General features: G+C 45.4%; 84 protein-coding genes, 4 pseudogenes and 1 riboswitch (2 of these 89 cut by a window edge). Of the genes and pseudogenes, 26 read left to right on the forward strand and 62 right to left on the reverse strand.

The window, feature by feature from the left end; all coding sequences use genetic code 11:
- Window positions 1–31 carry the 5' portion of an SDR family NAD(P)-dependent oxidoreductase gene (locus EIM92_RS21235; RefSeq protein ID WP_125085307.1) on the reverse strand. It extends 746 nt beyond the left edge of the window, so only the first 31 of its 777 coding nucleotides appear in the window; the start codon lies at window positions 29–31; its stop codon lies off the left edge, out of view.
- A gap of 106 nt (window positions 32–137) precedes the next feature.
- Entirely contained in the window at window positions 138–599 is a 462-nt protein-coding gene (locus EIM92_RS21245; protein WP_125084543.1) for a chemotaxis protein CheX, read from the reverse strand.
- 286 nt (window positions 600–885) lie between these two features.
- On the opposite strand from EIM92_RS21245, the gene EIM92_RS21250 reads away from it, so the two are divergent.
- The gene (locus EIM92_RS21250) at window positions 886–1,788 is read left to right on the forward strand and encodes a LysR family transcriptional regulator (protein WP_125084544.1); all 903 of its coding nucleotides are present in this window, start codon (window positions 886–888) and stop codon (window positions 1,786–1,788) included.
- 28 nt (window positions 1,789–1,816) lie between these two features.
- Entirely contained in the window at window positions 1,817–2,626 is an 810-nt protein-coding gene (locus tag EIM92_RS21255; protein WP_125084545.1) for a histidinol-phosphatase, read from the forward strand.
- A gap of 151 nt (window positions 2,627–2,777) precedes the next feature.
- Here EIM92_RS21255 and EIM92_RS21260 read toward each other — a convergent pair whose 3' ends face one another.
- The 4 genes from EIM92_RS21260 to EIM92_RS21275 form a co-directional block, all read right to left on the reverse strand.
- Complete coding sequence (locus tag EIM92_RS21260; RefSeq protein WP_125084546.1) at window positions 2,778–3,350, reverse strand: GNAT family N-acetyltransferase; 573 nt, start codon at window positions 3,348–3,350, stop codon at window positions 2,778–2,780.
- Between the two features lie 17 nt (window positions 3,351–3,367).
- Window positions 3,368–4,102, reverse strand: coding sequence for a DUF1361 domain-containing protein (locus tag EIM92_RS21265; RefSeq protein ID WP_125084547.1), 735 nt, complete (start codon window positions 4,100–4,102; stop codon window positions 3,368–3,370).
- A 148-nt stretch (window positions 4,103–4,250) separates the two neighbouring features.
- A complete protein-coding gene (gene nagZ, locus EIM92_RS21270; RefSeq protein WP_125084548.1) occupies window positions 4,251–5,549 on the reverse strand; it encodes a beta-N-acetylhexosaminidase in 1,299 nt (432 codons plus the stop codon).
- A gap of 354 nt (window positions 5,550–5,903) precedes the next feature.
- Window positions 5,904–6,407 carry a DUF2569 domain-containing protein gene (locus EIM92_RS21275; RefSeq protein WP_164515169.1) on the reverse strand — a complete coding sequence of 168 codons (504 nt, stop codon included), beginning with the start codon at window positions 6,405–6,407 and terminating at the stop codon, window positions 5,904–5,906.
- A 360-nt stretch (window positions 6,408–6,767) separates the two neighbouring features.
- Between EIM92_RS21275 and EIM92_RS21280 the strand changes: the two genes are divergently transcribed.
- Both EIM92_RS21280 and EIM92_RS21285 read left to right on the forward strand, forming a co-directional pair.
- Entirely contained in the window at window positions 6,768–10,997 is a 4,230-nt protein-coding gene (locus tag EIM92_RS21280; protein ID WP_125084550.1) for a S8 family serine peptidase, read from the forward strand.
- Between the two features lie 189 nt (window positions 10,998–11,186).
- A complete protein-coding gene (locus EIM92_RS21285) occupies window positions 11,187–11,834 on the forward strand; it encodes a L,D-transpeptidase family protein (RefSeq protein WP_211344482.1) in 648 nt (215 codons plus the stop codon).
- Window positions 11,835–11,985: 151 nt separating this feature from the next.
- On the opposite strand, the gene EIM92_RS21290 is transcribed toward EIM92_RS21285, so the two are convergent.
- Window positions 11,986–14,529 (reverse strand): beta-mannosidase, encoded by a 2,544-nt coding sequence (locus EIM92_RS21290; RefSeq protein ID WP_125084552.1) that lies wholly within the window; start codon window positions 14,527–14,529, stop codon window positions 11,986–11,988.
- Between the two features lie 305 nt (window positions 14,530–14,834).
- Between EIM92_RS21290 and EIM92_RS24545 the strand changes: the two genes are divergently transcribed.
- The 6 genes from EIM92_RS24545 to EIM92_RS21315 all read left to right on the forward strand — a co-directional run bounded on the left by EIM92_RS24545 (window position 14,835) and on the right by EIM92_RS21315 (window position 21,375).
- Complete coding sequence (locus EIM92_RS24545) at window positions 14,835–15,689, forward strand: ABC transporter substrate-binding protein (RefSeq protein WP_281279641.1); 855 nt, start codon at window positions 14,835–14,837, stop codon at window positions 15,687–15,689.
- Window positions 15,613–16,161, forward strand: a complete 549-nt coding sequence (locus tag EIM92_RS24550; RefSeq protein WP_281279642.1) for an extracellular solute-binding protein — start codon at window positions 15,613–15,615, stop codon at window positions 16,159–16,161. The genes EIM92_RS24545 and EIM92_RS24550 overlap by 77 nt, the downstream gene beginning before the upstream one ends.
- A gap of 107 nt (window positions 16,162–16,268) precedes the next feature.
- The gene (locus EIM92_RS21300; protein WP_125084553.1) at window positions 16,269–17,165 is read left to right on the forward strand and encodes a carbohydrate ABC transporter permease; all 897 of its coding nucleotides are present in this window, start codon (window positions 16,269–16,271) and stop codon (window positions 17,163–17,165) included.
- On the forward strand, window positions 17,162–17,995 hold the full coding sequence (locus EIM92_RS21305) for a carbohydrate ABC transporter permease (RefSeq protein ID WP_125084554.1): 834 nt from the start codon (window positions 17,162–17,164) through the stop codon (window positions 17,993–17,995). The genes EIM92_RS21300 and EIM92_RS21305 overlap by 4 nt, the downstream gene beginning before the upstream one ends.
- A gap of 29 nt (window positions 17,996–18,024) precedes the next feature.
- A complete protein-coding gene (locus EIM92_RS21310) occupies window positions 18,025–19,821 on the forward strand; it encodes a cache domain-containing sensor histidine kinase (protein WP_125084555.1) in 1,797 nt (598 codons plus the stop codon).
- 27 nt (window positions 19,822–19,848) lie between these two features.
- Complete coding sequence (locus EIM92_RS21315; RefSeq protein ID WP_125084556.1) at window positions 19,849–21,375, forward strand: response regulator; 1,527 nt, start codon at window positions 19,849–19,851, stop codon at window positions 21,373–21,375.
- A 97-nt stretch (window positions 21,376–21,472) separates the two neighbouring features.
- Here EIM92_RS21315 and melA read toward each other — a convergent pair whose 3' ends face one another.
- The 3 genes from melA to EIM92_RS21330 form a co-directional block, all read right to left on the reverse strand.
- Window positions 21,473–22,981, reverse strand: coding sequence for an alpha-glucosidase/alpha-galactosidase (gene melA / locus EIM92_RS21320; protein ID WP_125084557.1), 1,509 nt, complete (start codon window positions 22,979–22,981; stop codon window positions 21,473–21,475).
- 166 nt (window positions 22,982–23,147) lie between these two features.
- On the reverse strand, window positions 23,148–24,185 hold the full coding sequence (locus EIM92_RS21325; protein ID WP_125084558.1) for an AraC family transcriptional regulator: 1,038 nt from the start codon (window positions 24,183–24,185) through the stop codon (window positions 23,148–23,150).
- A 258-nt stretch (window positions 24,186–24,443) separates the two neighbouring features.
- Window positions 24,444–25,259: an AraC family transcriptional regulator gene (locus EIM92_RS21330; RefSeq protein WP_125084559.1), complete on the reverse strand. Its 816-nt coding sequence runs from the start codon at window positions 25,257–25,259 to the stop codon at window positions 24,444–24,446.
- Window positions 25,260–25,378: 119 nt separating this feature from the next.
- On the opposite strand from EIM92_RS21330, the gene lacZ (EIM92_RS21335) reads away from it, so the two are divergent.
- Window positions 25,379–28,492, forward strand: a complete 3,114-nt coding sequence (lacZ, locus tag EIM92_RS21335; RefSeq protein WP_125084560.1) for a beta-galactosidase, LacZ type — start codon at window positions 25,379–25,381, stop codon at window positions 28,490–28,492.
- 99 nt (window positions 28,493–28,591) lie between these two features.
- Here the strand turns inward: lacZ (EIM92_RS21335) and EIM92_RS21340 are convergent, their stop codons facing one another.
- The 11 genes from EIM92_RS21340 to EIM92_RS21390 form a co-directional block, all read right to left on the reverse strand.
- Entirely contained in the window at window positions 28,592–29,215 is a 624-nt protein-coding gene (locus EIM92_RS21340) for an SGNH/GDSL hydrolase family protein (protein WP_125084561.1), read from the reverse strand.
- Window positions 29,216–29,302: 87 nt separating this feature from the next.
- The gene (locus EIM92_RS21345; protein ID WP_164515170.1) at window positions 29,303–29,662 is read right to left on the reverse strand and encodes a family 43 glycosylhydrolase; all 360 of its coding nucleotides are present in this window, start codon (window positions 29,660–29,662) and stop codon (window positions 29,303–29,305) included.
- A complete protein-coding gene (locus EIM92_RS21350) occupies window positions 29,659–30,633 on the reverse strand; it encodes a pectinesterase family protein (RefSeq protein WP_125085308.1) in 975 nt (324 codons plus the stop codon). The genes EIM92_RS21345 and EIM92_RS21350 overlap by 4 nt, the downstream gene beginning before the upstream one ends.
- A gap of 46 nt (window positions 30,634–30,679) precedes the next feature.
- Window positions 30,680–31,570, reverse strand: a complete 891-nt coding sequence (locus tag EIM92_RS21355; protein WP_125084563.1) for a dienelactone hydrolase family protein — start codon at window positions 31,568–31,570, stop codon at window positions 30,680–30,682.
- 11 nt (window positions 31,571–31,581) lie between these two features.
- Window positions 31,582–32,943, reverse strand: a complete 1,362-nt coding sequence (locus EIM92_RS21360; protein WP_125084564.1) for a glycoside hydrolase family 28 protein — start codon at window positions 32,941–32,943, stop codon at window positions 31,582–31,584.
- Between the two features lie 22 nt (window positions 32,944–32,965).
- Window positions 32,966–34,081: a glycoside hydrolase family 88/105 protein gene (locus tag EIM92_RS21365; RefSeq protein WP_125084565.1), complete on the reverse strand. Its 1,116-nt coding sequence runs from the start codon at window positions 34,079–34,081 to the stop codon at window positions 32,966–32,968.
- Window positions 34,082–34,177: 96 nt separating this feature from the next.
- A complete protein-coding gene (locus tag EIM92_RS21370) occupies window positions 34,178–35,275 on the reverse strand; it encodes a glycoside hydrolase family 88/105 protein (protein ID WP_125084566.1) in 1,098 nt (365 codons plus the stop codon).
- A gap of 58 nt (window positions 35,276–35,333) precedes the next feature.
- Window positions 35,334–36,209 (reverse strand): carbohydrate ABC transporter permease, encoded by an 876-nt coding sequence (locus EIM92_RS21375; RefSeq protein ID WP_125084567.1) that lies wholly within the window; start codon window positions 36,207–36,209, stop codon window positions 35,334–35,336.
- A 21-nt stretch (window positions 36,210–36,230) separates the two neighbouring features.
- Window positions 36,231–37,196: an ABC transporter permease gene (locus EIM92_RS21380; protein WP_125084568.1), complete on the reverse strand. Its 966-nt coding sequence runs from the start codon at window positions 37,194–37,196 to the stop codon at window positions 36,231–36,233.
- Window positions 37,197–37,323: 127 nt separating this feature from the next.
- Complete coding sequence (locus EIM92_RS21385; RefSeq protein WP_125084569.1) at window positions 37,324–38,853, reverse strand: extracellular solute-binding protein; 1,530 nt, start codon at window positions 38,851–38,853, stop codon at window positions 37,324–37,326.
- 195 nt (window positions 38,854–39,048) lie between these two features.
- Window positions 39,049–40,575, reverse strand: a complete 1,527-nt coding sequence (locus EIM92_RS21390) for an extracellular solute-binding protein (RefSeq protein ID WP_125084570.1) — start codon at window positions 40,573–40,575, stop codon at window positions 39,049–39,051.
- A 205-nt stretch (window positions 40,576–40,780) separates the two neighbouring features.
- Between EIM92_RS21390 and EIM92_RS21395 the strand changes: the two genes are divergently transcribed.
- From EIM92_RS21395 to EIM92_RS21425, 8 genes are all read left to right on the forward strand, one after another.
- On the forward strand, window positions 40,781–43,129 hold the full coding sequence (locus EIM92_RS21395) for an AraC family transcriptional regulator (protein ID WP_125085309.1): 2,349 nt from the start codon (window positions 40,781–40,783) through the stop codon (window positions 43,127–43,129).
- A gap of 104 nt (window positions 43,130–43,233) precedes the next feature.
- Window positions 43,234–44,229, forward strand: coding sequence for a LacI family DNA-binding transcriptional regulator (locus EIM92_RS21400; RefSeq protein WP_125084571.1), 996 nt, complete (start codon window positions 43,234–43,236; stop codon window positions 44,227–44,229).
- Window positions 44,230–44,360: 131 nt separating this feature from the next.
- The gene (locus EIM92_RS21405) at window positions 44,361–45,773 is read left to right on the forward strand and encodes a tagaturonate reductase (protein WP_125084572.1); all 1,413 of its coding nucleotides are present in this window, start codon (window positions 44,361–44,363) and stop codon (window positions 45,771–45,773) included.
- A 14-nt stretch (window positions 45,774–45,787) separates the two neighbouring features.
- Complete coding sequence (locus tag EIM92_RS21410; RefSeq protein WP_125084573.1) at window positions 45,788–47,275, forward strand: UxaA family hydrolase; 1,488 nt, start codon at window positions 45,788–45,790, stop codon at window positions 47,273–47,275.
- Between the two features lie 48 nt (window positions 47,276–47,323).
- Entirely contained in the window at window positions 47,324–48,724 is a 1,401-nt protein-coding gene (uxaC, locus tag EIM92_RS21415; protein WP_125084574.1) for a glucuronate isomerase, read from the forward strand.
- Window positions 48,725–48,738: 14 nt separating this feature from the next.
- Complete coding sequence (locus EIM92_RS24380) at window positions 48,739–49,173, forward strand: prolyl oligopeptidase family serine peptidase (RefSeq protein WP_246021101.1); 435 nt, start codon at window positions 48,739–48,741, stop codon at window positions 49,171–49,173.
- The gene (locus tag EIM92_RS24385) at window positions 49,173–49,877 is read left to right on the forward strand and encodes a rhamnogalacturonan acetylesterase (RefSeq protein ID WP_246021103.1); all 705 of its coding nucleotides are present in this window, start codon (window positions 49,173–49,175) and stop codon (window positions 49,875–49,877) included. Before EIM92_RS24380 ends, EIM92_RS24385 begins: the two co-directional genes overlap by 1 nt.
- On the forward strand, window positions 49,874–50,716 hold the full coding sequence (locus EIM92_RS21425) for a sugar phosphate isomerase/epimerase family protein (protein WP_125084575.1): 843 nt from the start codon (window positions 49,874–49,876) through the stop codon (window positions 50,714–50,716). Before EIM92_RS24385 ends, EIM92_RS21425 begins: the two co-directional genes overlap by 4 nt.
- Window positions 50,717–51,009: 293 nt before the next feature.
- Here EIM92_RS21425 and EIM92_RS21435 read toward each other — a convergent pair whose 3' ends face one another.
- From EIM92_RS21435 to EIM92_RS21470, 8 genes are all read right to left on the reverse strand, one after another.
- Window positions 51,010–52,719, reverse strand: coding sequence for an ABC transporter ATP-binding protein (locus EIM92_RS21435; RefSeq protein ID WP_164515171.1), 1,710 nt, complete (start codon window positions 52,717–52,719; stop codon window positions 51,010–51,012).
- 676 nt (window positions 52,720–53,395) lie between these two features.
- Complete coding sequence (locus tag EIM92_RS21440; RefSeq protein WP_125084577.1) at window positions 53,396–54,820, reverse strand: ABC transporter substrate-binding protein; 1,425 nt, start codon at window positions 54,818–54,820, stop codon at window positions 53,396–53,398.
- Between the two features lie 32 nt (window positions 54,821–54,852).
- Complete coding sequence (locus EIM92_RS21445; protein WP_164515172.1) at window positions 54,853–56,316, reverse strand: ABC transporter substrate-binding protein; 1,464 nt, start codon at window positions 56,314–56,316, stop codon at window positions 54,853–54,855.
- Window positions 56,317–56,452: 136 nt separating this feature from the next.
- The gene (locus EIM92_RS21450) at window positions 56,453–56,671 is read right to left on the reverse strand and encodes a hypothetical protein (protein ID WP_125084579.1); all 219 of its coding nucleotides are present in this window, start codon (window positions 56,669–56,671) and stop codon (window positions 56,453–56,455) included.
- 172 nt (window positions 56,672–56,843) lie between these two features.
- Window positions 56,844–58,409: a radical SAM protein gene (locus EIM92_RS21455; protein ID WP_125084580.1), complete on the reverse strand. Its 1,566-nt coding sequence runs from the start codon at window positions 58,407–58,409 to the stop codon at window positions 56,844–56,846.
- Between the two features lie 24 nt (window positions 58,410–58,433).
- Complete coding sequence (locus EIM92_RS21460) at window positions 58,434–60,020, reverse strand: radical SAM protein (protein WP_125084581.1); 1,587 nt, start codon at window positions 60,018–60,020, stop codon at window positions 58,434–58,436.
- A 1,132-nt stretch (window positions 60,021–61,152) separates the two neighbouring features.
- The gene (locus EIM92_RS21465) at window positions 61,153–62,127 is read right to left on the reverse strand and encodes a DUF6612 family protein (RefSeq protein WP_125084582.1); all 975 of its coding nucleotides are present in this window, start codon (window positions 62,125–62,127) and stop codon (window positions 61,153–61,155) included.
- A gap of 319 nt (window positions 62,128–62,446) precedes the next feature.
- On the reverse strand, window positions 62,447–63,433 hold the full coding sequence (locus EIM92_RS21470; RefSeq protein ID WP_125084583.1) for a DMT family transporter: 987 nt from the start codon (window positions 63,431–63,433) through the stop codon (window positions 62,447–62,449).
- A 127-nt stretch (window positions 63,434–63,560) separates the two neighbouring features.
- Window positions 63,561–63,714: riboswitch (FMN riboswitch) on the reverse strand.
- A gap of 323 nt (window positions 63,715–64,037) precedes the next feature.
- Between EIM92_RS21470 and EIM92_RS21475 the strand changes: the two genes are divergently transcribed.
- Window positions 64,038–64,790 carry an ABC transporter ATP-binding protein gene (locus tag EIM92_RS21475; RefSeq protein ID WP_246021104.1) on the forward strand — a complete coding sequence of 251 codons (753 nt, stop codon included), beginning with the start codon at window positions 64,038–64,040 and terminating at the stop codon, window positions 64,788–64,790.
- Entirely contained in the window at window positions 64,778–65,530 is a 753-nt protein-coding gene (locus EIM92_RS21480) for an ABC transporter permease (protein ID WP_125084585.1), read from the forward strand. Before EIM92_RS21475 ends, EIM92_RS21480 begins: the two co-directional genes overlap by 13 nt.
- Window positions 65,531–65,599: 69 nt before the next feature.
- Here the strand turns inward: EIM92_RS21480 and EIM92_RS21485 are convergent, their stop codons facing one another.
- From EIM92_RS21485 to EIM92_RS21545, 13 genes are all read right to left on the reverse strand, one after another.
- Window positions 65,600–66,460 carry a MetQ/NlpA family ABC transporter substrate-binding protein gene (locus tag EIM92_RS21485; protein WP_125084586.1) on the reverse strand — a complete coding sequence of 287 codons (861 nt, stop codon included), beginning with the start codon at window positions 66,458–66,460 and terminating at the stop codon, window positions 65,600–65,602.
- Between the two features lie 54 nt (window positions 66,461–66,514).
- Window positions 66,515–67,198 carry a methionine ABC transporter permease gene (locus tag EIM92_RS21490; protein ID WP_125085310.1) on the reverse strand — a complete coding sequence of 228 codons (684 nt, stop codon included), beginning with the start codon at window positions 67,196–67,198 and terminating at the stop codon, window positions 66,515–66,517.
- A complete protein-coding gene (locus EIM92_RS21495; protein ID WP_125084587.1) occupies window positions 67,191–67,955 on the reverse strand; it encodes a methionine ABC transporter ATP-binding protein in 765 nt (254 codons plus the stop codon). The genes EIM92_RS21490 and EIM92_RS21495 overlap by 8 nt, the downstream gene beginning before the upstream one ends.
- A gap of 220 nt (window positions 67,956–68,175) precedes the next feature.
- Window positions 68,176–68,925 (reverse strand): stalk domain-containing protein, encoded by a 750-nt coding sequence (locus tag EIM92_RS21500; RefSeq protein ID WP_246021105.1) that lies wholly within the window; start codon window positions 68,923–68,925, stop codon window positions 68,176–68,178.
- A 221-nt stretch (window positions 68,926–69,146) separates the two neighbouring features.
- Window positions 69,147–71,453: an outer membrane protein assembly factor BamB family protein gene (locus EIM92_RS21505; RefSeq protein ID WP_125084588.1), complete on the reverse strand. Its 2,307-nt coding sequence runs from the start codon at window positions 71,451–71,453 to the stop codon at window positions 69,147–69,149.
- A 93-nt stretch (window positions 71,454–71,546) separates the two neighbouring features.
- Window positions 71,547–71,876, reverse strand: a complete 330-nt coding sequence (locus tag EIM92_RS21510) for a thioredoxin family protein (RefSeq protein WP_125084589.1) — start codon at window positions 71,874–71,876, stop codon at window positions 71,547–71,549.
- A gap of 421 nt (window positions 71,877–72,297) precedes the next feature.
- On the reverse strand, window positions 72,298–72,501 hold the full coding sequence (locus tag EIM92_RS21515) for a hypothetical protein (RefSeq protein ID WP_125084590.1): 204 nt from the start codon (window positions 72,499–72,501) through the stop codon (window positions 72,298–72,300).
- Between the two features lie 61 nt (window positions 72,502–72,562).
- Complete coding sequence (gene lacZ / locus EIM92_RS21520) at window positions 72,563–75,832, reverse strand: beta-galactosidase, LacZ type (protein WP_125084591.1); 3,270 nt, start codon at window positions 75,830–75,832, stop codon at window positions 72,563–72,565.
- Between the two features lie 147 nt (window positions 75,833–75,979).
- Window positions 75,980–76,804: a carbohydrate ABC transporter permease gene (locus EIM92_RS21525; RefSeq protein WP_125084592.1), complete on the reverse strand. Its 825-nt coding sequence runs from the start codon at window positions 76,802–76,804 to the stop codon at window positions 75,980–75,982.
- Window positions 76,801–77,694 (reverse strand): carbohydrate ABC transporter permease, encoded by an 894-nt coding sequence (locus EIM92_RS21530; RefSeq protein ID WP_125084593.1) that lies wholly within the window; start codon window positions 77,692–77,694, stop codon window positions 76,801–76,803. The genes EIM92_RS21525 and EIM92_RS21530 overlap by 4 nt, the downstream gene beginning before the upstream one ends.
- Before the next feature lie 178 nt (window positions 77,695–77,872).
- The gene (locus EIM92_RS21535) at window positions 77,873–79,189 is read right to left on the reverse strand and encodes an ABC transporter substrate-binding protein (RefSeq protein WP_125084594.1); all 1,317 of its coding nucleotides are present in this window, start codon (window positions 79,187–79,189) and stop codon (window positions 77,873–77,875) included.
- 210 nt (window positions 79,190–79,399) lie between these two features.
- Window positions 79,400–81,262: a sensor histidine kinase gene (locus EIM92_RS21540; RefSeq protein WP_125084595.1), complete on the reverse strand. Its 1,863-nt coding sequence runs from the start codon at window positions 81,260–81,262 to the stop codon at window positions 79,400–79,402.
- Complete coding sequence (locus tag EIM92_RS21545; protein WP_125084596.1) at window positions 81,259–82,818, reverse strand: response regulator transcription factor; 1,560 nt, start codon at window positions 82,816–82,818, stop codon at window positions 81,259–81,261. The genes EIM92_RS21540 and EIM92_RS21545 overlap by 4 nt, the downstream gene beginning before the upstream one ends.
- Before the next feature lie 595 nt (window positions 82,819–83,413).
- Between EIM92_RS21545 and EIM92_RS21555 the strand changes: the two genes are divergently transcribed.
- Window positions 83,414–84,052, forward strand: coding sequence for an NAD(P)-dependent oxidoreductase (locus EIM92_RS21555; RefSeq protein ID WP_125084598.1), 639 nt, complete (start codon window positions 83,414–83,416; stop codon window positions 84,050–84,052).
- 679 nt (window positions 84,053–84,731) lie between these two features.
- Here EIM92_RS21555 and EIM92_RS21560 read toward each other — a convergent pair.
- The 11 genes and pseudogenes from EIM92_RS21560 to EIM92_RS21605 form a co-directional block, all read right to left on the reverse strand.
- Window positions 84,732–85,283: a glutathione peroxidase gene (locus tag EIM92_RS21560; protein ID WP_281279643.1), complete on the reverse strand. Its 552-nt coding sequence runs from the start codon at window positions 85,281–85,283 to the stop codon at window positions 84,732–84,734.
- A gap of 518 nt (window positions 85,284–85,801) precedes the next feature.
- Window positions 85,802–88,810: a beta-phosphoglucomutase gene (gene pgmB / locus EIM92_RS21565; RefSeq protein WP_125084599.1), complete on the reverse strand. Its 3,009-nt coding sequence runs from the start codon at window positions 88,808–88,810 to the stop codon at window positions 85,802–85,804.
- A gap of 51 nt (window positions 88,811–88,861) precedes the next feature.
- Window positions 88,862–89,953 (reverse strand): carbohydrate ABC transporter permease, encoded by a 1,092-nt coding sequence (locus EIM92_RS21570; RefSeq protein WP_125084600.1) that lies wholly within the window; start codon window positions 89,951–89,953, stop codon window positions 88,862–88,864.
- Window positions 89,954–91,036 carry a carbohydrate ABC transporter permease gene (locus EIM92_RS21575; protein ID WP_125084601.1) on the reverse strand — a complete coding sequence of 361 codons (1,083 nt, stop codon included), beginning with the start codon at window positions 91,034–91,036 and terminating at the stop codon, window positions 89,954–89,956.
- Window positions 91,037–91,488: 452 nt separating this feature from the next.
- Window positions 91,489–92,895, reverse strand: coding sequence for an ABC transporter substrate-binding protein (locus EIM92_RS21580; protein WP_125084602.1), 1,407 nt, complete (start codon window positions 92,893–92,895; stop codon window positions 91,489–91,491).
- 275 nt (window positions 92,896–93,170) lie between these two features.
- Window positions 93,171–94,175, reverse strand: a complete 1,005-nt coding sequence (locus EIM92_RS21585) for a LacI family DNA-binding transcriptional regulator (RefSeq protein WP_125084603.1) — start codon at window positions 94,173–94,175, stop codon at window positions 93,171–93,173.
- A gap of 525 nt (window positions 94,176–94,700) precedes the next feature.
- Window positions 94,701–96,056, reverse strand: a pseudogene (locus EIM92_RS21590) (IS1182 family transposase); the annotation flags it as partial.
- A 486-nt stretch (window positions 96,057–96,542) separates the two neighbouring features.
- Window positions 96,543–97,296: pseudogene (locus EIM92_RS24395) on the reverse strand (cellulose binding domain-containing protein); the annotation flags it as partial.
- Window positions 97,297–97,524: 228 nt separating this feature from the next.
- Window positions 97,525–98,358 (reverse strand): annotated as a pseudogene (locus EIM92_RS24400) (glycoside hydrolase family 5 protein); the annotation flags it as partial.
- Window positions 98,359–98,738: 380 nt separating this feature from the next.
- Entirely contained in the window at window positions 98,739–99,185 is a 447-nt protein-coding gene (locus EIM92_RS21600; protein WP_125084604.1) for a hypothetical protein, read from the reverse strand.
- 168 nt (window positions 99,186–99,353) lie between these two features.
- Window positions 99,354–99,731 carry a winged helix-turn-helix transcriptional regulator gene (locus EIM92_RS21605; RefSeq protein ID WP_125084605.1) on the reverse strand — a complete coding sequence of 126 codons (378 nt, stop codon included), beginning with the start codon at window positions 99,729–99,731 and terminating at the stop codon, window positions 99,354–99,356.
- A 155-nt stretch (window positions 99,732–99,886) separates the two neighbouring features.
- On the opposite strand from EIM92_RS21605, the gene EIM92_RS21610 reads away from it, so the two are divergent.
- Entirely contained in the window at window positions 99,887–100,564 is a 678-nt protein-coding gene (locus EIM92_RS21610) for an NAD(P)H-dependent oxidoreductase (RefSeq protein WP_125084606.1), read from the forward strand.
- 410 nt (window positions 100,565–100,974) lie between these two features.
- Here EIM92_RS21610 and EIM92_RS21615 read toward each other — a convergent pair whose 3' ends face one another.
- The 5 genes from EIM92_RS21615 to EIM92_RS21635 form a co-directional block, all read right to left on the reverse strand.
- On the reverse strand, window positions 100,975–101,262 hold the full coding sequence (locus EIM92_RS21615; protein WP_125084607.1) for an immunity 53 family protein: 288 nt from the start codon (window positions 101,260–101,262) through the stop codon (window positions 100,975–100,977).
- 238 nt (window positions 101,263–101,500) lie between these two features.
- Window positions 101,501–103,054 carry a hypothetical protein gene (locus EIM92_RS21620; RefSeq protein WP_125084608.1) on the reverse strand — a complete coding sequence of 518 codons (1,554 nt, stop codon included), beginning with the start codon at window positions 103,052–103,054 and terminating at the stop codon, window positions 101,501–101,503.
- On the reverse strand, window positions 103,051–104,313 hold the full coding sequence (locus EIM92_RS21625) for a C40 family peptidase (protein ID WP_164515173.1): 1,263 nt from the start codon (window positions 104,311–104,313) through the stop codon (window positions 103,051–103,053). The genes EIM92_RS21620 and EIM92_RS21625 overlap by 4 nt, the downstream gene beginning before the upstream one ends.
- A gap of 192 nt (window positions 104,314–104,505) precedes the next feature.
- Window positions 104,506–105,384 carry a hypothetical protein gene (locus EIM92_RS21630; protein ID WP_125084610.1) on the reverse strand — a complete coding sequence of 293 codons (879 nt, stop codon included), beginning with the start codon at window positions 105,382–105,384 and terminating at the stop codon, window positions 104,506–104,508.
- 41 nt (window positions 105,385–105,425) lie between these two features.
- The gene (locus EIM92_RS21635) at window positions 105,426–105,998 is read right to left on the reverse strand and encodes a DL-endopeptidase inhibitor IseA family protein (protein WP_164515174.1); all 573 of its coding nucleotides are present in this window, start codon (window positions 105,996–105,998) and stop codon (window positions 105,426–105,428) included.
- A 538-nt stretch (window positions 105,999–106,536) separates the two neighbouring features.
- Between EIM92_RS21635 and EIM92_RS21640 the strand changes: the two genes are divergently transcribed.
- The gene (locus tag EIM92_RS21640) at window positions 106,537–107,277 is read left to right on the forward strand and encodes a DNA-binding protein (RefSeq protein WP_246021109.1); all 741 of its coding nucleotides are present in this window, start codon (window positions 106,537–106,539) and stop codon (window positions 107,275–107,277) included.
- 131 nt (window positions 107,278–107,408) lie between these two features.
- On the opposite strand, the gene EIM92_RS21645 is transcribed toward EIM92_RS21640, so the two are convergent.
- Entirely contained in the window at window positions 107,409–107,939 is a 531-nt protein-coding gene (locus EIM92_RS21645) for a DUF2569 domain-containing protein (protein ID WP_164515175.1), read from the reverse strand.
- A gap of 339 nt (window positions 107,940–108,278) precedes the next feature.
- On the opposite strand from EIM92_RS21645, the pseudogene EIM92_RS24790 reads away from it, so the two are divergent.
- Window positions 108,279–108,619: pseudogene (locus tag EIM92_RS24790) on the forward strand (helix-turn-helix domain-containing protein).
- Between the two features lie 102 nt (window positions 108,620–108,721).
- Here the strand turns inward: EIM92_RS24790 and EIM92_RS21655 are convergent.
- Window positions 108,722–110,431 (reverse strand): hypothetical protein, encoded by a 1,710-nt coding sequence (locus EIM92_RS21655; RefSeq protein ID WP_125084614.1) that lies wholly within the window; start codon window positions 110,429–110,431, stop codon window positions 108,722–108,724.
- 231 nt (window positions 110,432–110,662) lie between these two features.
- Here EIM92_RS21655 and EIM92_RS21660 point away from each other — a divergent pair, with 231 nt between their 5' ends.
- Window positions 110,663–111,049: a Uma2 family endonuclease gene (locus tag EIM92_RS21660; RefSeq protein ID WP_164515176.1), complete on the forward strand. Its 387-nt coding sequence runs from the start codon at window positions 110,663–110,665 to the stop codon at window positions 111,047–111,049.
- A gap of 65 nt (window positions 111,050–111,114) precedes the next feature.
- Here EIM92_RS21660 and EIM92_RS21665 read toward each other — a convergent pair whose 3' ends face one another.
- Together EIM92_RS21665 and EIM92_RS21670 are read right to left on the reverse strand one after the other, a co-directional pair.
- Window positions 111,115–114,468: a DEAD/DEAH box helicase family protein gene (locus EIM92_RS21665; protein WP_125084616.1), complete on the reverse strand. Its 3,354-nt coding sequence runs from the start codon at window positions 114,466–114,468 to the stop codon at window positions 111,115–111,117.
- A 37-nt stretch (window positions 114,469–114,505) separates the two neighbouring features.
- On the reverse strand, window positions 114,506–115,343 hold the 3' portion of the coding sequence (locus tag EIM92_RS21670) for a restriction endonuclease subunit S (protein WP_125084617.1). It continues 311 nt past the right edge of the window; the window shows 838 of its 1,149 coding nt (coding positions 312–1,149); the start codon falls outside the window, past its right edge; its stop codon occupies window positions 114,506–114,508.

The following is a 115,343-nucleotide window of genomic DNA, read 5'->3' on the forward strand; positions in this document are numbered from 1 at the left end:
TCACAACAATAACCTGATTCGTTAACGACATGATTTCCTCTCTCATCCCTTCCAAAGGGTAGTCCTTACACGTAAATAAAAGAACTAGCCCTTCAAATATATCTTCTAGAGCTAGTTCCTAGTCCCATCATTCTATTTTAAGAGATCATGACTTGAATATCCAGTTCTCCGATACCATCCATCATGAGAGGAATGCAGAGTGCTTTGCGAGGGAATGTGTCATTCATGGCTGTGTCGGTTTTGATAACTTGAGGAGGCGTAATATCGACGGCGTAGCCCTGGTTTGATAAAATTGCGCTGGCATTTCCGCTTATCATATTTCCTAGCTCCGAAATAGCGCTCTGACCCATCTCGTCCATTTCGGTAAGAACGAATCCCCCCATCATGGCCGATACCATACGCAGTGCCACCGTCTCTTGCAGACCAAACACAACTATGCCGCTATAATGGCCTGTCATGCCGATTTGTATCCATATATGATCATGTTCCGGCTTAATGTCTTTGACACCAAGACTCCCGGTAGAAGGTGAAATTTGAATAACCTGCTCAATGACCGAACGTGCTGATTCAAGAAAAGGATTTATCACTTCCGCTTTCACTGTTATATGCGCCCCTTTACACTTGGAAGTAATTAATACAATACAAAAGTCCCGTTTCTCCACTTTTAAAATATTATACTTTATTCCTAGGGATAAGTCATTAAAAATCGAACAATACAATATTCTGCATTATGCTTTTCTCTCCTTTAAAGCGTGACTTTCCCTAGGGGCGATGCCTTGCATTGCGTTATGAAGGGCTCATCCCCTATAATTAATGAAATGAACATGTTCGCCGTCGTAGCAGCAAAATAAGCTGGACAACAACAGCTGCGAAAGGAGAGTTCGGATGAACATAAGCCAACTGGAAACACTACTAATGATTTCTAAGACCAAGAGTTTTCGTAAGGCAGGAGAACTCCTCAACCTGACTCAGCCCGCAGTTTCCGCCCAAATCAAAAGCCTGGAGGATGAGTTCAACACGGTCCTAGTTGATCGTAATCAGCCGGTAACATTAACAGATCGCGGGCAGGTTTTTCTCGAACGTGCCGAGGCTATTCTTGACATTGTCGAGGATTTGAAGCAAAAGCTTTCCGATATGGAACATATTCCACAAGGTCATATCGTACTTGGTACAACTACTTCAATTGCCATACAAATTCTGCCGCGCATTTTATCCTATTTTCAAGACCAATTTCCACTGATCAAGACGACGATTCAGTCTATGCCCTCCTCGCAAATTTATCAAAATGTGGAGCAGGGACTCGTTGATATCGGTATCGGCTATTTGATCGAGAACAACCCCCAGGTTCATGCATCGGTGCTGTACTACGATACATTTGAGCTTGTCGTGTCTCCGCTTCATCCGCTTGCAGGGGCTCAGTCGCCTACATTGGACTCTTTGCGGGAGGTACCGATGATCATGCTGTCCCCCGATACGGTGGGAAGACGGTTTGTTGATGAAGTATTCCGCAAGCACTGCATAGAGCCAGAAATCGTAGTAGAGCTTTCCAGCAGCGAGGAAGTCAAGCGAATGGTCGAAATCAATCTAGGAGCCGCAATTATATCCAAGCAATCGGTCATGCGCGAGCTTCGTCAGGGAACATTAAAGATCGTACCGATTCCCGAGCTTGAAACGACCCATCCCGTTGGCGTCATATACAAATCTGGCCGTTACATCAATTCGGCCATGCAGCAATTTCTGAACGATTTAAAAGGAATGCCGGAAACTCATTTTATTAGTTCCGAATAATTTATTCTGATTAAAAAGGAGTATCATCATGAAATTCGATCTGCACACTCACCACTTCCGCTGCGGCCATGCTGATGGCAACATCCGGGATTATATCGAAGCCGGAATTAAAGAAGGGTTATCCGTCATCGGCATTAGCGATCACACCCCGTATTTCGGCAGTCCGGAGGAGCAGCCTTTCCCGCGTATTGCGATGGCCAAGCAAGAGCTTAAACATTACGTAGAGGAAGTTCTGCAGCTCAAGCGGGAATACGAAGGTAAGATCGATGTGCTGTTAGGTATCGAGTCCGACTTTTTCCCGGAACATGCGGAAATTTATCGCCAAACGCTAGCACAATATCCATTTGACTATGTCATCGGATCAGTGCACAGTGTCGGAAATGTCAGCATTTTTAATAAAAACCGTTGGAAAAAGTTAAACAAAGAGCAGCATGTCGCAGACAAAGAAGCCTACTATGCTTTAATTCGTGAATCCGCACGCAGTGGAATGTTTCAAATTCTGGGACATATCGATGCAATGAAAGGAAATTACCCTGCATTTTCGGACATCCCCGCCGCTGAAGCGATCGATGAGACACTTCAAGTCATTGCGGAGGAAGGTGTTGCTATAGAGATCAATACCTCAGGGAAGACAAAGCTGTCCGGGGGCTGGTACCCTTCGGACTCCATTCTGGAGAGAGCGCTGCATTTTGGGGTCGAGGTCACTTTCGGATCGGATGCCCACGTTCCTTCCCGCGTGGCGGACGAGTGGGAAGAGGTCGCCGCACGGCTCAAGGAAATCGGCTTCACGGAATGGGTGTATTTCAAAAACAAAACAAAACAGACAGTTCCGCTGTAAAAATACAAAAAAGAGAACCCATGCGATACGGCGCTGGGTTCCAAAGACAAATATATTCAAAAGGGGGTCATGTATTAAGTGTACCCCCTTACTGTTAGAGAACGATCACAGTAATATTTCATTTATGTAACAAACGAAAGATATTTATAAACTATTTTGCAATTTCTTCCCGATTCACCGCATATAGTTTTTGGGCAGTTTCTACATTTCCCCTCTCCCTCGATCTTATTGGTATCGCTTTGACATATTTCATGCCACATTTCTGCAGAACGCGTTCAGATGCAGGATTATCCCCGGCACAGCGCGCCTCAATTCTGTCAAGCTCCAAAGTTTCGAATCCAAAGGTAATTAAAGACCGGGCTGCTTCCGTCGCATATCCCTGTCGCCAGCAAGCTGGCGACAACAAATAACCTAGCATCGCTTTACCCTTGAGCTGATCCCAGTATTGCAGTGAGCATACCCCAATCATTTTATTAGATTTCTTCAGTTCGATGGCAAAATGCAAATTCTCAAGCGATTCATAACATGCCCTAAAGTATCGAAATAACCGGGCTGGGAACAGCATGGTCTGCGGCTCGAAGGAAGTATTTCTCCTAACCAACGGATTCGTCATGTACTGATACAAGTCCTTGCAGTCCTCCTCTGTAATCTTGCGTAATCTAAGACGCGGACTCTCCAATACTGGAAATCTCTTACTGATCCCCTCTTTAACACGAATCGCCATCACTGTTCGCCCCCTATTTATCTACGCTGAGCTCTACTTCCTGATCTGTCAAAATAATAAGCAAACGCGTAACAAAATAATGTAATCAAAAATATCCATTTGCAGAAACCGATCGCATGACGCAAATGTTCAAAATCCATCAGATATAAGATCGTTTCGCCAAAAATACGCAGTGGATCCCGAAGTACATCCCAGCTATTCCAGCGGATAAACCGTCCCAAATAAACACCAAAGCTGCTGAGCAGCAGAACGCAAACAGCAAATATCCAACCAATAACCGAACCCAGGTATTTACGCACGAGCGCATGAACCGAAGCCAAAGAAGCCGTGGCGATTGCCAGTCCTAGCAGAGCGGCAAAAAACATCGTAAAAAGATGATCCCAGAACAGATTGTCCTCCCAGAAGCGCACACCTGTGCCAGAAGCAATCGGGTAACGGTGAAACGGATGAAGCATATCCGTAATTAAATAAGTGGCATTGGGGTGAAAAAACAGCCACAGCAAACCAACGCCGAGAAAGAGAACTAGCTTCAATGTTTTTCCTTTAAGCAGGCTGGTCATGTCCAATACAATGGCCAAACCTAGAGGTATCCATGCTAAGAAGGTATTCCATAGCATAAATAAATACGATGGTCTTCCCTCGTCTGGCAGCTTTGTATGTAGAACAAATCTCATTCCGATCAATGTGGCAATAAAAAGGATCATGTACAAAATCCATTTCCTCGGGTAACCGAGCTCTCTCCAACCTTGCACTTGTAATGCCTCCTCCATATCCAACGCTTTCCATAAGCTATAAAAGCCCTCAGGTTTTAGACGTTCTATGAAGGCGAAAAGTTACATTTGTTTACAAACATACGTTTGGTAAAATATGGTCATAGTCCGTTATTAGTTTGCTTCGTCTTTATTGCTTTGTATTATGCTTGCTCAAAATATTTATGATCTCTTGATTGATCGCCTTAATATCCGGTCCGTCTGCTGGTTCATCACGCAGGCCGTATTTTTCTTTTAATTTCAAAATGGAATACACGCGATCATCCAGCATATCCAGCGTAATTTGTTCACTCTCCACCGCTGCTGTCAATGCATGGATTACCGCAAGCTGTCTGTCCTTCTCATGTCCGACTAGAACGATATTTCCCCCAGCCTGAATGAATTTGACCGCCGCTTCCCCAATGTCATAATGCTTTACAATCGCTCCCATGGTCATATCATCCGTGATGACTACGCCCTGGAAATTCAGTTCTTCCCGTAACAGTTCGGTAATTACCGCTCTAGAGAACGAGGCTGGATGCTCGGCATCGAGCTCCGGCATAAGCAGGTGAGCAACCATTACCGCATCCGCACCTTCTTTGATCGCCCGGGCGAAGGGCACCAGCTCCAGTTGCCTTAATCTTTCCAAATCATGCTCCACAACAGGCAAGCTCAAATGAGAATCGACTGAAGTATCGCCATGTCCAGGAAAGTGCTTTACTACTGGAATGACGCCTTCCTGCTCGATTGCCTGCAGCATGGTAATCCCCATCCGACTAACGACTTCAGCATTATTTCCAAAGGATCGACTTCCAATGACCGGATTACTGGGGTTGCTATTTACGTCCAGTACCGGAGCAAAATCCATATTTAATCCGAAGCCGCTCAGCTCTTTGCCAATAATGCTTCCGAGGTCCGCTGCCAACTCTTCGCTTCCCGAAGCCCCGATCTTTTCTGCCGTCGGCAAGGCTTTGAAATCCTCGGGCATTCGGGTCACTCGTCCGCCCTCTTCATCCACACTCAAGAACAGGGGCACCTTGCTCTCCTTGTTCATTTTCTTTAGCTGATTGAAAAAATCAAGAGCTTGCTCGGCATTCTTGATGTTATTTTTATAAAAAATAAACCCACCCACATGGTAGTCCTCCAAAAATTGTCGTGCCGTATCGTCAGGCGTCGTACCTTCAACCCCGACCAATACCAATTGTCCGAGCTTCTCTGCCGTGCTCATCTGCTCTAGCATACTCTTGGCATGATCTTTCTCCTGACCATTGCTATTTCCATTCTCTATCGAGTCTGATCCTGATCCGACTTCAGGCAAAGGTTGATTCGATGGCGAAGGATTTGGCGCGTTCGCATTCTGATCATAATCCGGAGCTTGCTTCGGCGCACAAGCCGCCGTTATAGCAATTATGAATACAACAATTAGCCCTGACCGTAACCATAATCTCATGAAGTCGCCTCCTGTCTATTCAGTAGGTCTGTATGTTGGATTTATTTTACCATAAAATATAGGAACCTATTCTTGTATAATCTGTCCACAGCTGTTATTAATGACAAAAGCCCAGCTGATCTCATATAAGAGATTTGCTGAGCTTATTTGCGATTACTTTCCCATTGTAATTGATCAAAAGTCATCACCCCATCTTAAGCTTTTTTCATGAGACGACATCGGCTAATTTCAAACTTACCTTTAAATTCGCTTTGCAGCCGGGTTTCTGCCTCTTTTGAACTTATATCAATTCAGAAACCCGGGGGCAACAGCGACGGTAAGAACATTTGTTTATTGCATTATGTATAACTATTATTAATTTCTAAATGTATTTTTTACCCGCTCTGATCGGATAAAGTACGGAATCCATATCGCACATCCCAAAACACCGCCAATCAGTGTGGAAGTGTAATTTACGCCTTGTACCTCTTTAGCCATTGGAATTTCGTTGACCAGAAGGACAGTAATCAACAGCAATAAAAAGTTAACACTATACAGGATAATCATTAAACGAGGTAGTGCCCTCTTTTTCTGATAGAAGCTTGTTAATATAATAATAATAAATAGCAGCATAATCACCGATGATATGCCTTCAAAGATAAAAGCTGGCTTCCAAATAGGATGATAATATGGCGAATTAGGAGAGGTCAGAAGACTCCCTGTCTCCGAACCTAGCATAGAAAATGATTGAATCATAGTCACAAATCTTCCGATGATCGAAGTATACAAGCCAATCTGTACGAGTACCAACCATCCTCCCAAACCCGATACGCCCAACGGGGGCTCTTCCACTTTTCTGTTCAATTCATTTGTTTCCAACACTTATACATTCCTTTCCTTCATGATCGCAATTCTTTAGTCCTAGTGATACTTGAATCCTTGTGAAAACAGTCTTACAACTTATAGGAAAAACCTCCCTTTTTATTAGATTATTTCATTATATCCGATAATGTGACAAAAACATACAACATTCCTTACTCTCTTTCTACGAGAATATATGGCAATTCTCTATTAACGATGGTAAAATCTTCATTAGTATTTTTTTCCTACTAATCTATCGTTTCTTCACAAAATAGAGCATGAGGAGGACTGATATCGTTCTACGAATAAGCTCAACATGTGACATTAAGCTGAACCTGGATTTAAATCCAAATTTAGTAGCCAAGTGGAGGGAGTTATTTGAGAAAAGGTTTTTGGTTTCATAAATGGTCTATTGTTATTCTAGCTTTTGGGTTACTGCTCGGAGCTTTCCCTGGCGGGGGGAGCGCTGCCGCATCAACTGTACCATCACTGCAATCATTTGATGATCTCGTATATCAATCAGAAACGACAGAGACATACATTTCACCGAATATTGATACCAGTTCCCAAAGTAAGATTCGAGTCATCGTTCAACTCGATGGCCAGCCTGCCGCTGTGGGCAAATATGCGGCGAGAGTCGGTATTCGTTCACTCGCAGCAACAGCGACTGAGTCGGCCGTTCGCAATGAACAGCAGGATTTCCTCAAAGAGGCCAAGGAACAAGGACTGGATCTGCATGTCAATTATCAGTACAACACGGTACTTAACGGCTTTGAAATCACGATTCCTGCCAACGAAATCCCTTCCCTTGCCCAAATTCCAGGAGTCAAATCTATTCAAGAGAATAGCACTTGGTATCCTATTCCGATTGCTTCCACCACTTTAGACGAGGCTATCAACTATGATGATACGCCGCTGAAGCAAATTGGAGCCGATATCGCCTGGGCTCAAGGATTCACAGGCAAAGGCCTCAAGGTCGGCGTTGTCGATACCGGGGTTGACTATGAACATCCCGATTTGAAGGATGCTTATAAAGGGGGCTATGATTCTTTCTACAATGATGATGATCCCTATGAAGAGATCCCGCTAACGCCCGCTGATGACCCTTATGGAGAGGGATTCGATGGTACATTTCATGGAACCCATGTTGCGGGGATCCTCGTCGGCAGAGGAGCTAATACATCCGGAAGTATCGCCCAGAAAGGGGTTGCCTACGAGGCCGAGCTCTATGCTTATAAGGTTCTCGGGCGCAGCTTAAAAAATCCTAATTCTGCTTCCGGTACAACCGCGCAGCTTATTGATGGAATTGAACGAGCAGTCAAGGATGGCATGGACGTCATCAATCTGTCCCTAGGGTCAGACGAAGAGAAGAACGTCAACTCTCCGGATGCCATCGCGGTTAATAACGCTGTCTTGTCAGGTGTAATCGTCGTTTCCGCCAACGGCAATGCCGGACCTGGATACTACACAATGGGTTCCCCCGCGACTTCACAGCTGGCGATAGCAGTTGGTGCGGTTACGAGCGAGAGCAGACTGTACCAAAATAAGCTGTCTTATCAATTCGTAGATAAATCCACATCCGCAACAGATGCGACTTATACCGCCGTTCCGACTTCAGCCACGTTAAGCACCTATGAAACAACCGATCTGATTGCCTTCGGCTGGCAAACCGGCAGAGAGGACTTGGGTGCAATTCTCGGTTCCGATCCAATCGATGTTGTTTATGTAGGCCTGGGCGGTGTAAACGACTATGAAAACAAGGATGTGGCCGGTAAAGTCGTGTTGGCTTCAAGAGGCAAATTATCTTTTACGGAAAAAGTAGCTTATGCCGGAATGTTCGGTGCTAAAGCCATCGTTATTTTCAATGGGATAGATGACGGCAATCAGGCGAATTTAAATGAGTCCATCCCAGATAGAGACGGCTATATCGACACCACGCTTGGCGACAATCAGCTGTTTATACCAGCGTTTGATATGAAGGGAAAAGAAGGACGTGCTCTAGCAAAAGCTATTTTGAAACATTCGGACTTATCCCTCCAGTTTGCCTTCGGGGCTAATTACGAACTTAAAACGATGCGCGGCGACATTTTGGCCAGCTTTTCCTCTTGGGGGCCAAATGCGGACGCGAACCTGAGCATCAAGCCGGATGTCATGGCGCCAGGCGTAAATATTTTGTCCACTTATCCGGCGTATGGCAAAAAAGATTCGAACATTTCCTATGAAGAGGCTTATATGCGCTCCAACGGCACTAGTATGTCTGCCCCTTATGTATCGGGCTTAGCGCTTCTTCTCAAGCAGCAGCACCCTGATTGGACACCGTTTGATGTACGGGCTGCGCTTGCTAATACGGCAGATATCATTCGAGATGAAAATAACAATCGATATGATGTATACAAGCAGGGAGCCGGACGTGTAAATGTTAGTAATGCGATCAAGACCCCAGCATTGCTGCAGGCTCTTGAACCGATTACAATCCTGGACACGAATTATTCGCCGAAAAACGTCATTAACTACAATTCCTCTGCAAGCTTTGGTGTGATCGCTAAAGGAGGAGTCGCGGTCAAAAATCTGCAGCTCAAGAACACCTCAGGTCAGGCGGTAACTTATGATGCTTCCGTAGAATGGCATCAGGATCATTCAGGTGTAGATGTTTCGCTTGATAAAAGCACCATTACAGCAGCTGCTAAATCAGCCGCTGTGTTGCAACTAGACTTACGTGTTGCAAATCATGCAAAAGAAGGTTTTTACCAGGGTCAAGTAAACCTGACCAGCCCAGGGCAACCTACACTACATTTACCTTTCACCTTATATGTAGGCAATCAGCAGCCCGAGAACGGGCTTGGCATTCAGGAAGCGAAGTTGACACACTCGACCATTTATCCAAAGAGGAGCAGCCAGAAATCAACAGACCTCAGTTTTAGATTGACGGCAACAGATACAAATTATTATATAGTTGCAGTCTTAAATTTAAAGGAGCAGCTGCTGGGGTATGTTGCTGCCGAGGCAACTGATGATCTGAATGAGCGTTTTGCGCCAGGAGTATATACTGTTCCTGGCATAAACGGAACGTATTACCCGGTTGACGCTGACGGCAAGTTAATTGGAACTACAGCACAACTCAACACCGGAAAATATAATATTTTAGTTTTAGCAGCTCAGATCGCCCCCGATGGGAGTTTTGTTAAGGAGGGGGAAAAAGAAATCACATATAAAGCTTCATCTTCCTTGCGAGTAGACCTTAGCAGAAGCAGCCAGGGTGGAGGCACTGGCGGTAGCGGTAGTCGCGGTGGTGGCGATGGCGGAGCTGCACCCGGAGGCACTGGTGGAGCGGTTCCATCACCAGAACCAGCCAAGCCTGCGCCGGATCAAGCCGCCGAAGCTGAGCCATCAGCAGCAGCAGCAGCGGTAGTCGAGCAAGGCCAGAAGCAAATCATCGTCGTACCAAGCGCTGATAATACGAAGAGCTCCTCGGCATTATCTATTACTGACGATGAATTAAAAGCGGCATTATCCTCCATCAACAATGAGGCAGCAGCACTGACCATCCCGGTTCCAGATAATGATCAGCATCACGGCCAAGTAAGGTTTACCACTAGTCAGCTCAAGCAATTGACAGAAAAATTGAACGCAAAGAGCACGATCGTTATAAGCTTTGAAGGCTCTGCTGTTGCAGTGCCAGTTTCCCTGCTAAATTCGGCTCCGTCTGGTGCTGAGCTCGAATTTCATATTTCGCAGGCGGATTCCGACAAATCTAAATTCAGTGCCAACGCTTCCGGTGCGACGGTAATTGGTTCTCCTGTTTCATTCGAAGCAAATTGGATTGTTGGCTCAGCAAAAAAATCCGTTGAAGCCCCAAGCAATGTATTCATCAAACGCTCCTTCACCATTCCAGGCAGCATCGGGGCTAACCAGGCAGGCGTCCTCTATGAAAGCAACGGCATCATTCGCCCAATCGCTTCCGTAATGAAGGCACAAGCGGACGATTCGACGTTAGTAACGGTTAGCCGTCCCGGCTTTTCCGTATATGCCGCCGTAGAACGTTCCATTCATTTCAAGGATATTGCCAACTCCTGGGCAGCATCTGATATAGCGGCATTAGCCAACAAATTTATAATTCAGGGAACCTCTGCCGAGACATTCTCACCGAACAACAACTTGACGCGCGCCGAGTTCACCTCCCTGCTTGTAAGATCGTTGGGACTTCAAGCCACTGGGACCATAACATTTTCGGATGTGTCCTCCAACGCTTGGTATGCAAGTGATGTCGCGGCGGCTTATGAGGCAGGGCTAATCCAGGGCACAGGCCAAGACAAATTCTCGCCGAATGCCCATGTAACCCGCCAGGAACTGAGCGCCATTTTGGCCCGGGCTTTGAAACTAACAGGTACTGAGCTCAAGATAAGCAATCCGTCTATACAAGCTTACAAAGATGAAGCGAGCATAGCCGGCTACGCATTAGAAAATATCAAGATGCTATCTGCCGCAGGCATCATCAGCGGCGATCATAACGACAATGGCCAGAGTTTCCGGCCTAATGCGCCAACTACGCGAGAGACAGCGGCGGCAGCGCTTCGTCAATTCCTGCGGCAAGCTGGATTCATTGAATAGGAAGTCTTATTGAGGAAGGAGAGCGAAAGCTCTCCTTTCCTTTATTTTTCACGTACCGTATGAAAGTCAAACTTAAGTACAAACTAGCATAAAACATCCTATGGTGAATTCATGATTCTAAAAACCAAAAGCAAATGTAGCTTGTCGTTCAAGCCAGCTTTATTCATTTGTTCTCTTATTGTATTGGGAATGACAATCTGGGGATCTTTCTCACACGCAGCCGTACATCATGACCCCTCACTGCCTATTGTGGCGGACGAAGGGCTTTATACGATTGAAATCTATCCGCAGTATCACCAACTTATCGTGCGTGCGCAAGGGCAAAAGTTCAAGACATATCCTATTGCTGTCGGAAATCCGGCCACACCTACCCCTGTCGGCGAGTACAAAGTCATTTACAAGGGAACCGATTGGGGGCCATCCTTTGGCCCTCGTTGGCTAGGATTGAATGTCCCCTGGGGAACCTACGGCATTCATGGCACGAATAAGCCTAATTCCATTGGACAGCACTTAAGCCACGGCTGCATACGGATGCGTAACAGAGATGTAATCGAACTGTATGATATGATTCCGATCGGCACCAAAGTAATCATATTCGGACACGTGCTGGGCAACGCCGAGCATGACCCCAGAGCTTTAGCCGAAGGCGATGTCGGAGGAGAAGTTCAACTGATCCAATCCCGGCTGAAAAGCGCTGGATATTTCAATGGAGTTTGCAATGGCAAATTCCGAACCGATACGACAGCTGCCTTGAAACGATACCAGAAGGAACATGGGCTCATTCCGAACGGTATCGTCTCACAGAAAGTATATGAATCCTTGGGACTGCTGGAATGAGGGTTCAACACTAAAAGCCCCAAGCACCTGGAGCGCAGGCTCTCAGTGCTTAGGGCTCGATATAAACAACATAAAAACTTCGTTTCTGGGCTCTTTACAATCTTAATTTACAATCTCAAGCTAGACCTGATTCCAGCCAATGCCGCAAGCACTATGCTATAAAATTCTTCATGGATCTTACCGTCAGCATCCCCGGCTTATCCTGAACAAATGCTTTATCGCCGGAACTGCGGCGCTGAAAGGTCACGGTGTGCGGCAAGCCCGGAATAAGATCGAAGAAGTTATCGGAGAAAATTCCCTCTTCCTCCGCCAACACCCATACTTGCCTTGCAAGACTATCACTTTGAAGCGTAAAGGACGTGCCACCGCTTCCCGGAACCTCTTCGATGGTAATCTCAGCATCCGGCAGCTCAATCTCGCGGAAAGATGCAAAGTAAAAATGCTTACTATCCAACACAACACCAGCCTGTTCCAATTGAACAAGTAAAACGACACACTTGGGATCATAAGTTCCCAGTAACTCTTCTGTTCCAGCAGTAAACACTTTGTCTGCAGCATCGGCACCGACAGCAACCTCTTGTTTCATCATATGCAGCAGTTGACCGCCAAAATCATACAGGCTTAGCTTCAAAATTCCTTCAACAGGCTGCTGCTGATCGGAGATTAGATAAACCGCTATCTCCCCTTCCTGCGTACCGTCAACCGAAAGCATAACATCCCGGAAGCTTCGACGAACCGTATACTGCAAAGCCTTCCAGCGGCCATAGTAATCCATACCCGCCCAGGAAGCGACAGGCCAGCAGTCATTCATTTGCCAATACAGCGTTCCCATGCAGTAAGGCTTATTCCTGCGATGTGCTTCGATCGCTGTTTCGATTGCCTGCGCCTGCAAAATTTGGCTCATATACAGGAATGACTTGAAATCTCGCGGTTCTGGCAAATATTGTTCCATATATTCCTTGATCAACTGATTCCCTCGGCCATTCTTCTGGTGAGCCAGCATAACCTTGGACTCCAGCTCCAGTTGCTGTTCCGGCGCGTATTTCAGTACGGTATCCAGTTCAGGAAAGGACTGAAACCCATATTCACTCATGAATCGGCCAACTTTTTTATTATAGTTATCAAATGGCTCTACCGCGTGCCACACACCCCAATAGTGAACGTCCCCTTCCCCGGTTACCTGAGTCGCATGCTGATTCTCATCGCCGGTCAAACTGCGCAGTGGAGAGGACGGCCAGTAATCAGTGCCAGGTGCCCATTCATTCACGGCATCAGGCAGAATTTGGTGAAACACCGCCTCATAATCAGCCCAAATTTTCTCCCTAATCTCAGAGCTCTCAAATTTCTCCTTCCAGCCCCAGCCTGTACCCCAGGAATAATGCGCCCAAGCAGAATCAATCTCGTTATTTCCGCACCACAGGGCGATAGATGGATGATTCCGTAGACGCTTCACGTTATATTCTGCTTCAGCGGCCACATTCTTAAGGAAGGCCTCGTCCCCTGGATACATACTGCAGGCAAACATGAAATCCTGCCAGACTAGCAGGCCATATTCATCGCACAGCTCATAAAAAATATCCTCTTCATAGATTCCTCCACCCCACACGCGCAGCATGTTCATATTACTCTCCACCGCCGAGGCAATTTCATGGCGATAACGCTCCCGTGTGACCTCTGTTGTGAAGCTGTCATTTGGAATGTGGTTAGCGCCTTTAATGAATACACGCACCCCGTTTAATTTAAAAAAGAAAGACGTTCCTGCCTCATCCTTCTCGCGAATTAACTCAATCTTGCGCAAGCCTGTTCTTATGATTTTCTCGGAAATAACCTTCTCATCCTGCAGCAAAGCCGCACGGAATGCATACAGGGATGGTTCACCAAGTCCACGGCACCACCATAGTCTTGGTTTAGCAACCTCAAGATCCAACGTTATCGTTTGCAGCCCAGGCTGGAGATCGACCTCTTGTTCCCAGCTCATATCCTCCGTACTAATGCGCAGGCTTCCACTCCAGGCTGATACCGCATTGACTTCAACGACGGCCGTCAGTTTAGCCTTGTCAGCGCTTACCTCATCCTGTTGAATATACAGGTCGCTAATTTTCGGAACTGACCACGCCTCCAGACGAACCTCTCGCCATATGCCGCTGGTCACGAATCGCGGCCCCCAATCCCATCCATAATGATACGGTGCTTTGCGGGCAAAAATACTGACCTTCTGCTCCTCTATACCGCCCAACTCAGATTGGTCATTCGCTGCTGGCAGAGCATATCCAAGCTCTGCCAGCTTAGGCAAGTCCTCCATAATCGGCGAACGGAATCTAATGAGTATTTCATTATTTCCTGCAGTCAGTTGCTCCTTGACATCCATCCGCCAGGCTCTGAACATATTATCGGCAGACAGCACATGCTGCTCGTTCACATAGATGTCCGCATATGTATCCAAACCGTCAAACACAAGCTCAATCCGGGGCAAATCCTGCCACCCTTCCGGCAGCTCGAAGCTTGACTTGTATTCCCAATCCTTCTTATCGATCCATTGTAAATCATGTTCATTCGTGCCGTAGAACGGGTCTGAAATCAGACCATGCCGCAGCAAATCAGTATGCACGGTGCCTGGAACTGTGGCGGTGAACCAGTCCGTCTCGTCACAAGCTTTAAAACTCCATTGATTCAATACCTTCTGTTGAATGCTCATAAGTCCTCCATACAATAAACGTAATTAAAATTTTCCTGACTTTGTTATTTCACATCTTTTATTCAAGTTCTTCTTTCCTCCACTTGAATTATGATTTATTATATTACATTATCGAAGTTATTTGTTATCATTTTGTTATTTTTAATATAAAACAAAATTCCCTAACGACTAAACGGCTCCTCAATGCCAACAACAAGCCAATTTAAGACAATAAATAGCAACACAGTACATTTAACCTGAAGTAATGAAGAGATACAATTCAACTGTAAGCGCTGTCAAAAAAACAATAAAGGGGCGATAACAGGATGAATAAGAGAGGCTTAATCATCGCATTTATGATGGTATTTGTTTTAACCACAGCACTGACAGGGTGTAGCGGAAGCAAGAGCAATTCCAGCAACAATAAAAATGCTACAGCTAACAATGGTTCCAGCAGCTCAGTAGAGCCAGTTTCGGCCGACAAAGACACCCCAGCGAAGCTAAGCGGAAAGGTAACTTTCCTCACCAACCGGACAGACATGATCGGAAAAGAATACGACGAGTACGTCAAACGCTTCAACGAGAAGTATCCTGACATCGAAATTGAATTTGAAGCGAGCCAAACGGATTACAATCAGCAAATCAAGGTACGTATGGCCAGCGGAGAGCTTCCTGACCTTATGTTTATCCCGGATATTCCGAATTCCGACCTGCCAAAATATTTTGCACCGCTCGATGAACTGGATTTAAGCGCTGAAATAACCTTTAAAGACTTCAAATCTTATGACGGCAAGCTCTACGGAATAACGACAGGGAACTCAACATCTGGAATCGTGTATAACAAAAAAGCGTTCGCCGATGCCGGGATTACCGAGATCCCAAAAACATGGGATGAATTCCTCGAGGCCTGCGAGAAGTTGAAGCAAAACGGTGTTATCCTGCTCTCATCCAACTTTAAAGACAAATGGCCACTGAGCAGTTGGGTGTTCGATATGCCAAGAGTGATCGAGAACAACAAAGACTTCCCGAACACCAGATTAAATATGGATGCGCCATTCACGATGGACAACGGATATGGCAAGGCGATGTCGCTGCTGAGAACCCTTGCTGAGAAGGTACCTGGAGAAGGATATCAACTCTACCAACTGGGAGCAATCCAAGAAAGACTTAGCAAACGGTAAGATGGGTATGTACTTCCTAGGTAATTGGGTCATCAACCAAGTCATCGGCGTTGGAGCCGAATCGGACAACATCGGATTCTTCCCGCTTCCTTTTGACAACTCCGGTGATATCCGAGCAGCCTTTAACCCGGACTTTTTCTATGCTGTAAGCAAAGATAGCAAAAATTTAGAAGCTACCAAAGCATTCTTGACCTGGATGCTGGAGGAATCCGGGTATGAGGATTTCGCTGGATTCATCTCACCTCTTGAAGGCCGCGAATCCAAGCTGACCCAGCTTGCGGAGTTCCAGGCTACCGGGGTAGAACTCCAGGAAGGCATGCCGGACGATCCGATGGTGATCGAAATTTCCAACAAGGCTCAAATTGATTTGCCAGCCATTGCCCAGGAATTCGTACTGGCGAAAGACCCGCAAACCGTACTCGATAAATGGAATAAAGCGTGGGCCAAGGCCAAACAGGATCTCGGATATTAATATATTCCTCATTTAGCAGAACCTTGAACATCTCGCAAAATGGGTTATCGGTTTGACGATAATCCATTTTGCTGTCAATTAAGCGGACAGAAAGAAGGGATACAAGCATGTTCGGAACCTTATCTTACAAAACGCAGAAAAACATCATTATCTTTTCCTTTTTGCTTATACCAGTGGCCCTCCTGCTCCTCTTCACCTACTATCCAGCCCTCAAGCTGGTCTGGTTCAGCTTCACCGACTGGGACGGCTATAGCCCGGAAAAACCCTGGGTAGGGCTGAATAATTATAAAGAAGTATTCTCCAATCCAGATATTTTTGGCGTCTTCACCCATAACTTCGCCTATTTTGTCATGGGGATCGTCCAGAATATCGTGGCTATTTATTTCGCCGTTATTCTGAATGGCAGGCTACGGGGAAGGAATGTGTTCCGGCTACTGTTGTTTCTTCCTTATATTATGAACGGCGTCGCGGTAGCCTTCATGTTCGGTTACGTGTTCGATACAACGCAAGGCTCGCTCAACCTGCTGCTGCAAAGTATCGGGTTGACAAAGCTAGGCGAAACAAGCTGGCTCGGCACCCCCGGACTGGTCAACTATTCGCTAGCTTCTACCGGCCTATGGAGGTTCATGGGCTATAACATGGTCATTTACATCGCCTCCCTGCAGGCTATCCCCCGCGATATTTATGAAGCAGCAAAAATTGACGGAGCGAACGCCTGGCAAACCTTCTGGCGAATTACGCTGCCCAACATGAAACCGGTCATCCAGCTCAATTTGTTCCTCACCGTGACCGGGGCGCTAGAGGTATTCGACCTGCCATTCGTACTGACCAAGGGCGGCCCGGCCGGAGCATCCCAAACCTACGTACAACGCGTGGTAGAGACCGCTTTTGCCTACAATCATTACGGTCTGGCCTCGGCCATGAGCATCATTCTCTTGTTCTTTGTCATTATTGTGGTCGGACTTCAGCAATTCGTGCTTAGCAGAGGAGGTAGCAGCAAATGAGCACCAAAAAATTTAACGGATTGGACATCATCAAATACCTTTCCCTGCTAATCGGAGTATTTATGGTTCTGTTTCCCCCCTATGTCATCATCGTAAACTCGTTTAAATCTAGCGATGAGTTCAATACGGCCAGTACAATGGCGCTGCCTAACAGCTTTTTTAACTTCGACAACTTTAAGGTCGTTTTTGAACGGGGTGGTTTGCTGAATGGCTTCAGTAACACGTTAATCATTATTTGCGTTGCTCTCGTTTTTAACATCATCTTCGGAACGATGGTCGCTTACGTGCTGGGCAGATTTTCGTTCAAATTGAAAAAAGCTGTGTTTGGAGCTTACCTGTTCGCTACGGTTATTCCTAGCATCACTACCCAGGTTGCAACATTCGGAATCATTAAACAGCTCGGTCTATATAATACGCTGGGGGCACCGATTATTCTCTACATTGGAGCCGACGTCATTCAAATCATCCTGTATCTGCAATTCATCCGCAACATTCCGGTCGATCTCGATGAGAATGCCATGGCAGAAGGAGCCTCTTTATTCCGTATTTACCGCTCCATTATTTTTCCTTTACTGACTCCGGCCACGGCTACACTTGTCATTCTGAAATCCATCAGCATCTATAATGATATGTACACCCCGTATCTCTATATGCCGAAGCAGAGTCTTGGTGTAGTTACCACGGTGCTCATGCATTTCCAAGGGGTCAACATCGCAGACTGGAATCTGATCAGTGCAGCTATATTATTGATTTTGCTGCCAACCGTGATATTGTACTTTGTACTGCAGAAATACATTTTTGAAGGCGTGACGAGCGGAGCAGTAAAATAACCAGCCACCTGCAGGAAGGACGATGCCCCATGATCGCATTCATTTCCCATTTATTCCGAAAGGTTTGGGTGCTCTTCGCTAACCTATCCATGCAAAAAAAGCTGGTGATCATTTTCGTGTTCCTGATCTCTCTCCCGATCACATATGTCAGCTACTCATCGTACCGAGCAAACTCCAATTCCATCCTGCACAATATGACCAGTTCAGCCGGCCAAATGACCGACAACGCCATGGATAAAGTGGATCGCTACATCGCCGACTTGAAACGATACACCATACTGCCGCTTTATAACAAAGACGTAGAGAAGCATTTGGATCAACGCGGGACAGATTGGGATAAAAATGCGAGTATCCATATGTTCCTGATGTACTTGGCAAATATGAAGGAGGAAATTGCGGCGGTATATCTGACCGATCGCTTTGGTACGGTTTTTTATAATAAAAAACCTGGCATCAACGAGGTGTATCCCAAGGATAGACTCGCGGAATGGGAGGCCCGGACACAGGAGGCCGGCGTCTCCCCAGTCCTGCTGGGCACGCACCCGATTCGAATCAACGGTACGGAGCAGCGGCAGGTGTTCACCATGATGAGAGCCATCCAATCGGTCAGTACGCTGAAGAACATCGGAATTATCGTGATTGACGTAGATATCCGTTTGTTCGAGGAGATCATCCAGCCGTTAAATACAGTTACTCATGGCAACACCTTCATTGTCGACGAGCATGGAAAAGTTGTTTACAATCACGATCCTTCGATGCTAGGCCAAGATTTAAGCGGCAGTCCCTTGCTGCTGCAGGCTACGAGTCAGCGCGGCCACTTCGAGCTGGAAATCGAAGGACAGCCGTATATTTCCGTATATAGCGTGTCTCGAAGCACCGGCTGGACAACAATTACCTTCATTCCGCTTACTGAGTTGCTCGCTCCCATAAAACAAAGCCGTAACGCCCTGATGATCACAACATTGATCATTATCTTCTTTGCTTTGGCGGTAGCAATCATTATTTCGTATGCACTGACCAAACCGCTCATTCGCACCGTACGTTTAATGAAACAGGTACAGCGAGGCAACCTGGATGTTCAGGTAGAGGTGAAATACAATGACGAAATCGGCCGACTGGGCAGTCACTTCAACCGCATGATTCAGCGGATTCAGGATCTGCTGCAGGAAGTTTACGAAACTGAGAAAAGCAAACAAAAAGCGGATATGCTGGCGTTGCAAAACCAAATCAATCCGCATTTCATATACAACACACTGGAATCAATCCGTATGCTGGCCGAGCTCAATGATGACGATCGTGTGGCTGAGCTTACTTATTTGCTCGGTTTGCTGCTAAGATACAGCATTACACGCAGTGATGAAACGGTAACAATTGAACAGGAGCTAAGCCATGTCCAGAACTATTTGCACTTGCTGCAAATCCGTTTTCCGGACAAATTAGACTTTCAAATCTCCGTTCCGCAGACATTCTATCATCTGCCAATTCTTAAGCTAGTTTTTCAGCCGATTGTAGAGAACGCAGTATTTCACGGACTAGAGAAGCAGGAGAAACCCGGAACCATCGCGATTACAGCTTGGCGGGAAGGGGTAGATGCGATATTTAAAATTTGCGACGACGGCATAGGCATGGATGAAGAAAGATTGACCCAATTGAACATCAGTCTCACGGATGGAAAAACAGACAAATTCGGCATCGGACTGCGGAATGTTAGTGAAAGAATTCGCCTTCACTACGGTGACCGCTCAAGCCTAACCGTCGATAGCAAGCCTGGGGAAGGAACGACGATCACATTAAAAATAGCAGGCCTTCTGCAAGACGAACACTAGCACAGGCTATAGGAGGGAGAGATTCCAATGCTTCGAATCGTCATTGTCGATGACGAAGCCTCGATTCGTGAAGGACTTGCCAAAATCATTAATAAAGAGAACTCTGGATTTATCGTGGCCGGTATTTTCCCGAATGGTCAAGAGGCGTTGAGTTTTATTGAATCATCACAAATCAGTGTAGATGTAGTTATCACAGATATTCGGATGCCCCTTGTTGACGGATTAGAGCTGATCAAGCAGCTTAAATCCATTGAGCCTGATATCCGATGCCTTATCATGAGCGGATTCACCGATTTCGAGTACGCTCGTCAGGCGCTTCGCTATTCGGCGGTAGATTACCTGCTCAAGCCAATCAATAAGAAGCAGTTATTCAAGCTGCTTTACGAGTTGGAGGAGGAGAGAGTAGTAAATCTTAATAAAGAGCAGCGCTACCGCTCCGGAGTTCTGCTTTCTTACTTGAAAAGCTCCACCTCCCTTTGCAGTAAGCTGCCTGAGCTAAACTTGCAGTTTGCTTACTTTACTGTCCATGCCCTGCGCAGTCGCGATATAGAACTCCTATATGACCAACTGAGACTGGCGGTATTAGACATAGCTGTTCCTATCGATATCGTGGATACAGGAGACGGCACGCTCTCAATGATTAGCTACTATTCTCAGGAACCGTGCGTTCAGCTCATTAAGGAGCTAGCAGATCAACTGCGCCCAGCTCTTGTTACCGTCGGGTTCGTCCATGTTGGCTCCAGCCGGGCATATCAACAGGTGACTCAATTAAGCGAAGCCTACAACGAAGCGGTGCAGGCTTGTGATTATGGACTCTATGAATATTCCGCCTGGAGCTACTGGCACTACGACGATTTGCTGCAGCCTGAACCCGATATTACAGCGTTGTTCATCAGCACAAGGGAAAGGCTTAGCGAACAGATGCAAATACTGAATATTTCCCAGATTAAGACCAGCCTGGAGAAATGGTTTGGCGAGGTCAAACAAGCCAAGGCCTCTCGGCAATCGATCATTTTATTATGCCGACTCATCTTCGATGCAGCCTTGGCCGAGCTACCGGAGTGGAGAGCCTTCCATGATTCCGAGATTGAAGAGCAGCTTAAGGAACAGATACTGTCCTGCCTTGCTTTTGAAGAAATAAAAAGCTTGTTCTTCTCCTTTTTTCTTAATGGACTCGAAAGGATTCGTGCAAGTCGCCTCCAAATGGCAGACAGGTCCGTTGAAGCGGTCAAACACTGGATTCATAAGAACTATGATCAGCAAGCAGAGCTTAGCAGCTTGGCCAGCATGGTATACCTGACCCCGAGCTATCTCAGCAAGCTGTTCAAACAAGAGACCGGTATGACGATCACCGATTACTTGATCGAAGTGCGGCTTAAGAAAGCAAAGCTTTTACTCAAGACATGCTCTGACATGAAAATCCACGAAATCGGCTGTGAAGTAGGCTATCCTGACCCGTCTTATTTCAACAAGCTGTTCAAACGCATCGTCGGTGTGACACCAAACGAGTATAAGAAGCTCAATCAGCTCAGCTCATCCTTATCGAAAGAATAAAAAATCTTGATGCTTGCCATAAACAGAGCATCAAGATTTCATTTGGTCCGCGCCTTAAAATTGTTCCGATGATTATTGCGGATGATTTATGGATGATTTATTCTCCGCGAGAAGCGCGATCCTTCCCTTTATCAGCCTCCCGTGCATTTTTGTTCGCGGCTTCGCGATCCTCCATCATTTCATCCACTGTCTTCACATGCTGGCGAGCAGCCCCCGCATAACCTTCGCGAGTAGGAATGCGCTCGGCAGAAGCCTGACGCTCCTTCGCTGCAGCAATCGCTTCGGCATACTGCGGCAGCCATGCTTCCTGGGCAATAAGCATATCATCGACCATCTGCCAAATTTCCGGCGGATTACAGACTGCCCCGACGAGCGGATCCATCATAAACGCCTGGCGCAGCAGCTTGTCGTCGCCATGCACCGCCGCTTCAACGGCCAAACGCTGTACGGAAATGCTCACATTACATACCGCCGCAGGCCCAAGCGGCAAATCACCCACATGCGGCATCGAAATACCATTGCCATCCACATATCCCGGCGCTTCGATAATCGCATCATCCGGCAGATTAGAAATAATGCCGCGGTTGATCACATTAAAATGTCCACGATATACCCGCCCCGTCTCCAAGCCTTCGATAATATAAGAGCCATGCTCCTCGCTTCGTTCTTCTGGCTTGTATTCAAACGCCGGCTCCTTCATCCAGTTCGGGAAGTCCGTCTCAAACCAATTGCGTCCTTCTGTGCATACCCGTAAATATCCGCCCGTCTCGCCGTTAATCCAGCTGCCGAGGTCAATCCAGTCCATGATTTCTTCCGGCCGTTTCCGATACCATGGCACGTACTCGCTTAAGTGCCCATTCGATTCCGTGCTGTAGTAGCCGAATCGGCGAAGCATGTCGATCCGTACCTTCTCAGTTCTGGAGAAGTCAGGATGCTGCTCGAACGCCTCCAATAGCTTATCAGTCAAATCCTCCCCGTTATGACTGATGCGGATATACCATGTCTGATGGTTGATCCCCGCACAAATGATATCGACCTCTTCCTTCTTCAGCCCGAACGCTTCAGCGATTTGAGCGTGGCCCCCCTGTACTCCGTGGCACAGCCCAATCGTCCGCACACCGCCGTATTTATTGCAGGCCCAAGTTAGCATCGCCATCGGATTCGCGTAATTTAACAGCAGCACGTCTTTGGCGGCCACCTCACGAATATCCTGGCAAATGTTCAGCATTTCTGCAATTCCCCGTTGACCATACATAATTCCCCCGGCGCAGAGCGTATCACCGACGCACTGATCCACTCCATATTGCAGCGGGATATCTATATCCGAAGCAAAGGCTTCAAGCCCGCCAACCCGAATCGTACAGATCACATATTTGGCATCCTTGAGCGCTTCCCGGCGATTGGTAGTCGCTTGAATACGAATCGACAAACCGTTCTCCTGAATATCTCGTTGACACAGCTCAGTCACCATATTTAGGTTGTGTTCATTTATGTCCGTAAAAGACACCTCAATATCGTGGAACTCCTTCACAGACAGCAGATCCCGAAGCAATCCTCTCGTAAATCCGATACTTCCAGCGCCGATAAATGCAACTTTAAATGACATAATCATTCATCCCCCTAATTGTTGGAATGCTAGAGATTCCCTTGATTTCCTTAAGAAATATGAAGAGGACTCCAAGTCATCTCCCGGATTGTAATCCCTAGCCTTATTCTATCAGGGGGCTTGCCGGAAGCGTTATCAATATTCTGACTTCATATGGCCTACAATGTCAGAAATCCTCACTTTTTAATTCCTCATCATTTTTCTGAGCATGAAGGGAATTACGGTACATTACCGGGGTAAAGCCGGTATGCTTCTTAAATAGTGCGTGAAAGTACTGTCGGCTGCCAATCCCCACATAATCTGCAATATCAGCAACTGGAATATCGGTGTGCAGCAGCAGCATCGATGCCTTGTCCATCCGCAGCCGTGTTAAATACTGCATTAACGTCTCACCCGTGTGGTTTTTAAAAATACGCTGCAAATAGCCCGGATGCAAATTGACGATCTTTGCCACGTCCTGCACGCGGATATCCTGATCGTAGTTCTCGTGCAGATAATTGAGGCACTGCTTCACATAATGATCGTATTCCAGCTGTCCGCTGGTACTATGCTCCTGCCTTAGCCGTCCAAGCGCGATGAGCAGCTGAGCAAACAATAGGCGCACCATGGCCTGACCCTGGCTCTGAACATGCCTGCCATGATATTTCATCCCTACTGCCGGGTCGCCAAGGGCTGCGCTCCTCCCGGTCCCTTCCCGGCTACTTTGGACAGGTGGTACTTCATGACCGATGCGATCCAACTCTAGCACCAAGCTTTTTAACGTATAATAAATGTCCTCCGGATCTCGCATCACGATATAGTTGAACGGAGCCGATGCCATGATCGCCACCGCCTCCCCGCCATCCACAAAATACTGTCGCAGCGAGGGATGACTTCCCTTGCAGTCGGAGAAACGAAACTCAATGTTCAGCATCCGACACGGGCTCTCCTTCTCCACAATCAACCTGTGGGGCACGTTAGCATCAATAAGAATAAACTCGCCCTTCTTGAGATTGACTCCCTCAACCTTAGAGTCGTGCTCCCTGGCACTGCCGCTGTTAATTTCCACCCGGCAAACTCCGGATATGATATACATAATTTCCGTGGAATCATGTCGATGAAACGCCATATGCATCTCATTCCACTGCTTAAAATAATAAGCTGTTATCTCCGGCTGAAAATCACCGTCCAATAATCCGGTTCGAAATAAGCTGCCTCGCTCCAATGCTCTCGCCTCCGATTCTTATGCTCAATCGTATTTGTATCCTGCCGGGTTCTTACCTGATACTAATGTAGCTCGCTGGCAGCCGCTCTTTCAAGTTGTAGAAATAGATTCTCAGTACTATTTCGCTTAGAGCAGATGGTGTAATAAGTAAGAGCTATCCCTTGCCTTGCCGCTTGTACGGCGAATGGACAGCTCCTTTTTTGGCTACTCCCTGCGAATTCATGTCTGATAGCTTGAGCTATAGCTGTAGCAGCTTCATTATAAACCATGGAGCCTCATGAACTCTTTTGGACTCATCCCTGAGATTTTCCGAAATACGGAGCAAAAGTAGCTCGTATTCTCGAAGCCTACCCTTCGAGCAATTTCATAGATCTTCATGTCCCGTTCGCTGAACATCAACTGTTTGCTGCGGTTGATCCGCTGCTGATTCACATAGACCATGGGCCGGAGCTGCAGCGTGTTCTGAAAAAGACGACACAAATACTGCGGCGATACCGAGATGACCTCAGCCAGGTCACTCAATTGCAATGCCCGGTGGAGATGGCCATCTACGTATTCGAGGACGGGCTTGATTCGCGCCATCTCATAGTCCTGATTCATCGGCAGCTGCAAAGTCCGTTTTAAATCCATCAGCAAAGCATATAGCAGCTTGGAATATTCAAGATGCGCGAATGCTTCATTTTCATTCAGAAGCAGCAGCTGTTTCATCACGGGCAGCCAGCCTTCCTCCTTCAATTTCCTTGGCCCCGATTCGCTAATCCCCGCATGCAGCAGCATATTCCCCGCCTCTCTTCCATTAAAAGAAACCCACGCCACCTGCCACTGTCGACTGATCGGAGCATAACAGTGCGAAATCCCGGGATATAACAAAAAAGCATCACCTGGCCCTACGATATAGCTCTCATCTCGAATGATCAGCTCGCCTTTGCCCTCAATCACCTGATGAAGCTGGTAATCGGGAAAACCATCGGATCTAACCGTCTCCGGTTGGTGTCTCCAGTATCCAAGCGTTGTCGCATATACAGGCAAGAGAACCGTTTCATGCAAATTACAGAAAATCATCTTGCTTTCCACTTCACAATCCTCGTTTCATATATTGATATAAATGTAGAAGATCCTTATATATTATTCCTTTTATTTAGACTCTATAATATGAATATATCAATAATTGATTATAAAAGGGAGTTGTTATTTTGCGTCAGAAACTCGTCTACCAACCGCCTGCCAACGGTTATCCCGAATGGAACAACAACCCGGAGATCTTTCAAATCAACCGTATGGAAGCACATGCTTCCAAGATGTCCTTTCATACGGTGGAGGAAGCCCTTATCGGGGATAAAACCGCATCCGCTTACTACCGATCGCTGAACGGAACCTGGAGATTCGCTTTTGCGGAGACTCCGGAACAGCGGTGCACCGATTTTTACAAGTTGGATTACAATTATAGCAACTGGGCGGAACTTCCAGTCCCCTCACACTGGCAGTTCCATGGATTCGACTATCCACAATATACGAATGTCCGTTATCCATGGGCGGAATCGGAGCCCGAGCTTAAAGCTCCATTTGCGCCAACACGGTACAACCCGGTAGGCTCTTATATCCGGACGTTTACGGTGCCAGAAGCATGGAAGAATCAGCCGGTGTACCTTAGCTTTCAAGGGGTAGAATCCGCTTTCTATGTATGGGTGAACGGGGAACTCGTCGGTTATAGCGAAGATACGTTTACTCCGGCGGAATTTGATATCACCGCCTATCTCGTCGCCGGAGAGAACAAGCTGGCCGTAGAGGTATACCGCTGGTGCGATGCCAGCTGGCTGGAGGATCAGGACTTCTGGCGCCTAAGCGGCATTTTTCGCGATGTCTATTTGTACTCGGCGCCGCCGCTGCATATCGCTGACTTCTTTGTTCGAACAGAACTGGACGACGCGTACGAGCACGCTCAACTGACTGTAGATGTGAAGCTAGAGGACTACTTCATTAGCAAGGCCGGCTGTACCGTTGAAATGCAGCTCTATGACGCAAATCGGCAAGGGGTATGGAGCGCTTCTCATTCGTCTAAGGTCTCTTTTCAAGAGGGAGATAAGCAATCTGTAAAGCTGACCGCTCCTGTCCAGCATCCATTGAAATGGAGCGCCGAAGCACCGAACCTTTATACATTGGTTCTTTGCTTGAAAGATGAAGCCGGTCAACTGCTAGATACTGTCAGCTGCAAAGTCGGATTCCGTACATTCGAGCTCAAGGACGGCTTGATGAAGATCAATGGCAAACGGATCGTGTTCAAAGGCGTTAATCGTCATGAATTCTCCTGCGATAAAGGAAGAGCTATCACCAAAGAGGATATGATCCGCGATATCGAGCTGATGAAGGCGTATAACATCAACGCAGTCCGAACGTCCCACTATCCAAACCAATCCCTTTGGTATGAGCTGTGTGACGAATATGGACTATACGTCATTGACGAAACCAATTTAGAGACGCACGGCTCATGGGAATACGGGCAACAAGGGCTCCATGAACGCAACATTCCGGGTAGCAGGCCGGAGTGGCGCGATAATGTGCTTGATCGCTGCAATTCGATGTTCCAGCGGGACAAGAACCATCCTTCGATCGTGATCTGGTCGCTTGGCAATGAATCCTACGGAGGCGACAACTTCATCGCCATGTATGATTTCCTAAAGCAAGCGGATCCAACAAGGCTGGTGCATTATGAAGGCATTTTCCATTACCGGGAGTCGGAAGCGGCATCCGATATGGAATCCACAATGTATATCAAGCCAAAAGAGGTTGAGCAATACGCCAGAAATAACCCGCAAAAGCCTTATATCCTCTGCGAATACAGCCATGCTATGGGTAATTCCTGCGGAGGGCTTCACCTGTATACCGAGCTATTTGACCGTTATGAAATACTGCAGGGCGCATTTATTTGGGACTGGGTCGATCAAGCGATCCGTACCCAAACTGCTGACGGCATAGAATACCTTGCTTACGGCGGAGACTTTGGAGAATCCCCCCATGACGGAAATTTCTGCGGAAATGGTTTGATTTTTGCCGATCGGACGGTAACACCAAAGCTGGATGAAGTGAAGAAGTGCTATCAGAACGTCAAGTTCGAGAGCATCAATCTTGAGGAAGGCCGGATTCGGATTACAAATCAATTTTTGTTCACGAATCTAAGCAGCTATGCTTTGAAGTGGGAAATCCATTTAGACGGCGAGATTTATCAGAGTGGTACGGGCGAGCTTAGCCTGCCGCCGGGAGAAAGCACGGAGCTGGTGATTCCTAACCTCTGGTCTACTGACCTGCATAAGCGCGAAGCCATTCTGACCGTTTCCCTTGTTACGCGAGATGCAGCGAAATGGGCAAATGCGGGTCATGAAATAGCATGGGAACAATTCATCCTTACTCCTTACTTTAAAAAGGAGCTGGCTAACGAGGACGGCGATGCTGCCTTAACTGTCAAGGAGCTGGATGAAGAATTAACCGTCTCCGGGGATGACTTCGCCCTGAGGTTCAGCAGAATTACCGGACAGCTTCTCTCCTACAGCTCCTCTGGCACAGAGCTGCTGGCAGAACCGGTGAAGCCGAATTTCTGGCGCGCAGTGACGGATAACGATTTGGGCAATAAACTGCACGAGCGCTGCCGCATATGGAGAGACGTCTCGGAGAACAGACAGCTTAGCGAATTCGCCTGGAAACAGGAAGGCTCGACAATTGTCATTACAAGCCGCTACATTCTGGCGACGACTCCGTTATCAACGGTATTCGTAGAATATCGTATTCTACCTTGCGGAACGATCGAGTTATGCGAAGATCTCGTGCCTGGAAGCGGGTTGCCGGAAATCCCTGAAATCGGCATGATGTTTATTCTGAACGACTGTTTGGATACAATTTCCTGGTATGGCCGCGGCCCGCACGATAATTATTGGGATCGCAAAACCGGAGCAAAGGTAGGGCGCTATTCAGGTGCTGTTCGTGATCAATTCGTACCTTATTTGCGTCCGCAGGAGTGCGGCAACAAGACTGATGTCCGCTCCGCTTGTCTGACACAAGGGAAGGATGGCCCAGGCTTGCGCATCGAAGCTTCATCGCTCTTGGAGGTCTGCGCTCTGCCTTGGACACCGCTAGAGCTCGAAGCGCATGACCATCCCTATAAGCTACCTCCAAGCAATAAAACCGTGCTGCGCGTTAATTACAAGCAAATGGGCGTAGGCGGAGACGATAGCTGGGGAGCGCCGACGCATGAAGAGTTCACCCTTCCGGCAAATCGGACTTATACCTTCAAGTTTACGCTGCAGGCGATAAAATAAGCGAATTTAATCCCCTTATATTTAAAATAAAAAAGCGTGGGTCATGTTATGGGTGCTTACTCCCCTGACAGTGATCCACGCTTTTTTCAAACTCTCGAATTAAAGTCCGCAGGTCCGTAACCAGGCATCGGCAATGAGCTCGTGACCTGCGGGCGACGGATGCACTCCATCCCCGGCCCAATAAGCCGGTTCGGCTTTGCTGCAGGCTGCAGCAAACAATCCGTCCAGCGGGACAAGCAGTGCACCAAATTCCCGTGCCAATTGGCGTACGACTTGAATTTTAGGATCCAAATCCTCTCTCCAGCCTTTCCGGTCTTCTGGATGCGGTAATACGAAGGGATCAACCAGAACTAATCTAGCATTCAGTGACTTCGTGGTTCGCTCCAGCAAGTCTCGATATGACGACTCAAATTGTTGACTTGTCGTCGGCATTCCGTTGTCATAACGGCGCCAGGTATCGTTGATACCGATATAAATGGATACGACCGTAGGCTTGAGTGCAAGACAGTCCTCATTCCAGCGCTCCTGTAAATCAACAACCCGATTTCCGCTAATGCCGCGATTGAGAAACTTCAGATTCTTCTCTGGATAACGATATCCCAATCGCCCAGCGATCAGTAAAGGATAGCCATGGCCGAGCGAGTAGTAATCACTAAAGTCCCGTCCCGCATCTGTTATGCTGTCTCCTTGAAATAGAATGACATCATCTTGCTTCAAGAACATGCTGCATGCCTCCTTAGCAATTTCATACAACCAGCTTCCAACCATACTATTTTCGTCAACCGCTTCGATTATTCCTGCAACTACAACTCATGAACCAAGGGCCAATCCATTGCTATGCAAACAAATCGGTTCCGACCATGGACCTTCCAGCCGGTCCGCGACTATCAAATAGCTTTCACAATCCGGGAAAGGGCGCGTTGAACTTTTAGGATCAGAATAGATCAGATAAAATTGATGATCGTGATAGCTGAGCTGCGGAGTGAAAAAGCCAAGATTCATACTTTCGTTTCGTTCACCTTGATAAGTGAAGATATCCGTATAGTATTCCCATTGTTCCAAATCTCTGGACTGATAGATACGTACACCTGGCAAGCCGTCAATCGAGGGCATGGCTGCATAGTAAGTGTCCCCCACGCTAATAACGCTCGTATTCGCATCAAGACTCATAGGCTCTGCCCCTCTTTTCGCTTCCAAAAATCCGTACCGGCAAATACCCGCTCCTTCTGGAGCGACTCCGGGAGCGTCTCAAAAATGTCTACCCACGGAACCCGCTGCAAACGCAATGCCTTTGCATGACAAACGCCATATTCTCCATAGCGCACACTCGTTTCATTGGCAGGATCGTTCCAATTGTCCCAGCCAAGCGGATGAATGTGATCGCCCATGATGCAATCCACGTATACGGTCTTGGCATATTCGCGCCAAGGTCTCCCTAGATACACATCTGCAACTCCGGGAGCGGCGGTCAGGAAGCAGCGATGAAATACATAACCGTGCTCCTGCTCTTGCGGTGTAGAAGCCGCCGTGATATACCCCGCTTGATTATCATAATGACGCAGACTTCTCAGTTCGCAAGCGTCAAAATAGGCCGTCGCTCCGCCAAAGATAAAATCAACGGTTCCTTCGATATAGCAGTTTTCGTACAATTGACGATAGTGGACATGGCGCTCTCGGAGTAGAATTCCGCCGAACTCCGCCCGTTCTCTCGGCGCCGGCGGAAGCGGGCCTGTAAATAACGTATCCTGGTGAGCCTTAAAGGAGCAATTCCGGAACACGGCCAAATCGCAGTGCGCATATACCGCGACCGCCTGACCGATCTCCGGCCCCTGGCCTGCCGTATTCGATACCACGATATTCTCGACGATCAGATCACTGCCGCCAAGGAACAAAGTCGGCGTCCCGAACGTCTCGATGCGCTCACCGCGCTCGTCCAGCTCCTGCGCATACCGCCTCCCGGAAATTTCGACGTATCCCAGGCCGATGATTCGCAGATGCGAGCGGTAAATGAGCACGTTCTCCTCATATACTCCTGACAATATATACAGCGTTTGGATCGCATCTGCAGTGTACCTCTCCAGAAAATCGACCGCCCCCTGAATGCTCCGGAAATGGCAGAACGACTCTTTTCCTACTATTATATGCTCCGATATATGGTTCGGAAATTGCTCCGTTAACTCGACCATTCTACAAATGCTCCCTCAAAAATTTCTGCCAGGCTACCCGCATCTCCATAGTTTCCATATGGCCGGCGCTGGAGATGACGGGCTGCCACCGCTCGGTATGACCCGCCGCCTGGTAGGCTTCATACAATCCGTCGGCTAAATTCTCAACGCCATCGATCGGGGTCATCCGGTCGTTTCGTCCGACCATGCTCATGCGGGCTCGAGGGACGATTAGCTTCTGAATATCCAAAGTCTTGAAATGTTTCAGCAAGCCCGGGACATATGAATAAAATCCATGGTGATCGAGCCCACGCTTAGCAATCAGCGTCTCGGCATCCACTTGTCCGCAAATATCGATCGCAACCTTGATTCGCTCATCTAGAGCCGCCATCCACCAAGACATCATCGCTCCCATCGACATCCCCATTGTTGCTATGCGGGAGCCATCGATATCCTCACGTTGGCACATGTAATCTACCATGCGCATATTATCGTAAATCATCATGCCCCACATTACACGGCCCCGCCAGAGCATTTCCTTGACTAGCTCACTCTCCTTCTTCCCGCCGCGCTCGTTGAATCCCCACATATCGATACAGCAGGCTGCATAGCCCATCCCCGTGAGAACCTTGGCAAAGGAAGGCTCCTGAAGATAATGGCTACTCTTAATAAACTCCTTGCGTCCACGCTCATAATCCCCGCCATGGGAGTGATTCACAACGACGAGCGGAAACGGCCCTTCTCCGTGTAAAGGTTTGGCCACATAAGCGGGTACTTGTTCGATTCCATTTAAGTCAAGCACCAACGTTTCTAACCGATAACCATCGTGCTCCTCCCGGGTCAATACTTCAGCTGTAATCGGCTTATTGACAGGCAGGTCTCCTAACAATCCTTTTAATCGCTCACGTGTCACAACACTTCACCTCATTGTTTGATATTATCGTTTGAAGGTGCCACCGTAACTTGTTCTACTAATTTTTCCGGCTTTTTGGTGTTTCTAGATTCACACTGCGTAATTTCCACATTTTCGCCGTTCTCGACATAGAAGGCCGTGCCTTCATGGTTCTCGATCGTAACCCGGTTAAAGCGAATATCCCGCACGTTCCCTAGATAAAAGCCGCGGCGCTGCATTTTATCAATGCCGGCCATCATCGCTGGATAACCTGGAATTGCATTCTCCGCCATGGAAATATCGATGTCATTAAACGTGATTTCAGAGATATACTGCTCAGCGAGTCCATACAAGAAGCCAGCTGCAGCATGCACATTCCGTGCCGTAATATTCGCAAAATGAATGCGTCTGAAGCACGGAGTTTCCTCGGTAATCGGGTAAGGATACTTATCCCATACATATTTCTCCTTGCCGCGAGGACCGCAAAAATAGTACAGATTCAGTTTAATTGGACAGATCACGTCCTCCATTACAATGTTGCTGATGCGAATGTCTTCGACGATACCGCCGCGTCCTCGTCTGGATTTCAGGCGAATGCCCCGATCCGTCTGTTTGAACGTGCAGTTGCTGATCGTAACGTTGCGGATATTTCCGCTCATCTCGCTTCCAAGAACAACAGCGCCATGACCGTGAACCATCGTACAGTTCGTAATCGTAATATTCTCGCAAGGCACACGCTCCGCCGTATCTTCCGTTCCGGCTTTAATCGCGATGCAATCGTCGCCAACGTCGATATTGCAATTGCTGATGCGCACGTTCGTGCACGACTCCGGGTTAATGCCGTCCGTATTCGGGGAATCCGCCGGGTTATAGATGGAAACATTGTCTACGGTGACATCGTAGCAGCAAATCGGATTTACCGTCCAACTCGGAGAATTCCTGATATTCACATCCTTAATCGTCACCCGCCGGCAGTTATAAAAGCCGATCGTCGTCGGCCTCGGAAATTCTAACTCCTCAGGTCTATTTCGATGCTTATCCCACCACGGCTGTCCATTCCCATCGATAGTTCCACTCCCGGTAATCGATACATTATGCAAATCAATGCCGTTAATGCAAGGGGCGTGAACCTGTCGCCTAACCCCCTCCCATCTCGATTCCACGGCTGGAAAGTCGTCTGGACTTGTGCTAAATGATAGAACAGCTCCGGGGTTTAGGCGCAATTCAATATTGCTTTTCAAAAAAATAGCACCGGTTAAAAATATGCCCGCCGGTATATAGACAGTACCCCCGCCAGCCTCGCTTGCAGCAGCGATAGCTTTGGCTATCGCCTCAGTCGCAGGCACTATGCCGCCCCGCTGGGCTCCGTAGTCCACAATGTTATATACTTGCATCTGCACTCGCTCCATTCCTATACTATCGTCTTAATAGTTCGTATTCAGCGCACGCGTTCAGGAACGCGCCTAATCCCTTTTGATCGTTTGTAATTATTGGCTCGCTAATATAGTATGCATATGTGCCATCACGCCGGTCAGCTCCACCCAATCCAGCTACCTGACAATTTTTATTCAAATTGATCCATCCTTCTTTCGTCTCAAGCACGAACTCTGCAATAACGCCGGCGAAAGCATGATCTACCGTTCCAATCCAGCCGTCATCCAGAACACCTAACCGAATTCCTTTGGCCATGGCATAGACAAACATGCTCGAAGCAGAGGCTTCCAAGTAATTGCCCTTCCGATTCCCTTGATCGATAACCTGATACCACACCCCTGTAGCTGCATCTTGATAATTCTTAATTGCACTTATGAGATCTCTGAAAATACGACCCAGTTCCCCATAATCGGCATGCTCTTCCGGCAGGATTTCCAGAACATCCACCAGAGCCATAACATACCAGCCAAGAGAGCGCCCCCAAAAGTTAGGAGATAAGCCCGTACGAGGATCGCACCATGGTTGAACGCGCTTCTCGTCCCACGCATGATAGAGCAGACCTGTCCCCACGTCCTTCGTATGCTTCTCGCTGATCAGAAACTGCTTCGTCACATCATCAATGCCGTGCTCTTCCTCAAACGTCAGCAAATACTGCAAGTAAAAAGGAGCTCCCATGTAAAGACCGTCCAGCCAAATTTGATAGGGATAAATCTGTTTATGCCAAAAGGCGCCTTCCGCAGTTCGCGGATGAGTCTGTAATTGCTTTCTTAACAAAGCCGCTGCTATCTTATACTTTTCTTGCTTCGTCTCGCTGTATAGGGCAAACAACAGCTTCCCATTGTTGATATGGTCGATATTGTACTCAACGAGGTGATATCCATGGATACTGCCGTCTTCCTGAATAAAGCGATCCATATTATCTTTGATGAACTGAAAATATTTACGCTCCCCTGTCTGCTTCCATAACAGTTCAAATCCTTTTAACACTACACCGTAATCGTAAGACCATTTGCCACCATAGCCTTTGTCCTCATAGAGCTTTGGCGTACGCTCCATAATGGAATCTGCGGTACTCCTCGACCATACCATTATCGTCATTTATAGCCTCCCTCGATCAAATGAAATAGAAGGACTTGATACCCTGCAGTCCCAGAGAATCAAGTCCTTTATCCGTCCGTGGATGATGTAAAGCCATTAGTCGTTAATTAAGGACTCCATCTCAACACATGCCATGACCAAGGCACCGACCCCGTGCAAGTCGTTATTTACTTTCGGCCTGGAAACGTAATTTTCGTAATCCCCTGCCGATGTGCCAATACAGATGTCAGGCAGAATCAGTCTGCCCTGTTCGTCCTGCTGCAGTACCTGAATTAAACCTCTATAACCTTTTTTAGCGGCAGCCTGGGCATTCTCGCTGCAAACTTCTAATTTCACAGCTTTGGCTATCGTATATACGAATAAGCACGAGCCCGAGGTTTCCAGCCAATTATCCGGCAGATGCCCCTTATCGACGACCTGGTACCACAAGCCGCTCTCTTCATCTTGATAGCGAATCAGCGCCTCCACGAAATCACCCAGAACAGGTGCGAGTTCAGCGCGTCCCGGATGATCTGCAGGCAATAAATCCATAAACTGCGCCAAAGCAAGACCGTACCAGCCGAGCGACCTGCTCCAGAATTCCGGTGAGCAACCCGTCTCTGGATTAGCCCAAGGCATGCGGCGGCTCTCATCCCAGGCATGATATAAGAGGCCCGTCGCTTCATCCTTCATGTATTTGCGCATTAACCTTTCCTGATGAAGCACCGTTTCGCGCAGCCCCGTTTCTCCGTATACATTGGCATACTTCAAGGAGAATACGCCGGCCATGTAAAGTCCGTCCAGCCACATTTGATACGGATATTTATCCTTATGCCAAAAGCCGCCTTCCGTAGTTTTGTTGATCGTTAGAAGCAGACTCCTCAATTTCTCAGCCGCAATCCGGTATTTTTCCTGTCCCGTTCTTTCGTGAAGATTGAACAGCAGGAGCCCGGCCTGCATAGCGTCCAGTTCATCCCGTTGAAAGTACAAATTACCGTGCTCATCGACGAGATCGTCTACATATTCTTGAATATAATTAACGTAACGATCATCCTTGACTGTTGCCCACAATAGCTCCATGCCGCAAAGAAATACACCTTGGTGATAGTGCCAGCGATGAGCTGGGGGTAGCTCCCCCGCCTTATAAGTTTCCATTAAGGAATCGCATGCTTTTTTCGCCCAATCGAGCGGCGTAGCCGATACATTTACAGTCATTTTCAAGCTCCCTCCATGCTAACAATGTCCTCTTTCTCCAAGATGAACTACAGTGGAATTAACCTTTCATCGAACCAAGCATAGCCCCTTTGGCAAAGTGCTTCTGAAGGAATGGATACACCATCAAAATCGGCAGAGTAGCTACGACGATAACCGCCATTTTAATCGTCTGGTCTGGCGGCGGTACCGCAGCGTCCAGCGTAGAGCTATGATCCATGCCGCTGGCCAATACGACAATTTGTCTAAGCAGTACTTGGATCGGCCACTTCGCACTGTCATCCAGATACAGAATCGCCGTCATGTAGGTATTCCAATAAGTTACCGCATAGAACAAAGAAATGGTCGCAATGGCCGGCATCGATAACGGAAGTACGATTTTGAACAAAATACCGAAATCGTTACAGCCATCAATCTTGGCCGATTCCTCCAGCCCCTCAGGGATATTCTGGAAGAAGTTCTTGAGGATAATCATGTTAAAGGCACTGATCGCCGACGGAATAATCAATGAAGCGTACGTATCGATCAATCCCAGTTCTTTAACGACAAGGAACGTTGGAATCATTCCGCCATGGAATAACATCGTAAATACAACCATGAAGTTCACAACTTTGCGCCCATCCAAGTCCCGGCGGGACAATCCATAAGCCATCAAAGCCGTCAAGAACATACTGACGAACGTCCCGACTAACGTAACTCCAACCGATACACCCATCGCTCTAAATATTGTATTCGTTGAGAAGATGAATTTATAAGCCTCAAAGCTCCAAACCTTCGGAATTAACACAAACTTACTAGCCGCCAATTCCGCACTGGTAGTAAATGAACCTGCTACAACGTGAATAAAGGGAAGTACAGTAATCAAAGCGATGATCGCCAGTAATGTAAAGTTAACAGCAGCAAAGAGTCTGCCGCCGAAAGATCTATCTTCTACCATTTCAATTCCTCCCGTAGCATATCAATAGACGCCTTCTTCTCCCAGCTTCTTGGCAATTTTATTCACGGCCATGACCATAATAAGACCAATGATGGATTTAAAGAAGCCGATTGCAGTACTGTAGCTAAATTGACCCTGCCTTAAGCCAGCGGTGTAAACATACGTATCGATAATCTCCGCAACCTCTCTGTTCATGGAATTCAGCAGCAAGTAGACATGTTCGAATCCCAAATCGAGAACGGAACCAATTTTCAAAATAAATAGGGTAATAATAACGCCTCTAATCGCCGGGATCGTAATATGCCAGATTTGTCTGAGTCTTCCGGCACCGTCCATGCGTGCTGCTTCATAAAGACCTGGATCAATTGCAGCAATGGAAGCCAGGTAGATAATCGTTCCCCAACCCGCTTCTCTCCAGATGACCTGAATGATATACATCGGTCTAAACCAGCTCGGGTTTAGCAAGAAATTGATCTTTTCAAATCCAAAAAAGACAAGCAAATCATTTATAATTCCTCCGTCCATCGTAACCATAACGAATGAAATGGAGACGACGATAACCCAAGACATAAAGTGGGGGATATAAAGGAGCGACTGAAAAATCCTTTTAAAGAAATTACCTCGAAGCTCATTTAACATGAGTGCGAGTATGATCGGAATCGGAAAGTAAATAAATATATTCAATCCGAATAGAATCAAGGTATTCATTAAAATATTGAGGAAATCCGGTTCAGTGAATAGCCTCGTAAAATGCTTCATACCTACCCAATCGCTTCCGAGAATGCCATGGTAAGGTTTGTAATCCTGGAACGATATAATCAACCCGTACATCGGTAAATATTTAAAGATGATGAAATAAAGCAGTCCCGGAGCAATCATGACGTAGAGCCATCGATTTCTCCAAATTCGCCTTTTGACCTCTTGTTTGCTCTTCGAAGCATCTAGTGCCGGTTGAACTGGACTCGGCGGTATGGTCACTTCCTGCATGATCTTCTTCCTTTCTGTTTCATAATGGAGCAAGGTGGCTTATGCTCCTTGGAATAGAAGAGGCTGTTGAGTCTATCAACATCAACAACCTTTCTAATCCTCTATCCCTTTGCCTCAAGCCAGATCCTTACTTCTTGTATGCAGCGTTATATTCTTCGATGATTTTATCTCCGCCGCGCTTCTTCCAGTTCTCTACTTCTTTCTCAAAGCCGGCTTTATCAATTTGACCATACATATACTTGTAAGTCGCATCAGTTATAATTTGTTGAAGCTCAACACCCTTCTCCGTAAACGTAGCGGAATCAAGCGGTGCCGTTGGATCTGGAACCCCTACCTTCACGTTCTCCAAGAGCAATTCTTCAGCACGGATTCGGCCTGGAAGCACATTATAAGGTTCGTACATGCCGTTAGTTTCGGCTTCGCCGATCACGCTATCCTTGTAGCCTTTTACTTCTCGTTCGATCAATTCTTTATCATCGGTTGGCTTCGCTTTACCGTCTTCAACCGTGTAATGCACACCTTCGATTCCCCAGAACATAAGGTTGGAAACCTCTGGCGTCATCATTTTGTCAAAGAAGGCGAGGATTTTCTTCAATTCTGCCTCGTCTTTGACAGCCCCTTTAGGGAACAGGACAACGTTGTTATATCCAGGAATCATCCATTGCGCAAATTTTCCATCCGGTCCGGCAACCATACTATGCGTATCCAGAACAGCATCCGGGACGTTTTTGATAAGGTCTTTGTTCAAAGAATCGATATCCTGCATGGAGCCACCGATATACAGTCCTGCTTTGCCGCTTGTGAACATTTTGACGGCATCGGTTTTACTGGTTGCCGCGAAGTCCTGGTTCATATAACCGTTATCACGAAGCTTCTTAAAGAAATCCATCGTATCGATATACTCCTGGAACGTAAACTCCGGCTGCAATTGCCCGTCCTTCTCTCCCCAGCCGTTCGGTGTTCCGAACCACGAGGATATGGTTTTGAATGCGCCATAGGTCAATTCGTTCCGATCCACGACCCCTGTCGTATCCTTTACATTGTTGCCGTCGGGATCTTGCTCTGTAAACGCTTTAGCCATTTCGAACAATTCATCAACATTTGCTGGAGCAGATAAATTCAATTTATCGGCCCAGTCCTTACGATAAATAATTCCTTGACGCGCCAGCGGTCTACCGATGTACAGCGAGTAGAGCTTGCCGTCTACTTTCGTATTATTAAGGATTTCCGGCTTCAGCTTGCTCAGGTTCGGAAATTCGTTGAGATAAGGCCCAATCTCCCAGAATTGCCCGTCTTTAATTGCATCTTTCATTTGAATAAATGTTGTCTGGTTCTTCAAATAAGTCACTTGCGGCAGTGAGCTCGTTGCAAAGGAAGAATTCAACTTCTCTTCATACGTATCTGCCGGGAAAAATTGGTACGTTAATTTGGTGTTCGTCAATTTTTCTAACTCTTTTTTAATGGTGTCTGGCGGTGTCTCTGAAGTGTTAAGCGGAAGCATGATTTTAATTTCCATAGGCGCATCCGATTCGGCCCCTTTCGCCGCATCGCCCCCTGTAGCTGGTGCTGCTTTGTCGTTGCCGCCTGAGCAGGCCGTCAACATTACGCTTAGTGTCAGCAATACAGCCAACATGATGGAGAAGGATTTTTTCTTCATAACCATTTTGACCTCCATTGGACTTATTGTTCTTACACTTTCAACAGTACAGCCTGGATGCGGTTACGAATACAATCATTTGTTCATAAACGCTGGTATACCAACGAATTCTGAATAAATGATTATCACCGTAACGGCGATGAAAACATAAAAAACCACAGTGCATAGAGCACCGTGGTCTCACATGATCATTTGTTAATTATTGCGTAATCGCTCACGTAACAGGGCTTCTTCGTACTCTTGAATGATGAGATCTCCGCCATTTTGCCGCCATTTCAAGGTCTCATTCTTAAATCCTTCAACAGTTATTTTTCCTAAAATATAGTTGTACGTCGCATCCGTGATAATCTGCGACAGCTCGGCATTCTTCTCATCAAACGTATCAGAGCTTAAATACACGGTCGGATCAACTACGAGGAAGGATTCATTGTCTTCACTGAGGCGTTCCGCGGCAGCGGTCAATTCTTCCTTCTGAACAACCTCCAGAATGTTGGTATTACTCATATTGGCAATCATAAGAGAATACAAAGGATTCACTTCATCGACGCGCAGCCTGGAGGTTTCTTCAGGAAGAATGACCTTCCCGCCCACAATTTCATAGTGTCTTCCCTCAACGCCATACATCATCAGGTTAGCGACATCTTTATCCATCGTTCGGTCAAAGAAGGCGAGCACTTCTTTTAATTCCTCTTCCGTTGCAATGGCTTTTTTGGAGAAGAGATACAACCCATTATAATTTGGGATAGACCATACCTTATAACCCTTTGGGCCATGAATCCGATTAATTAGAGCCAGCTCAGCCTTGGGATGCAATGCCTGTGTTTCAATAGACAATCGCTGGACATCCGTCATACTTCCAATATATACACCTGCCGATCCGCGAATAAAACTATCACGCTGCAGTTCCTTGCTCGTCAAAGCAAAATCCTGGTTGATCAATTTCTCGTCATATAATTTCTTCATAAAATTCATCGTGTTCATGTATTCTTCCGTCTCGAACTCGGGAATGAGTTGATCTCCTGCCAGTTCCCAATTGTTCGGGGTACCAAAATAGGAGCTCAGCGTCTTAAATACGCCGTACACCAGATCATTGCGGTCTACAAGACCAATCGTGTCCTGCTTTCCATTCTGATCAGGGTCGTTATAGGTAAATTGCTTCAATACGTCATATAAATCCTCCAAAGTACGTGGCTCCTCCAAACCAAGGTTATCCAGCCAATCCTTGCGGATGATAATCCCCTGCCTTGAGGAAGGTCGCTCGGTATATAAGCCGTAAATTTTGCCCTCCACCGCCGTCTGCCGGAGAATGGAAGGACTCAGCTGGCTTAGGTTGGGGAATTCTGCAAGATAAGGCTCTATCTCCCAAAAGTCACCGGATTTAATGGCATTCTTAACCACGCTGTAATCGGTGAATTTCACGAAGGTCACCTTTGCCAATGAGTTCGTCGTGAGCGCCGTATTCATTTTATCTGTATAGACTCCTTCGGGAACCCAGCGTATATCAAGCTCCACTCCTGTCAATCTCTCCAGCTCGGCAATAACCTCCTTCGAGGGCTGCTGAGGAAAATGAAGCGGTGCCAATATGGATACATAGGGACTCTTATTGCTGGAATCCGTTCGAGCAGACTGTACATCGCCGCACCCGATTAATAGAACAAAGAAAATCGGTATGAGCAGATGAACGTAGTGTAGCGCGGTTCTTTTTGAAGACAATCTAGGCATTTCAGTTCCCCCTACAAGTAATGTAAGATCTGTCTCTTTACGCTTAACGTACACAATTATACAATACATCCTATTACTTGAATATTTGATAGCTCATAGCCATAATTAGAGAAAATGATTATTGCGTTATGAGATGATTATTGTTATTATTCATCCACATGCGGTTACGCTGATTACTTCTACACAAGCAGAGGTGCTGAGTTCTGTGAGACCATTAAGTTTCTTGAGTAAACTGACTATTTTCGCCTTTGTGATTGGTACGCTTCCCGTCGTGTTTATCGGTTCATTCTCATATTTGACATCTTCCAATGAAATCCAAAAAAATGTGAACAAAAGTAAAATGGAGCTTATCCTGCAAATCAACTCCAATGTAGAGCATAAATTAACAACAGTCAATCAAACTTTAAACCAAGTTGTCAACTCAAGTGTATTAAAAAGAGCACTGGACAATCCGTTAAATGAGAGCGATTTCATTTTGTATAACGATTTAAGAAACGAAATCCGCAACATGCAATCTTTTGATACGAAGCTGGAGGACGTCGTTTTGTTAAACCAGAGAAAGAACTGGATGATCAAAAATTCCGGATTATATCGCCTGGATCAATATAAAAATTATGAGCAGCTTACGAATTTGATCAACACTTCGGATAATACATCCTGGGTACTAACCCCCTCCGCCTGGTTCTATAGTGAGGAGAGCTCGAACGTCACCGATTGCGATTACAGCATAAGCCTGATCAAGAGGCTTCCTACTTCCAAGCTGCATAAGTACGGACTGGCCATGGCGAACATACCGGCTTGCAGCCTAAACGATTTCATCAATTCGGAAATAGAGCCTTTCGACAGCATTATGATTCTTGATGAGCATCACCGAATCCTGCTTCATCCGGATAGTTCGATGATTGGCAAGCCAGTTTATGAAAGCGGATTCTCTGATGCTTCGACAATTTCTGATTCTCCCACACCTTCAGGACAATTCAAGACGCTCATCGATAAAAAGGATTATGCGGTTACCTATTTGAAATCGCCAATGAACGGCTGGGTTTATTTATCGGTGACATCCATCGAGAGCATGACCAAGGAATCGAATAAAATTGGTACATACACATTATACGTCTGTTTACTTATGCTGCTGCTGTCCATTTTGACAGCATGGATCGGTTCGCGCCGCATGTACTCGCCGATTGAAAGATTGCTCAACCAGATGGGACAACGTAAAGCAGATATCAAATCCAAGCATTCCAATGAATTTCAACTAATTGGCGAGCATGTCCAGCATCTCTTCCAATCGAAATCCCAGCTTGAGAAGGAAGTCCGCCAGCATATTCAACAGGTGCGTACTTTTTTTCTGATCAAGGCGTTCAATGGGCACCTCAAAAAAAGAGAGTTCATCGAGGAGCTTGAGCAATTTGGTTATCTCACTCAAGTCGAAGAGTGGCGAACGATGGCTGTACTGACGCTGTCTATTGATTTCTGCGACGATTCTGACTATGAGAAGAAGGATCTGAACCTGTTATTATTTGCCGCCCATAATATGATTGAGGAGCTGGTCTCCCCTGAGCAGCGGCTTGCCCCGGTCATAATTGATCAAACGGTCGTTACACTGATCGGCAGTACGGATGCGGATGAGGTGTCTTTTCACAAAACGCTCTATTCGCTAACGGAAAATCTTCAACAGGAAATCAACAATTACTTGAAGCTGCAGGTCAGCATCGGTCTTAGCCTGTCCTTCCAATCCGTGCATAGAATATCAACCGCCTATCGGGAAAGCCTCGAAGCATTGAAGCATCGGATCAAGCTCGGCAAAGGCGTAATTATTCAGTATGAGAACATTAACTCGGGTAAACATTATTTGAATTTAAACTATCCGACGCATAAGGAAAATGATTTGATGGACGCGATTAAGCTGGCCGAAACCGATAAAGCGAAAGAGCTTGTTCACCAATTGTTCAAGTCTATCTTTGCGCTGGAGCTTACTCCGCAGGAATATCAGATTCCCTTGACCCGTTTGCTAAATAATTTGCTAATTATGATGCAGGAGTCAGGAATTAGCCTAAACCAGATTTATCATGCGAACGGCTCTTTGTTTGAAGAGATGCTTGATCTGCATACGGTTACAGAGATCGAGGATTGGTTCTGGAGCGTCGTCATCCACCCGATGATCAAAATATTTAACAGCAGGCAAAATGCCCAATATCACAATATTTCCGAAAAGATTATCGACCTGGTGCAGAACTATTACGATACGGATCTTACGTTGGAAGAGTGCGCTTCAAGACTTCATTACAACGCCAACTATATCAGCAGCATTTTCCGTAAAGAAACACAATATAACTTTAGTGAATATTTGACGATGTATCGGTTCAAAATGGCAAAAAGATGGCTGGAAGAGACAGATATGCCGGTCAAGGATATTGCCGCCAAGCTAAGATATAACAATTCACAGAACTTTATCAGATCATTCCGTAAGCAAGAAGGAATGACACCAGGCCAATATCGCGAATGCCATACCGTGTCCAAAAAGCCGAGTTCAGGATTCGACGAAACAATGTAGACGTATTTTTCACGTGTGCATTCCATAAAATGCTTGATTTATCTGGTATAAGGATATACAATGAAATCGTTAACAATTACTAAGTTTCTAAATAGTGAGGTTCTATGATAACGATTAAAGATATTGCAAAAGTCGCTGGCGTATCCCATACAACGGTTTCCCGGGCGCTCAACGGCAACCCGCTGATCAAGAAGGAGACTCGGGATCGCATTGAGAGAATCGCCGCGGAACTCAATTATGTACCGAATTACAACGCCAAGAGCCTGGTGATGAAGAAGTCCTATACGATCGGCTTATTCTTCTCCAGCATCGACCAAGGAACCTCAGCCAGTTTTCTCGTGGAGGTCATCAAAGGAATAAACCATGTGCTCGATGAAAACTACAACCTATCCGTAAATGGGATTGACAGCATTCACAATCTGGATAATATCATCCCCCAACGATTTGACGGCATTCTGGTGATGAGCCAAAGCGATGCAGACAATGCTTTTATTTATCACGTGAAAAAGATGGGGATTCCTTTGGTCGTTCTGAATCGTCAATTGGAAGACCCAAGTATTATGAACGTCATTGCGAATGATCGCGAAGGGGTTAAAGAAGCTATTGATCATGCGATTTCTCAAGGTCACCGCAAACTTGCCATGATTGAAGGCAAGACGGGCTTCAAATCCTCCACCGAGCGTAAACAAGGCTTCCTGGACAGCATGCTGGGACATGGACTGCCGCTGATATCGGATTATTTCGTTACCGGTGATTACAGCATCGAGAGCGGCTATACGGCGATGTCTCAATTGCTAGCTTTGCCTGAACCGCCTACTCTCGTGTTTTGCGGCAACGATGATATGGCCATCGGTGCGATGAATGCTTGTTTTGCTGAGTCTGTGACTATCCCTGATAAGTTGTCCCTTATCGGATTCGATGATATCGTCTTTGCCCGCTATACGAATCCTGCATTAACGACCGTTCGCAGACCCATTTCAGATATTAGCGAGCTTGGAACCCAAAAACTGATCGAACTGATGCAGCATCCAGATCGCAAGCCAGAGCAATTATTCGTCAAGACGACCTTAATGGTTCGTCAAACCGTAGCCAAAATTTAAACTTATCATTCATTCTAGCGGCGTGAGGTAACACATATCTATTTAAAAAAAAGAGATTTCTCTTTTTTTAAATAAAATTGTTAACGTGTGCATTATGACGTTAATCACAAAAAAGGAGACTGCGATTCATTATGACACAACAACAACTTTCCAGAGCAACTTTTCCTGACTTACCCGTCTACCCCGAAAAAATGATTCAGTTCGGCGAAGGCAACTTTATGCGCGCATTCGTGGATTGGCAGCTGCAGCAAATGAATAATAAAGGACTGTTCCAGGGTAGCGCTGTCCTGGTGCAGCCGATCGAGCAAGGCCTCGGCGACATGTTAGCCAAGCAGGATTACCTTTATACCGTACTGTTAAACGGCATTATGCAGCAGCAAACCGTAAATGACCATGAGATTATTACCAGCGTGAGCCGTGTCATTAATCCTTATTCCGATTACGAAGGCTATCTCGCATTAGCCGAAAACGATGAGCTAGAATTCATCACATCCAACACTACGGAAGCCGGGATCGCCTATCGTCCTGAAGACCGGCTTGCCGACGCTCCGCCAAAGAGCTTCCCTGGTAAATTGACGGCGCTCCTCCACAGACGTTTTCAGTTAGGCAAAAAGGGATTCACCATCATCCCTTGCGAACTGATCGACCGCAACGGCGAGAAACTGAAAGAAGTCGTGCTGCAATACGCGAATGATTGGCTGCTCGGTGAAGCTTTCGTTCAGTGGCTGGAGCAAGAGAATACCTTCTGCTGCAGCTTGGTTGACCGCATCGTGCCGGGCTACCCGCGCGACAAAGCACAAGCTCTGGCAGAGGAACTGGGCTATCAGGATAATTTGATGGTTACGGCAGAGCCTTTCCTCTTCTGGGTCATTGAAGGGCCCGCATCCCTGTCTGATCGTCTGCCGCTCGCCAAAGCGGGATTGAACGTCGTTGTCACGGAGGATATGACACCTTACCGGGAGCGCAAGGTTCATCTGTTGAATGGTCCGCATACCGCGATGGTGCCTCTAGCCCTGCTAGCTGGATTAGAAACCGTTGAAGACGTCATGAACGATGCTACTTACTCCGTATTCGTAAAGAAATTGATCGAAGAAGAGTTAATTCCTATGCTCGATCTGCCTAGAGAAGAATTGCAATCCTATGCGGAAGCTGTCCAGGAACGCTTTAAAAATCCGTTTATCCGTCATGAACTGACTTCGATTTCTTTAAACAGTATTTCTAAATTCAAAACGAGATTATTGCCTGTTTTGCTTCGTTACCAGCGGGAAAAGGGAGTTCTCCCTAAGCTTACTACCCTTGCCTTTGCTGCTCTACTGCTCAGCTATCGCGGGGACAAAATCGAGCGCCAGGACGGCGCAGAAGTCATTACTGTATTTGATGAGGCCTGGAGCCGTCCAGACGAGTTCGTGGGAGTGATTCTGAAGGATGCGAGCTTATGGGGCGAAGATTTGACCCATGTTCCGAATCTTGTGCAAGCCATCGAAGGTTATTTACATCAGCTAGAGGCATCTGGCAGCCGCGCTGCTCTACAACAATTGATTTAGGAGAGATGATGAGTATGCAAAGATTAACGAAGATGAATCCCCGCGATACTGTAGCCGTAGCCTTAAGGCCGATTAACGCAGGGGAAGAGCTGAATTTCGACAATCAGGTTCTAAAAGCGCTCGAGGATATTCCCCAAGGCCATAAAATTGCCTTAATCCATTTCGAGCCTAACGACGTAGTAACCAAGTACGGCTACCCTATTGGACACGCCACCTCCGCCATTCAGCGCGGTGGATGGGTGCATACACATAATTTGGCGACGAACCTGGAGGGCGAAGAGAAATATGAATATGTTCCCGACCTCCACCCGGTAACATACCCTAAGCGCGATCTGACCTTCCAAGGTTATCGCCGCAAAAACGGAAAAGTCGGCATCCGGAACGATCTTTTCATCGTTCCTACGGTAGGATGCGTCAATGGAGTCGCCGAGCTCATGATTAAAGAATTCAAAGCGATCCATCCTGATCTTGGTAGCTTTGATAATATTACCGTGCTGAAGCATCCCTACGGCTGTTCACAGCTCGGGGACGATCACCGCATGACGCGCAGTATTCTGATGGATGCAGTCAATCATCCGAACGCCGGTGGCGTACTTGTCTTCGGCTTAGGCTGTGAGAACAATATCGTTGCTGAATTCCGCAGCATGCTGGGCGACCACGACGAAGAGCGCGTGAAGTTTCTCGTGGCGCAGGAAGTCGGAAACGAAGTCGAAGCTGGATTGGCCTTGCTGGAAGAGCTCTATGTCGCAGCACAAAATGATCGACGGGAACCCATTCCGATCAGCGAGCTGAACGTAGGCCTGAAATGCGGGGGATCCGACGGTTTCTCTGGAATTACCGCGAACCCGCTGTTGGGAGCCTTCTCTGACTTCTTAATCTCCCAGGGTGGAACCTCCGTACTAACGGAAGTTCCCGAAATGTTCGGCGCGGAGAAAATGCTTATGGCCCGTGCGGAAAACGAAAAGGTATTCGAGGATATCGTACACTTGATCAACGACTTCAAGCAGTACTTCCTATCTCACGGGGAATCGGTCTATGAGAATCCTTCCCCGGGCAACAAAGCTGGCGGCATCAGCACACTGGAGGATAAATCGCTTGGCTGTACCCAAAAGGCCGGAACCGCTGCGGTCGTCGATGTATTGCAGTACGGTGAGAAGCTGCGCAAAAAAGGGCTTAGCCTTCTACAAGCACCGGGCAATGACCTAGTCGCCTCCTCGGCTCTCGCCGCTTCCGACTGCCATTTAGTTCTGTTTACGACAGGCCGTGGAACACCGTTCGGCAGCTTCGTACCAACAGTTAAGATTGCAACAAACAATGATATATATAACAACAAAAAGCATTGGATGGATTTCAATGCCGGCCCTCTACTCGATACGCCGATGGATCAGGTTCTTGAGGAATTCATTGATTATGTAATTTCTGTAGCGAGCGGCCAGCAAACTCGCAATGAGCAAAATGAAGTTCGCGAGCTGGCTATTTTCAAGACCGGAGTTACGCTGTAAAAATGGACTTATAGGATATCTCGAATAACCATAAAGGAGCCAAACGGTATGTTTCTAAACGACAACTTTCTGTTAACGACGGATATGGCCGAGTCGCTGTTCCATGATTATGCCGACAATATGCCCATCATCGATTATCATTGCCACCTCGATCCAAAGGAAATCTACGAAAATAAAAATTTTAAAAATATTACCGAAGCGTGGTTGTATGGGGATCACTACAAATGGCGTTTGATGCGTGCAAACGGCGTACCGGAATCCCACATCACAGGCGATGCATCCGACTACGACAAATTTCTGGCCTGGGCAAGAACGGTGCCTAAAACGATCGGCAACCCGCTGTTCAGTTGGACTCACTTAGAGCTTCGCCGTTTCTTTGGCATCGATGAGCTGTTGAATGAAGAGTCTGCACCGCGTATATGGGAAAAAGCGAACGAAAAGCTAGCTTCTCCGGAATTCCGACGCCGCAGCCTCATCAAAAAATCCAAGGTAAAGATCATTTGTACGACTGACGATCCCGTCGACTCCCTAGAATATCATCAGGCACTGCTTAAAGAAGAACAAGACTTTCAAGTGTTTCCGACATTCCGCCCAGACAAGGCGCTTAACATTGACGCTCCTAGCTTTAAGGATTGGATTGGACGATTACAGCAGGCCGCTGGCAGTTCGGTAACCTCGTATGCGGAGCTTGTAGCTGCGCTGAAGAATCGAGTGCTGTTCTTCCATGAGCATGGCTGCCGCCTGTCGGATCATGCCCTTGATATGCTTCGTTACCAAGCCGGGGAGGCAAGTGCAGTAGAACGGATTTTTGCTAAAAGACTGGCTGGGGACGATCTTTCGCAGGAAGAAGTAACGATTTACCGTACGGAGCTACTATCCGCATTGATCGGTATGTATCATGAGATGGATTGGACGATGCAGCTTCACATTCACGCCTACAGAAACAACAATACGCCAATGTTCAACAAGCTAGGGCCAGATACCGGTTATGACGGGATTAACGACCTGTCGCTAACAGAATCGCTCTCACAATTGCTGGATCGCGCGGAAAGCACCCAGGGATTGCCAAAGACGATCCTGTATTCCTTGAATCCGAACGACTACCCCGCCATCCTGGCTCTGATGGGCTGCTATCAGAAAGATACCCCAGGCAAGCTGCAGTTGGGATCAGGCTGGTGGTATAACGATACTCGGAGCGGAATGCGCCATCAACTGACGATGTTTGCTGACAACAGCGTACTGGCCAACTTCGTTGGAATGCTTACGGATTCGCGAAGCTTCCTCTCGTATACGCGCCACGAGTATTTCCGCCGCGTCTTGTGCGAATTGATCGGCGAATGGGTAGAGCGCGGTGAAGCTCCGAATGACGCTATGCTGCTCGGGAAACTGGTCGAAGACATTTCCTATAACAATGCAGCAAACTACTTTGGCTTTAGTACTGGCCAGTAAGGGAGACAGCGCTCATGTTACTAGTTTGTGAGAACAACGAGCAGCTGACGAAAGAGGAAGGAAGGTTTCCTGCGGAAACCTCCCTCCTCTTTCTCTATCCTGTCATCTCACTGCATTCACCCCATAATCATAAAGGAAGCCGCGATCATTTTCTAGGAGCCAATCCTGATACGAAAGTGGTGGATGCCTGGTCATCTGATCAACAGGTTACTGCCGATACTCCGCCGACCTTTATTTGGACGACCGCCGATGATTCCGTAGTGCCTGTAGAGAATAGTCTGCTATTTGCAGCCGCCCTATCCCGTAACAAAATCCCATTTGAACTGCATGTGTTCGAAGAGGGACGTCACGGGCTCGGCCTCTCTGACGACCACGCACACGTCAGGCAGTGGCTAACGCTCGCCGAAAGTTGGCTAACCCAACATCACTACGTAAAGAAGGGATCTTGATGTCAATGAGCCATAATTTGTTTATTGCCGGGGATTCCACAGCAGCACTTAAAGGAGCCGCTGAGAAACCGATGACAGGCTGGGGCGAATATTTGCAGGATTATTTTCAGTCATCTATCCACGTAGACAACCGAGCGATTAATGGACGCAGCACGAAATCATTCCTTGCAGAAGGACGGCTGACTGCCATTGAACAGGATTTTCGCATAGGCGACTATCTGTTCATCCAGTTCGGACACAATGACGGAAAAGTGGAAAATCCGAACCGCTATGCCGCTCCCAAGCAGGAGTATCGCCAGAACTTGAAGCGCTTCATTGATTCTGCCCGCGAGCGCGGCGGATATCCCGTGCTGCTAACTTCGGTGAGCCGCCGTCGTTTCCTGGAAGACAGCTCGCTTGATCCTCTTGCGGTAGGGGAATATCCTGCAGCGATGAGGGAGGTCGCCGCCGAGACGCGCACACCGCTGCTTGATATTTTTACAGCCTCGCAGCAGCTTTACCAATCATTCGGTGCCGACAAATCAAAGCGACTATTCATGCATTTGCCAGAGAAGGCCCATCCGAATTACCCGGCCGGTATCACCGACGACACTCATTTCTCAGACGAAGGAGCACGGCAGATCGCCAAGCTTGTAGTACTAGCCCTCCAGCATTCCGCTGAACTATCTGCTCTAAAGCAGCATTTAAAAGGAGAGATCATATGACGGTTCCATTTCATCTCGGGGTTCGCGCCCATGATTTCGGGCAAGTTCCATTGGAAGATCTTATTCAGAAGCTGCAGCAATATGAGTTCTCACATATCCAATTTGCCATCAAAAAATCTTTCCCGGAAAGCGCTCCGAGCCTCTCCGCGTTAAGCCCAGGTACAGCAACCTACTACGGAAATGCCTTTCGGCGGGCAGGCATTCAAATTGCCGTGCTTGGCTGCTATGTCAATATTGTCGCACCCAGCCCGGTGGAGGAAGCTCAGGCTCTGGCTGATTTCAAAACCAATCTCCGTTTGGCGAGAGATTTTGGCGCCAGCCTCGTAGGGACAGAGACGGGTAGCGTCGGCAAAGGCTACACGACCGACAACTTCACCGAGGAAGCCTTCCAGAGAGTCATCCCTGCGGTGAGCGAGATGGTTGCTGAAGCCGAACGCTTTGGTGTCACGGTTGGAATCGAAGCGGGAATCAATCATCCGCTCCATACTGCACCATTGGCCCGGCGCTTGCTGGATGCAATTCCTTCGAATAACCTGCAGATCATTCTTGACTGCGCGAACCTGATGTCGCCTGACAACTATTTGCGGCAGGATGAAGTCGTCGCTGAAGCATTCGAGCTTCTTGGGAATCGCATAGCTATTATCCATTTGAAGGATTTCATCGTAAAGGACGGAAAAATCCAGATGACACCCGTAGGCAAGGGCTGGCTCAAGTTCGAGCCGATTCTCCGATATATGAAATATGAACGGCCTCATCTTCAGGGGATTTTGGAGAGTACAACCGAGCCTGACCTGGCGGGTAGCGTTGAGTTTTTGCGGCGATTGTACGAGGAAGTGTGAGCAGATGAACTAAAGTACCAGTATTCAACTTCTATTGAACATATTTGAACAATGCCATGGTTGGCGAGTAATGGTGTTAAGAACGTCAAATCCCCGGTTCAGCCTGCGTTAGCAGGAAGCGGTACCGGGGATTTTTGTTGGGACTTTTCTCCATATTCCTAGGTTTCATAGGTTTCCTGAGTACATTCAGTTGGAGCCTACTGGGCTCTATTTTACAAAAAGTCATTCTCCACTACAGACACCGTTTAATCTGAATATGACGGGAGCAGCGCATTGTTTCCATTCAGGCCCTGTTAGTTTAAACGAGGCTGTAGTAAATGTAACTCGATTTCGTTAGCTTCTATTCTTTTGTTCATTACACAACATTCAATAACCGGAACATTAAACTTTAAATTTTCATGAGTAGCCAATAAAACAATAGTATTTTCTGAAATCTCTTCAATCACCCTTAATACCTCTTCAATATTCTTTTGATCAATAGCTGAAGTAATTTCATCAAATAAATAAACATCGGGATTACTTACAATTGCTCTCGCAAAGCATATCCGCTGTATTTGTCCCCCAGAAAAGTTTAAACCCTCTTCATTAATCACAGTATCGTATTGATTTGGTAAACTTATGATTAATTCATGTAGATTTAAACGTTTGCATACATTTTCTATAGTTTCCAAGGGTACATCTCTGTATAACGATATATTTTCTTTTATAGAAATTGAAAATACATAGTGGTCTTGTGTGACATAGCTTACTTTATTTCTTAGGTTTTCTTCACTATAACATTTCAATTCTATGCCATTAATTAATATTTCCCCACTATAATCATCAACTAAGTTTGATAATATATTTAATAAAGATGTTTTTCCCGAGCCACTTGAACCTTTAATAAGATATATATTGTTTTTATAGAAATTTATATTCATATCTTTAAAAACTTCTATGTTACTTTGTGTAGTGTAAGCTAGATTTTTAATTTCTATTTTTTCAATCTTGTCATTTCTTACTACATTATTGACAAACTCAATATTTCCTACACTTTCATTTTCAGATTCTACTATCTCACTTACCCTACGTAACGAAACAGATACTTGTTGTATCTTAGAGTTAAGACTTGACAATAGTAATAAGACACCTTTAAATCTATCTGAATATTCATTAAATGCTGTCATCATTCCCAAACTAAGTCTTCCGTTAAATATCAGAAATATTGCTAAAATTATATTCAAATTGTTTATCAAAAACGATACAGCACTAATGAGAACTTGGGTTACTAATTGAACATTAAACTTCTCAATATTCTTTTCATTAATATCCATAACATTCTTTTTAAACATTTCATTCCACTTGTTTTCAGCCTTAAATATTTTTATTGATTTCAATCCTGATAAGGACTCATATAAGAAAGACATAAAAGAATCATGCATTTTTGTATACTCAATCTCTTTTGATTTGATTAATCTTCCGGAATATATATATATCATAAATGTAATAGGAAATGTCACTATGGTTACAAGTGTTAGTAATGGACTTATATATACCATAAATATTAAAGAAAACAGCATACTAAGCGTCTGAACTACTAGATTCATATTATCAAAAAGAATTGAAGAGAAAATTGTCGAATCACTTTCGATGTTATTAACTAATCTCCCCTTATCAATTTTACTGACCCTAGAATAAGACTTTTCTAAAATTGAGCTAAACAACTCTTCTTTGATATTGAGTTCGACAGAATAACTAAGCTTAATAATCATTTTTTGATTTTTGTATTCTAGAACAGCAGAAACTACAAAACATAAAAACATATAAAATAAATTCATTTTTATTGTATAAAATGATTTACTTACTATACCATTAATTATGTTTCCAAAGAATAGAGGGAATGTTAATGATAAAACATTTGACATTATCATGATGAATAATATTAATAATATTGATTTTTTAGGCATATTTAACTTTTTTATAGTTCTAAAAAATAGCACAAAATCTTTTTCATAGTCTTTCATTGTGCTACTTCCCTCCATCTTACACAGTATCAGCAAATTAATCCGTAAAAATGTGTAAATTAAGTAGCTTTTTCTAGAATATCAACATGATTCTGGTATAACCAATCCCCTCGGAACCAAGTTATTTAAGCAAGGTGACGGAATAAGTGAGGCAGATCGAACAGTCAGAAGAACACTAAGGTTATCATAATGATTCTTATCATCACCAACTGCATTGCGTATTGGAACGATACACTATAGTGTTCCTCATGTTCGCGACGATAAATTTTCGTCAGAATTTTTCATGCATTATCAACACAGTGAACAAGCACTTTGTATCAGACGACAGAGAAGTTTTGTGTAAATGTGGGAAGATTGAAGTGTTCGCAATTGTGGCCTTAACGATTTGGATTAATGTGAAAAAATAGATAACGTGAAGTGCTAAGCTTGTTGCTAAGCATTATCGTGTCAGATGGAGTTCTTCAATCGACTCAAACAACGTGTCTTCATGGAGCGATGAAAAAATGAGCTGCATAAAATGACTGGGTATCTCGATTGGCGTAAAAAAGTAAGCCAAATGTCGCTGTCAAGTAACTCGAATTATGTAACAGAATCTAGCTGAGGGAAATTACAATAATTTAGAACTTGATCGTACCAGCTAAAGTTTTCGGCTAGTTTGAGTAAAACTAACTTTTTATCAGCTGGCTCCATTAATATAGTTTTCTTTTACAACTTGATCAAGCATCGCTTGTGCTTCTGATCTTACTATAGCTAATGCTTCATCAAGGTTTTTTTGTTCTTTTTGCACAAGTTCTAGTTCTCGACTTAATATGCTAGAAAAATCATTGAAGAACTGATCAGGTAACTTGTACCAATCGTCACTACGTCTTAACAATTTTAATCTTAATTGATAGAATGGCTCTATGCTGGTTCCTTTATATTCAGTCATATATCCTGTTCTACTTAATAACAGTTGCTGAGCTAACAACAATTCATTAGCTTGAGAACTAGCAAGGGCGTAATCTTCACCACACACATACTTAATAAATTCCCATGCCGTATCTTGATGGGCAGATGAATTATTAATAGCGAATATATCACCTGGAGTCATAGCATAAGACGATGTACGATCAAGGGGATCGACAGGGCCAGCTATAATACCCAGTTCAAAAGGTATCACATCTTTTATTTCCTGCCTATAATGATCAATAAGCGCTAGCGACATTACAGAGCCAATATGCATAGCAGAACGCCCCATGAGAAATCGTTGACTGTCATAAAACTCCTCATTCGTTCCATTAATGAATAATTCATCCATAGAATTAAAGATAGCTCCCGATTGATCTGCATCGATAGCGGTCTGAATCACTTTCTTCCATGCATCTGTATCAATGGTCACCTGCATCGTATTGGTATTCACGATCGATAACCCTTCAGCCCGGCTCATTTTGTCAATCAGTGTAACTAGATCCATGGGGGCTTCATACACATCTCCACCGGTATATCCATAAATTCGTGTCTGTTTATCCCCTTCAGTAGGAAAACGACGGGTGAGATCAATAATGTCGTACCAACTCATTCCATCATATGGGAACTCTACACTATATTTCTTAAACAGATCTTTATTAAAAAATATAGCACTGCTTGTGAACGTTGGGGCAAGACCATACAATCTACCATCGCCTATTTCCCTAAGTTGATTAACGAGGCCTGGAACGAATCCTTCCAGATCATAGCCATCTCTAGTAGTTAGCGAATCAAGTTCAGAAAGAATCCCATCATTAATATGATTCTCAAACTCATGAGCACTCAATATAAAAATATCTGGCTGTTCCTCACGAATAAACTGTGCATATACCTCTTCCTTTGTCTTGTCCCCCATATCCCTGTAAATGTCTGCATGTTCGATCACTTCCAATCGGATATGATTATTAAGCGCTGTGAACCAATCTCCATAAAGCCGGTGGAATAATTCCGAATTCTGATAGACGACCTTAAGCGTGGTTGTCTCTTTATTTTCCTTTGGTTCAATAGGCTCCTGAAATCTACTAGAGCAACCTACCGCAACCAGGCAACTAATTACAAACATCGTGATTACTTGAAACCATGTCTTGTTCATCATCGACTCCTATCTCTGCTCAACATACAGCATAGTCATTTAAATGGTACTTTCCTGAAATTATCCCAATTGATTGTCATATCTGTTACCATTCCATGATCAGGCTCTTCCCGCCCATTTTCTTGGTGAACTTTCCTGGCAAGCATTGCTTCATCTAAGGCAACTTGCGCATCTCGTTGAATCGTCTGTAGTGCTTCATCAAACGATTTTCGAGACTTCTCTACTTGATTCAATTCACGATACGTAATCTCCTCATATTTTTCATAGAATTCATCCGGAATAATCTCTTTAGGATCATCAACGTATCCCCCCTGCTGCACTGAGGTTAAGTGGTAGAATCCATCTAGGTTAATCCCATAATAATCGCTTGTTTGACCCATGCGTGAAGGTATTCCATGATCAGGTCTTTTCGCCAATTTGCTTGCTACCTCATTACCTTGCATAAACTTCAATAATTCCCAAGCAGCATCTACATTGGAGGAATTGGCACGAATCGCATATATATAATCATTACTCAAGTTCAGATCTCTTGTTATTTCTCGGTTTGACGCGTCCGTTGGACCAACCACCATCCCTACTCGAAATGGTTTAACCTCAGATTTACCACTTTTTATATAATCAAGCACACTATATGCCCAGCTTGGTTCATGAGCGATCAACATCGCTTGCTGCCCCTTAGCAAACAGTTGCTGTGCATCAAAATCTTCGTCCGAATTATATCCTCTCACATTGATGGCATTCGTAGATAATGCTTCTTGAGCTTGTTGATACGCTTGCTTCCAGCCTTCAGTATCCATTGTAACTTGCATCGTATCAAGGTTAATTGCTCTTAATCCCGTAGATAAACCGATCATCAAACCTAACTCTCTTAGAGGATTTTCTTTGTTTAGTCCAAAACACGTAAATCCGCCATATATCCTAGATTGCTCATCTCCATCGCTTGGAAATAGCCTTGCTAAATCTATCAATTCTTGCCAATTCATCCCGTCACGTGGTGGCTCAATTCCATATTGATCAAACAAATCAATATTATAATAGATGACTTGGCGTTGAAATGTGGGCGCAAAACCATAGAGCCTTCCATCCCCTTGATCCCGCAGAAATCTGGTAATTGAAGGATAAATCGTGTCGATATTGTAATAATCCCGCACCACTAACGATTCAAGATCTAACAAGAACCCTGCTTCCGATAAACGATTGTAATCATAAGTACTCAGTTGAAGGACATCCAGTTGTTTTTCTTCTATAGACTGTTGAAGAGCTTGCACATAATTTGAATCATTCTTTTCAAGCTCAATATTTTTCGGTTCAACAAGCTGAATCTTAATTGAATCGTTCTGGGTATGGAACATATCACCGTAAAGAGTATTAAATTCTTTTTTATCGCGACTCATCACCTTTAACTTTGAAGTATTCCCCGTCGGCAAGCTTGTACAACCTGCCAATCCAATTATAAGTGAACCTATAAGTAGCAAAGATATGAAATTGAACTTACCCAAACTTATTCCCCCTTTTTCGGAACCATAATCCAACTTTCCCATAAAGCTCTGAAATACGGTCACATGCGAATGTGCGAAAATTGATTAAAAAGGTAAGCTAATTTACCACACCTTCAACTTTACGGGAAAGTTAAAATCAAATTACCATGCAGCCTTTGGTTATAATTTTACCAAAAGCTCTTACTACTTCCACTAGAGGAATTAGCGCTTTTGTTGTCTGCAGTTGACGACGACCCTTTGCAGTCACATTGGCAACCGCAGCTTCCAAGGCAAAGAAAAGAACTTTTAGCTTCAGCACTGCCTGAACTGCAGGTACAACCCGACATCGGCGTGAAAACATTTTCTGTTTTTCCAAATGGATTAACAATCTTCATACATCATTCTCCTCTACCTGAATTATAGTAATCATACCGATTTTACGTGGTAGCTTCGCACATCCGCATGTCACTATACTGATAATTAATCCACGTAAGTTCGGCTATATTAAAGGAAGTTCACTTCCCTTAATACCTAGTTAATGTCTTGCCCTAATATATTTCATTTAAATGCGCTAACGACTCGGGATTCTTCTCTAATATCTCATGATATAATGCCAATCTTTGCTCAACTTTGACTCTGTGCTCCAAACATTGTTTGTGTCTGTATGACATATTAATACCATCACGATCATAGCATTGCTTGTAACATAGACTACACATATTAACAGCCCAACAGTCATTACAATATTCTATTGCTTCTTCCATATAGTCAGTAATATAGTGCTTATTAATCTTTTCATAATTTAAGCCTTCATTTACTGTCCCGATAAAAGGTGATGGACCCATACGTTCACATAATGCGAGCTCACCGTTTACTGTAATATATATTCTCCCCACTCCCGGCGTACAGCATCCATTCATAGAGAATTGTTGATTAGGTTCGTTTAAGAGCATTCTATTGTGTATACTAGCTAAAGCTTTATCCAAATAATTTTTTGATATGAGTTTTTCTTTGTCAAAATCATTGATTCCAGAGTATAAATTATGCACACTCCATTTTATTAAAGGATCTATTCTCTGTCTTATCTTCTCACTTACTTTTCTATCTCCCTCTGTACCAACTCCTAAGTAACTAGTTTTTTCAGGAGGATTAAGTTGATAGGATGTTGATATGCTAGATCCAGTCGGTATATGCTCAGAATTCCTAAAGAACTGTTGTATTTTTTCCAACGTCTCTACACTTGTATCCGTTAAAACTATGTTATAGTTAATGTTATCTGCAGCTTTTTCACCCTCAGCTTTCACTAACCTTTTCAAACCTCTCATGACCATTTGGAATGAGCCGTTCCCATTACAAAAGACCCTATTTTGATTATGTATCCATTCCGGCCCATCTAGGCTAATTAATGTAGCATGATGCTCCAAAGACGCCCAATATTCAGCTATTTCCTCAGTAATCAGCGTTGCATTCGTCGTCATATTATAAAACACTTTTTTGTTGCTAAGCTTTTTTTTGCTATACTCTATTGTTTCCCTCATAATATCAAAACGAAGTAAAGGTTCCCCGCCACAAAAAGTGATATAAACATCTTCTTGGATTGATCTTGACAATATATCTACTGCCTTCTTCGCAGTATCCAAATCAATATCTTTAGTTCCAAACGTGCGGAATCCACTTTCCCCTTCATGATAAATGCAATAGTCACACCTTAAATTACAACGTTCTGTTATCTCTAGTGAAATTATTTTAGTCTGATTACTCGGGGCATCACGATGACTTAACATCTTCTTAATTGGTGGCATTTGTAGTATGTTCTCATTGATTACTGCTTCCTCTATCTCTTGTAAGCCATTCAACAAGTGCTCATAAGGCATCCCTAATTGTAGTAATCGTTCAAATTCATCGGTATTCCATAAACAATCTAATATACGATAGGTGTTTTCATTTACCATGAGCACTTTTCCAGTACCAGAGTCAAGAAAGTAGTTATTTTCTGAAGTCTTAAAAGGCTTCCCAAGTCGGGAAAATCTAAGATCTTTCTTCAAATTAATAAATAGATCTTTAAACCTAAGAACTTCATTCAATTTCTTTGCTGTTTCTACTGAGTTATTCAAGCCATCCCCTCCAAACTAAATGCCTTATTCATAAGTAATTTCGTTTAGATGAGCCAAGGACTCCGGATTTTTTTCCAACATTTCATGATATAATACCAGTGCCTGCTCAGTATGAACCCTGTTTATTACGCACAATTCATGCCGAAAAGACATATCAATACCATCACGATCGTAACACTGAATGTAACATAAACTACACATGTTAACAGCCCAACAATCATTACAATATTTCGTTGCTTCATTCATAAAATCAATAATGTAATGTTTATTAATTTTCTCATAGTCGATGCCTTCATTTACTGTCCCGATAAAAGGTGATGGTCCTATCTTTTCGCAAATTGCAAGGTCGCCATCTACCGTTATATATAATCTCCGTCCCCCAGGTATACAACAACCATTCATCGCAAATGCTTGAGTAGGCTCGCCTAAAAGCATTCTATTGTGTATTCTAGCTAAAGCTTTATCATATGAATCTTTTGATATTAGTGAATTATTATCACTCTCACCAGAGTTTAATTTTCCTCGACTCCAGTTTGTTAATGGATCGAACCCCTCCATTATTGACTCACATAATCGTCTGTCTTCCTCTGTACCAACTCCTAAGTAACTCAACTTTTTAGGAGGGGTATTAATATAGGAGGCAGAGATTCTTGCCCCAGCTGGTATATATCCCGAATTCCTAAAAAAATGTTGTATTTCATCCAACGTTTCTACTCTTGCATCGGATAAGACGATGTTATAACTAATATTGGCCGCAGATTTAACACCCTCAGCTTCCACCAATCTCTTTATCCCCCGCATAACCGATATAAAAGATCCTGTCCCAGTAGAGTAGACTCTATTTTTATCATGTATCCATTCCGGTCCATCTAAACTAACTAATGTAGAATGATGCTCCAAAGATGCCCAATATTTAGCTATTTCCTCAGTGATCAGCGTTGCATTTGTTGTCATATTATAAAACACTTTTTTATTATGAAGCTTTTTTTTGCTATACTCTATTGTTTCCCTCATGATATCAAATCGTAGTAAAGGTTCCCCGCCGTAAAAGGTAATATAAACTTCTTCTTTCGTTGACTCCGATAATATATCCACAGCTTTTTTACATGTATCCAAATCAATATCTCTATATCCAAATGAACGGAATCCAGCCTCCCCTTCATGATAAATGCAATATTTGCACCTTAAGTTACAACGTTCTGTCATCTCTAATGTAATATGTTCGGTTTGAACATTGGGAGAATCCTTATCGTAAAAAACTTCACCATCAAAGCTATACATCTTCTCAACTGGCGGCATCTGTAATATATTCTCATTTTTCACAGCTTCCTGTATTTCTTTTAAGCTTTTTAACAATTCTTCAGAAGACATCACTAACTCAAACAAACATTCAAATTCATCAGTATTCCATAAACATTCTAATACACGATAGGTGTTTTCATTGATCATAAATACTTTTCCAGTGCCGGAATCAAGAAAGTAATTACAATTTAAAGTTCTGAATGGTTTACCTAGTCTAGAAAATCTAAACCCGTTCTTCAAACTAACAAATAGCTCCTTAAACTTATGAATTTCATTGTGATTTTCTGTTACCTTAACTAAGTTACTCATCAAAATTCCTCCTTTATATCATACATCCAAGCTATCCTCTGCACTCATCTATAGATTATCTAGTTATCACAAATTCTATAGTTTTGTAAATAAAGAAATTAAGATGTAAATAGCATTAATCATGTTTAATAATTAGGAGATAATATAATTTCTGACTAGTTAAGTGATAAAATTCACAATTGTTTACATTTTATATAACATTGATACTTCTATTTACTACAGTAACCTATTTATGGGTAAAATGGTATCTTTTTTTCTATAATTATTTAATTTAAGATAGGACTGGCCGAACGGAAGTTCGAGGATAGACGCCAGCGATATGCATCTCAGAAAAAAAGAAAGAACACGAAGCATACGCACTTGGTTCAGTAGTCAGGAAACAACCGTGTGAGCACTGATTGTTATACTTTATAATTGATAAATAATCTGTTCCCCTTCGGAGCAACGTGGCTTTAATGCCGACAATGCTTAATGCACAGATGAAAAAGATAGGCTGTGTATCAATATGTAACTGATTAAATCTGGAAGAGTTTTAAGCGTTTTGTTGAAATCCTTTTCCGTTCTTTTTGAGAATTTGAAGTGTTGCTACGCAATGACACTGACAACCACCTTGCTTCTATCCAAATACTTGTGTTTGGAATCCAGTAGTAATTGCGCTTCTCCTAGCAAGCATCACAATCTCATCAGCATAGCAGGTGACCATCACTCCTCACCTTTCCGTCTCCTGATCTCATTCAAATTTCTATTGGCTAATAGCGGGGACAACAACCTCCTCTGGGGTGAGCCTTCTTTCATTGGTCAGCAACTGCAACCATGCTCTTCTCGGACCGAAGTTACGGCTACCGCCCGCCAGCTACCATCTAATTTAGGATTTCCTTGCGTCGAACCAGGTTTTGTCTATTCCTCTCTGGATGCGTTGCAGAAGTCATCTCTGTTTTTCGCAACCATGGCGGCGTCATCTCCAAGGTCATCCGTCTTAACCTAGCGTCGTGGAACGAGAAGGACATGCAAGAGTGCACATCATTAAAAATTGAATAAAATAGGGTTGTTGGTATTAAGTAGTAATTTGAATAAAAGAGCAATTAAGAAACTACATTAAGGAGATAGCTAGAGAGTGACAGCCCCTTTCTGTTTATTCAAGCTCCAATACTTCCTGGGGCACTTTAATTTGTTTGATTTTGTTATAGTTAGAAAACTTGCTCCTCGCCTCGCTTTCAATGGAGACCTTGCTGCCAGACACATTCCTATCCATATCCAAAGATAAACTGATTTCAACAGGATAATACGTATCCTTGTGAACGGTGAACACGATGTTCGCTTTCCTGAAGCTTACCTCGGAGTTATTCTCCATTAACAGCTCTCCGCGATCATTCGTCTGATTCCGGTAACTGTCGGCGAATTTCAGCAGCTGGTTGTTGTCTAATTTGGCCCGGATGACATAATGCTCTCCTTCTTCATGGACTTCCAGTGCTTCTAGGACGGATTGATAAGGCTTCAGCTGCCGCTCAGGATTGCCCCCTTCCCTCATGGCTGGCATTGCTTTGCCGCTCAGTTCTTCATTCATCTTCATCCAGTTTCCAAAATTCATATAGATGGCATCTTCCGTCACATATTGCTCCAGATCCATATCCATTTCCGTATCCTTGTCCCCAGTCCCCATCTTAGCTTTAGACTTTGCGTACATCTGGAATGGCTCTTTGATGACCTCGCTACTTGCCACCGTATCAATGATTTGCTCCGTGGGAGTGTTCGAAATATTACTTATAATACGCTGATATGAATCCTCTTCGACCGAAAAGCTCTTCAGCTGTTTTCCTGCCACAATAATCCGATCAATGAGTTCTCCGGCGTCCGGCAACTCCGAATTTTCACTCGACTTTGTCGAAGTGTCTGTGCCTGTGTCGGTTTCCGCTTTAATTTTTCCCTCAAAACCGTTAGCTGCATCGTTAGCTACACCGTTGGTCGTTGTGTTTGCACTAGAGCCTACAGTTTTATTTGCAGCAAAATTCCCTTCAATGATAGAAGTCGGTTTCGCTGCACAACCCGCAAGCAAGCCAACCACCAATAGAGCTGTTAAGATAATCGCCCATGCCGCTCTATTTATCAAAGTACGTCTCCTCCTTTATCCATCGTTGAATTCGATCCTATATTAATTTACATATCTATAACAAAGTAACGAACCCCCTAATAATTGTCAATAACAAAAAAGAACGTCATTTACCTCCGCCATGCTCATTATCGCCCCCCACATATAGAACATCTGTTAACGCAATCGCCTCATTTACTTTTACTATTAATATAAATTTCATTCCCTGAATCCTAACGCAAAAAAAGGCCAGCAAGCTTCTTCTCTAAGGAAGATAAAACCGCTGACCTTGTTAACTTTATTGCCATATTATATTCGGAACTTATGATGGTTGAACCACTTAATTTTTTACAGGCTTAAGCGCCACTTCAGGCGTTTCCTGAGATTGCCGGGAAATAATGAACAGTGTCATCCATATCAGCATAAACCCGAAAGCCTGTGCCAGTGTTATCATCTCCTGGAAGGCAATCCAGTTAATAAGCACGCCCACCATCGGGAAGCTCAGCTCTGCAAGAGTTGCTACGGATGCTTTGGTCGTAGTTAAACCTTTATAATAAACCAACAAGCTAAGCAAGCCTGGCAGTAGCGCTTGACCGAGCAAATTCAAGGATACGGCAGCAAAAGCACCTGACTCGGTAGGAATATTCCAAGCCGCCCCTTCATTCCAGGTAATCGCGAATAACAGAGGCAGGGCCAGTAAAAAACGAAGCGAGGTTACTGTCTCATATTTCATCTGACCTACCATGAGACGCCCCATTACCGTAGAGCCGCCCCATAAAGCCGCAGCACCAAGCGATAACAAGCTGCCCACATGAACGATTTCGCTCCAATGCCCGATCGGCAGCGTAAAGCCGAAGGTGAGAAGATAAGTGCCTGCCAGAGCCAGAATAATCAGCCAAGAGAAGTGGCGCGGCAGCCGCTCCTTAAGAAGCATTCTTGCCAGTACAATAGCGAACAGCGGTTGGAGCTTCTGCAGCAACAGAACAGCATTTGGATTGCCGTTAACAAGTCCCATCGTGAACAGAATGGTAGCGACGGCCGATCCCCCCCACGAAATAAAGAGAAGGGCTCCAGCCTGCTTCCAGCCCAGGCCACGCAGCTCCTGCCGATTTTTCCACATAACTGGAATGGCGATAAACGCGATAATAATATGCTCCAGCAGCACGATTTGTGCGGATGTGAGTGACTTAAGCAGGATGATGCGAAATAGCGGGTCAGCCCCCCAAAGAGCAGCGCCCAGAACGACCAACCAGAATCCACTTTTAGAGCGGGTCGCTTGCAGCGGTTGCGAAGGTTTGATTTTGACTCCTACAGATACATTTTCCATGATGTTCTCCTTACCTTGAATACGGAGTCTTATACGTAGAATACCCCCGTCATCGACAACGTCGACCAATACGGGGGCTGATCAAATAAGCTTGCCTGGACACAACTCATCCACCAGCAGGCTTACCCTTGATCTTCTCCCATCCGGACTTTACCGTCGGCTCTGGATTTACACCAGATCAGTCGCAGTCTAGTTTCAGATTGCGAGTCGCGGGCTGAAGGCCGTTCAAGGAACGGACTATCACCGCCGGTCAGGAATTTCACCTTACCCCGAAGATCCATATTCAAATTTTGTATTTTATGAAGCAGTGTTGTTATTACTTTAAATTTAGATTACTACAAATTAATGATCATTCCTGTGAAGGAAGTCACATTTGAAACCATATTATGATTTGTTTCATGCAATTTCATTTCACTTTCATCATTATAGCATCTTTCACCGCTGATGTAATCCTCTTGTTTATTCCGCACTTACTTTCTATGCTCATATCCCAAGTAAGGTTATGAACGATGTAATAAACAAATTGCCACTGGGTTCTAATCCCAGAGGAGGTTTGCTAGAATGAACTATATAAATTCCCATGAAAAAAGAGGTGCCTTTTATCTTGCCTAAGCTCCTTGAGCTCGAACAATTGAAGAAGAGCCACAGCGATTCGCCCGAGGCTCTTCTATTTAACAATGTAAGCGCGACATTATCTCGCCATGATCGGGTTGCGCTGCTTGGCACCTCCGGCCAAGGAAAAAGTACCTTGCTGCGGATTTTATCCCTGCTGGACATTGCCGACGAAGGAGATATCCGTCTAGAAGGCGTATCTTCAAAGCAATTCGAACCTATCGAGTGGCGCAAGAACGTCTGTTATGTAGCCCAACAAGCGGTCATGCTGCCTGGCAGCGTTGAGGATAATTTACGAACAGTTCATCAGCTTCATCAGACTCCTTATGACGATCAGCTTGTGAACAAGCTTCTAGCGCAAGTCGGCCTTGACGCCATCGATTTAAGCAAGAATGCGGCGGATTTATCCGGTGGAGAAAAACAGCGCGTAGCCTTGATCCGTTCCTTATTATTGCGCCCAAAGATACTTTTGTTAGATGAAATTACAGCTTCACTGGATCAAAGCAATGCTAAGCGGGTTGAAGACATGCTCCAAGAATGGCATCGCCAAGAAGGCACTAGCATGATTTGGGTAACACATCAGTTAGAGCAGGCAGGTAGAATCAGCGATTATGTCTGGTTTATGGGCAATAACACATTACTGGAGAAAACATCGACGGATCAATTCTTTGAGCAGCCCGAATCAGAGCTTGCTCGCCGCTTCCTTCAACAACCGGTGGGTAGGAGGGAATTATGTCTCTCTTAGCACTTAGCTTCACGATTATATTCATTATGGTCACGATGCTGATCTCCGTATGGCAGAAGCTCGACCTTGAAAAAGATATCGCTATTGGCACGATCCGGGCTGCCGCGCAGCTGCTGCTGGTCGGTTACGTTCTTCAGTTTGTGTTTCACAGCAATCATCCGCTGTTTATAATAGCCATTGTCCTGTTCATGATTATTATCGCTTCAAGAAATGCAGCTAAACGGGGAAAAGGCCTGAAGGGAATCTGGTGGAGAGTGGCCGTAGCCATTACAACAACGGAATTATTAATGATGGGTCTGCTACTGGGACTGAACATTATCGAGCCCACCCCCCAGTATATTATCCCGATTAGCGGGATGACGATTGGCAACGCGATGGTCGTGGCCGGCTTGTTCCTGAACCAATTCAAGCGCGACGTCCATGCTTCACGTGGGGAGATCGAGACCTTGCTGTCCCTCGGAGCAACCGCCCGCCGATCGGTTCAGGATGTCATGAAGCGCTCCGTGAAATCAAGCATGATCCCGACGATTGACGGAATGAAGACCGTTGGACTCGTTCAGCTTCCGGGCATGATGACCGGCATGATTATCGCCGGAGCCAATCCGGTTGAAGCGGTGCGGTATCAAATCCTAATTGTGTTTGCCTTCACCAGTTCCGCCGCCATTACTAGTATTCTGCTTAGTACGCTTAGCTACCGTCAGTGGTTTACCAGGGATTTGCGCCTGCAGCAAATTGATTAACAGTAGAAGCACATAAGAATCCGGGCTCCTCCTATTTGGAGAAGACCCGGATTCTGTTTATAACTATAATTATTCAAAAGCCGGTATGGCGATTTCATCATAATTATCTTGCAGGAACTGCTTCACCTCAGGACCGGTCATTACCTTAGCTAGCTTCTGCACCGCTTCGGCATCCTTGTTATCTTCACGCGCTACCAACGTAATCGCAAAGTCGGCTTCCGCCGTCTCGGTCAACAGCGCATCCTTCTTCGGCGTTAGACCAAGCGGGCTTGCATAGGCCGGCGTCATCAGTACCAGATCTGCATCGTCCAGCATCCGTGCTAGCATGAGCAGGTCTACTTCCTCGAATTTGTAGTTTTTTTCGTTTTCGATAATATCGGCCTGTGTCGCATGAATACCTGCGCCTTCCTTCAGCTTGATAATTCCGGCCTTATCCAGCATATCCAGCGAACGCCCGATGTTCGATGGGTCGTTCGCAATGGCGATCACCGCGCCATCCGGCAGCTCCTCCATTGCCTTGTAGCGCTTAGAGTAGGCACCGTATACGGCATGGTAGATCGGCTGAACGGCTACCAGATTGGCGTTTTTATTCTCATTGTACTGCTCCATATAAGGGACGTGCTGAAAGAAGTTCACATCCACTTCCTTATTCGCCAGTGCATCGTTTGGCTGAATGTTATCGGACAATACAACAAGCTCCAAATTAACGCCTTCCTCTTTCAGCAGCGGCTGAACAAGCTCTAGAATCTCAGTCATCGGCGGAATTAAAGTAGCTATTTTCAACGTGACCGCTTCCTGCTCCTGAGACTCCGTTTGAGCCTCTGGCTGATTTTGCGGGGACTCATTGTTAACCGTGCTGTTCGCGGCCTGATTGCCGCAGCCAGTTACGAAGAGCAAAAGCAGTGAGAACGTAAGTATCCATTTTTTCATCGTATGTTTCCCTCCAGATATATCTTTAAGTATTGTAAATCTCGGTAAACCCTGTTACGAACGCTTATCAAGCCATCTTGAAATCGTCGTGCCTGCAAACTGTATACCCTGTACCAGCACAATCATCAGAACGATGACACCAGTCATCAATTCCGTCTCAAACCGCTGATAACCGTAGCGAATAGCAAAATCGCCAATCCCTCCTCCTCCAACAATCCCTACGACCGTAGAATAGGATATAAAACTAATCGTTGACGTTGTTAACCCTAGCACCAAACCTGAGCGAGCCTCCACGTACAGAAACTTCACAATCATCTCCAGCTTGGACGCCCCCATTGAGCGTGCAGCCTCCATCACCCCGCGGGGGACATCCAGCAGCGCCTGCTCCACCTGCCTGGCATAAAGCGCAATAGCCACGATCGATAAAGGAATGGAAGCGGCCAGTGTGCCAATCGCCGTACCGACGATCATTCGGGTCAGCGGAATCATAAACACAACCAACAGAAGAAACGGGAAAGAACGAATGATATTTACGAGGCCATCCAGCACCCAGGATAATGAGCGATTTTCATACAATTGACCTTTACGGCATAGAAAGAGCAGCGTTCCTACCGGTAGTCCACAGAGGATGGCAGCTGCCACCGATATCCCCACCATGAGGAAGGTCTGGCCAATCGCCTTTCGGATCTCAGCTTCATGCTGCAACATGCTGTCCAAAATGACAGAAACATCAAACATCATAAAGCCCCTCCGTACCCAGAAGTTGTTCTCTGTACGATTTCGGGCGCGGGGCGTTGACGGCAGGAGTCCGCTTAGTCAACGTGAAGCTGTCCGTTAAGCGCCCATCCTCCATGACGGAAACCTGCTTGCAAATCTGAGCCACGACATTCATTTCATGAGTAACAATAACGATCGTAACCCCTAAGCTCTCATTCACATGACGTAGAACCGCCAGGATATCATTCGTCGTCTTCGGGTCCAGGGAAGAGGTCGGTTCATCGCAGAGCAGCACCTTCGGACTGTTCGTCAGAGCCCTTGCTATCGCCACACGCTGCTTCTGCCCCCCACTCAATGCCGACGGATACTCGTCTGCCTTGTCTAACAAGCCGACAAATTGCAAGCATTCCCGGACACGCTCAGCCCGTTCCTTTTTTGGCATACCGGCTAATTCCAGCGGAATGGAAACATTGCCGCTTACCGTACGATTCTGAAGCAAGTTGAATTGCTGAAAAATCATGCCGATCGATCTCCGCGCTTCCCTCAGCTGTGCTTCGCCCATGGCCGTTAAATCTTTACCTTCTACTACGACTCGGCCTGTATCAGGAGATTCCAGCATATTCATCAGCCGCAGAAGCGTGGATTTTCCTGCACCACTAGGGCCGATAATTCCGTGAATGGAGCCATCCTCGATCTTGAGAGTCACCGCTTGAACCGCGGCCAGCCGCCCATTTCTCTGTTGTCCATAGCTCTTGCTAACCTCATGCAGTGAAATCACCAGGCTCTCCCCCTTATTTAGCAGCCCGTAAATTGTACTACTAATTTAAAACATCTGTTATACTCTTGATCACCTCATGATTATACGCCATTAATCTCGCTGTGTCACTAATTTAAAATAAATCACTATAAAAATAAAAAAGAAAAAGCCGAAGGACAGCCACCCATAAGTGGCCGTCCTTCGGCTTAATGCTAAGCATCCGCATTGCGGAACTATGAAATTAATTCTCCAACCAGCTTTCATCCCAAATAACGTAGCCTGTGGAATCTTTTCCAGCTGGTCCTTTAAATTTGACGTACAGCTCGGTTGTTTGATCAGGAAGCACTAGAACGTTCTCCACGACAGTTCCGCTCTCGATTTTTCCTGTAGCAAAAGCCTGCCCGTCTTTATCGGAAATCGTATACGTTCCCGTGTAATCTTTATCCGTCTCCGAAGTCTTAAATCCAACCAGCACGCCAACTTTTTGTGTACCATCCTTTACTTTAAAGGCAACACCTTGACCCGCACTGTTCACACCGGTAACCATAAATGCAGTCTCGTACTGTGTCTCTCCAAACTGCAAATCCTCTTTATTGCGAGTAATACCACTTGGATAATAACTCCACTTAAAGTGAGATACATTATTTACACTAAAAGGAGTCCGCTCTCCTTTGCCAGGCGTTTCCGCAACCGGCCCCGTCGTGATTGAAATTTGCTGTTTAGCTGCATCGTAGCGAATATTCGCTCCAGTAGCTTCGGCTACAGCACGAAGCGGTACATAAGTCGTTCCTTTGTAACTGATCGGTACAGCCTTAGCTCCATTGGCATCTTTTGCCGTCCAAGCCTTGCCGTTAAGTAAAAATGATATGCCATGGTTCAGATTTGCCTGAATGCGCTCCAAAGATGAAGCTGCAGATACCCCAGCAGAAAAAGTCAATAGCAGAACAAGCGCCGTTCCAATCATTGCCGTCTTCTTAGATTTAAACTTCAAAATTCATCTTCCTTTCCTTAAAACTATATGTATTTATTTCTACACAATAATACAATATTCTACATTTTTCTTAAATGTGTCGAAGCTCCCAATTGCTAGGCAAAATCGCTCATAAACGACAGAAAACGAGCAAACATACGACTAATAGACCAATAAAAACCCTTCGTTTGACCTATAAGATACAGATTATCTATTATCTCCTACTATCGCTGGCCTCCAATTTATTGCTTAATGAAATACACCTGCTTCCCAAGCCCCTCTAATCTTTGCTCCAGCATCTTCACACTAAACCGGGTAAAAGCGCCGTTAGCCGACCCTGCATAGAGCTCATCCCCCGTCCTATTTAAAAGACCGTTTCTGGAGACTTGCTCCCTTAGTTCAGCATATCCCATCCGAACATCCTGAATCCGACCTGCCATATGTCCATCCTCTTTATCAAGCACTAACAGATCGTCGCCATAGGAAAGCAAAAGATAGTCATTCAGCACGACATAGCTGCCCGGTGCCATGAAGGATAAATCCCTTTCCATATCCAATGATGCCGGAACGGGGATCTTCCAAGCTATCCGCCCTGTCTTGAGCTCCGCCTTAGCAGGAATCCCTTCGATAACAAAATATAAATGCTGGCCGTCAATAACGCCCTTCGTTGCTTTGCCCTGCACCGTCCACAGCTCTTTTCCCGCCAGTGCATCATAGAGCACAGATTCATAACTTTCTTTATCCGTTTTCTTGAAATGGCCAGGCAGAGGACGCTGTATAAGAAGGTATTGCTCATTTAACACCTCAAAGCGTTCCCCGGCCTTAGCGGGAAACCGGGCAGCTTCTTGACCTGTCGCCAGATCGACCAGAAGCCACTGATTACCATGAAGCAGCCAGCGTTCTAGAGTGTTCTCCCGGGCAAATGGATCGATTCTCGGGCCACCGGCATAATTAGAATAGAAATTGGGATCATCGCCGCTGGAAACTTTTGACTCCATGCTCCAAGCTACTTTTCCAGAGTTCGGATCTCTCGCTTGCAGAAGATTGCCTTCCTGAATAAGCACATAGGGATCATCCGCTCCGACGTTCAACACCCGAAAATCACCCGAGATCGATCTTTTCCATTTCTGTTTTCCTGTGTTCCGATCTAGCACGACCAGGCTGCCCAATTTGTCTCCTAAGCTCGGCCGATTAATTATCAAGACAGAATTCTTCACACCGTGAATCTCTATAATCTGTTGTTCCGAATGTTCCAAATCCGGCTTAACTTCCCATAATACGTGGCCATCTTTCAATCGAATGTGACGTATTCTATCCTCATATTCAGACTTCTCCTTGTTGAGTGACGTATAGACCGTTATTGCCTCGTCCGAATCTCCCATCATGAAGTACAGCATGCCATATCCCGCGTCGACCTGCCAGAGCTTCTGCCCTGTCTGACGGTGAATAGCATACAAGGATGAATCGTCATGCATCCCGCTATACCATCCGTCATCGCCGTTGATGACGAGCACATCATCCGTAGCCCCAACTAAATAGGCATAAGCTAAATCACCTTGATTTCTCCATACGGAAGGCAGCTCTATCGTCGCAGGCAACGGCGTCGGTGTGAAATCATAAGTATAATGATAGGCATTCCCCGCTTGCAAGCCTTTCACTGGCTTATCATTCGCGGGAAATATCCATTGGCTCAATTCTAGATTACCCGCTGCAGTAAACGAGACGATGTAATGGCCGTCAGGACGTTCATACCTCCAAGTTTCACCTAAATTTAGCGCCTCTCCCCTCAACTCCTTAATTCCAGAAGCTTCCCTTACAACAGGTTGACCGAGCAGTTTGGCTACCTCCTCAGACGGCACCCCCTTCTCCAGCTGAAGGTCAACAATGTCTTTAATCAAAGTTGTCGGTACAGTCGAGCCCCGCTCAAATAAACCGACAGAAATCTCCTTATGTTTTATCACATTTTTCTCATTAACCCATAATAGAACAGGTCGCTTAATATCGTAATCTTGGCGCCATTCTGCAGGAGTTGCGATGACGCCATACCAGTCGTCCCATCTGGCAACCGATATGCGTTGTTCCCGATCACTAAGATCGTTGTCGCTCCACTTGAGCGAGCCGCCTGGAGTCAAAGCCAACTTCGCTTCCGGGCGCATACTTACATAGGTCGGTGTCGTATTCTGTATGCGTGAAGAGGCCTCCGTTGTATACCAGATCGGAACCCAAAATGTTCCCCGATTCATATCCTGCAAAGCAACCAACTCTCCAGCCACAGCTTGTACGGAAAACGTCTCGCCAGGTTGACCTATATCATACACGCTAAAGCTATCCACCGTACTCTTCGCAGACAATGGAACGTTAAAATAGGGGGCACGATGCTTCAGCATAAGACGATCCCCCTGCTTGATATGGCTGTGTGCTTTCTGTGCGAGGATTTGACCTGCTAAAGAAAAACTGTTCACCCCCACACTCGCTGAAATCGGTGCCTTTGGCACGAGCTGTGTCAACAACCCAGCTACTACAATGACCATTAAAGCGCGAATTTTCATAAGGGAGCTTCCTCCTTTTTCCAAAACCCTGTCTACGTCTTAAACGCTCAGATAGCAATGAAGTTGCGTTTCTTGCCAAACTGATCCGGCAACTTACAAATTCCCCAATGCCTCTTCATACCTTTGCAGCACCTTCTCCAACTCATCAAAACGGACAAAGCGAGATTCCCGATAAACCTCCTTGCCTTGGCAAAAGAGCAGCAATGTCGGTGCAGACAACGCCAAATACTCCGCTGCCGTGTCCGGGGCATCCTCCATGAATACATAAATCCCCTTAACCCCGGCGTAGGATTCCAGCAGACCCGCTGCCTTCGCTTGAATTGATTCGCATACGCCGCATTGGTTCGTTTTGATCAACAGCAGCACCAGAGCACGCTCCTGAATCATTTTTTTAATTTCGCTTAGTTGATATAACCTTTGCATGTTCAGCTCGCCCCTCTTTTTATGGAATGGAGGGCATCATATTTCCTCCAATAACCGTTATATACATCCGGCAATAAAGCCGGCCTGTTCTATCCAATTAATAGCTATCTTCCTAGTATCTCTTTGTATCGCCGCCTTGCACTTGGTTCGAAAGATCATTTTATATGGCTGCTTATACCATAGTGTAGAATCTATAGTACAACTTAATTAGCTGGATCTCGTGTAATTAATTTTTATTAGTTCATAGGTTTGAGGTAATTAAATGGAATTGATACACCTAAATTCGACCAATTCTTCTACTCTGCTTTTGCTGTCTATTTTTAATACTAGTAATCCATTTAATTCGATCATCAAGCATATAATATTAGTTTTGACACCTTAAATCCAGTTAAAATGCAACCTCTACCGCACCACAGGAAAGTCACAGTTCAGCTACAGTTGCAGCTACGGTTATAGTTACAGTTACAGTTACCGCCACAGTTATAATCACAGTTACGGTTACGGTCACGGTTACGGTCACGGTTACGGCCACGATTACAGTCACAATTACAGTCACAATCACAGTTGCCGCCACAGTTACAGTTCCAATTACAGCTAGAGCTACAGCTACAACAACAGCGGCCATACCAAACAAACCGCCCGGATTGCCGGACGGTCTGTTTGCTTTACAACAGTATTCATTTCCCCTACAGATCTATACCAGAAATCCAGAACTCAAACTGCATATCCTGGTCTGCAGGGATACGATACTCTTCATGCACGGGCGCACCCCAGCTATCGTCGCCGCCGACGCCCATCTGTTTACCTGCCACGGTAATTACCGTATGGTTTATAGGCGGCAGCTCGTAGTGATGGCGGGAATTCTCTAGTTCGAACGCCGTATAAGGGGATATGCCGCATTCCACCGGCTTGCCCAGTGTAGCTGAAATCGCCAGACCTACTCCCTGATCGTTCTGAACACGAACCCACCTCACTCCAGTGCGATTCCCGGATTCCTGTGGCTTCAAGTATGGAGCTACGTTCTCTTTCACCGTATTGTTAAAGGTGCCGAGTCTTGCCCCGTGACAACGATCAATGTAATTCTCTTCCGGTCCCATTGCATGCCACTCCAGCTTATCGTATTCAGCAGGCACCTTGAAGCTGAATGCATGGATCGGAATATCCGGCAATCCGGCTGCTCCTTTGTACAGGGAGCGTACGCGGATTCTACCATCCGGGTAAACCGTGTAGCAAATGGTAGACTTCACCTCTGTGCTGATGCTCAGTTCATAGGTAAAAATAACACTTACACCGGCCTCTTCCCCTGCAGTACGATCCGCCGCATCCTTTCTATGGTCCTCCACCTCTACAGCGACGCATTTAGGGGCCAAGCTGGCCGCATACCAGCCCGCTGCATAAAAGCTCATACTTGTCCCGGAGTCATTATCCGTTAGAGCCCGCCAGAACAAAGGCTGCGGAGGATGGTTAATCATCTCACGCCCTGAATATTTCAAGGAAATCATACTGCCTACCTGCTTCGAGAACAACACGGTGAAATCTTTGCCGTGGACGCCGATGTTTACATCACCTTGAACAAGTTCAAGGCTGGCATATGCCTGCTTACTGACGTCAGCACCAGTGTCAGGCCCAGCTCCAGCGCTGGACTCAGGGGCAGCCCCAGCACCCTCGCCCTCCACTGCCTCGGCCTCAATGATAAACACATGCTGGCCAAATGCGACTTCATGTCCTGCGTTTGCCCATAGCGTATTCTCTTTGAGTTTCAAGGAAGCATTGATATAATACTCGCCTGGGAGCAAGCCCTCCAGATCGAGCTCCAGTGGAACGGTCTGCTCACTAAGCGGAGCTACATCCGCGTTAATAAGGTGACGGCTAATTTCACGCCCCTCACAATTCAAGCTCACCTCAAGTTTATATTCCGAGGTATTCGTGAATAAATTATCATTGATGATTGTGAGCTCCCGCTGATTTGGCTTAAGCTTCACATTTTGATACAGGAATTTTACTTCCTGAACCTTGGGAGATAGCTTGCGGTCAGCGAATATTATGCCGTTGCAGCAGAAGTTGTAATCCGTCGGCCGATCGCCAAAGTCACCGCCATAGGCAAGATAGTCATTGCCGTATCGATCTTTTACCATTATCCCCTGATCGATATAGTCCCAAATGAATCCGCCTTGATACATTGGGTACTTCTGCTCCAGCTCCGTGTATTTGTGCATTCCACCAACAGAATTCCCCATGGCATGCATATATTCGCAGGTGATATAAGGCTTCTCAGGGTCGTTCTTCAAATACTCCTCGACATCGACGACCTTTGCATACATCCGGCTCTCCATATCGCTCGTATCGTTAAAGCGGCGGTCATGGAAAATTCCTTCATAATGCACGAGCCGCCCGGGATCGGATTTACGGAAATACTGCGACACCTCGTATATCACTTTCCCACCATAAGCCTCATTCCCGCAAGACCAAATCAGAATGGAAGGATGGTTCTTATCCCGTTCAAACATGGAAATAGCCCGATCCATAACGATATCCTTCCACTCTGGACGGTCGCCCGGCACAACCCAGGAAGGTTCTACCGCCCCCATCTTTTGCCAAGATCCATGGCTCTCCAGGTTCATCTCATCGATCACATAAATCCCATATTCATCGCACAGCTCATACCACAACGTCTGGTTCGGATAATGAGAGGTGCGAACAGCATTCATATTATTTTGCTTAAGCGTCCGAATATCGAATAGCATATCCTCTTTTGTGATCGCCCGTCCCGTGTAGCAATTGAATTCATGGCGGTTGACGCCCTTGAACACAATACGCTTGCCGTTCAAATGCATCACCTTATCGATCATTTCGAACTTGCGGAAGCCGACCTTTTGGGGCACGACCTCCACGAGTTCACCCTGAGCATCAAATATGGAAATGTAGAGGGTATACAGCTGAGGATCCTCAGCACTCCATAAACGAGCATTCGGCACATCGATCTGCAAGAATAACGACTTATCCTTATCCTTATCCTTGGTTCCGTTGGCTCTGTTTGCTCCAGCCCCAGCAGCCTCCTGGGCTACCGTCCCGTCTGTGGTCGCGGAGTCATCCCCCGAACCGAACCTTCTTTCGACCTCATTCAGCTCCAGACGTGTCCGTCCCGCAAGCTTTCCATCCGGATCCAACAGCTCCGCCTCTAGGTATCCTCCCCGGCTACCGGCCTCGCTGTGAATTTTCAAATCCGCCTGCAGCTGACCATCGCGGTAAGCTGCATCTAAATCGGTACGAACAAACATATCCCATAAGTGCAGCTTAGGTACGGTGTATAAATAGACATCTCGGAAGATCCCGGAGAAGCGCCAGAAATCCTGATCCTCCAGCCAGCTCCCCGTACTTCGCTGATACACCTCAACCGCCAGCTTATTGACGCCATTCTGAACATAAGGAGTCAGATCGAACTCGGCAGGCGTGAAGCTATCCTCACTATATCCGACAAACTGTCCATTAAGCCACACATAGAATGCCGACTCAACGCCTTGGAAAGAGATAAATACTGGCTGCTGGTGGAATAACGCTGGAAGTTCAAATTCCTTCACATAGCTGCCTACCGGATTCTGTTTCTGTGGAATCGCCGGCGGGCGCAAATCCTCATGTCCATCCCACGGGTACATTGTATTTACATAATGCGTTTGTCCAAAGCCCTGTAACTGAATATGCCCAGGTACCTGAATATTCTCCCATCCGCTAGAGTTGTGCTCCGGCTTATAGAAATCAACAGGGCGGCTATCCGGGTGAACAGAATAAGCAAATTTCCAGTTGCCGTTCAGCGAATACCTCATATCCATATCCCGATCTTCAACAGCAGCTTTCCTTGTCCTATAATACCTATGATCGGAATGCGCTGGCAGCCGATTCACCGCAAAAACACTCACATCGCTTAACCAATCCAAGCTTGGCGTCCTCAGTACTGTCAACTCTATCGCTCCTATTCTATATAAGTTAACTATTGAAAATGGGTATATAGTAAGTACGTAAAATACTTCTATTCTTTAGTTCATCCTATCTCATCCTTGGTACCCCAATTTATCGTCTTTTCCACTTGAGCTTTCTATGAATCTGAATTACTTCACCGAACCCATCATCCCAGCCACGAAATGCTTCTGCATCAAGAAGAAGACAAGTGCGGTCGGCAGCGTGGCAATAACAATCGCAAGCATGATAAGGCCATAATCTGGCGCGTAGCCTGATCCTAGATTTGAAATTAAGAGTGGGATCGTTTTCCGCTCCGGTGACTGAAGCACAATCAGCGGCCATAAATAGTTATTCCAGCTCGACATGAACGTAATAATGCCAGCGGCTGCATAAGTTGTCTTCATCGTAGGCATGAATATTTTGAAAAATATCCCGAGCTCACTCAGCCCGTCAATCCGTCCGGCTTCAACCATATCCTTAGGAAACATCTTCGAGTTCTGCCGGAAAAAGAAAATTAAGAATGCCGTCGTAATCGTCGGCAGCATAACCGAGGCTATCGTATCAATCCCGATCGCTGGAGCGCTGCTCGAAATATCGGCGAACATCCGGTACAACGGAATCATGAGCGCTGCAAATGGAATCATCATTGATAAGAGCAGGATGTTGAACACGATATCCTTCAAGCGGCTGCGAAAAATCTCAAAACCGTATCCCGCTAATGAGGCAATGACAATCGCGAGAATGGTCGTTAACACAGCTATTTGTGCCGAGTTCCAAAGTGATGTCCACAGGTCTGTGGAATCCGCTAATTTCCTGAAATTCTCGAAAAGATGGCTGCCAGGCAGCAATCTCCCCCTCGTTACATCCACCGATTTATTCGTGGCACTGACAACCATCCACAAGAAAGGAAAGATCGAAATAAATGCCGCACCGCCGAGAAATACATAGGTAAATACCCGCTTCAGCTTCCTCATTTTTTATCACCTGCTACTTTAAATTGAAGGATAGACAGCAGAACGATGATGACCACGATAGAATACGATACGGTCGCTGCATATCCAAAGTCTGCCGTGTACTTGAAAGACAGGTTATAAATATATTGCGAAATCGAGAGCGTGGCATTGCCTGGACCACCCTTCGTTATGTTCATGACCTCGTCAAAGAGCTGCAGTGTACCGATCGTTGATGTAATCGAAGTGAACAGAATGATCGGCTTCAGCATCGGGATCGTAATCTTCGTGAATTGCTTGAACGACGATGCCCCATCAATCCGCGCTGCCTCATAGATAGAGCTGTCGATATTTTGAAGTGCTGATAAGTAAAAAATCATGTTATAGCCGGTCCACCGCCATGTAATCGCAATAATAATCGTAATCTTGGCCCAGAACGGGTGGGTAATCCATTGAATTGGCTCGCCTATGATCGACAAGCTCATGAGCAGCGAGTTCACCAATCCATCTGCCGCAAATAAATATTTAAACACGACGGAGTAAGCAACAAGCGAAGTGACACACGGCAAGAAGATCGCCGTTCGAAAAAAGCCCCGAAACTTTAGCTTGCTGTCATTAAGCAGCACCGATATGAACAGTGCGAGAATAATCATGATGGGAACCTGAACAATCAAGTAAATAAACGTATTCGTTAAAGCAGTCAAAAAAGTTTTATCGGATAACAGCCGTATATAGTTGTCCCATCCCGTGAAGGTGAGGTTGCTTCCCGTACCGGTCTTAAAAGACAGGATGAGTGCTTGAGCCATCGGATAAAAATAGAACGTCGCAATCATCACCACGGCGATCAGGATAAAGCTCCATCCGGTCAAATTGCTTTTAGTACGGATGCTTAGGCCTGCTTTGTCCGTCTTCATCGTTAGTAAGAGCCCCTTTCTGTCCGGAAAATAAACCCTTGGACGCATCCTTGCATATTGATGCTGCAGCGCCCAAGGGTCTGGATACTTGTAGAGATTGTTCAAGCGATCAAGCTTGGTTAGAGCTCACTACTCGCCTGAACTCACACTTTTGTATGAAAAGAGTGGTCTCCCCGCTCTATCTAACCTGCGCTTCTGCCTGGGCCTGAGCATCCTTTAAGGCCTGATCGATATCCTTGCCGTTCAAATAGCTCTGCATTTCAACGACCATGATGTCCTCAATCGCATAGGTGAAAATACCATAGTTGACTCTTGGAATTTCTGCAGTCCATGCAGCAAAGTTGTTGACGATCTGCTCTCCGCCAAAAAATTCATCCGGCTGCGAATAAGCCTCTCCGCCCGCTGCTGCTTTCAGCGTACCGATTGCGCCAATATCCGTCAGCAGCTTCTGATACATATCTACATCGGAACCAAAGGTCTCAGCCAGAAAATCAGCGGCGGTCTCTGATCCAGGAATGTTCATGACATACCAGGAGCTTCCCCCTAGGTTCGTCGCATGCACGGAGTTCGGGGTTTGCGGCAACTTCGGCACAGGCAGAATCGCCCATTGACCGGATTGGGAAGCTTCCGCTTTAACCGACGGCGTAATCCAGTTTCCAGTCGGAACGGTTACAACATCACCATTATTAATATTGGCAATAAATTGGCTCCAGTCCGCATTCAGCTTGACGATATTCGCTTCCATCATTTCTTTATATAACTCAAATGCTTCCTTCAAAGCCGCATTGTTCGCCAGATCCGGCGTCTTGCCATCCTCGCTCACATACCAGGAACCTGCCGACTGAATGATCATACGAATAAGTCCCAAATCATTCGGATCAAGCGTGATCATGTGCTTGCCGGTCTTTTCTTTGACGACTTTACCAATCTCGATATACTGCTTCCAATCAATGTTCTTCAGATCATCTATACTGTAGCCTGCTTGCTCGATATAGTCCTTCCGGACATACATCCCCGTTACGCCGGAGTCGAACGGAACTCCATACTGTTTGCCGTCCAGGCTGGTCGGCCCAATTTTATAATCCGCGAAATCCTCTGCCTTAATCTTGTCGCTCAAATTAACGAAGGAATCAGGATAAGATTGCAGGAAGCTCTGGGCCCGATAGTCCTCAATCAGCACGATATTAGGCAGTCCCTTGGTCGTACCCGAGTTTAGGCCGGTGTTCAGCTTCTGAATGATATCAGCCTGGGCAAATTCGACAATGTTAATCTTGGCGTCCGGATTTTTCTTGCTATATGCCTCCTTGGCAATATTCAACGCAGCAATATTAAAGGCCGGATCCCATGCCCAAATCGTAATTTCTTCCGCCTTGCTGCCGGAATCGCTATTGCCACTGTTACCGTTTGACGCAGCCGGCTCTTTGCCAGCTCCCCCGGATGAGCAGCCTGCTAGCAGCACTACACAAGTCAGGAACAAAGCTAGTACTTTCTTCATCGTTTCAGCCCCTTTGAATGTTTTATATATCCCGCCCGTTAGTAGAACGCTTTCAGAAAACGCTTTCCTACGGGTCTGAATTTATCGTATCACCGGGCAAGAAAGCAGTGTTAGCAATTCCTTTATAGAGATTTGTGATTTTATTGTCCAAATGAATGCGCTTACTTAAGGGTTTTGTCTTTTCTTTAGAAATTCGTACTTTTATTAGATTTACTTCTTCTCATTCAGTGGCAGCGTAATTCGGATCCGTGTTCCCTCCCCGATCTTGCTTGTAATTGTCACCCCATATTCATCCCCGTAGAGCAGCCGGATGCGGTCATGAACGTTCGTTACCCCGATCCCCGAGAACAGCTTGCGCGAGCCCTTAGTTTTTACCTGATCGTGAGCTTCGGGGTTTCCCAACGTTCCCTGAGCGTCCTCTCTCCCTGGTGCCTGATCGGTCTGCTGCGGTGCCTTTTTCAAATCCGAACCAGATTCAAGCTTAAACGCGGTCATATCCATGCCATCCCCGTTATCAACAATTTCGCAGATCAATTTCTGCCCTTCCCTGGCGATCAGCACATGGATTACCCCTTCTCCTTTGACATTAAACGCATGAAAAAAAGCATTCTCAATAAAAGGCTGAATCATCAGCTTCGGCACTTGATATTTGGCGCAATCCGGAGCCACGAAATAATTGACCCGGATCCGTTCACCATATCGAACATGGTTAATGAACACATAATCCTTCAAGCTCTTCAATTCCTGCTCCACCGTAATGGTCTCGCTAACGTTACTGATTGTATTTTGCAGCAGGGATATCAGCGCATGAATCGTCTCCACTGCCCGGTCCTTATTGCCTTGCTGGACAAGAAATTTAACCGATGTCAGCGTGTTGTATAGAAAATGAGGGTTAATCTGCTGCTGCAAGGCCGCTAATTCCGCCTTCCGCTGCCCCTTCTGCGTCTCCACAAGTTTGCCGACATATTCGTGGATTTCATCCAGCATATAGTTGTAGGCTCGGCTAAGCTCCCGGATTTCGTATCCGCCCGAGACGTTGACATAGTTGTGGAAATTCCGGCGCGTTACCTTCGACATCTGACGGGCCAACAGTGTCAGCGAACGCGTCATTTTACGAGAAATCAGAAATACGACAAGCAGCGCCACCATGACGATGGCTAGACAAATCAGCACAACGCTTCTCGTATTTACCATTTGCCCCAGCACCATCTGCTGGTCGATCATATTGATCAAGTAAAAATCATAAGAAGGCAAGTACTGCGCCAGCATGAGCTGATCCCTGCCCATAACATGGACCTTCTTCACATCCAGCCCTTTCTCCTGAATTTCCTGAGCATAGAATAACAGCTCGTGATTTGTCTGTCCGGTCAAATTCGCGAGATTACTCGTCATAACCGTCCCGCTATTGTCGAGAATAATCACGTCGTTGCCTTCACTCGTAAAACTGCTGTAAAAGGGTTTGAAATCATTTTCGTCAATGACAATATAGAGCATGCCGTACTCTTGTCCCGTAATTCTCTCCATTAGCACCTTAGTCGCCACAATGAACTGCCTGCCGCTGGAATCACGGTATAATTGATACATTAGCTTGCCCGGATGAGCCCTTGCTCTTGGAGTAATATGGCTATGCTCCAGCTCCAGAGCTGACGGCTTGGTCAGGTTAACGTTGCCCGAATAGCTCCGCCCGTTATTCCCAATGATCGCAACCCCAACGGAATACATGTCCACCATCGACTGTACCCGCTTCATCTGCTGGGTCATGTTGTAGTAGGAGTTCATCACCCGGATAGATTCCGGCGCCTCCTCCTCCGTAAGAAAGGTCTTCAATGTCCCGCTCTGTTGCGCTTGATTAGCCGCCAGCACAATCGAATAATGAAATGATTCGAAGTTGCTCTGAATTTGGTGAATGACTTTGGAATTCGTTATGCTGAAAGTCTCCAGGAATAGCTGCTCCGACATGCGCAGATTCGTCCACACGACAGACACCGTAATCGTGACGATGCAGATGACCATAACCGCAAACAGTTTAATAAATAGACCATGGAATTTCAGTCGTTCAAGTCGCGCTCTCATCGCTGTTCCTTCTCCACTCTTTTAAAATATTGCCGTCTATACTGGGTTGGGGACAGACCTGTGCTCTTCTTGAACACTTTGCAAAAATAACTGTGATCCCCATACCCGACCCTGCTGCTAATTTCAGAAATCGGAATGTCGCCATTGCGCAGCAAATCTGCGGCCTTATCAATCCGTACCCGGTTCAAATGCTCCTTAAAGCTTTCATGATGATGTGTCGCAAAAAAGCTGGATAAATATGAGGGATTGAAGTGAAAATGGCGCGCCATCTCCGTCAGACTGATCGGCTCTGCATAATGCTCATCAATATAATCGAGCAACAGCTTCATGCTCGGATTTCCCCCTTGCTGCGATTGCTGAACGGCCTGTACACATTCCTCTGCCTGCCGACGAAATTCCTCCAGCAAAGCTTCGATGTCACTCACATGACGCGCCTCATCAATCGCCTTAAAATACGCATATTTCGCTTCATCCAGCTCTGTAACATTCAAATTCAGACTACCGAGCATATGTATGGCATTAAATAAAATGTTTCCGATCAGCGACTTAAACTCAAATACCTCTGCTTTATAGGCGCTGGTATGTTGTTGAACAAATTGCCCTAGTTCCCGGAACGCCTCCTTCAGTTGCAGCCGGCGAATCTGCTCCATGAATGACTGGAGTGGAAAATCCCTCGCCTCTTCGACAGGTGGCAATTCGCTGGGCATAAGAAGGGCCTTCTGCGGCAAGAAAAATCGATACTGCAGCAGCTTCAGCCAACTGTCATGGTAAATGTCACCGAGTTGATCCAGCGGATGGAAAGATTCGCTAAGCACCCACATAATCTCCCCTTGCTCTGTCACCGATGAAGGGTGCAGCATCTTGAGCTTCAGCGGCAATAACTCCCGCCCCTCATCATCCACATTCACTACATAGACAGCCAACTCAGGATAACCAGCAATTGGGGCGTTTGGCAGCTCTGCCTCAACCATTTTCGGAAATAGCGCTTTCAATTCGTCGAGAACAAGCTTACCGCTTGAGCTGCCCAGCACATAAAAATGAGGATGGGGGAACCACTCCGCCACCGTGGCGCGATCCAGCTGCAATTCATATCGTGCCAGAAGCTTATCCAGCGCTTGATGCATGGAAACCGTATAATCTTCCCTAGTTCGGCCTGGGTTCAGCATCGGCAGCTTCGCTGTTGTTTTACGCAGCACTTCAAGCAGCATACCTGTTTCCAAATGCGGCTTAAGAATATAATCGGACACCCCGCTCTGAAAAGTAGAGCGCACATAGTCAAATTCGCTGAAGCTGCTCAGCACAATCACTTCAATTTCCGGCCAATTCAGTTTGATAAGCCGGGTCAGTTCCTCGCCGTCCATCACCGGCATTACGATATCAGTCAGCACGATGTGGGGACGAAGCTTCTTGATCAGTTCAAGCGCTTCCTTGCCGTTGGAGGCTTCGCCAACAATCTGGAAGCCGTCCTGCTCCCAATTCAATATATGCTTAATCCCCTGCCGCACCAATATTTCATCATCAACGACAAGTATTTTATACAATTCACTATTTCTCATTGATGTTCTCTCCTTCAAGCAACGTCCACCGATGCACATTTTCTTACTTCATAACAACGTCGTCTGGTTTCTGTTTACAAGTTGAACTATTCAAATGGATGGGGCATGGCCTATCTTTATGGCATATAATTTAATAGATACGGCATATAGTTAATAGATACGGCTGCTCACCTCTCGTTTGGCTGTCACTTCCGTCCCCCCTCAGGTATAACGATCTGCTTGGGCAGAGTACGGCCTTCCCTTCCGCTGATTTTTCGGGAATTCGGTGTGTTCATTCCCGTGTATGACGTGTTTGTCGCTTGCCTTAATTGTATCATGGAACCCCTTACCGTGGTCGACGAAAGGGCTTGGGCAGCCATTCCAAGCACTGCAAACGCCGAGAATCTTTTCCCGGGAAATGATCTTGTTCTTGCTCTTACTTTGCCATAGATAGCCAACAGATTTTTTTTTGCAAAAGCCGAACCCTTCCACCTTCATCAATACTTTAATCGAGATTGAATACGTTGAGGGGTACCCCAATAAATAAAAAATGTAATATAATCATTTCAAATAGTTTATTTTGGAAAAATAGCAGATCGCTAATAGGGGCGCAATTATGAATAATAATGAGATTGTAGCAATCATAGGTGGAACTGGCAAAGTAGGACGTTATGTCGCTGCTGCAGCGCTGCGGCAAGGTTATCGGGTTCGCATGCTTGTAAGAAATCCCGACAGGCTGGTCAATCAAGATAATAGAATCGAAGTAATAAAGGGACATGCCGACAATATCTCTGACCTTAGACAGCTGCTTCAGGATTGCCACATCGTGATCAACGCTTTTGGTCAACCGGCTGGAGATACTCCATTATATAGTTTTGTAACAAGCCTGGTTCTAGAAGTGATGAACGAGCTGGAGATCAGTAGATATATCGGGGTCACCGGAGGCTCACTGACTTTGGAGGGGGATCGAAAAAGTTTGCAGAATAAACTTGGGGCATGGCTATTCAAGGTCTTCTTCCCTAATATGATCAAAGATAAACAGAAAGAAGCAGCCATTCTGGAGCAATACTGTAATATTGAATGGACACTGATTCGGCTGCCATTTGTTGTTGAGAGCGAGGAAAGAGGCAACGTCAAAGTAAATCTCACAGATATGCCCGGTATTAAAATTTCAAACCAGGACATTGCAAGCTTCATTATCGACGAGGTGCTGGATCGACAATACATTCATAAGACTCCCTTTATTGCTACATAAGGCGGGCGATTGAAATGGGCAATTGAATGGGCGAACGAAGTGGATGGGGCAAGCTGGAGCAAGTCTATTCTCTAACGAAAGTAAAATACTGCGATGGATTGAGCTTTCGTGGATAGTCCCTCAGTACGAGGGAATGGAATTCATGTCTTTAAATATGATTAAAACGCATGTTTCGGGGGATTAGATGGATTTCATGCACCTAAAATTAAAAACTAGAGCATGATTGGCAATCTCTCTTCTTCTAACGACATGAAATCCATTTAAATCTGCACTTTCTTATCACCGTCGAATCTAATTACTATTAATCCATTTATATAAGTTAAACTATTAAAAGAAATATGAGCCAGTACGGAAACTACTTCTATCGACTACTACTGGTCCTAGAGTTTTCGAATGATATACCTTCCATAAGAGGCAGAAATCCGGTTACAAAGGCGCCCGCAAGTTTATGCTTCCGGAGCAGTCGCTTTCTTTTAGAAAAATTTCCGTCGGGCTTTCCGCTGAGGCTTTTCGCTGAAATTTTCCATTACGACTTACATTCATGTGTCCATACCGCGCCCTGGAAAAATAATAATCTCCGCCTCTTCAATAGAGACGGGATTATTGTACTGCTGCTACTCGCCAGGAGACCTATTCTTCTAGGCTAATTGCCGGTGATTGCCGGTTCGCCTAGCCTATGCTATTGCAATAATTCCTGAATGCTGGATTTAATGCTGTCGATGGAATCGGTAGGCTCAAAACGACGGACGACACGGCCCTGCTGATCGACGAGAAATTTAGTAAAGTTCCACTTGATCGCATCGCCAACTAGCCATTCGGGCGCTTTTTCGGATACCATCATTTTCAGCAGTTTGGCATTGATGTCACTCTCGTCAAAGCCCTGAAACGGTGCCGCCTTCTTTAAATAATCAAACAACGGATGTGCCTGCTCCCCGTTCACGTCCACCTTAGCAAAGATCGGGAATTTCACGCCGTAATTAATTTGGCAAAAAGACTCTGCTTCCGCGTTCGTCCCCGGCTCTTGCTCGGCAAATTGATTGCAGGGAAAGCCGATTACCTTTAAACCATCCGCTTGATATTGCTCATATAGCTTCTGCATATCATCGAACTGGGGTGTAAACTTACATTTACTCGCCGTATTCATAATCAAGACTGGGCTGCCCTCGAATTCGTATAAAGGAAACCGTTCACCATTGGTCTTAAGCACGTTAAAATCATAGATAGTCAACATGGATTTCTAGTCACCTCGAAAGTATATATAGTACTTTTTCACCATATAATAGTTTCGAAGGAATTGCAATAAAACCGCCTAGTCAGGACGGTGATGTGTGTCAGCTCAAGATAAAATCCATTCCCTCTCACTTTTGATTTCAATTTCACCCTATTCAAGGCTCTTTAAGAAGCGATTACGAATGCTGCGCATTAGCAGCACCTTCTCAATTTCTGAACGTGGCTTCTTCGATGCATGCTGATGTTTGAATATAACGCATTCTTTCTAAATTAGAAGCTGGGCGAGACATTTGCGTAATATCCATTTCTCGCCTTTGGTCTTCACTCCTTAAATATAATGGATTGCTACGATTCATGAAAAAAATGCGCTTTTATCTTATGGTTTAAAGTGGTGCCCCTCGCAGTTCTAGTGTATACTTTCTTATCTCAAAAAAAAGCCCACTCCCTCTTCATCAAAAGGTAAAGAGAGAGCGAGGCTCGGAATCGTACGTCAGATTAAACCTTGTTGATCTCTACGTACTACCCCATCAGATTCAGTAGCATGTCCGGGCTTAGTTCGGCCGTTGAGGCAAGCAGCAGGTCGGCAGCGCCGAGTTGAGCGGCGCTCCCGATGCCGACGGCCTTCATGCCAGCAGCCTGAATCGCTGCGACGCCTGCCTCGGCATCCTCGACACCGATGCAGTTCGCTGGATCTGCACCAAGCATTTCTGCCGCCTGCAGAAATATTTCCGGATCCGGCTTACCCTTGCGGACACTGCCAGGGTCAGCCACCGCCTGAAACCAGGAGCTGGCTCCCAGCCGCTCCAGGATAAACGGCGCATTGTGGCTGGCCGATGCAAGCCCGACCGCGATCCCCTGCTCTTGCAGGCTGACGAGCAGATCGCGGATGCCGGGCAGTAGATCGGCTGGCGTGATACGCTCGATCATCCGCTTGTAGCTCTCGTTCTTCCGCTCCGCCAGCCCCGCCTTCTCTTCGGCGGTATAGCTCCGCTCGCTATCCTCGAGCACGATTTCCAGCGACTCCATCCGACTTACGCCCTTCAAACGTTCGTTCTTGACACGGTCGAACGGAAGGCCAAGCTCTTCGGCTAGCTCCTTCCAGGCGAGATAGTGATACTCCGCCGTATCCGTAATAACGCCGTCAAGGTCGAAAATGACAGCCTCCAATTTTTTCACGAAGGGAATGGTCACTGGTTCACCCGGCACTAAGTTCACCGTATGCCCTTTATGCCTGATCTCCAAGCCCTCCGTGCCACTGCCCTCAAGCAGTGTATACACAACGGCTTCGCGATGGACGAAAACGTCGACAAGCTGCCCATGGCTCATCACCTTAAAACGATAGCTATCCCACTGCTCTGGCAGCCTCGGATTAAAGCTAAGTACTCCGTCATAGGCGCGCATGCCGCCAAAGCCGTTGACGATGGACATCCAGGAACCCGCCATAGCAGCCGTATGGAGGCCATCCTTGGCGTTACGGTTCACGTCGTCGAGATCCATCCGAACCGTGCGGTCAAAATAAGAATATGCACTCGCCAAATCTCCGATTTCAGCGGAAATAATGCTGTGAATACAGGTGGATAACGATGAGTCGTGCGTCGTTAGCGGTTCATAATAGTTGAAATTACGGATTTTGTCCGCCAAAGAGAATCGATCTCCCAGCAGGAACAACGCCAGAACAAAATCTGCCTGCTTCAGCACTTGGTGGCGATAAATCACTAACGGATGGAAGTGCAGCAGCAATGGATATTTATCGTCGGGGGTATTTTCGAAATCCCATTTCTTCTTCGTTAAAAACGTATCATCCTGCGCATAAATGCCCAGTTCTTCATCAAACGGAATGAACATCCTCTCCGCTGCATCCAGCCATCCTTCGATCTCATCCTCCGTGAGCTCAAGCTTTTGGCACAGCTGTTCATAGTGCTGCGGATACTGCTCACGCAGCATCGCTGCTGTCTCGTAAGCATAGATCAATTGCTCCTGGACCATCAGGTTCGTGTAGGCGTTGTTGTTGACGATCGCCGTATATTCGTCGGGGCCGGTTACCGCATCGATGCAGAACGCCCCTCCACGCGCCGGGTTGTAATGACCGAGATCGACCCAAAAGCGAGAAGTCTCGAACAGAATCTCTGCCCCCTTCGTCACGAGGAATTCCGTATCCCCCGTCGCCTGCACATACTGTCTAATCCCATAAGCGATATCCGCGTTAATATGCGCCTGGGCCGTTCCCGCTGGGAAGTAGGCCGAGTTCTCGGCACCGTCGATCGTACGCCAAGGATAGAGCGCGCCCTTCTGCGACATAACGGCTGCGCGTTCCCGCGCTTTATCCAACGTGTTATAGCGAAATTCCAGTAGCGCTCTGCTGATTTCAGGCTGTGTATACGTAAAAAACGGCAATATATACATTTCCGTATCCCAGAAATAGTGGCCTTCATAGCCCTCGCCGGTAAGGCCCTTCGCTCCGATGTTCGTGACACCGTCACGCCCTACCGATTGTAGCAGAGCAAAGGCATTGAAGCGGATTCCCTGCTGCATGGCTAAATCTCCGTTAATCTCCACATCGGCTCGCTGCCAGAATTGTTTCAAATAGTCGCGCTGCTCCTCGGCCAGCAGCTCAAAACCGCTGTCGCCCGCATTTCGCAGCACTTCACTGCTGCGGCTGACCAGTTCCTCCTCGGCATAATCCCGGGTTGTGTGATACGCGATGTATTTCGTCAATCGGACAGTCTCACCACTCTTGAGCTGCAGCTTATACTTAGCCAGCGTCCGTTGCTCGTTCTGCTGGACGGACATTTCATAACCCCAAGGAGTATCGATGGAATGACTGATCCCGGTGAGCAGGGCAAACCTTGTATACCGAGTACGATGCCGCATCCATAAGATTGACTTCTCATGGCCGGTCTCCTCCAACAGCAAATTCGGTTCGGCACGAGCTCCGCCGAGTCGAGGATCGTCCGTTGCCTCTGGCTCGGCGATTTTGCCGTCCATTGCTGAAATCAGCGCGACATCGCCTTCAAAGTTCAGCGCAGTCACCTCATAATGAATGGCAGCCAAATGCTTGTGCTGCAAAGCGACCATCCGCTGGATGCGGATCATTACAAGATGCCCCGCTGGCGACTCCCATTCGATCTCGCGTTCCAAGATCCCCTTTTGCATATTCAATTGCCGCTTAGAGCGATGGACCTTGCCCGCGTGGAAATGAAACGGATGACCTTCGACTCTCAGCTCGACGATTTGTGCGTTCGGCACATTGAGCATTGACTGATTGCGCGTTGGATACCCGTAGGCCCCCTCGGGATAGATAATCGGCTCGGAGTCATAGAAGCCGTTCAAATAGTTGCCGACAACCGATTTTCCCCTCTTGCCATAATATCCTTCCTCAAAGTTGCCCCGCATACCGATATATCCATTGCCTAAAGCGAAGATACTCTCATTTCTTTGATTGTTCTCTTCGTCATAGGACTCTTCGGTAACACACCACTCCTCATAAGGATACAGTGCCTTCGGATGTACGTATGGTTTCATTTTCATCTCTGCCAGGCCCCTCCAGTTCTCTGTTGATTGTTTAATTGTTGCCAGTGCTTAACCCTTGACCGATCCGCCCATTAGCCCTTTGACAAAATATTTCTGCAACAGGAAGAAAATCGTCAGCGGCATCAGCATCGAGATAAATGCAGCCGAGGTCAGCAAATGCCAGTCATTCCCCCGCGAGCCGACAAGATCGGCAATCTTCATGGACATGACCTGCACATTCGGCTGGTTGCCGATGAAGATCAGCGATACCAGATAATCGTTCCATACCCACAGGAACTGGAAGATGGCAATCGATGCCAAGGCCGGTACGGACAGCGGCAGGATTAATCGGCTGAATATCGTAAAATGGCTTGCGCCGTCAATAAATGCTGACTCGAACAAATCCTTCGGCAATTGACTGATGAAGTTATACATGAAGTACGTCACGAGCGGCAGGCCGAATGCGGTATGTGCCAGCCAAATGCCCAGATAGCTGCCGTTCAGTCCAAGTGCTGTGTAATCCTTCAAAATCGGAATCAGCGCGACTTGAATCGGAATGACGAGCATGGAGATAATGATCGCAAATAATGTTTTTCGGCCCGGGAACCGCAGCCAAGCAAAGGCATATGCCGCAAACGAAGCGATCAGCACCGGAATGATTGTTGCCGGTACAGCAATCGTCAGCGTATTCCAGAAAGCCTGGGACAAGCCGGTTCCTTTTTGCACCGTTTCACTGCCATCCCCCAGCTTCAGCTTATATTCCTTCCCGGAGAGGACATTTTTGTAGTTGTCCAGTGTGAAATCGGGCTTCACTTCCCAGCCGCGCTCCTGCAAATTGATCGTGCGGGCTCTCCGGTTTTCCCATATGAGACGATTCTCACCCTCTGCAACGCCTGCCCTCAGTTGGTCATCGGTATAGGTTTTGCCGTTCACTTCGATTGGCTCGCGCAAATCGACATCTTTAGACAGCTGCAGAGTTTCTCCGGTCTTCCATTCCTGATGAGGGAACACCTTCCACCAGCCGGTCTGCAGAATATCCGCCGCAGGTCTAAACGAGGAGATGAACAGACCCAGCGTCGGGAGCAGCCAGATAAAGCAAATAATACCTAGCACGACATTGACTAACGTCTTGCTTCCTTTTCTTTTTTTACGGCCGACCATTTAGAATCCCCCCTGCTTGCGGAACTGGCGCAAATTGATAATGATGACAGGCAAGACCGCGATCAGCAGCACGATAGCCAGCGTGGAGCCGTAACCAAAGTTGCGGTACATGAAAAACTGCCGATAGAACTGTGTCGCGACAACCTCTGTATCGTATTGACCTCCCGTCATCACCATGACGACGTCAAATATTTTCAAAGTGAATACAATAATGGTCGTGGTGACCGTCAAAATGGTAGTAGAGATGTATGGAATCATAATGCCGAAGAAAATCTTCACTTCACCCGCGCCGTCCACGCGCGCCGCCTCCAAAATATCCTCGGGGACGCCCTTGATCGCAGCGGAGAAAATAACCATCGCAAATCCCGTTTGCATCCAAATGAGTATAATGATCAGGAAAAAGTTATTCCATGGCTGGAGCATACTTGTCCAGGCCTGCGGTTCACCGCCAAAGAACGTAACAATTGCGTTCAAAATCCCGATTTGCTCGTCGCCAGGCTGATAATAATACACGAACTTCCAAATAACACCAGCGGCAACAAAAGAAATTGCCATCGGCATGAAGATGATCGACTTGGCGATCTTCTCGTAGCTGCTGCGATCGGCCAGAATGGCAATCAGCAGACCCAAGCTCACGCAGGCCAGTGTTCCGACGAATACCCACAGCAGGTTATTGCGCAATGCCGTCGCGAGCAGACGGTCGGTAAAGATGGCCGCATAGTTGGCCAGACCGACGAACTTATCCGAGGAGGCATTGAAGAAGCTTAGGTAAAGCGTCCGCAATGCGGGCAGAATCAGCAGCCATCCCAGGACAAGCGTTGCCGGACCGACGAAGACGAAGGGCAGAATTTTCCGGCGGATATGCTCCGGGTACTGCTCCACCGCCCAGTTAAACGAATAGTAGATTTGATAGACGCCGACGACTCCCCACAGCACAGCGAATATGGCCGTGAGCAGCGGATTAAGCGTCGAATCGCGGAAAAACAAGAATATCAAACCGTGTACGCCGATATTAATTATTAGTACAAGCAAGGATAAGAGCACGGCTTTCATGCTAATTGTTGGTTTTGCTTGTGCACTCATAATAGCTCCTCCTATAAGTTTTGCGGAGCAAAACTGTCTTCGTAAGCATGCGCTCGTTTTGCGGGGCAAAACTATCTTCGTAAAGCCTTGAATTACTTCGTGATCAAAAAATCAACTTTTCAGCACCGAAGCCTAAGCTTTCGATGCACGTTTTTTCAAAACGTTTTAGGTTGCACGAACCCTGTTGCCTTTGCTTCCGATGTGAGTTTTGCTTTGCAAAACTTTTAAGAGGAGCGGAGTGTAGGAGAAGCCTACATGAGCACCTACAATGTTTCAGAAGGAAACATACTACGGAAGCATATGCTCTTCAAGGGTGATTGCAAGATTCGATGCCGATTAGCACCTTGAATTACTTCGTGATCAAAAGTTGATAAGACAGGAAAAGAGGAGCAGCTACCCTTTGAACCACAGTGCCCCTCTTTCCTGTTCATACCGTGTTAATAGAGATGATATTAGTTATCCCAGCCGGACTGAATTTGCTTCAATGCTTCATCCAAAGTTGCCGTTCCGCTCACATAGTCGGTCATGCCCTTCCAGAACGTGCCTGCACCTACCTTGCCCGGCATCAGGTCAGATCCGTCGAAGCGGAGCGTCGATGCATCCTGCACGAGCTTCGCCATGCGGCGGTCGGACTCGGAGCTGTACCAGTCAAGGGATGCATCGTTCATTGGCGCGATTACACCGCCGGATTGAACCCAAGTCTTGATCGATTCGCCCGTCGTGAAGAATTCCATAACTGCACGAACTTCCGGACGATCATTGAACATCGCGTAAATGTCGCCCGCTACGAGTACTGGCTTACCGTATTCTTCATCAATAGATGGTAGGTAGAACCAGTCGTAGTCTTCATCCACCTTAACCGTTTCTGGGAAGAAGCTGGTAATGAAGTTACCTTGACGGTGGAACCAGGCTTTTGGCGGATCCGTGAACATTGGAGCCGGAGCATCACCAAAAGCTGTTGTTACGATCGATTTCGTCCCGCCGTATACATAATCTTTATTCAGCCAGATATCAGACATGATTTCCACGGCACGCTTCACTTCAGGAGAAGTGAACGGAAGCTCACCGCTCACCCATTTGTCGTAGTTCTCTGGGGATGTTGTACGAAGCATAATATCTTCAACCCAGTCTGTCGCCGTCCAACCCGTGGCTGCACCACTTTCGATACCAATGGACCATGCAGGATCGCCGTCTTTTGCGATTTGCTCAGTCAATGCCATCAACTCATCCCAGGTCTCAGGAATTTCATAGCCTGCTTCCTCAAACTGTTTCTTCGGATACCAAACCAGGCTTTTCACATTGCTGCGGTTCCAGATCCCGGCCAAGATTTTTCCGTCTTTGCCTTCCATCGTCCCCATGTCAAGCCAGCTTTGGTTATAGTTCGCCTTCAATTTATCCTGGTCAAGAATGTTGGTCAAGTCGATGACTTTACCCGTCTTTGCAATAGAAGCCAGCAGACCTGGCTGCGGGAAGTCAGCGATATCCGGAGCATTTCCGCCGTCTACACGGATGTTGATCGTCGCTTCGAATTCTTTGGAGCCTTCATATTGAATGTCGATACCGGTTTTCTCCTCGAACTCCTTAATGCTGTTCTCAAATTTCACTTGGTCAGCATCCACAAACGGGCCAAACATCGTGACCTTCGTCCCTTTATATTCGCCTTTTAGCGCAAGCTCCAGTGGAGATAGATTCTCATTACTGCCTTCATCCGCCGCTCCCTGATTGTTGCTGTCTGTCTGATTATTCGCAGGCGGCTCATTCTTCGCCGTATTGCCTCCTCCACAGGCGCTGAGTACCATCGTCAAAGATAGCAACAGTACTAGAAGCAATGGCATTTTGCGTCCTACAGCGTTCTTCATCTCATGAACATCCCCTTTAGTTTTTTTAATCTCGCGTCCCTGTTCAAGGGTCTTGCCTAGTTTCTTGATTTTATTTCCTGGCCTGCTTCTTGCTTTCTACCAGACTTCTCTTCCAGGATCACCCCCTTAAAAGCCTGAATATTCCTTTGCTAGCTAAATCATTTCTTGTAGAACAAAGGTGTATGCGTTTACATTTTACTGATTACACCTTCTAATTTTTACGTTGTCCAAGGATTGAAAAGCTTTTCAGATTCGACAGAAAAATAAGTTAAAACTTACTTTTCCCTGCACGATTGTCTGACAATAAGCTCATGATCCATTTTCTCCCGAAGAACATCAACGCTTCCCGTCGTAACCAGCTCATGTACCTTCTCCGCCGCACGATAACCTAAATCATAGGTCGGCTGCGCAATCGTCGTCAGCTTCGGAATATACATGTCGGATACCCGCAGGTTGTCAAAACCTATGACAGATACTTGATCCGGAACGCTGATATTTCGATCATTCAAATAAGATATCGTCCCCATGGCGAACTCGTCGGCTACACAGAATATCGCTGTGATTTCAGGGTACTCGCTGAACAGCTCATCGGCTGCATCATAGGCATGCTCAAAGCGATGACTCGCATACTTGACCCTCTTGATCGTATGCTCCAGACCGCACTCGGTAAGGGCCTGCACAAAACCTTCATAACGAGGCGGGCCAGCTATGGAATTCTCATGGTTAAAACCAATCATCCCGATCTCTGTATGGCCTAGCTCAATTAAGTATTTCACCGCATCATAAGCCGCTGCCTTATCATCAATCTCTACGCTCGGAATATCATATTGATAAGAGTGAGACGAGACGAGTACAAACGGAATCCGGCTTCCAGACAACTTCTCATAGTACTCTGGAAAAATCATATCACTAGCAAAAACGATTCCATCCACCTGCTTCTCATGAAACGCATCGATATATGCCAGCAAGCGATCCTTATCTCGATCTGTATTACAAATCATTAGACTGTAACCAAGTTTGATGCAAGCATCCTGCACTCCCCGGATGATCCCAGAATAATATATGTTCTCGATATCAGGGATAAACAGGCCCAATGTAAAAGACTTCTTGTAAATCAGACCTCGCGCGAAAGAGTTCGGCTGATATTGCAGCTCCTCAATCGCTGCAAGAACGCGACTCCGTTTACTCTCAACCACCGTGTCCGGTGCGTTCATAACCCGGGACACAGTGCTGATGGATACTCCTGCCATCTTGGCAACATCCCGAATAGTAGGTTTCATCTTTGTCTACTTCCTTTTTTGAAAAGCTTTTCAAGACCATTATAGCAAGGCATTTTTGTTTTGACAAGATTTTTTTAAAGCGCTTTCAAAATGGATAGGGAGCTGCTATTTGTTTGGTATTATACGGTTGGATTTTCCATTATCCTCTGGTCTGAAACTAATAACAATCCCCCAGTATTTATCGTAAATTTGTTATTTATTTAGCTGGTTGATTAAGATGCACTGGGCTATTAAAATGATGTGGGGAAAGTGGGCAAGTACGCATAATGCTTCTACGATCTCTGTTGCTGCTGATGCTGATGGCTTGCTGCTGTTTGCTGCTGGTGCTATTGCGTGTTTGGGGTGCTATTGCGCGTTTGCTAAGGTCTACACTAAGATACGTGTACCAGGCTATCGTGTACTACATGGAATCCCTCAGACTGTTGAAGTAATTGATTTTCTATGCAAGAAAACATACTTTCCACGGAAATCCAGAATCGAAAGGATTAAAATATAAGGTGAGTTCCCGTTTGTACGAGAAAAAAGCTTGGCTAGGTGCCTTGCTATTTTCTTAATGTTCTGCACTATGGCAGTCATCAGTGCTTGTTCCTGCACTTTTTCCCGGCCACGCAAACGGGAAATGCGAAGCCCATGGAGCACTTTGGCATCCGCGAAGCTTCGCTCAACTGTTTTACAACGGAGCTTATACAAGATCTGTCCTGAAGAGCTACGGTAATTCGCTTCTACTCGCTCTTTAAACCCTTCCCAAACATGCCGCTGAATTTTACGTTTACGATTTTTGCTTGATGTACAGCTATCCAATAATGGGCATTGGCCACATAAGTCAGGGTTGGACATATATTCTTTGTATCCATTGCGATTAGTTGTGTGGTAAGTCAGCTTAGATCCATTGGGACATATATAAGCGTCTTGTTGCGGGTCATAGGAAAACTCTTCTTTGGGTATAGTCCCCTCTGCTGTAGGGGCATTACGAGTAGCGATGACACTGAAAACACCCATCTCGCTTGTTTTTTTGCATATGTAGGGCGTCATATATCCTGAATCCAAAGCAACAGCTTCTAACGTATTGTGAAAGTCAAATGTATCGATCTGTCTTTGAAGTCTTTCTATATAAACGGTTGAGTCATTCACATTTCCAGGGGTAACATGGACATCCGTAATGAGATTGAATTTGTGATCGACTGTACGATGATCCAAATAATAAAACCCTTCGGGTTTGCCTTTACGCTTCATAAAGCCACTTTCTGGATCGGTGTTACTCACTCGCAGTTTTTTTTCAATCGTTTCGTTTTTCACGGGCGGCAGCGGCTTTTTTCCATGACGCTCTCGTTCTTGATTAACAGCTGTCTCCAATTCTTTTAAATATTCAAGGGGCGTTTCCGTCACAACTTGCATCGATGAACGATTTTTATTCGCGTTAGCTTGGATGTGCGTTGAATCAGTAATGAGAACACGTCCCCCTACCATGTTATGACGGATGGCCAAACGGACTACTTCGTCAAAAATGTCTTGAAAAATGGTAGATCCTTTGAATCGCACATTACGGTTGTAACTAATCGTCGAGTGATCCGGCACAGGATCCGTTAAGCCTAGACCGAGGAACCAGCGGTAGGCTACGTCCGTTTTAATTTCTTGCTCTAATTGCCTTTCGGAGTGAATGCCATACAAATAACCAATCAGCATCATTTTGAAAAGGCGAATCGGGTGAATTGGAGGCCTCCCTAATGTGCCGTGATAGTAGGGGCGAGTCATCTCCGTAATAAATGAAAAATCTACGTTTTCATCAATGATTCGTAGTAAATGATCTTTTGGTACAAGCATATCTATACTAACCAATTCAATTTGATTTCTATCTTGTTGAATGTTAGGCAATTCGCACACCACACTTTCAATATATTACCTATATTATACCAAATTAACGCGGTAATGTGATCTAGATAGGGGCTTTTTCAACAGTCTGAATCCCTGCATCTAATTATGCTCATAACGAATATTTCAGCGGATTAGATGGATTCAATGTACCTAAAATCAAGCATTATCTCATAATGGGCAATTTCCCTTCTTTTCATGACATGAAATCCATTTAAATCTACAATCTGTCCTCGCCAGAGATATTAAGTGCCATAAATCCATTTGTCTAAATTGAACTATTGAAATTTGTTTACATTTCGTTCTTCTGGGAACAAAAACATGATTAGTTGAGTGGACAGCCCTGTTTAAACATGGATAACAATCGCTCCTCTAGAGTGAAAGGCTGGGCGGAACCCAGCCCCTCCTCATCAAATCGTACGTGAGGTTTTCCCTCATACGGCTTTCCGACAGCAACCCCATATAAATTCTTAAAGTGTAATAGACTATTTATCCAAATTAAGGCTCGATACCCCAGACTAGAGTTCCGTTGTTGTACAGCGTTACTTTGCTCCAGTCGGTATACGAGGTCTTAGTGGCATCGAAAGAATAGTCATTGTTCTCATCGAGATTCGACCAGTCGGATTTGGACAGCCGCAGCTGAATGTCTCCGGTCTGGCCGCCTGCCGGAATGGAACCTGCTGCTGCCGAGAAACTGATTTCGACATAGGTGTCCGCATTCGTACCCGTTACGCTGCCGAAGGTTGTTTGAACACTACTAGTGCCGAGCTGGGCCCAATCGACCCAAGCGTTCATACTGTCGGCGCCATCTTTCGTAAAATAGTAGCGAATTTTCAAGTCGCTTAAGTTGAAGGCGCTGGTTCCGGTATTTTTTATGTTAAAATGCGGTTTGATTTGATTGTCGGTCGCGTTCGTATCGCCAGTACGATATTGCAATACGAGTGAACCCGTTGGCGCTGGAGTGCCCTGCTGCGGAGTGACGCTTGCCTGAGCAGAATTAGCGCTTGCCCCCGCACTGTTCACCGCGCTTACTACATAATAATACGTAGTGCCCGTTCATTAACCCCGTATCCGTATAGTTGGTAGCTATAGTATTGCTCGCTACCGTCGTGTAGGGCCCGCCGTTGACGGTTGCTCTTTTTACGGTATAACTCGTTGCTCCCGAGGATGCATTCCAGCTTAGTAACGCTTGAGCGTTACCCGCTGTAGCTGTTAATCCCGTTGGAGCCTCGGGCGCAATTGGACCCGGAGAGTTTCCTCCTCCATTATCCGGAACAGGCTGGTAGCCCGGGGTCGTGTAAATTCCGCTCAGCTGGGAGGTGGCCAGTGTACCATAAGTACTGTTGACAACCGTTTCCCCCCAATCTGTCAGACTTCCGGCCGGGCCTGTCGCCAGATCCAAATACTCGACGCCTCCGCTGTTGCCATACCAGGACCAGGCAAGCCAGCCTACGCCTTTTTGCTGAGTATAGCTAAGAATCGTAGCTTCATCCACATCTCCACTGGAATGCTTATGACCGAATTCGCCAATGATGACGGGGATATTTAAGGCTAGGGCATTGTCGATATTGCTCTTCACTGTCGCTGCATCCCCACCCGCGTATTCATACATATGGATGGAGAAGATCATATTGTTCAGCGGATCCGTGCTCGCAACAGCCAAGCCCTTTTCAAAAATAGAGTTCGGATATTGTCCCCAGCCTGCCGCGTCCACAACAAGCGTATTCTTAATGCCCGCATTGCGCAGAGCCGGGATCGCCGCCTGATAACCGCTAGCCCATCCCTCTGAGCTCCAGGAGCCAAACCACTCATTCGCAATATTGACGATAACGCGATCTTCTTTTCCAATTAACGCATCTTTAATGCTGATCCAATAGTCAACCGCACGATTCAGCGTGGAAGCCGAATCCGAGCCTGTCGCATCATGCACTTCAAGCATGGTAATGAGATTGTATTGATCACATAAGGCGATGATATTCTCGACGGAAGCAACATCGTCCCTTGTCCACTGCCCCCCATCCGACAGTACAATTCTAACGGTGTTGGAGCCTGTTGCGGCAATAGCCGGAATGGCAGCAGCTAAATCGTTCTTGTACCAAGTGTGGGCATGGTTGACCCCTCGCATCACAAAAGGCTCGTCCGTAGCATCATAAAGCGTAGTTCCGCTCACATAGAACCCTTTGACGGGCGTAGCTGCTGCGGAGGCTTTCCCGCTCGGAACAAGGGCAGACGCTGCGATGATGGTCACGGCAAGGAGCATCGTGGCAAAAGATTTCAACAGTTTTCTACTCATTAATAGAACCCTCCAATTCATAGTTTGGATGACGAGCAAGTTGAAACCAGGTGATCATCTTATTTCATGCATGACTGACTAACACTTTAAGTAAGCGCTTACCTTAATGGCGTTACTTCATTCCCCCTTTCCAAGAAAATAGTTGTTGTGCGTATTTTTGCGATGGAGCTGCTAACATCTAGGACTAGCAAACGGTGCTGGATGCATTTCATCACAAGTGGCAAGCACACCCTCAATTATACATTATCTGTAAAAATATATCTACAATTTATTATATTTTATTAGCAATAAATCAATAACAAACTTTGTTGGCCATAATAAAGAGGTGTCCCACCAAAATTACTTGGCGGAACACCTCACGATGATGTATGTATGTATGTATGTATGTATGTACTCGTTGATTATTCTGTCGACACGCCTTCCTCTGCCTCACTGCGATTACTTGCCAATTTCACGGGCAGCTGCCATGCCGTCACTATGGCTAGTAATACAAAGATGATATCCATCCCACCGAACAGAGCGGAGATAAACTGCGGAAACATGCGGATAACCTCGATATGGAACATGGCCATAATCCCTGCCGCTTCACCGATCAATAAGTAGCTGTAGATAAAGTATTTGCCAAGCAGAATACCTAACAAACTCGCAACAACAGCCAATACCTGGTGAACCGGAGTAATCTTCTTCGCAAAAAAAGATACTGCAAATGCGGCCAGTCCTCCAATTGCCCATGCTACAATCCCTACCTCATACTCCGTTAACACCACAATCAGTGCCCAGATGGCACCGCCAATAATTGCAGCAAGCAGCGCTGCTAACATCGGCATAACACTTTTACTCCCGTTCATTCTTCTACTCCCATCAAAAAATATTAGCACATCAATAATTATGTATGCCGATACATATTATACCACAAAGAGTCATAAGCTCCCTTTATTCGACAGTATTTTGTTAAAAAGGTTGCTATCCCTATTCAACACTACAATTATAGCGTGGAATCAACCACCCAGTGTATCTTAATCCTCTGAGTATTTTTGAACTTCGAGTTGTTTGTCCCTATACTCTTTTCCCCAATCCTTCATCAGATTAATAATAGGAATGAGCGTTCTACCAAATTCGGTCAAGGAGTATTCAACCTTTGGCGGCACCTGGTGGTATACCTCACGATGGACGACGCCGTCTTTTTCCAACTCTCTTAATTGCAAGGTCAGCATCCGCTGAGTAATGCCCGGGCAAATTTTGCGAAACTCGTTGAATCGCTTCGTGCCGCCCATTAGATGATAGATTAAAACCCCTTTCCACTTCCCTCCAATCACATCAAGCGTATATTCCACAGGACATGCCTGTTTATCTCTCTCAGGATCATTTCCAAATCCGCCTTTCCGGTCACGCATCCGCTTCACACTCCTAGGTATCATTTTGTATACTACATTACATTAATGTGCGTACTTCTAAATTAATGTGTTATGCACTAATATAATCTTATGCACGAAGCTTAGTCAAATCGTGTCATTCAAACCAATACTTAGATAAAAAAGGAGAGGGGCCCATGGATACTTTAACCAAAAGCAAAAAAGAGATTCTATCTGCCTATCAGTTCAGACATGCAACAAAGGAATTCGATCACATTAAAAAAATCAGTGCTGAAGATTTTCAATTCATTCTGGAAACGGGACGCTTATCGCCCAGTTCATTTGGATTTGAGCCTTGGCAATTTGTTGTCCTGCAAAATCCGAAAATCCGTGAGAAGCTTCTCCCATACACCTGGGGAGCACAAAAACAGCTTCCTACAGCCAGCCATTTCGTCCTCATTCTGTCCAGACAACCTAAGGATATGACCGCAGATTCCGAATATATTCAAGAGATGATGAAAAACGTGCAGCAGTTGCCTCCACAAGTCATCGACATGAAAACCAAGTTCTACGATAAATTTTTGAAATCCGATTTCAAGTTGCAGGAAAATGAACGAGCCATGTTCGAGTGGGGAGCCCGTCAGACGTATCTGGCCCTCGGTAATATGATGACAGCCGCGGCCCAAATTGGGATCGACTCCTGTCCCATTGAGGGTTTCGACAAAGTTGAAGTCGAGCGTATCCTAGCCGAAGAAGGTATCCTGGATCTCGATCATTTTGGAATCGCCTGCATGGTCGCCTTCGGCTATCGTCTCAACGAACCACGCGAGAAAACAAGACGTAACGCGGAGCAAGTGGTTCAGTGGATAGAGTAGGGTTTGGGGACTGCTTTTAAGGGATATATATAGGTTAGGCAGGTTTCTAAAGTATGGAGACCTGCCGTTTTTTCCAGTAGGAAATTGGCCTTTTACATTAGAGCAATCTGTTTCCAGAAGGTGGCCAAATCGTTTGGGTACGAACCGATTCATTTTATTAATCGGTTCGCCAACGAAACCGTATAGCAGTTCTGCATGTCTATCAACATCAGTCCAAGCAAATTCTACCACATATAGAACTGATAATTGAATTTTTACCATCTACTTCAATAGAACTTTGAAGTATTTAAGTGTCACAAAAATTCTATAGAGTCATTATTATCAGTTGAATAATATTTTATTTGAAGTCTGAAAGCCCACCAAAAAAAGGAGACCGCATTATAAAATTGCAGTCTCCTTCTTAAAAATATCTAGGATTCTATCCATTCCTTAAAAATAAGCAATAGCTCATTCAGGTTATCAATACCACAAAATCCTCTGAAAGTTCTGTCTTGAACATTACAATGTATCCAATCCATTTCACTACGTTCAATTTTAATAGGAGTAAATTGTTTTCCCTCTGCAATAGTTCCTTCCAAGGTAATATCAACCTTCCAGCCAGGATTATCAAGAGTGAAAATTTTAACACCTTCTGAATGTTCCCAATTAACATCACAACTTTCTGCAACCCATTCTTGTAGCCACTTTATTATTTCCATTTCTTATCTCCATTTTGAAATTTCATAAAAAAACGGTGGTCTAGCTCCGCCTGGATTGATACTTTCATGAACATGCGGTGTAGGTACATCTATTGATGTTGTTTTATTTAAATGTCACTGAAACCAATATCGTAAGTCTCATTACCTTATGAGCTTTATAAGTAATTCTATTTTAACAAGACGGCTTGTTAAGGCTAAGTGTACAACTCTCCATTACTTACTCGATCCTAGTTAATACTCATTCACCCGCATGATAACTGCTCAAATACTCCAACAAATCAACCGCTGCGCGATTCGGTGCTAACTGACTCATTACAACGATCAGCTCATCATAGGATTCAACCAATTGCTCCTTTGCTGCATCTACTTGCGTCTGATCATCTTCGTTCAATGCCTGAACGGAGTTCTGGCGATAATAATCACGATACTCGGATAGCTGCTGTAATAGCTTTTTAAATTCTGTGTTTTTAGAGATCTGCCCCTTCTCGGAACCCTGCTGCCTTAGATAACCGTAAATAGCCGCATCAATCGTGCTGCCTTGTCTGCCAGACAGATGCGACCACATGGTTCCTCCTCCATCCGCATAATAATGCAGCTCGAACCAATAAGAGTTGACATCTGAAATGCTTGTTCTCAATTCGTTTGCTAGATCCTTCAATGAGTTATTTTTCGCTAAGAAGCCGTCCAGCTTATCCGTGTAACATTGCCCTAATTCCGCATAAGCTTCGTCGATTCCCGCCTCGGAGTTATCTTCGTCACGCTCTAACAAATAAGTTTCAAAAGCAGCATCAACTTCCCCTACTTCCGTGATATCTACGGCTTGACAAGCCGTAGAGGGCGTGTTCTCAACATCAGTCGCTTGTGATTCCCATTTAAAAGTATCCAACATCTTATCCACCTCAGACCTCATAACACGATATTGTTCCGCCTCTTTCTTGTCAGCCGGTTCGTTAGGCATTAGTTTGGCGATAATCAATACATCCTCATTTTCAAACACAACCTGAGCATCGTCTGACCGGCTCTGCTCATCGCTTGGGTGGGAATATTCGATTTGAACCAGGGGATAAGCCCCCTTTTGACCCAAAAATGAAATAAGCTGCATTTCCACGCTATGCTCTAAAGAGATATGTCCTACCCAGTTTTCCGGAAGCTTAAAAGCCCCGTAATAGGAACGTATCTCCGTTGCACTAAATAATGTAGGCTCTTCGTCATAATACCCCCAAGAGCTCACCATCATCTTGGCTGATTCCTCAAAAACCTGTTCGGATGAAAAGATTACGCTTGCCCCTTTCACTGGATAGATCAGGTCGAATTCCTTCTCTTCTTCTTGGTAGGAAGGTGTGGCCATAATCATCGTTTCTCCAGCTCGTCGCATAATCTCCGTAAATGACATTCCGGCCTTAACCTCGCCGAAGTGAATCGGGCTAATTTCGGCAATATCCACATGACTAACGGGAACTCCCTCCTCCTCCGTCAAATGAAATACCAGTCCAGCCTTCTCCAGCTTGAGCCATGCTGCCCCTGCATCGTCCGCTCCCTCTACAGGAGCTTCTTGAAAATCCTGCTGAAGCGTATCGATTAGAGATGCTTTATCCATTCCCATATAATGAATAAAGCGCTCGTAGAAGTCCTGGTTTTTCAAATCATATGCAGCATCGAATTTAGCCCTAGTATCACTATTAGCAGTTGGTGTTATCTCAGTCCCTCCTGACTTCCGTGCTTTCCCTCCGCAAGCCGTTAACATAATGACACTTAATGAAATCAACGTCCAGAATAATATTTTTCGTTTCACTTGATAGTTCCCACCTTTTTACCATTTTGACCGTAGACACTTCCGTCATCTGCAATAATTCGACGTACCGAAATGGGTTTTTGAGTTTTTAGCCAATACCCCTTAAGTTCAGATATTTTCACATTTCCTCCTTTAGAATTTGATCCACTTTCGTGAATAAACTGCCCATTCCCCAAATAGATTCCTACATGACCTACCTGAGATGAATTGGGCGAAGTAAATAGGATTAAATCCCCTTTCTTCAAGTTAGAAGTATCGAAGCTTCCGGCATCTTTTTTTCCAGCAGTCCACACTTCTTGTCCAGAATTAATTTGAGTACGTGTATTAGCGCCAATGTCTATGTTTTCGCATACATCCAGATCACGCAGGATCGTTCGATAAATAGCCGACGTAAAATCTGAGCAGTCCATGGCTTTAGGAGGTGACTTGGGATCCATATACTTTGGCCGGTTTCCGTCCATATAGTAGGGTACTTTACCTTCGAATTGTTTGGCCAGTTCGAGCACCTCTTCTCTTGCCCCTTCAGTTCCCTTCTTTGATATATTAGTCGAGCCCGGGTTTGCAAGGGGAACGGAAGGAATCGCTTGTGGACTCTCTTGCTTAGGTATATCTATGATAGACAACAACATGACCGCAACCCCCGGGTTTTTATCCACCACAGGTCCATAGGTAAAAACACCGTCTTTATAGTACTTTCCTTCCAGTGGAATATTTGAACCGCTAAATACATATACGCTGTTAACCTTATGATTAATGTAGCCGAGACCGTTATAATACTCAGCAAATGTCATCATTTTAGCGACATCCTTGGAAGTGCTGTCTATGCCTACCACATCACGAATGTATTTCTTTTGGTTCAGCGCATGAATTGCCGCCTCTTCCCAATCTGTGAAAAAGATACCCTTGGGGACATTTACGGTTTTTTTGCCAAGCGGATCCCCGTTATGTAGATACCTACTAAAATCACCCGAGCTTTCTCTCCAATGTATAGCCGCAATCAGCTCTGGAGGAACACCCGTTTTTTGGGAAACTGTCTCGTATTTTTGTTTGTTTTTTGCATAGTGCTTTTGAAACTTCTCTAGTGAGTTCATAACTGCTTTATTGGATGTGTCCCGAGTTATATGCGGAACAAGCCATTGATTACGCTCGTATATAGCCTTGATCTTTTGGGTCTTTCCTTTTATATTTTTGATTTTTACATTGGTCTCTGTCAATTTAGATAGATCAAGATTTTCCGGTGGCTTAGTTACTACATTCACTGTCTCCGACACCCTCAAATAATTCCCCGCAGGCCCCGCTCCCGCCCACAAATGCATATAGCCTACGCCGTCGACCATCGCCGAGGACAAGGCATACTTGTCCTTCAGAATCTCGCGAACCTTCTCCGCATAAGTGTGGGCGCCGTCCATTTCTTTTGTCATGCCTTTGGCCTTGTACTCATGCCAGGCGACTTAGGCGCGGCCAATCTCACCTAGCTGCTTATGTATTTCGTCCACTTGCTTCTGGGCCCAGGCTCCTTGAGCCCCACCCTTCAGAACCAAGCCAAGCAAGTATTGGTACTGGTTGTCTTCCGGCATGAGGATCGGCACAAACTTGCCATCCTTCACGATCTGCATCGAAGGATCGTACGAGCACGCCTCCAGCGCACTTCCTTTAAAGTATTCACTTATGTTGACATCCGCGCCGTAGAGCTCCTCGTCAATGTCATAACCCTTCAAAATCTCCCGCTGCTTCATCGCTTCTTTATGTGCTTGCTGCATCAAATATGTATTTCTAAACGCCTTATATACAGAATAAGCGACCTGGGCACGGGCAATGGTGTTTCTCGCTTTAAAGATCGCATCAATCCTCTCCTTGGCCTCCTTCTTCTCTTCCTCCGTGCCATGGAGGGCAAGCTGATGCAGCTTCTGAACCTCGGGATCTTGAAATAACGCATCCTCCAAATAGCTGGTCAGACCTTCTCCAGAAAGCCGGCCATTTGTCGAATAATACGTAGATGGGGATACAAACTCATACTTCTTTTTCGTACTGGTTTTTGCGGTTTCCTCATCTTTTCGATAGCGTGCCGCCGCCTCGGTTAGCACCCTCGCCTTATCCCGAAGCCCCACCGAAATGGCTTCTGCTTGCTTCCGAATCTCCTTTAAAAGGCGCTCTATCTCATTCAGCTCACTCCTACCGTACAGCTCCGGGTACTGTTTCTGCGTATCGCGGACAAGCTGGGAAATGGATTGATTGACCTTCCGCTCCTCTCTTTCCACGAATTCACCGAATCGTTTCGTTTGCGCAGATAATTCATCTACTTTTTTAGGATCAACCTTAATACTACTCATCCATAGCTTCCTTTCAATCGAATGTGATGGCTTCTAGCCATCTATATGTACTCCCACGGGACGGTATCCAACTTCCACTTACCATCTATGTCCTCATATACGGCGTCTACTTTTATAACTTCGGTCTCTCCATCGACATCAGGCACCTCGAACGTGATTTCACTTTTTTCCTCAAAATCCGTAATCTCAATCACCTTAGCCTCTTCCCATTCAAGCATGGAACCCACTTCATAAGGCAAGAAAGCAAGCTTGTCGTTAATAACTTTGATCGGATAGGTATCCAGCATTTCACTGACCACAGCTTCCGTATAACTTGTCCTGAAATAGGCGGTTAACTTCTCCCTCGAATCTAAATCACCGCAGAAGTAATAATAATACTCCTCCGGATCAGCCAACCTCTCCGCTAGAGAAGCAGTGCATTGTTCCCCACCCTCTGCCAAGGCGGCGTATAATTTCGCAATTGCTTCATCTTGCAGTTGAAGAACCACTTGGTCATTTAACGAAAGCGGCCCACTATCTTCCGTATCCGTTACCCGTTTGCTGGAATTACAGCCTGTTAACAATAGGGCCGAGATTAACCCAATAATGTATAGCTGATAAAAAAATCTCCTCACGCCAGCCATCCTTTCCTTCACAGTTTCCACTTTCGATTTCAAGCACCGACTCAGCCTGCCATGTCCTTTACTCTAACTGGAATGAGTCTTAATTATTGTAAAATATATCATATAATCCGAAGGGGGATTACTATTATTTTCATTAGCATTTCCTTGGTCCTGCCAGGCTTTTCACGGCATAGGCATAAGGACTTTTTCACGGAAAATGAGTAACATCATTTGATGAGAAAAAAGCCACAATCCCAATTTAGAATTCACGACTTTTGAATAGTATTCAATTTCCGTAATCCGACAAATTTTATTAATTTGTGTCAAATTTCTAACATTATCTATAAATAATTGACCACTTGACGAATAATGCTTATATTTTCAATATATTAACATTTATAGAAACTAAATCATTTGACTCTTGGAGGCGTTATTCTTGAAAGGCATTTATTTATTATCCGATCATCATAAGCTGGATAAAGCTTTTGAATTGTTTCGGATGCATTACAGGCAGAATAAATGGGATGAAGCCGAGCAAGTGGCCGATTACATGAACGATTTAGCACATAATCTCTATCAGGAACAGCTTCAACGATCGGCAGATGGAATGAATTTCACATTACAGACAAAGAGGCCTCTGGTTTTTTATTATGCTTACAGCTACCTAGGGAAGGCAATTGTTTACCAGGAAAAGCGACTGTTTGACCAGGCCAGAGAATATATCATTAAATATGCGGAAATGGGGTGGTTCAACGGCTTAGACGATGAAGGGATCGAAGAGGTTGAAAGGTTTCGCTTTTTTGCTAAAGCTAATTTGTTTGCTGTAGACTTACTATCTGGAAAAAAAGAAGTGCTTGATGAGTATGTACATTTTATTCGGGAAAACGGGGAGGAATTACTTCCTGGGCTAATTGTAATTACAGAGGCTGCAAATCATCATCATTGGGATGTGAACCACATTCTGAATGAGTTTTCACAACAGTTTGACGATTTCTCCAGTTATGAAGATATGGGCAATCGCGTATACTATACCAAGCTGCTCTACCAGTTGGTGGTTTATTATTTTAAACAGAATAAATACTCGATTGCATTAAATTACATCTTAGAATTTCTATCCTTCTCTTCGAATATGGAAGCTGATAACGAGCTTAAAGTTGTAATGGCTTTGTTTGAAGAATATCGCGCATTCGCTTCAGAGGAGCAGCAGAACCAATTCAAAACTATTATAAAAGGAGTGTTATCCAATGAAAAAAATGATTATTTCAGTTGCTATGGCGTTAACGTTTCTTAGTATTATAGTTCCTGTCGAAACCACCTCAATTACTCCACATCACCATGGCGTGAACGGTTAATTCACGAATAACGACCTGGCCTTTGCACTAACATGCTCTGGTCGGGTCGTTCTATTATGCAAATAAGCCTCTACCTGACAAACGTATTCCTCACGCGTTTAGATTTCAAAAAATAAGGTACCCAGATGGCAAATGAAACCGCGGATCTGAACAAATGCATAAATAATAAGCCATCATCCATTTGTGCCGCTATCGGGTTTTGATAGATCAGTACAAAGTCAATGATCGTAGAGATGAATTGAGAACTATACAGAATAACCAATAAGCGGGGTACTATCGATTTTTTTCGATAAAACATAAATATACTCCATATCAGCAACCCGATAAAGAAGGTGTTATACAACGTTTCAAAAACAATCGTAATCCCCCACAAAGGATGATACAGCTCGGATGACTTGGAGGTAAGCGCACGCCAGTATTCGCTATCAAATACGCTGGCATAAAACTCTGGCATTTGTATAAATAGCCCTACTAATGACGTAAGCAGTCCGAACTGTACTACAATCAACCATCCACCTAGCCCCGAGACACCTAGTAAGCGATCAGGATTAAAGGTATGCTGACTTTTCTTAGAATGATTTGGTAGCAAATTAATCTGCACTTCGAAGCACTTCCCTTGCATTATGTACTATCATTATTGATAAAATCAGTTTTATATGTATGCATATGAGCTTACCATCTTCCCCTTTTTAGAATATTTGCTAGTTGTGTATCCTCTTCGACTTTCTCTCTATCACTCTCCTTTTTTCCTCAAATAAGTAGTATAAGCCTTTTGAAAAGCTATAGCATGAGCCTTTTTCCTTATTTGTAAATAAAGAACAACGGCTTAATTGCGTAGATTATTTAGATAAAACATCCTAATTGTCGAGGATGATTACTAAGTAGTTATGTTTGCCACTGATAAACTTGTCTACACTTTTAATATAGAGAGGTGTGGACTATGACCGAAAAGGATATTTTAAAACTCGTAGGCGCTCGAGTTAAAGCCTTAAGGAAAGAGCAGGGTTTGTCACAAGAAGCACTTGTAGAAAAAGGTGGGTTCCACTTTTCATACATCGGACAAATCGAGAGAGCGAAAAGAACATTTCTTTGTTGAACTTGGCTAAAATAGCCGCAACGTTGGATGTCAGTGTCGCTCAACTTTTCGCATATATCAATGAGGGCAGTGAATTGGCTAATGCTGATCTGAAGGACATCGTAATGATGCTTAGAAATGCTAAGCCTGAACAAGTGCGGATGGCGAAGAACGTCATTCAAGAGATTGTGAATCCGAAGGGGTAAAACGGGTTCCTCCAATGCTTGTGCTTAGGAAGAAGTGACCCACTCCATAGGTTGGCCAACCTATGGAGTGGGTCACTTTTTTTATATTCTATTGTGTATTTTCTAAATCTCATTCAACGGAATCGTATAGAAAATACGCTTGCCTTTTTTATCCACAAACCAAATAATCTCGTCTTCTACGATAACCGGATCACAATCGGAGAGTACAAATTTAGGAATACTGTTGATTTCACCAACAACATTCCCACTGCCGTCAACCTCTACATACCTAACGCCGAGCGGCATACGTTCATGATCAAATTCCTGCCACAAGACCATGAAACGATTATCGTCTATTTTTACTAATTTGGGGACAGAGCCAATATGATCCGTACCCGAGGTATATTTCGCTATAGTTATGTTATTAACTTTATCACTAGTCAAATTAGTACGTGGCACTACAGCAAGCATGATATCGCGAACATCCTTATCAAGCCCGACCATCTCGAAATTGGTAAATGATTGCACCTTAGAGTAGTCAACCTTGTTATAGGCAGTTATATAATGCGTAGAGGATATCTCCATTCCCCCAAGAGAGACTCCAGTCATATTTGCCCCAATATTTCCAGGAATACGAAGCAAATCTACTTCCTTATACTGTGATCCGTTTCCTTTATGAAGCACAATCGACCGGGGATACGCATCACCGTGATCCACCAAGACATGTTCTTTCCCATCGTATTTTACAAACTGGTCAAAGGAATGACTAACATGATTCTTCTGAAATGCTCCTATATCATTGGTTAAGCTCATATTCGATGTATTAATAATTAGAGTGAGCTGAGACTGATGATTCTTACCATCTGAGCCTGTATATCTCAATCGTGACGTATGTAATACCAGTTCATCACCATTTTCAGCCATCCTGGGGGCTGCTGAACGAAACGGCTGAATTGTGATGCTCTCTCCACCCTTAATAGAGACACTGTCGATCCTGTTAAAGCTTTTATCATAGCGAACGACTCGGATAACTTCCTTACTATTGTTCTCTTCCTCATTATCTTGTCCATAAGCAATATAGTTGTATTTCTCCCCATTGTAAAAGGCCCCATAGTGTGGCAATTCAAGAGGAAGCTCTTTGCTTGATGTTACTTCATAGTCCTTATTGTATGAATCGATTCGAACATGTTCCTCATCTACGGTTACACTGCTGAACGTACCATCGCTATTACTTATTAAATGGGAACGGATCGGTTCGCTCCATCTTGAGAAGTAAGACTGAACAGTATTCTCTTTCCCCACTTTTGTACCTGCCGCTTGATACGCATTTTCAGGTAGGTATGGATTTACAACAATACGATTGGTTCCTGAATCAAACGAAACATCAAATTTTAATACTTGAGCCAGATCCCTGAGCTGAAAATAGGTGTTGTCCTCAATATTGTACGCTCGTATAGAATGAAGCTCCCCGTCAATAATAACCTTTGCTGTTGATAGCTTGGCTTCATACAATTTGCCAGAACTATAGTAAGGGGTATGGAATGACTCCTTGGCTGAATAAGCCTTATCTGTAGTTAATTCAATCGCATTCTGGGCATTGTTCCAGGTAATATCGAATTGACTATCAGATCCTGATAAATGACTTGCCAAATCACGTAAACGAAAATAATTGTAATTCTTAATATTAAATCCGGAGCTGCGCACAATCTTGCCATCAATAATGACTTGGCTATCGCTCACCGTGGCATTTATATTCCCTTCTGCATAACTCACCGATGCCTCTGCGAATAAAAAGAGACATAGCCCTAACAACAACGTATTAATCCTTCTCATCTTAGCCTCCACTTTTAAACTGTAGTACTTACTGTGCAATCATTCTTAAGATATTCTGCTCTCTAATTCTAGCACCTCACCTCTTACACTCCAGACCTTTAGACCTATTTTTAGTTAAAATCAGTTCTATCATATCACTATATTATGGATATATCATAAATGTTTTTTTAAAACAGAAAATAGCTCATCATACAATAAAATAAGATACAGGCTAGGAGCCACACTGAAGGATTGATTCTGTTTGCTCCGTTAGACGTTCACTTTAATGAGGCTAATATTCTGCAGCCCGATATTATTTTTATCCGCAACGAGAACCTTCATATTATCAAGGACGGGTACATTAAAGGCGTTCCCGATCTGCTGATTGAAATTTTGTCTCCAAGCTCTGGAGCTATGGACAAGATAAAGAAAAAAGCCGTCTATGAACAATTCGGAGTTAGAGAGTACTGGATCGTCGATCCCCACTATGCCACAGTTGATCAATTCCTTCTCGTTGATGAGAAATATCAACTATCAGAGACTTTTGACAGCTTGGGGAAGATCCGGTCGCCTCACCTGACGTGCCTGTCCGTGGAATTAGATAAGATGTTCCAAGCAGCAAATCGGTTTGGGGAGTAGGGCGGGGTTTCCTATAAAATGAAAACGCCACAGTTACCAACCATGGCGCTGTGCTTATCACTAAATTACGCTCCTGTGATCCTTACCGCATTCTCTTTTACCTCATTTATCTTATCAACCAGCTTCCTTTGTTTTGTTTCATCAAATAGCCTAACGAAGCTCTGTGGCTTATCAAATGGCGGCTTAAGCAGTTCGCTTATATTGTCAATGTATCCGTTTTGGGTGATATAATCGATCACCTTTTTGACGAATACGATTTGCATCTGATTCAGAGATTGATCATTAATAAACTCAGAAAATGCACTCATCGCTGCCTCATGGTTTAATTTAGCAACCTTTCTTACCAGCAACCCGAATGGCGTATCCTGGAACTCACGCTTATAATCCTCAACTGTGCCAAGCTCACCTATAAAAATTTGTTCTAAGCTTTCGTAATCCACCTGGGTGAGCGGTACATTATTTCGAAGCTTATGAATCGCGATATTATCTCTATTTTGTTCGATATAACGGTTCACCTTCTGTTTATAACTGTCAAAGTTATAAGCTTCGTACATCTCTTTTCCTTCGTTAATTTCAATGACTTCATCTTTTAAATTCGTATAAATAATACCTTCTCCTGTACCATCATCCACAATCAGCTTCATCAAAGAGCGTAATTCTACCCGCAGTTGTTCAAAGGTAATCAGGTCGGCAGTATCCCAAAATTCCTCACCACTAACCCGCTGAATCAAGGAAAGCTTCTGTTTGATTTCGGTGATCGTTGCGCGTTTAGACAAACGTTGCGTTATATCTATTAGCTGATTTTTCAGTCTTGCAAACTGCTTGGATTGTTCAATATGAGCGATCATTAGCCCAAACATCAGGTTATCGAACCGTTTAGCATGCTCATCCGCTTCGTCCATATAGACAAGAGGGGCTAAATGATCGTTCAGTTCACGTTTGCTAGAATCCGAGATATATACGAATGTCTCTTTCTGCTTATACTTTTCAACATATTGCAATTTAAGCTTGACGGATACCAACTCCGTATTAAGCTTTTGAATTTGCTGAACAACCATCTCCACCATCTCACTGCGGATCGCTTGAACTTCGTCTTCGGCATAAGCGGAGTCCTGCAGAAGATGGATCAGATTCACCCTTTTGGCGAAGATTGATTCCGTTAAGCTTCTGGTATCATTACCTGCAATGCCGTTCTGGTACTGACGGAAAAACTCAAAGTTCCCCAGGTAATCAAAAATAACAAATCCAGTTTTATCCTGCCCTTCTCCGAACAGATTCTTTCGCAATCTCGTTCCCCGGCCAATCATTTGCCAGAACTTTGCTTTTGAACGCACCCGCTTAAAAAAGACCAAGTTAATGATTTCCGGAACATCGATTCCGGTATCCATCATATCTACCGAAACGGCGATATGCGGTTCTTTATCCGGCACCTTAAACTCGCTGATGATCGACTGAGCATACGTATCCTGGGAGACAATCCGTTTGGCAAAGCCACCTTTATATTGGGGATACAAAGCATTGAACCGATCTACGATATATTGGGCATGACGCTTATTTTGTGCAAAAATGATGGTTTTGCCGAGGCGATCACCGCCAGCAACTTTAAGCCCCTTGGTCATTAGATCCTCAAGCACCATATCCACCGTGGACTGGTTAAAAATAAATTCATTGACGGCTGGTGGAGGAACGCTGTCCGGCATCTCTCCATCTTCATCCGTAAAATCCTCTTCATAACGCCGCTTATCCTCTTCCGATAGCCCATCATACGTAATTCCCTCATCAAGAAATTTTGTTCTGACCTCAATGTTATGATAAGGCACAAGGACATGATCTACATCCACCGCTATTTCATAAGGATAGGCATAGGTAGGCACACCGCTCTCCAGCTCAAAGAAGTCATATGTATTCCGGTCTACCTCCATTTTAGGCGTAGCTGTAAGCCCAACAACAACCGCATCAAAGTATTCAAAAATGACCCGGTACTTCTTAAAAATACTCCGATGTGCCTCATCCACAATGATCAAGTCAAAATGTGCCGGTGTAAATAACCGTTTCCCATCGTCCTGCTTCGCTGTATCGATCGCATTCAGCATCGTGGGATATGTGGAGAATACGATTCGGGCCGACTTATTGTCCTTATTGCTAAGCAGATTGCAAAGCGACATATCGGGTAAATAATTCTTGAAATCGTTCTTAGCCTGATTCACCAAAGCCGTCCGGTCCGCCAGGAATAGCACATTTGTAACATATCCCCCTCTGGACAGGACATCCGTTAAGCTTGAAGCGGTTCGGGTTTTCCCCGTTCCCGTTGCCATGACAAGCAGCGCCTTCCGATATCCGCTCTCGACACTGTCACATACCGCACGAATCGCTTCTTTCTGGTAATACCGGTCAGTAATCTTGTCATCAATCTCAATTTGATCCAGCGGCTTGCGCTCTGTTCTGCGGTTCATCAACTTCTCCAAATCCGACTTGGAGAAAATACCGCTAACTTGGCGCTCTGGTGCTGTTTGATCATCCCAAAAATACGTCTCGAACCCATTCGTGGTAAAAATCATCGGGCGGCGACCTGTGGAACGTTGAAGGCAATCTGCATAAAGCTTCGCTTGCTGAAAACCAGTTTTAGGGTCTTTGGATGTGCGCTTGGCCTCAATAATAGCCAGAGGCAGCCCATCCCTTCCATATAGAACGTAATCGGCATAGCCTTTCTGTTCCGAATTCGGCATTCCTTGCAGTTCGACTTCCTCTTTCACATCCTCGCCAAACACCCAGCCCAGCAGCTTCAAATCAACATCGATATACTTCTTCCGAGTTTTGAACTCGCTAATATCCTCTGGCGTAAATTGACGCTCTTCTTTATGTAACGATTTCTCGGCCGTAAGCCGATCACTCATCGCAGCAATCTGAGCACGCAAAGCTTCGATTTCCGAGTCTTTTTGCTCAATCAGACTGTCCTTCTCTTTAATTTGGGCCACGTCCAGGACGACTTTCTCATCGGGAATGAGTTCTTCGCGAAAAGACCGCTCCTCGTAACGACTGCCATAACAATAGTCCAGCCACTGGACAAATTCAAACAGGGAAGCCAGTGACAAGATCGCATCACTGCGATGAACAGTCCGATCTGTATGTACTGCCAAATTTCCAAGTTTAATGATATAAGGCAACTTACCCCAGGTCTGTGAATCCACTGCGAATCGAAAAGTAGGTTCATGAATAAGGGACTGCAGGTTATCCTTATACGGCATGCTGATGGTATTATCCGCAGAATATACCCATTTCACAGCCAATTCCAAAGCCTTGCGGCTGCCCACCGCCGCCATGGCGGGAGAGGTGGACAGCACACGTTCAGCTTCAATACAAGCACTTGCGAATAATTTATATTCAGGTTGACCTTGCAAGAAACCAAAATTGGCAGGCATGTTGTTCACCTCTCCTTCATGCTAAATAACTAGTCGTCTAGTCGTCGAAATATTGACTCATCAAACTGTCAAACAGCTGTTGCGTTTCGTCGATCGCTTGTCTAACAAGCACCTTCTGTTCCTCGATTTTAGTGACGATGTTGGCGAATTCGTTTTGGAGCTCGAGGGGGGGGATATAAATTTTAATGTTACTCAATTCCTTGGCATTTATATTTGCCATCCCTACTATTGATTTCGCCATTTGATACAGCAATTTTTTTCCATATAAGGAATTCAAAAAGCCAGATATAAACTCACTATTAGCTCTCTGATTAGGTGTTAATTTTATCAAATAACCAGCATACGCCATTGGTGTATTTTCACGGTATACTGCCGTTTTTCCTACAAGTTCCTTACTATTTGTCCGGTTAAACAAGAGTTCTCCCTTGTGGACAAGGTACTTTGCAGTTTCTTTTTCATCCAGATCGATATATTTCAAATCTGAAAAATCCATAGTACCGCTATAAGTGATATTATTCATTCTCAAGATAGGATACTTCGTCTCTTTTGTTGTAGCCTTTTTACTAGTCCCGTACTGTAGCTTTTCAGCCAAATCCTTAATTCCCCCTTGTTCCCACCCCTTATCATTCGTAACCGGATCTCCGAACATCTCGTAAAAAACAGACTTAATCAATTCATCTAGTTCAGCTAGTTGTTGTTTACGCATAGCAAGCAGTTCAGCAGCCGCATCCATGGTTGTAGCTATTTGTTGTTGTACTTCTAATGGGGGGAGGGGGATTTCAAAATCTAACAAGGTCTTTTTTGATATTGATTTAAATGTACTACCAGTTCCCTTTAATTGTAGTTCTTTATTTTTCGCTTTTAAAACGTAATAG

Source organism: Paenibacillus lentus (genome assembly GCF_003931855.1).
Lineage (GTDB): Bacteria > Bacillota > Bacilli > Paenibacillales > Paenibacillaceae > Fontibacillus > Fontibacillus lentus.

Bases quoted from the DNA above. Each gene is read 5' to 3' on its own strand.
- EIM92_RS21250 (WP_125084544.1), top strand. From the start codon at position 886: ATGAACATAAGCCAACTGGAAACACTACTAATGATTTCTAAGACCAAG.
- EIM92_RS21255 (WP_125084545.1), top strand. From the start codon at position 1,817: ATGAAATTCGATCTGCACACTCACCACTTCCGCTGCGGCCATGCTGAT.
- EIM92_RS21260 (WP_125084546.1), bottom strand. From the start codon at position 3,350: ATGGCGATTCGTGTTAAAGAGGGGATCAGTAAGAGATTTCCAGTATTG.
- nagZ (WP_125084548.1), bottom strand. From the start codon at position 5,549: ATGAGATTATGGTTACGGTCAGGGCTAATTGTTGTATTCATAATTGCT.
- EIM92_RS21285 (WP_211344482.1), top strand. From the start codon at position 11,187: ATGACAATCTGGGGATCTTTCTCACACGCAGCCGTACATCATGACCCC.
- EIM92_RS21290 (WP_125084552.1), bottom strand. From the start codon at position 14,529: ATGAGCATTCAACAGAAGGTATTGAATCAATGGAGTTTTAAAGCTTGT.
- EIM92_RS24545 (WP_281279641.1), top strand. From the start codon at position 14,835: ATGAATAAGAGAGGCTTAATCATCGCATTTATGATGGTATTTGTTTTA.
- EIM92_RS21300 (WP_125084553.1), top strand. From the start codon at position 16,269: ATGTTCGGAACCTTATCTTACAAAACGCAGAAAAACATCATTATCTTT.
- EIM92_RS21305 (WP_125084554.1), top strand. From the start codon at position 17,162: ATGAGCACCAAAAAATTTAACGGATTGGACATCATCAAATACCTTTCC.
- EIM92_RS21310 (WP_125084555.1), top strand. From the start codon at position 18,025: ATGATCGCATTCATTTCCCATTTATTCCGAAAGGTTTGGGTGCTCTTC.
- EIM92_RS21315 (WP_125084556.1), top strand. From the start codon at position 19,849: ATGCTTCGAATCGTCATTGTCGATGACGAAGCCTCGATTCGTGAAGGA.
- melA (WP_125084557.1), bottom strand. From the start codon at position 22,981: ATGTCATTTAAAGTTGCATTTATCGGCGCTGGAAGTATCGGATTTACG.
- EIM92_RS21340 (WP_125084561.1), bottom strand. From the start codon at position 29,215: ATGTTCTTGAAGCAAGATGATGTCATTCTATTTCAAGGAGACAGCATA.
- EIM92_RS21345 (WP_164515170.1), bottom strand. From the start codon at position 29,662: ATGAGTCTTGATGCGAATACGAGCGTTATTAGCGTGGGGGACACTTAC.
- EIM92_RS21360 (WP_125084564.1), bottom strand. From the start codon at position 32,943: ATGCAAGTATATAACATTGTGGACTACGGAGCCCAGCGGGGCGGCATA.
- EIM92_RS21365 (WP_125084565.1), bottom strand. From the start codon at position 34,081: ATGACGATAATGGTATGGTCGAGGAGTACCGCAGATTCCATTATGGAG.
- EIM92_RS21370 (WP_125084566.1), bottom strand. From the start codon at position 35,275: ATGACTGTAAATGTATCGGCTACGCCGCTCGATTGGGCGAAAAAAGCA.
- EIM92_RS21375 (WP_125084567.1), bottom strand. From the start codon at position 36,209: ATGGTAGAAGATAGATCTTTCGGCGGCAGACTCTTTGCTGCTGTTAAC.
- EIM92_RS21380 (WP_125084568.1), bottom strand. From the start codon at position 37,196: ATGCAGGAAGTGACCATACCGCCGAGTCCAGTTCAACCGGCACTAGAT.
- EIM92_RS21385 (WP_125084569.1), bottom strand. From the start codon at position 38,853: ATGAAGAAAAAATCCTTCTCCATCATGTTGGCTGTATTGCTGACACTA.
- EIM92_RS21390 (WP_125084570.1), bottom strand. From the start codon at position 40,575: ATGCCTAGATTGTCTTCAAAAAGAACCGCGCTACACTACGTTCATCTG.
- EIM92_RS21400 (WP_125084571.1), top strand. From the start codon at position 43,234: ATGATAACGATTAAAGATATTGCAAAAGTCGCTGGCGTATCCCATACA.
- EIM92_RS21405 (WP_125084572.1), top strand. From the start codon at position 44,361: ATGACACAACAACAACTTTCCAGAGCAACTTTTCCTGACTTACCCGTC.
- EIM92_RS21410 (WP_125084573.1), top strand. From the start codon at position 45,788: ATGCAAAGATTAACGAAGATGAATCCCCGCGATACTGTAGCCGTAGCC.
- uxaC (WP_125084574.1), top strand. From the start codon at position 47,324: ATGTTTCTAAACGACAACTTTCTGTTAACGACGGATATGGCCGAGTCG.
- EIM92_RS24380 (WP_246021101.1), top strand. From the start codon at position 48,739: ATGTTACTAGTTTGTGAGAACAACGAGCAGCTGACGAAAGAGGAAGGA.
- EIM92_RS24385 (WP_246021103.1), top strand. From the start codon at position 49,173: ATGTCAATGAGCCATAATTTGTTTATTGCCGGGGATTCCACAGCAGCA.
- EIM92_RS21425 (WP_125084575.1), top strand. From the start codon at position 49,874: ATGACGGTTCCATTTCATCTCGGGGTTCGCGCCCATGATTTCGGGCAA.
- EIM92_RS21435 (WP_164515171.1), bottom strand. From the start codon at position 52,719: ATGAAAGACTATGAAAAAGATTTTGTGCTATTTTTTAGAACTATAAAA.
- EIM92_RS21440 (WP_125084577.1), bottom strand. From the start codon at position 54,820: ATGATGAACAAGACATGGTTTCAAGTAATCACGATGTTTGTAATTAGT.
- EIM92_RS21460 (WP_125084581.1), bottom strand. From the start codon at position 60,020: ATGAGTAACTTAGTTAAGGTAACAGAAAATCACAATGAAATTCATAAG.
- EIM92_RS21470 (WP_125084583.1), bottom strand. From the start codon at position 63,433: ATGGAAAATGTATCTGTAGGAGTCAAAATCAAACCTTCGCAACCGCTG.
- EIM92_RS21480 (WP_125084585.1), top strand. From the start codon at position 64,778: ATGTCTCTCTTAGCACTTAGCTTCACGATTATATTCATTATGGTCACG.
- EIM92_RS21485 (WP_125084586.1), bottom strand. From the start codon at position 66,460: ATGAAAAAATGGATACTTACGTTCTCACTGCTTTTGCTCTTCGTAACT.
- EIM92_RS21490 (WP_125085310.1), bottom strand. From the start codon at position 67,198: ATGTTTGATGTTTCTGTCATTTTGGACAGCATGTTGCAGCATGAAGCT.
- EIM92_RS21505 (WP_125084588.1), bottom strand. From the start codon at position 71,453: ATGAAAATTCGCGCTTTAATGGTCATTGTAGTAGCTGGGTTGTTGACA.
- EIM92_RS21510 (WP_125084589.1), bottom strand. From the start codon at position 71,876: ATGCAAAGGTTATATCAACTAAGCGAAATTAAAAAAATGATTCAGGAG.
- EIM92_RS21515 (WP_125084590.1), bottom strand. From the start codon at position 72,501: ATGGCCGCTGTTGTTGTAGCTGTAGCTCTAGCTGTAATTGGAACTGTA.
- EIM92_RS21525 (WP_125084592.1), bottom strand. From the start codon at position 76,804: ATGAGGAAGCTGAAGCGGGTATTTACCTATGTATTTCTCGGCGGTGCG.
- EIM92_RS21530 (WP_125084593.1), bottom strand. From the start codon at position 77,694: ATGAAGACGGACAAAGCAGGCCTAAGCATCCGTACTAAAAGCAATTTG.
- EIM92_RS21535 (WP_125084594.1), bottom strand. From the start codon at position 79,189: ATGAAGAAAGTACTAGCTTTGTTCCTGACTTGTGTAGTGCTGCTAGCA.
- EIM92_RS21540 (WP_125084595.1), bottom strand. From the start codon at position 81,262: ATGAGAGCGCGACTTGAACGACTGAAATTCCATGGTCTATTTATTAAA.
- EIM92_RS21545 (WP_125084596.1), bottom strand. From the start codon at position 82,818: ATGAGAAATAGTGAATTGTATAAAATACTTGTCGTTGATGATGAAATA.
- EIM92_RS21555 (WP_125084598.1), top strand. From the start codon at position 83,414: ATGAATAATAATGAGATTGTAGCAATCATAGGTGGAACTGGCAAAGTA.
- EIM92_RS21560 (WP_281279643.1), bottom strand. From the start codon at position 85,283: ATGTTGACTATCTATGATTTTAACGTGCTTAAGACCAATGGTGAACGG.
- pgmB (WP_125084599.1), bottom strand. From the start codon at position 88,810: ATGAAAATGAAACCATACGTACATCCGAAGGCACTGTATCCTTATGAG.
- EIM92_RS21570 (WP_125084600.1), bottom strand. From the start codon at position 89,953: ATGGTCGGCCGTAAAAAAAGAAAAGGAAGCAAGACGTTAGTCAATGTC.
- EIM92_RS21575 (WP_125084601.1), bottom strand. From the start codon at position 91,036: ATGAGTGCACAAGCAAAACCAACAATTAGCATGAAAGCCGTGCTCTTA.
- EIM92_RS21580 (WP_125084602.1), bottom strand. From the start codon at position 92,895: ATGAAGAACGCTGTAGGACGCAAAATGCCATTGCTTCTAGTACTGTTG.
- EIM92_RS21585 (WP_125084603.1), bottom strand. From the start codon at position 94,175: ATGAAACCTACTATTCGGGATGTTGCCAAGATGGCAGGAGTATCCATC.
- EIM92_RS21600 (WP_125084604.1), bottom strand. From the start codon at position 99,185: ATGAACGGGAGTAAAAGTGTTATGCCGATGTTAGCAGCGCTGCTTGCT.
- EIM92_RS21605 (WP_125084605.1), bottom strand. From the start codon at position 99,731: ATGCGTGACCGGAAAGGCGGATTTGGAAATGATCCTGAGAGAGATAAA.
- EIM92_RS21610 (WP_125084606.1), top strand. From the start codon at position 99,887: ATGGATACTTTAACCAAAAGCAAAAAAGAGATTCTATCTGCCTATCAG.
- EIM92_RS21615 (WP_125084607.1), bottom strand. From the start codon at position 101,262: ATGGAAATAATAAAGTGGCTACAAGAATGGGTTGCAGAAAGTTGTGAT.
- EIM92_RS21630 (WP_125084610.1), bottom strand. From the start codon at position 105,384: ATGAGTAGTATTAAGGTTGATCCTAAAAAAGTAGATGAATTATCTGCG.
- EIM92_RS21640 (WP_246021109.1), top strand. From the start codon at position 106,537: ATGAACGATTTAGCACATAATCTCTATCAGGAACAGCTTCAACGATCG.
- EIM92_RS21655 (WP_125084614.1), bottom strand. From the start codon at position 110,431: ATGAGAAGGATTAATACGTTGTTGTTAGGGCTATGTCTCTTTTTATTC.
- EIM92_RS21665 (WP_125084616.1), bottom strand. From the start codon at position 114,468: ATGCCTGCCAATTTTGGTTTCTTGCAAGGTCAACCTGAATATAAATTA.